The sequence below is a fragment of the Halosegnis rubeus genome, from assembly GCF_009184545.1.
Classification (GTDB): Archaea; Halobacteriota; Halobacteria; order Halobacteriales; family Haloarculaceae; genus Halosegnis; species Halosegnis rubeus.
Genome location: NZ_QJOW01000005.1, coordinates 57672 through 168359 on the forward strand (window position 1 = coordinate 57672; position 110688 = coordinate 168359).

The 110688-nt window shown below is 58.7% G+C and carries 116 protein-coding genes, 1 tRNA gene and 2 pseudogenes (1 of these 119 cut by a window edge); 76 read left to right on the top strand and 43 right to left on the bottom strand.

The annotated features are described in order from the left end of the window. Positions 1-1417: the 5' portion of a heavy metal translocating P-type ATPase gene (locus DMP03_RS11545; RefSeq protein WP_004594598.1), read on the bottom strand. The gene continues 1190 nt to the left of window position 1, outside the view; only the first 1417 of its 2607 coding nucleotides appear in the window; its start codon is at positions 1415-1417; the stop codon falls past the left edge of the window. Positions 1418-1511: 94 nt separating this feature from the next. Then, positions 1512-2102, bottom strand: coding sequence for an AsnC family transcriptional regulator (locus DMP03_RS11550; RefSeq protein WP_004594596.1), 591 nt, complete (start codon positions 2100-2102; stop codon positions 1512-1514). Positions 2103-2236: 134 nt separating this feature from the next. Between DMP03_RS11550 and DMP03_RS11555 the strand changes: the two genes are divergently transcribed. Beyond that, complete coding sequence (locus tag DMP03_RS11555) at positions 2237-2434, top strand: heavy-metal-associated domain-containing protein (RefSeq protein ID WP_004594594.1); 198 nt, start codon at positions 2237-2239, stop codon at positions 2432-2434. 71 nt (positions 2435-2505) lie between these two features. Continuing rightward, on the top strand, positions 2506-5289 hold the full coding sequence (gene acnA, locus DMP03_RS11560) for an aconitate hydratase AcnA (RefSeq protein WP_135830620.1): 2784 nt from the start codon (positions 2506-2508) through the stop codon (positions 5287-5289). A gap of 68 nt (positions 5290-5357) precedes the next feature. Here acnA and DMP03_RS11565 read toward each other — a convergent pair whose 3' ends face one another. Further along, on the bottom strand, positions 5358-5858 hold the full coding sequence (locus DMP03_RS11565) for a CBS domain-containing protein (RefSeq protein WP_004594590.1): 501 nt from the start codon (positions 5856-5858) through the stop codon (positions 5358-5360). Positions 5859-6076: 218 nt separating this feature from the next. Between DMP03_RS11565 and DMP03_RS14645 the strand changes: the two genes are divergently transcribed. The 3 genes and pseudogenes from DMP03_RS14645 to DMP03_RS14650 form a co-directional block, all read left to right on the top strand. Then, complete coding sequence (locus DMP03_RS14645) at positions 6077-6664, top strand: hypothetical protein (protein ID WP_204365967.1); 588 nt, start codon at positions 6077-6079, stop codon at positions 6662-6664. A 188-nt stretch (positions 6665-6852) separates the two neighbouring features. Then, on the top strand, positions 6853-7251 hold the full coding sequence (locus DMP03_RS11575) for a hypothetical protein (protein WP_004594588.1): 399 nt from the start codon (positions 6853-6855) through the stop codon (positions 7249-7251). A 283-nt stretch (positions 7252-7534) separates the two neighbouring features. Beyond that, a pseudogene (locus tag DMP03_RS14650) lies at positions 7535-7707 on the top strand (universal stress protein); the annotation flags it as partial. Between the two features lie 11 nt (positions 7708-7718). On the opposite strand, the gene DMP03_RS14655 reads toward DMP03_RS14650, so the two are convergent. Continuing rightward, on the bottom strand, positions 7719-7925 hold the full coding sequence (locus DMP03_RS14655) for an SHOCT domain-containing protein (protein ID WP_235908700.1): 207 nt from the start codon (positions 7923-7925) through the stop codon (positions 7719-7721). 222 nt (positions 7926-8147) lie between these two features. After that, complete coding sequence (locus tag DMP03_RS11590; protein WP_004594586.1) at positions 8148-8708, bottom strand: DoxX family protein; 561 nt, start codon at positions 8706-8708, stop codon at positions 8148-8150. A 114-nt stretch (positions 8709-8822) separates the two neighbouring features. Here DMP03_RS11590 and DMP03_RS11595 point away from each other — a divergent pair, with 114 nt between their 5' ends. The 5 genes from DMP03_RS11595 to DMP03_RS11615 all read left to right on the top strand — a co-directional run bounded on the left by DMP03_RS11595 (position 8823) and on the right by DMP03_RS11615 (position 12743). Continuing rightward, the gene (locus DMP03_RS11595; protein ID WP_004594585.1) at positions 8823-9173 is read left to right on the top strand and encodes an ArsR/SmtB family transcription factor; all 351 of its coding nucleotides are present in this window, start codon (positions 8823-8825) and stop codon (positions 9171-9173) included. A gap of 3 nt (positions 9174-9176) precedes the next feature. Continuing rightward, a complete protein-coding gene (locus tag DMP03_RS11600; RefSeq protein ID WP_004594584.1) occupies positions 9177-9452 on the top strand; it encodes a DUF7521 family protein in 276 nt (91 codons plus the stop codon). A 137-nt stretch (positions 9453-9589) separates the two neighbouring features. Then, positions 9590-9985 carry a hypothetical protein gene (locus DMP03_RS11605; RefSeq protein ID WP_004594583.1) on the top strand — a complete coding sequence of 132 codons (396 nt, stop codon included), beginning with the start codon at positions 9590-9592 and terminating at the stop codon, positions 9983-9985. Positions 9986-10131: 146 nt separating this feature from the next. After that, on the top strand, positions 10132-10329 hold the full coding sequence (locus DMP03_RS11610; RefSeq protein ID WP_004594582.1) for a heavy-metal-associated domain-containing protein: 198 nt from the start codon (positions 10132-10134) through the stop codon (positions 10327-10329). 131 nt (positions 10330-10460) lie between these two features. Beyond that, positions 10461-12743, top strand: a complete 2283-nt coding sequence (locus DMP03_RS11615) for a copper-translocating P-type ATPase (RefSeq protein WP_004594581.1) — start codon at positions 10461-10463, stop codon at positions 12741-12743. A 321-nt stretch (positions 12744-13064) separates the two neighbouring features. Here DMP03_RS11615 and DMP03_RS11620 read toward each other — a convergent pair whose 3' ends face one another. Beyond that, complete coding sequence (locus DMP03_RS11620; protein ID WP_004594580.1) at positions 13065-13952, bottom strand: hypothetical protein; 888 nt, start codon at positions 13950-13952, stop codon at positions 13065-13067. Between the two features lie 68 nt (positions 13953-14020). Beyond that, on the bottom strand, positions 14021-14317 hold the full coding sequence (locus tag DMP03_RS11625) for a PadR family transcriptional regulator (RefSeq protein ID WP_004594579.1): 297 nt from the start codon (positions 14315-14317) through the stop codon (positions 14021-14023). 362 nt (positions 14318-14679) lie between these two features. Between DMP03_RS11625 and DMP03_RS11630 the strand changes: the two genes are divergently transcribed. Beyond that, positions 14680-17052 carry a heavy metal translocating P-type ATPase gene (locus DMP03_RS11630; RefSeq protein ID WP_004594578.1) on the top strand — a complete coding sequence of 791 codons (2373 nt, stop codon included), beginning with the start codon at positions 14680-14682 and terminating at the stop codon, positions 17050-17052. Positions 17053-17115: 63 nt separating this feature from the next. Here DMP03_RS11630 and DMP03_RS11635 read toward each other — a convergent pair whose 3' ends face one another. The 4 genes from DMP03_RS11635 to DMP03_RS11650 all read right to left on the bottom strand — a co-directional run bounded on the left by DMP03_RS11635 (position 17116) and on the right by DMP03_RS11650 (position 19227). After that, complete coding sequence (locus tag DMP03_RS11635) at positions 17116-17298, bottom strand: hypothetical protein (protein ID WP_225935282.1); 183 nt, start codon at positions 17296-17298, stop codon at positions 17116-17118. A gap of 54 nt (positions 17299-17352) precedes the next feature. After that, on the bottom strand, positions 17353-18564 hold the full coding sequence (locus tag DMP03_RS11640; protein WP_011222425.1) for a hypothetical protein: 1212 nt from the start codon (positions 18562-18564) through the stop codon (positions 17353-17355). Positions 18565-18692: 128 nt separating this feature from the next. Then, the gene (locus DMP03_RS14525) at positions 18693-19076 is read right to left on the bottom strand and encodes a hypothetical protein (protein WP_235908709.1); all 384 of its coding nucleotides are present in this window, start codon (positions 19074-19076) and stop codon (positions 18693-18695) included. A 76-nt stretch (positions 19077-19152) separates the two neighbouring features. Then, a tRNA-Glu gene (locus DMP03_RS11650) sits at positions 19153-19227 on the bottom strand. A gap of 98 nt (positions 19228-19325) precedes the next feature. Here DMP03_RS11650 and DMP03_RS11655 point away from each other — a divergent pair. From DMP03_RS11655 to DMP03_RS11665, 3 genes are all read left to right on the top strand, one after another. Continuing rightward, a complete protein-coding gene (locus DMP03_RS11655) occupies positions 19326-19889 on the top strand; it encodes a plastocyanin/azurin family copper-binding protein (RefSeq protein ID WP_011222427.1) in 564 nt (187 codons plus the stop codon). Positions 19890-19992: 103 nt separating this feature from the next. Next, complete coding sequence (locus DMP03_RS11660; protein WP_011222428.1) at positions 19993-20745, top strand: DUF7260 family protein; 753 nt, start codon at positions 19993-19995, stop codon at positions 20743-20745. 283 nt (positions 20746-21028) lie between these two features. Beyond that, positions 21029-21214 (top strand): DUF7333 family protein, encoded by a 186-nt coding sequence (locus DMP03_RS11665; RefSeq protein ID WP_011222429.1) that lies wholly within the window; start codon positions 21029-21031, stop codon positions 21212-21214. A 204-nt stretch (positions 21215-21418) separates the two neighbouring features. On the opposite strand, the gene DMP03_RS11670 is transcribed toward DMP03_RS11665, so the two are convergent. The 5 genes from DMP03_RS11670 to DMP03_RS11690 all read right to left on the bottom strand — a co-directional run bounded on the left by DMP03_RS11670 (position 21419) and on the right by DMP03_RS11690 (position 25698). After that, positions 21419-22573: a multicopper oxidase domain-containing protein gene (locus DMP03_RS11670; protein ID WP_004594571.1), complete on the bottom strand. Its 1155-nt coding sequence runs from the start codon at positions 22571-22573 to the stop codon at positions 21419-21421. 168 nt (positions 22574-22741) lie between these two features. Then, on the bottom strand, positions 22742-23314 hold the full coding sequence (locus tag DMP03_RS11675) for a CPBP family intramembrane glutamic endopeptidase (protein WP_225935283.1): 573 nt from the start codon (positions 23312-23314) through the stop codon (positions 22742-22744). A gap of 251 nt (positions 23315-23565) precedes the next feature. Continuing rightward, entirely contained in the window at positions 23566-24009 is a 444-nt protein-coding gene (locus DMP03_RS11680) for a disulfide bond formation protein B (RefSeq protein WP_004594569.1), read from the bottom strand. Continuing rightward, the gene (locus DMP03_RS11685; protein WP_004594568.1) at positions 23990-24976 is read right to left on the bottom strand and encodes a thioredoxin domain-containing protein; all 987 of its coding nucleotides are present in this window, start codon (positions 24974-24976) and stop codon (positions 23990-23992) included. The genes DMP03_RS11680 and DMP03_RS11685 overlap by 20 nt, the downstream gene beginning before the upstream one ends. A gap of 104 nt (positions 24977-25080) precedes the next feature. After that, positions 25081-25698, bottom strand: a complete 618-nt coding sequence (locus DMP03_RS11690) for a COX15/CtaA family protein (RefSeq protein WP_011222430.1) — start codon at positions 25696-25698, stop codon at positions 25081-25083. A gap of 70 nt (positions 25699-25768) precedes the next feature. Here DMP03_RS11690 and DMP03_RS11695 point away from each other — a divergent pair, with 70 nt between their 5' ends. From DMP03_RS11695 to DMP03_RS11715, 5 genes are all read left to right on the top strand, one after another. Next, positions 25769-26731: a transcription initiation factor IIB gene (locus tag DMP03_RS11695; protein WP_004594566.1), complete on the top strand. Its 963-nt coding sequence runs from the start codon at positions 25769-25771 to the stop codon at positions 26729-26731. A 60-nt stretch (positions 26732-26791) separates the two neighbouring features. Continuing rightward, the gene (locus tag DMP03_RS11700) at positions 26792-27019 is read left to right on the top strand and encodes a hypothetical protein (protein WP_004594565.1); all 228 of its coding nucleotides are present in this window, start codon (positions 26792-26794) and stop codon (positions 27017-27019) included. Between the two features lie 140 nt (positions 27020-27159). Then, entirely contained in the window at positions 27160-27537 is a 378-nt protein-coding gene (locus DMP03_RS11705; RefSeq protein ID WP_004594564.1) for a winged helix-turn-helix domain-containing protein, read from the top strand. Next, complete coding sequence (locus DMP03_RS11710; RefSeq protein WP_004594563.1) at positions 27534-27812, top strand: DUF7521 family protein; 279 nt, start codon at positions 27534-27536, stop codon at positions 27810-27812. The genes DMP03_RS11705 and DMP03_RS11710 overlap by 4 nt, the downstream gene beginning before the upstream one ends. Continuing rightward, entirely contained in the window at positions 27809-29131 is a 1323-nt protein-coding gene (locus DMP03_RS11715) for an arylsulfotransferase family protein (RefSeq protein WP_004594562.1), read from the top strand. The genes DMP03_RS11710 and DMP03_RS11715 overlap by 4 nt, the downstream gene beginning before the upstream one ends. Here DMP03_RS11715 and DMP03_RS11720 read toward each other — a convergent pair. The 6 genes from DMP03_RS11720 to DMP03_RS11745 form a co-directional block, all read right to left on the bottom strand. Next, positions 29128-29535 (bottom strand): SpoIIAA family protein, encoded by a 408-nt coding sequence (locus DMP03_RS11720; RefSeq protein WP_011222432.1) that lies wholly within the window; start codon positions 29533-29535, stop codon positions 29128-29130. The two genes, DMP03_RS11715 and DMP03_RS11720, sit on opposite strands and share 4 nt — an antisense overlap. A gap of 2 nt (positions 29536-29537) precedes the next feature. Further along, positions 29538-30473, bottom strand: a complete 936-nt coding sequence (locus DMP03_RS11725; RefSeq protein WP_004594560.1) for a cation diffusion facilitator family transporter — start codon at positions 30471-30473, stop codon at positions 29538-29540. Between the two features lie 21 nt (positions 30474-30494). Continuing rightward, positions 30495-30932 (bottom strand): hypothetical protein, encoded by a 438-nt coding sequence (locus DMP03_RS11730; protein ID WP_004594559.1) that lies wholly within the window; start codon positions 30930-30932, stop codon positions 30495-30497. A gap of 1 nt (position 30933) precedes the next feature. Next, positions 30934-33618, bottom strand: coding sequence for a heavy metal translocating P-type ATPase (locus tag DMP03_RS11735; RefSeq protein WP_004594558.1), 2685 nt, complete (start codon positions 33616-33618; stop codon positions 30934-30936). A gap of 126 nt (positions 33619-33744) precedes the next feature. Then, positions 33745-33933, bottom strand: a complete 189-nt coding sequence (locus DMP03_RS11740; RefSeq protein WP_004594557.1) for a DUF7333 family protein — start codon at positions 33931-33933, stop codon at positions 33745-33747. A 20-nt stretch (positions 33934-33953) separates the two neighbouring features. After that, positions 33954-34358 (bottom strand): DUF7541 family protein, encoded by a 405-nt coding sequence (locus DMP03_RS11745; RefSeq protein ID WP_004594556.1) that lies wholly within the window; start codon positions 34356-34358, stop codon positions 33954-33956. A 481-nt stretch (positions 34359-34839) separates the two neighbouring features. Here DMP03_RS11745 and DMP03_RS11750 point away from each other — a divergent pair, with 481 nt between their 5' ends. Together DMP03_RS11750 and DMP03_RS11755 are read left to right on the top strand one after the other, a co-directional pair. Then, the gene (locus DMP03_RS11750; RefSeq protein ID WP_004594555.1) at positions 34840-35106 is read left to right on the top strand and encodes a hypothetical protein; all 267 of its coding nucleotides are present in this window, start codon (positions 34840-34842) and stop codon (positions 35104-35106) included. Further along, positions 35090-36601 (top strand): hypothetical protein, encoded by a 1512-nt coding sequence (locus DMP03_RS11755; RefSeq protein ID WP_004594554.1) that lies wholly within the window; start codon positions 35090-35092, stop codon positions 36599-36601. The genes DMP03_RS11750 and DMP03_RS11755 overlap by 17 nt, the downstream gene beginning before the upstream one ends. Before the next feature lie 60 nt (positions 36602-36661). Here DMP03_RS11755 and DMP03_RS11760 read toward each other — a convergent pair whose 3' ends face one another. From DMP03_RS11760 to DMP03_RS11775, 4 genes are all read right to left on the bottom strand, one after another. Next, complete coding sequence (locus tag DMP03_RS11760; RefSeq protein WP_011222433.1) at positions 36662-37732, bottom strand: iron transporter; 1071 nt, start codon at positions 37730-37732, stop codon at positions 36662-36664. 229 nt (positions 37733-37961) lie between these two features. Continuing rightward, the gene (locus DMP03_RS11765; RefSeq protein ID WP_004594552.1) at positions 37962-39023 is read right to left on the bottom strand and encodes an iron transporter; all 1062 of its coding nucleotides are present in this window, start codon (positions 39021-39023) and stop codon (positions 37962-37964) included. Then, the gene (locus DMP03_RS11770; protein WP_011222434.1) at positions 39010-40317 is read right to left on the bottom strand and encodes a twin-arginine translocation signal domain-containing protein; all 1308 of its coding nucleotides are present in this window, start codon (positions 40315-40317) and stop codon (positions 39010-39012) included. The genes DMP03_RS11765 and DMP03_RS11770 overlap by 14 nt, the downstream gene beginning before the upstream one ends. A gap of 76 nt (positions 40318-40393) precedes the next feature. Continuing rightward, positions 40394-40981 (bottom strand): methyltransferase family protein, encoded by a 588-nt coding sequence (locus DMP03_RS11775; RefSeq protein ID WP_004594550.1) that lies wholly within the window; start codon positions 40979-40981, stop codon positions 40394-40396. A gap of 230 nt (positions 40982-41211) precedes the next feature. On the opposite strand from DMP03_RS11775, the gene DMP03_RS11780 reads away from it, so the two are divergent. Both DMP03_RS11780 and DMP03_RS11785 read left to right on the top strand, forming a co-directional pair. Next, positions 41212-41490, top strand: a complete 279-nt coding sequence (locus DMP03_RS11780; protein WP_225935279.1) for a DUF7471 family protein — start codon at positions 41212-41214, stop codon at positions 41488-41490. Next, complete coding sequence (locus DMP03_RS11785; RefSeq protein WP_004594548.1) at positions 41487-42005, top strand: winged helix-turn-helix transcriptional regulator; 519 nt, start codon at positions 41487-41489, stop codon at positions 42003-42005. The genes DMP03_RS11780 and DMP03_RS11785 overlap by 4 nt, the downstream gene beginning before the upstream one ends. 71 nt (positions 42006-42076) lie before the next feature. Here DMP03_RS11785 and DMP03_RS11790 read toward each other — a convergent pair whose 3' ends face one another. Beyond that, positions 42077-42370 carry a PadR family transcriptional regulator gene (locus tag DMP03_RS11790; protein WP_004594547.1) on the bottom strand — a complete coding sequence of 98 codons (294 nt, stop codon included), beginning with the start codon at positions 42368-42370 and terminating at the stop codon, positions 42077-42079. A 133-nt stretch (positions 42371-42503) separates the two neighbouring features. Here DMP03_RS11790 and DMP03_RS11795 point away from each other — a divergent pair, with 133 nt between their 5' ends. The 4 genes from DMP03_RS11795 to DMP03_RS11815 all read left to right on the top strand — a co-directional run bounded on the left by DMP03_RS11795 (position 42504) and on the right by DMP03_RS11815 (position 44915). Continuing rightward, complete coding sequence (locus DMP03_RS11795; RefSeq protein ID WP_004594546.1) at positions 42504-42671, top strand: DNA-binding protein; 168 nt, start codon at positions 42504-42506, stop codon at positions 42669-42671. A 75-nt stretch (positions 42672-42746) separates the two neighbouring features. Continuing rightward, positions 42747-43799, top strand: coding sequence for an exodeoxyribonuclease VII large subunit (gene xseA / locus DMP03_RS11800; protein WP_004594545.1), 1053 nt, complete (start codon positions 42747-42749; stop codon positions 43797-43799). Between the two features lie 3 nt (positions 43800-43802). Continuing rightward, complete coding sequence (gene xseB / locus DMP03_RS11805) at positions 43803-43985, top strand: exodeoxyribonuclease VII small subunit (RefSeq protein WP_011222436.1); 183 nt, start codon at positions 43803-43805, stop codon at positions 43983-43985. Between the two features lie 705 nt (positions 43986-44690). Further along, complete coding sequence (locus DMP03_RS11815; RefSeq protein ID WP_199242302.1) at positions 44691-44915, top strand: hypothetical protein; 225 nt, start codon at positions 44691-44693, stop codon at positions 44913-44915. Positions 44916-44935: 20 nt separating this feature from the next. Here DMP03_RS11815 and DMP03_RS11820 read toward each other — a convergent pair whose 3' ends face one another. Beyond that, complete coding sequence (locus tag DMP03_RS11820) at positions 44936-45139, bottom strand: hypothetical protein (protein ID WP_004594541.1); 204 nt, start codon at positions 45137-45139, stop codon at positions 44936-44938. 139 nt (positions 45140-45278) lie between these two features. Between DMP03_RS11820 and DMP03_RS11825 the strand changes: the two genes are divergently transcribed. The 8 genes from DMP03_RS11825 (at position 45279) to DMP03_RS11860 (ending at position 59169) form a co-directional block, all read left to right on the top strand. After that, entirely contained in the window at positions 45279-45701 is a 423-nt protein-coding gene (locus DMP03_RS11825) for a hypothetical protein (protein ID WP_004594540.1), read from the top strand. 25 nt (positions 45702-45726) lie between these two features. Beyond that, the gene (locus tag DMP03_RS11830; protein ID WP_011222438.1) at positions 45727-47382 is read left to right on the top strand and encodes a hypothetical protein; all 1656 of its coding nucleotides are present in this window, start codon (positions 45727-45729) and stop codon (positions 47380-47382) included. A gap of 224 nt (positions 47383-47606) precedes the next feature. After that, a complete protein-coding gene (locus tag DMP03_RS11835) occupies positions 47607-48284 on the top strand; it encodes a hypothetical protein (RefSeq protein ID WP_232508509.1) in 678 nt (225 codons plus the stop codon). After that, a complete protein-coding gene (locus DMP03_RS11840; RefSeq protein ID WP_004594537.1) occupies positions 48277-49650 on the top strand; it encodes a hypothetical protein in 1374 nt (457 codons plus the stop codon). Before DMP03_RS11835 ends, DMP03_RS11840 begins: the two co-directional genes overlap by 8 nt. A 6-nt stretch (positions 49651-49656) precedes the next feature. Further along, the gene (locus tag DMP03_RS11845; protein WP_004594536.1) at positions 49657-50670 is read left to right on the top strand and encodes a hypothetical protein; all 1014 of its coding nucleotides are present in this window, start codon (positions 49657-49659) and stop codon (positions 50668-50670) included. Then, a complete protein-coding gene (locus DMP03_RS11850) occupies positions 50667-52751 on the top strand; it encodes a VirB4 family type IV secretion system protein (RefSeq protein WP_004594535.1) in 2085 nt (694 codons plus the stop codon). Before DMP03_RS11845 ends, DMP03_RS11850 begins: the two co-directional genes overlap by 4 nt. Then, the gene (locus DMP03_RS11855) at positions 52744-57114 is read left to right on the top strand and encodes a type IV secretory system conjugative DNA transfer family protein (protein WP_004594534.1); all 4371 of its coding nucleotides are present in this window, start codon (positions 52744-52746) and stop codon (positions 57112-57114) included. Before DMP03_RS11850 ends, DMP03_RS11855 begins: the two co-directional genes overlap by 8 nt. A gap of 39 nt (positions 57115-57153) precedes the next feature. Continuing rightward, a complete protein-coding gene (locus DMP03_RS11860; RefSeq protein WP_134671650.1) occupies positions 57154-59169 on the top strand; it encodes a hypothetical protein in 2016 nt (671 codons plus the stop codon). Positions 59170-59212: 43 nt separating this feature from the next. Here the strand turns inward: DMP03_RS11860 and DMP03_RS11865 are convergent, their stop codons facing one another. Beyond that, positions 59213-61192, bottom strand: coding sequence for a hypothetical protein (locus tag DMP03_RS11865; protein ID WP_004594522.1), 1980 nt, complete (start codon positions 61190-61192; stop codon positions 59213-59215). Positions 61193-61717: 525 nt separating this feature from the next. Here DMP03_RS11865 and DMP03_RS11870 point away from each other — a divergent pair. The 7 genes from DMP03_RS11870 (at position 61718) to DMP03_RS11900 (ending at position 66536) form a co-directional block, all read left to right on the top strand. After that, complete coding sequence (locus DMP03_RS11870; protein ID WP_004594521.1) at positions 61718-62008, top strand: hypothetical protein; 291 nt, start codon at positions 61718-61720, stop codon at positions 62006-62008. After that, entirely contained in the window at positions 62008-62334 is a 327-nt protein-coding gene (locus DMP03_RS11875) for a DUF7558 family protein (RefSeq protein ID WP_011222441.1), read from the top strand. Before DMP03_RS11870 ends, DMP03_RS11875 begins: the two co-directional genes overlap by 1 nt. A 156-nt stretch (positions 62335-62490) precedes the next feature. Beyond that, entirely contained in the window at positions 62491-62841 is a 351-nt protein-coding gene (locus DMP03_RS11880) for a hypothetical protein (RefSeq protein WP_004594520.1), read from the top strand. A 6-nt stretch (positions 62842-62847) separates the two neighbouring features. Then, on the top strand, positions 62848-63177 hold the full coding sequence (locus DMP03_RS11885) for a hypothetical protein (RefSeq protein ID WP_004594519.1): 330 nt from the start codon (positions 62848-62850) through the stop codon (positions 63175-63177). A gap of 84 nt (positions 63178-63261) precedes the next feature. Beyond that, the gene (locus DMP03_RS11890; protein WP_004594518.1) at positions 63262-63519 is read left to right on the top strand and encodes a HalOD1 output domain-containing protein; all 258 of its coding nucleotides are present in this window, start codon (positions 63262-63264) and stop codon (positions 63517-63519) included. Positions 63520-64106: 587 nt separating this feature from the next. After that, positions 64107-64967 carry a hypothetical protein gene (locus tag DMP03_RS11895; protein ID WP_004594516.1) on the top strand — a complete coding sequence of 287 codons (861 nt, stop codon included), beginning with the start codon at positions 64107-64109 and terminating at the stop codon, positions 64965-64967. Positions 64968-65198: 231 nt separating this feature from the next. Beyond that, a complete protein-coding gene (locus tag DMP03_RS11900; protein WP_011222445.1) occupies positions 65199-66536 on the top strand; it encodes an AlbA family DNA-binding domain-containing protein in 1338 nt (445 codons plus the stop codon). Between the two features lie 5 nt (positions 66537-66541). Here DMP03_RS11900 and DMP03_RS11905 read toward each other — a convergent pair whose 3' ends face one another. Next, positions 66542-67291 carry a hypothetical protein gene (locus tag DMP03_RS11905; protein WP_011222446.1) on the bottom strand — a complete coding sequence of 250 codons (750 nt, stop codon included), beginning with the start codon at positions 67289-67291 and terminating at the stop codon, positions 66542-66544. Between the two features lie 221 nt (positions 67292-67512). Between DMP03_RS11905 and DMP03_RS11910 the strand changes: the two genes are divergently transcribed. The 3 genes and pseudogenes from DMP03_RS11910 to DMP03_RS14660 form a co-directional block, all read left to right on the top strand. Then, entirely contained in the window at positions 67513-68433 is a 921-nt protein-coding gene (locus DMP03_RS11910) for a transcription initiation factor IIB (RefSeq protein ID WP_049938512.1), read from the top strand. Positions 68434-68696: 263 nt separating this feature from the next. After that, positions 68697-69566 (top strand): biosurfactant protein 1, encoded by an 870-nt coding sequence (locus DMP03_RS11915; RefSeq protein ID WP_011222448.1) that lies wholly within the window; start codon positions 68697-68699, stop codon positions 69564-69566. Positions 69567-69659: 93 nt separating this feature from the next. Beyond that, positions 69660-69820, top strand: a pseudogene (locus tag DMP03_RS14660) (transcription initiation factor IIB family protein); the annotation flags it as partial. Here the strand turns inward: DMP03_RS14660 and DMP03_RS11925 are convergent. Next, entirely contained in the window at positions 69817-70305 is a 489-nt protein-coding gene (locus DMP03_RS11925; RefSeq protein ID WP_011222449.1) for a hypothetical protein, read from the bottom strand. The pseudogene DMP03_RS14660 and the gene DMP03_RS11925 sit on opposite strands and share 4 nt — an antisense overlap. Before the next feature lie 17 nt (positions 70306-70322). Next, positions 70323-70874 (bottom strand): DUF7342 family protein, encoded by a 552-nt coding sequence (locus tag DMP03_RS11930; protein ID WP_049938513.1) that lies wholly within the window; start codon positions 70872-70874, stop codon positions 70323-70325. A 335-nt stretch (positions 70875-71209) separates the two neighbouring features. Between DMP03_RS11930 and DMP03_RS11935 the strand changes: the two genes are divergently transcribed. From DMP03_RS11935 to DMP03_RS11990, 12 genes are all read left to right on the top strand, one after another. Then, the gene (locus DMP03_RS11935) at positions 71210-71398 is read left to right on the top strand and encodes a hypothetical protein (protein ID WP_004594506.1); all 189 of its coding nucleotides are present in this window, start codon (positions 71210-71212) and stop codon (positions 71396-71398) included. An 86-nt stretch (positions 71399-71484) separates the two neighbouring features. Further along, entirely contained in the window at positions 71485-71865 is a 381-nt protein-coding gene (locus DMP03_RS11940) for a hypothetical protein (protein ID WP_004594505.1), read from the top strand. Between the two features lie 67 nt (positions 71866-71932). Next, entirely contained in the window at positions 71933-72595 is a 663-nt protein-coding gene (locus DMP03_RS11945; RefSeq protein ID WP_004594504.1) for a DUF6735 family protein, read from the top strand. 37 nt (positions 72596-72632) lie between these two features. After that, complete coding sequence (locus DMP03_RS11950) at positions 72633-72917, top strand: hypothetical protein (RefSeq protein WP_004594503.1); 285 nt, start codon at positions 72633-72635, stop codon at positions 72915-72917. Between the two features lie 61 nt (positions 72918-72978). Beyond that, positions 72979-73725, top strand: a complete 747-nt coding sequence (locus tag DMP03_RS11955) for a helix-turn-helix domain-containing protein (protein ID WP_152120793.1) — start codon at positions 72979-72981, stop codon at positions 73723-73725. Between the two features lie 60 nt (positions 73726-73785). Next, entirely contained in the window at positions 73786-76158 is a 2373-nt protein-coding gene (locus tag DMP03_RS11960) for a heavy metal translocating P-type ATPase (protein ID WP_172967144.1), read from the top strand. Between the two features lie 121 nt (positions 76159-76279). After that, positions 76280-76702 (top strand): hypothetical protein, encoded by a 423-nt coding sequence (locus DMP03_RS11965; RefSeq protein WP_020221063.1) that lies wholly within the window; start codon positions 76280-76282, stop codon positions 76700-76702. A 106-nt stretch (positions 76703-76808) separates the two neighbouring features. Beyond that, positions 76809-77300, top strand: coding sequence for a hypothetical protein (locus DMP03_RS11970; RefSeq protein ID WP_152120794.1), 492 nt, complete (start codon positions 76809-76811; stop codon positions 77298-77300). A gap of 3 nt (positions 77301-77303) precedes the next feature. Next, the gene (locus DMP03_RS11975) at positions 77304-77669 is read left to right on the top strand and encodes a DUF7568 family protein (protein WP_135822961.1); all 366 of its coding nucleotides are present in this window, start codon (positions 77304-77306) and stop codon (positions 77667-77669) included. Positions 77670-77742: 73 nt separating this feature from the next. After that, positions 77743-78138, top strand: coding sequence for a DUF7567 family protein (locus DMP03_RS11980; protein WP_152120795.1), 396 nt, complete (start codon positions 77743-77745; stop codon positions 78136-78138). Positions 78139-78274: 136 nt separating this feature from the next. Then, positions 78275-79495, top strand: coding sequence for a homing endonuclease associated repeat-containing protein (locus DMP03_RS11985; protein WP_158599093.1), 1221 nt, complete (start codon positions 78275-78277; stop codon positions 79493-79495). A 61-nt stretch (positions 79496-79556) separates the two neighbouring features. Continuing rightward, the gene (locus DMP03_RS11990; protein WP_044957538.1) at positions 79557-80129 is read left to right on the top strand and encodes a hypothetical protein; all 573 of its coding nucleotides are present in this window, start codon (positions 79557-79559) and stop codon (positions 80127-80129) included. A 13-nt stretch (positions 80130-80142) separates the two neighbouring features. On the opposite strand, the gene DMP03_RS11995 is transcribed toward DMP03_RS11990, so the two are convergent. Continuing rightward, the gene (locus DMP03_RS11995) at positions 80143-81507 is read right to left on the bottom strand and encodes a restriction endonuclease (RefSeq protein WP_152120796.1); all 1365 of its coding nucleotides are present in this window, start codon (positions 81505-81507) and stop codon (positions 80143-80145) included. 119 nt (positions 81508-81626) lie between these two features. Here DMP03_RS11995 and DMP03_RS12000 point away from each other — a divergent pair, with 119 nt between their 5' ends. The 6 genes from DMP03_RS12000 (at position 81627) to DMP03_RS12020 (ending at position 85386) form a co-directional block, all read left to right on the top strand. Further along, the gene (locus DMP03_RS12000) at positions 81627-82313 is read left to right on the top strand and encodes a DUF6166 domain-containing protein (protein ID WP_152120797.1); all 687 of its coding nucleotides are present in this window, start codon (positions 81627-81629) and stop codon (positions 82311-82313) included. Continuing rightward, complete coding sequence (locus DMP03_RS14795) at positions 82313-82444, top strand: hypothetical protein (protein ID WP_008458061.1); 132 nt, start codon at positions 82313-82315, stop codon at positions 82442-82444. The genes DMP03_RS12000 and DMP03_RS14795 overlap by 1 nt, the downstream gene beginning before the upstream one ends. A gap of 116 nt (positions 82445-82560) precedes the next feature. Continuing rightward, complete coding sequence (locus tag DMP03_RS12005; RefSeq protein WP_328593025.1) at positions 82561-83106, top strand: hypothetical protein; 546 nt, start codon at positions 82561-82563, stop codon at positions 83104-83106. After that, the gene (locus DMP03_RS12010) at positions 83103-83645 is read left to right on the top strand and encodes a hypothetical protein (protein ID WP_152120798.1); all 543 of its coding nucleotides are present in this window, start codon (positions 83103-83105) and stop codon (positions 83643-83645) included. Before DMP03_RS12005 ends, DMP03_RS12010 begins: the two co-directional genes overlap by 4 nt. Before the next feature lie 126 nt (positions 83646-83771). Next, positions 83772-84977, top strand: a complete 1206-nt coding sequence (locus DMP03_RS12015) for a hypothetical protein (protein WP_172967145.1) — start codon at positions 83772-83774, stop codon at positions 84975-84977. Between the two features lie 97 nt (positions 84978-85074). Beyond that, positions 85075-85386 (top strand): hypothetical protein, encoded by a 312-nt coding sequence (locus tag DMP03_RS12020; RefSeq protein WP_152120799.1) that lies wholly within the window; start codon positions 85075-85077, stop codon positions 85384-85386. A gap of 54 nt (positions 85387-85440) precedes the next feature. Here DMP03_RS12020 and DMP03_RS12025 read toward each other — a convergent pair whose 3' ends face one another. Then, a complete protein-coding gene (locus tag DMP03_RS12025) occupies positions 85441-85794 on the bottom strand; it encodes a winged helix-turn-helix transcriptional regulator (protein ID WP_144800158.1) in 354 nt (117 codons plus the stop codon). Positions 85795-85872: 78 nt separating this feature from the next. Between DMP03_RS12025 and merA the strand changes: the two genes are divergently transcribed. From merA to DMP03_RS12055, 6 genes are all read left to right on the top strand, one after another. Continuing rightward, the gene (gene merA / locus DMP03_RS12030) at positions 85873-87327 is read left to right on the top strand and encodes a mercury(II) reductase (protein WP_152120800.1); all 1455 of its coding nucleotides are present in this window, start codon (positions 85873-85875) and stop codon (positions 87325-87327) included. A gap of 179 nt (positions 87328-87506) precedes the next feature. Next, positions 87507-87722, top strand: coding sequence for a hypothetical protein (locus DMP03_RS12035; RefSeq protein WP_152120801.1), 216 nt, complete (start codon positions 87507-87509; stop codon positions 87720-87722). 123 nt (positions 87723-87845) lie between these two features. Beyond that, positions 87846-88847 (top strand): DUF6610 family protein, encoded by a 1002-nt coding sequence (locus tag DMP03_RS12040; protein ID WP_152120802.1) that lies wholly within the window; start codon positions 87846-87848, stop codon positions 88845-88847. A gap of 71 nt (positions 88848-88918) precedes the next feature. Further along, positions 88919-89266 (top strand): hypothetical protein, encoded by a 348-nt coding sequence (locus DMP03_RS12045; protein ID WP_152120803.1) that lies wholly within the window; start codon positions 88919-88921, stop codon positions 89264-89266. An 87-nt stretch (positions 89267-89353) separates the two neighbouring features. Beyond that, positions 89354-90292 (top strand): ArdC-like ssDNA-binding domain-containing protein, encoded by a 939-nt coding sequence (locus DMP03_RS12050; protein WP_152120804.1) that lies wholly within the window; start codon positions 89354-89356, stop codon positions 90290-90292. Positions 90293-90391: 99 nt separating this feature from the next. Beyond that, positions 90392-91219, top strand: a complete 828-nt coding sequence (locus tag DMP03_RS12055) for a hypothetical protein (protein ID WP_152120805.1) — start codon at positions 90392-90394, stop codon at positions 91217-91219. Between the two features lies 1 nt (position 91220). On the opposite strand, the gene DMP03_RS12060 is transcribed toward DMP03_RS12055, so the two are convergent. Next, positions 91221-92024, bottom strand: a complete 804-nt coding sequence (locus DMP03_RS12060; RefSeq protein WP_152120806.1) for a DUF6036 family nucleotidyltransferase — start codon at positions 92022-92024, stop codon at positions 91221-91223. Beyond that, positions 92021-92947 (bottom strand): helix-turn-helix transcriptional regulator, encoded by a 927-nt coding sequence (locus DMP03_RS12065; RefSeq protein WP_152120807.1) that lies wholly within the window; start codon positions 92945-92947, stop codon positions 92021-92023. The genes DMP03_RS12060 and DMP03_RS12065 overlap by 4 nt, the downstream gene beginning before the upstream one ends. A 138-nt stretch (positions 92948-93085) precedes the next feature. On the opposite strand from DMP03_RS12065, the gene DMP03_RS12070 reads away from it, so the two are divergent. Together DMP03_RS12070 and orc4 are read left to right on the top strand one after the other, a co-directional pair. Beyond that, positions 93086-93409 (top strand): hypothetical protein, encoded by a 324-nt coding sequence (locus DMP03_RS12070; RefSeq protein WP_152120808.1) that lies wholly within the window; start codon positions 93086-93088, stop codon positions 93407-93409. Between the two features lie 629 nt (positions 93410-94038). After that, entirely contained in the window at positions 94039-95271 is a 1233-nt protein-coding gene (gene orc4 / locus DMP03_RS12075) for a DNA replication protein Orc4 (protein ID WP_049908454.1), read from the top strand. A 139-nt stretch (positions 95272-95410) separates the two neighbouring features. Here the strand turns inward: orc4 and DMP03_RS12080 are convergent, their stop codons facing one another. The 4 genes from DMP03_RS12080 to DMP03_RS14665 form a co-directional block, all read right to left on the bottom strand. Then, entirely contained in the window at positions 95411-97579 is a 2169-nt protein-coding gene (locus DMP03_RS12080) for a type B DNA-directed DNA polymerase (RefSeq protein ID WP_172967146.1), read from the bottom strand. A gap of 2 nt (positions 97580-97581) precedes the next feature. Then, the gene (locus DMP03_RS12085) at positions 97582-97887 is read right to left on the bottom strand and encodes a hypothetical protein (protein WP_121538216.1); all 306 of its coding nucleotides are present in this window, start codon (positions 97885-97887) and stop codon (positions 97582-97584) included. A gap of 2 nt (positions 97888-97889) precedes the next feature. Beyond that, positions 97890-98729, bottom strand: a complete 840-nt coding sequence (locus DMP03_RS12090; protein WP_152120810.1) for a hypothetical protein — start codon at positions 98727-98729, stop codon at positions 97890-97892. Between the two features lie 382 nt (positions 98730-99111). Then, a complete protein-coding gene (locus DMP03_RS14665) occupies positions 99112-100554 on the bottom strand; it encodes a ribonuclease H-like domain-containing protein (protein WP_235908721.1) in 1443 nt (480 codons plus the stop codon). Between the two features lie 182 nt (positions 100555-100736). On the opposite strand from DMP03_RS14665, the gene DMP03_RS12105 reads away from it, so the two are divergent. Then, positions 100737-101426: an SOS response-associated peptidase gene (locus tag DMP03_RS12105; RefSeq protein WP_152120811.1), complete on the top strand. Its 690-nt coding sequence runs from the start codon at positions 100737-100739 to the stop codon at positions 101424-101426. A gap of 15 nt (positions 101427-101441) precedes the next feature. Here the strand turns inward: DMP03_RS12105 and DMP03_RS12110 are convergent, their stop codons facing one another. Together DMP03_RS12110 and DMP03_RS14670 are read right to left on the bottom strand one after the other, a co-directional pair. Next, positions 101442-102470, bottom strand: coding sequence for a Cdc6/Cdc18 family protein (locus tag DMP03_RS12110; RefSeq protein WP_152120812.1), 1029 nt, complete (start codon positions 102468-102470; stop codon positions 101442-101444). A gap of 192 nt (positions 102471-102662) precedes the next feature. Beyond that, the gene (locus tag DMP03_RS14670; protein ID WP_152120813.1) at positions 102663-102911 is read right to left on the bottom strand and encodes a hypothetical protein; all 249 of its coding nucleotides are present in this window, start codon (positions 102909-102911) and stop codon (positions 102663-102665) included. A 124-nt stretch (positions 102912-103035) separates the two neighbouring features. On the opposite strand from DMP03_RS14670, the gene DMP03_RS12120 reads away from it, so the two are divergent. Both DMP03_RS12120 and DMP03_RS12125 read left to right on the top strand, forming a co-directional pair. After that, positions 103036-106335, top strand: a complete 3300-nt coding sequence (locus DMP03_RS12120; protein ID WP_152120814.1) for an AAA family ATPase — start codon at positions 103036-103038, stop codon at positions 106333-106335. After that, on the top strand, positions 106325-107677 hold the full coding sequence (locus DMP03_RS12125) for a hypothetical protein (protein WP_152120815.1): 1353 nt from the start codon (positions 106325-106327) through the stop codon (positions 107675-107677). Before DMP03_RS12120 ends, DMP03_RS12125 begins: the two co-directional genes overlap by 11 nt. Before the next feature lie 8 nt (positions 107678-107685). Here the strand turns inward: DMP03_RS12125 and DMP03_RS14845 are convergent, their stop codons facing one another. Then, positions 107686-108999: a metallophosphoesterase family protein gene (locus tag DMP03_RS14845; protein ID WP_328593026.1), complete on the bottom strand. Its 1314-nt coding sequence runs from the start codon at positions 108997-108999 to the stop codon at positions 107686-107688. 120 nt (positions 109000-109119) lie between these two features. Between DMP03_RS14845 and DMP03_RS12135 the strand changes: the two genes are divergently transcribed. Together DMP03_RS12135 and DMP03_RS12140 are read left to right on the top strand one after the other, a co-directional pair. Next, the gene (locus DMP03_RS12135; RefSeq protein ID WP_207105371.1) at positions 109120-109770 is read left to right on the top strand and encodes a BrxE family protein; all 651 of its coding nucleotides are present in this window, start codon (positions 109120-109122) and stop codon (positions 109768-109770) included. Between the two features lie 33 nt (positions 109771-109803). After that, the gene (locus DMP03_RS12140; protein WP_235908742.1) at positions 109804-110592 is read left to right on the top strand and encodes a BrxA family protein; all 789 of its coding nucleotides are present in this window, start codon (positions 109804-109806) and stop codon (positions 110590-110592) included. Positions 110593-110688 lie beyond the last annotated feature (96 nt).

Here is a 110688-nt window from a genome sequence, read left to right on the forward strand (position 1 = left end):
TCGCGAACTCGAAGACTGAAACGGTCCCACCGACCGGGGCCGGGCCGCCAGCAACCTGACCCCACAGCGGGAGCCAGTCGACGAAGCCAGCGAGAGCCTCGGGGAACAGGAACCAGACGACACCCCAGAGAAGGGCGTTCGCGATGACCGCAGGCACGAAGTACGCGGAGATGCGGTCGGCGAGATTCTGGATGTCGGGCTGGCGCGACTGGGCCTCCTTGACTGTCTGGACGATCTGTTGGAGGGCCGTGTCTTCTCCAACCTTCGTCGCCTCCACGACAAGGACGCCGTTCTCGTTAATCGTCGAGCCGACGACCTCATCGCCCTCCTCTTTCTCGACAGGCACAGATTCGCCAGTGACCATTGACTCGTCGACGGCAGACTGACCGTCGACAACGACACCGTCTGTGGGAATCTTCTCACCTGGACGAATTTTCATCCGGTCACCAGTTGTGACCTCTTCGAGTGGAACTTCTTCTTCACTGCCGTCCTCGCGGACAATGGTCGCCGTTTCGGCTTCCATTTCGAGGAGCTTTCGGAGGGCCTCACCCGCTTGGCCCTTCGACCGAGCTTCGAGATAGTTACCCAACGTGATGAACACGAGGATGAGGGCTGCCGTGTCGAAATAAAGTCCACCTGCAATGAGTTCAGCAAGGACTGCCACAGAGTATAGATAGGCCGTTGTTGAACCGATCGCAATCAGCACGTCCATATTGGCGCGGCCGTTCTTCACGATCGCCTTGTACGAGTTCTTATAGAACGGCCAGCCGAGGATCGCCTGTACCGGCGTGGCGAGGAGGAACTCAACCCAGCCAAGTTCCACACCGAAGACGGCTTCAGGGACGATCGCGCCACCGAGCAGATAATTGTCGATGAGGAAGAAGAGCAACGGTGCCGATAACACTGCCCCAAAGAGGGTCAACCTGAGTTGTTTCCGAGTTTCGGCTTGACGGGCGGCATCTCGTGCGTCCTGGCCCGACTCTTCGTCGGCACCATCTTCGCGGACGGGCGAGTAGCCAGCCTCCTCGATAGCATCGTACAGCGCACCAATAGATACTTCCGCAGGATTGTAGGTGACCTGTGCTTCGTCGGTTGCGTAATTGACCTCCGCATTAACGACGCCCGGAATATTTTCAAGAGCGGTTTGGTTGGTCTCGGCGCAGTTGGCACAGGTCATATCGGAGATGGCAATCGTTACCGTCTCAGAGACTGCGCCGTACCCGGCCTCGTCGATCGCGTCGTAGATTTCTTTGAGCGATACCTCTTCAGGGTCGTAGGTGACGGAACCCTCGTCGGTGGCGAAGTTCGCATCCGCCTCCGATACCCCGTCGAGCGATTCGAGAGTGTCCTGGATCGTCGCCGAACAGTTGGCGCAGGACATTCCCGTGATATCAAGATGGATTGTTTGGCTTGTCATGCTTGTTCTACTATACGGGGTCTAGGTTTAGGCGATTTGCTGCTTCGAGAGGTGGGTTTTCGACCGCGGGAAAATTTAGATTCCAAAGAGCGCGTTATGCTCCCTCTTCGAGTCGCTGATACCTGTCTTCGAACCGTGCAAGACAAGATGGACAACAGAAGTGATAGATCTCACCATCGATTCGCGTCGTCTCACCCTCATTATCGACGGTATTGTTACATTCGGCACAGGTGAGCGCAAATTCGACGCCATCGACGGACGGCGTCCATTCGATCTCGTCGATTAGTGTGACGGTGTAACCCGCTACATCGACCTCGTTGAAGAGTCCATCTACCCACTGACGAACGTTCTGGGCTTCGACACGAGCATAGAACCAAAGATCCCCTTCTGCGGTCGTGAAGACGTGTTCAACGCCATCGGATTCCCGAACTTGATTGCGGGCGGTCTCCAGCGATGCTGAGCCGATTTCGGCTTGAATAAATACCGGAACACCAGCCCGGAGATGAGCTCGGTTGACGTCAATCGTGAAGTTGTTAATGATGCCAGCTTCCTGTAATCGCTTGACCCGGTCGGAAACGGCCGGCCCCGACAGACCGACCTCCTCGCCGATATCGCTGAACGGGCGGCGGGCGTCATCAGCGAGTAACGAGAGGATTTCCAGGTCGGTTTCATCTAGATTGCGCATACGACCGCTTCGTCTCGCAGGATACATTATTGTTGTCCACTATTCACCTTCGAAATCGGCGATTCTAGGCTGCGATAACATTGGATTCCAAGCAGAAAACCACATAGAATACTCGCCCCTATCTACGAATGGATATGACTCAGACAATCACCGTCGAAGGAATGACCTGTGAACATTGCGAGCAGACGGTCGAAGAAGCACTCGAAGAAGTTGAGGGGGTTACTTCCGCAACTGCGGATCGCAACTCAGAATCCGCGACAGTCGAAGGGTCCGCTGAACGGGATGAACTCGTGACTGTGGTCGAAGACGCTGGATACGATGCCTCCGCGTAACAAATCCCGATTCTCGTCGAATCGGATTCGGGGAGGGATTGATACGACTGCCAATCCCAGGTGTAGATACTATGACTGATACACTTCCGTTCGATGCCGTCCGCGAGCTCGACGTCGGCGGGACGACGTACAAGATGGCCGATCTTCGAGCACTCGAAGAACAGGGACTCTGTGACCTCGACACGCTCCCGGTGAGCATCCGTATTCTGCTTGAGTCGGTGCTCCGGAACGCCGACGGCGAAGCTGTTACTGCGGCGGACGTCAAGAATGCTGCTGGCTGGGAGCCAGACGTACCGGACGCGGAGGTTCCGTTCTCTCCATCACGAGTCGTCCTACAGGACCTCACTGGTGTGCCCGCAGTCGTCGACCTGGCGGCCCTTCGATCCGAAGTCGACCGAAAAGATCGAGACCCAACCCTGGTCGAACCGGAGATTCCTATTGATCTCGTGATCGACCACAGCGTCCAGGTCGACTACTTCGACTCCGAAGACGCCTACGAGAAGAACGTCGAACTGGAGTACGAGCGCAATGCCGAGCGGTATCGCGCGATCAAGTGGGCCCAGAACGCCTTCGAGAACTTCAACGTCGTCCCGCCGGGTACCGGCATCGTCCACCAGGTGAATCTCGAGCATCTGGGCCGGGTCGTCCACGCCCGCGAGCAAGACGGCGAGAACTGGCTCCTGCCGGACACGCTCGTCGGCACGGACAGCCACACCCCGATGATCGGTGGCATCGGTGTGGTCGGTTGGGGCGTCGGCGGCATCGAAGCGGAAGCGGCGATGCTCGGCCAGCCGGTTACGATGAAACTCCCCGAGGTCGTTGGCGTCCGTCTCGAAGGCGAATTACCCGAAGGCGCGACGGCGACGGATCTCGTGCTCCACATTACCGAACGGCTCCGCGAGGTCGGCGTCGTCGACCGGTTCGTGGAGTTCTTCGGTCCTGGTGTGGAGAACCTCACAGTCCCCGACCGGGCCACGATCGCCAATATGGCGCCCGAACAGGGTTCGACGATCAGCATGTTCCCGGTCGACGAGCAGACGCTCGAATATCTCGAACTCACCGGACGGGATCCCGACCACATCAACCTCGTCCGCGAGTATCTCGAAGCGCAAGGGCTGTTCGGAGAACAGGAACCGGAATACACCGAGGTGGTCGAGTTCGATCTCTCGACAGTCGAACCGAGCCTGGCCGGACACAAGCGGCCACAGGATCGGATTCCGATGGGGGACGTGAAACAGAGCTTCCGGGGACTTCTCCACGGGGAGTTCGAAGACGACCTCGATGATGTCGACGAAGACGCCCTACAGCGGTGGCTCGGCGAAGGTGGTGCAGCTGATGCGGAGACCGACGGCGGCGTTCAGGTCGAACCCGAATCGGAACTGCACCCGTTAACCAAACGCGTCGAGGTCGACCTCGACGGTGAGACAGTGGAAATTGGACACGGAGACGTCCTCGTCAGCGCCATCACGAGCTGTACGAACACTTCGAACCCGTCGGTGATGATCGCTGCTGGTCTGCTTGCCCAGAACGCCGTCGAGAAAGGTTTAGATGTCCCGCCGTACGTCAAGACGAGTCTCGCACCCGGCAGTCGTGTCGTCACGCAGTACCTCGAGGAATCGGGCCTGCTTCCGTATCTCGAAGAGCTCGGGTACGCGGTCGTCGGCTACGGCTGTACCACTTGTATCGGGAACGCCGGACCACTTCCTGATCCCATCGATCAAGCGATCGACGACCACGACCTCTGGACGACGAGCGTCCTCTCCGGGAATCGGAACTTCGAGGCGCGTATTCACCCGAAGATCCGCGCGAACTACCTCGCGAGCCCGCCGCTCGTCGTCGCCTACGGCCTCGCAGGGCGGATGGACGTCGACCTCGAGAACGAGCCGCTAGGCACCGACGAGGAGGGGGAATCGGTGTATCTGGCGGACATCTGGCCCGACGCAGCGGACGTGCAGGCAGCAATCCACGAGAACGTCTCTCCTGAGATGTTCGAGGAGAAGTATGCCTCTGTGTTCGAGGGTGACGAGCGGTGGGCTGCTCTCGACGCGCCCACAGGTGACGTCTACGAGTGGGACGACAACTCGACATACATCCGAGAGCCGCCGTTCTTCCAGGACTTCCCCCTCGAAAAACCCGGCGTCGCCGATATTGAGGATGCACGCTGCCTGCTGACACTCGGCGATACCGTTACGACCGACCACATCAGCCCTGCTGGCCCCTTCGGATCTGACCTCCCTGCCGGCCAGTGGCTGCTCGATAACGGCGTTGAGCCGCACGAGTTCAACACCTACGGCGCGCGCCGGGGCAACCACGAGGTGATGATGCGGGGAACGTTCGCCAATGTCCGCATCGAGAACGAGATGCTCGACGATGTCGAGGGTGGCTATACGATCCACCACCCAACCGACGAGCAGACGACCGTGTTCGAAGCCAGCCAGCGCTACCGCGAGGAGGGAGTCCCGCTCGTCGTGATGGCAGGCGAAGAGTTCGGTACCGGCTCCAGCCGGGACTGGGCGGCGAAAGGAACGGACCTACTCGGTGTTCGCGCAACCATCGCCGAGAGTTACGAGCGCATCTACCGCGACAACCTCGTCGGCATGGGTGTGCTCCCCCTGCAGTTCGATGATGGCGACTCGTGGGAATCTCTCGGTCTGGATGGGTCTGAGATCTTCACGATCCACGGCCTCGATGACGGGCTCGATGTGATGGACGAACTGACCGTTATCGCCGAGCGCGCGGACGGGTCGACTGTCGAGTTCCCGGTCACAGCACAGGTCGGCACGCCGGCCGCCGTGACCTATATCGAACACGGCGGCATCCTCCACTACGTCCTTAGACGGCTCCTCATGCGATAATCTCTCTCAACTGACTCTATTTCTGGAAGCACAAGCAACACGAAAAACTTTGAGTCCAAATTAGCGTTTCAATCGTGCGTAGACTCTGTTCGGATGATGCCCGCTACGTTATCCATCTGAGCTGAAACGTGTGCGCTCTCACCAGCAACATGCGTAATTAAATCGTCCAGAGTGATCATCCCGATAACGCTCCCGTCTTCAACAACCGGGACGTGTCGAGCACCCGCTTCGTTCATTTGTCTCAGGACTTTTGGAATCTCAGCATCTGCTGGCACAGTAAGTGGGTCACGCGTCATCACGTCAGCAGCTCGTACGTCGTCTCCACTCGTCTCGGCTGTGAGCACACTTAACTCGCTTTCCTCGGTGAGCAGGTTAGCAATCAGGTCTCGATCGGTGATGATACCAGAGATCTGATCGGATTCTTCGACGACCACGTACCTGGCACACCGCGATTGGGAGATCATCGTGTGAGCGATCTCGGCAACCGTGGCGTCAGGCGTGACACGGGCGACCGACTCGTCAGCAATCCGCCCAATGTCCATCCGGAGGTCAGTTGGTCTGGTACCCATGCTAATCAGTACGATTCATAACAGGAAATAGCTTAGCATCAGCTGGTCGTCATAGAAATCCCCGGCTCTGTTGAAATCCTCAGTATTTGATAGTTTTGTACCCTCAATCGATCAGTACAGGTAATGCAGGTATCGATCCAGATGTGAGAGCGATCGAGACCCAAATACGGGTTTGAGCGTTCCTCACGACATTATGAACTGGAAACCTCTTTCCCCACGTGAACCGACGGACGTACCTTGCATCTGTATGTGCTGCTGGCGTCGCCGCAACAGCAGGATGTAGTACAATTTCGGGTAGCAAAACACTCTCTGAACCGACTGTAAATACGGAATCTAGCGGGAGGAAGGCTCTCATTTTCACAGAGAACGACGAGGAGGTCGGTCACTTAAGTGTCGATGGAAGCGTGACATCCGGACGTATCGATCTATCGACCGAGATATGGCACCGGGGCGGGACGAACGTGGAATCGATCAAACTGAGAGTTTGGATGCCCGAAACAGCAATGGAATCCCCCGCAGAGGTCGCCGTCGTCTCGCCAGTGGAAGGGGATAGCTCTCCACCACCATCGGTAGCACTCTATACGCCTGATCAAGCGCTCGGAACGATCATCGAGATCACCGATTTAGACGACCTCGCAGACGAAACCATCAGCACACTCAATCTCATCGTAATTCCGGGGTCAGAAACGGCTACACGCCTCAATATCCACACAACCATCGAACTCTCGGGTGGCGGCACTCTCAGTAGTGACTACACGCTGGATGGCGAACTCCAGTTAGTGTATCCACATCTCAGTGATAAGTGACGGACCGGCCCTCCACTGATCGAGAATCAGTTACCACCACTCGGATTGCAGACGCGGTCTTACCGCTGACTCGGTCGTTCAGATCTACAATCATCACCCGCAAATCGTTCAGGATAGGTAGTATACATAGGTGTATAGCCGGTTGAGTATCCGAATCACTATGACACTCCAACCGGGATAGCACCCACATGAAGCGGCGTGCCCTTCTCTTACTCGGTGTGACTTCGCTGTTCGGCGGCTGTCTCGAAATTGGCGAGAACCGGCCACAACCACAGCTCGCATGGATTTGGTTACAGAACGACCGTGAGGAAGAGTACGAAGTTGACGTGGTCGTCGAAGAGGACGGTAAGTCGGTGTTTTCCGAAACGTACCAGTTGGGAGCGACGTCGGATACTGCAAACATCAACGTGGAGGACCCTGTCGATGAGCCAGGTCACTACGTCGTCCGGACCATGATGGATGGCGAAACCCGTGAGGTCGATATAGCCGAGTTCGTTGACGGCGACGAGAACTGCGTCGGAGTTCGATTCTCGTTACTCAACAATGGAAGTGTAGAGTACTGGCCGAAATCCATGCAGCAATGTTAGGTTTGCACTTTTCAGCGACCAGCTGTTTCGGACGAGTATGAGTCTGAAGAGAAGGATTTAAACAGAGCCAAACCCTCGACTCTTCAACCCTGAGAGACGATAATCTCCAAACTTTGTGAAGTTACAAAAGGTGTTACCAGCTACGCCACTATCCAAGAGCGATGGTTATTATGAGTTAGTTTCTCCGGGGAAAGAGGATGTACGACAAGATTTTGCTCTCAACTGACGGGGCGTTGCTTTTGAGGAGGCTGAATCTCACGCAATCGCGGTAGCAGAGGCCAGCCGACTGGCAGAGGTGATTGTACAGTATGCTGACGCCGAAGATATGGATCTACTTGTGCTCGGACGAAACACCGACCGGAAGAATACCGGGCTTTGCTTAGAAGCGTAACCGACCGCGTCCTGCGATTGACGACCCGCCCAGCAACCGTCGTGAAGACGGAAGTCGACGAGTAGCGGAAGAACAGTCAGTAACGGCCGCCGTCAGGCGTGAGTCGAGCACGCCGGCGTTCGAACTCCTCGTCGTCGATTTCGCCACGAGCGTACCGTTCCTGGAGGACAGCGAGTGCGCTATCCTCGGTGGGGCCGTCCGATGACGACCGCGTTGTCAGCCAGTAGACGATGTAGACGGGGAGGGCGATTAGAAGTGCCATCCACAGCAAACCGATCAACATTATCCCCCAGCTCCATATTCCCCACCCGGCCATGTGACCATCATTCCACATCCCGTCATGCCAGTCCCACATAACTGTATCTGGAACAGCAGCATGCGTCAGGGTCATTCCAATGATGACGGCTAGCGTCAGTGCTCCGATGACGATGAGTCCCAGAGAACGAATCCCGCGTGATTGAATTGGATTTTGCATTATTGTACTCCTGAAGAGAGTTCGGCGTGGTTAGCCGAGGATGTATTCGAGGGCGGGGTAGCGCTCGACGAGCGCTTCTCCACCGATCTCGTACTGTTCGATGTACTGGTCGAGCCCGAGGATGCGGCCCGCGGCGAACGCGGCGACCGCGAGGAACACGAGCATGTACGCGAAGTCCCCGTTGATGAACCCGTGGCCCATGTCCCAGTTGCCGAAGTAGAACATGAGCATCATGAGCGCGCCGAAGAACGCCGCGAGGCGGACGAACGCGCCGACGAGCAGGCCCAGTCCGATGAACAGCTCGCCCCACGGGACAGCGACGTTGGCGAATTCGACGAACCACGGCGTCGAGCCCATCCACGCGAACAGGCCCGCGAGCGGGTTCCCGTTGGTCGCCGCGACGTTCGACAGGTAGCCGCCAGCGCCGAACTCGCCGGTGATCTTCGTGAACCCAGAGTACGCGAACGCGTACCCCATCATGAGACGGAGCGCGAGCACGAACCACGCACTGAGACTGTGAACTTTCCCGCCGACGGTCAGGCCGCCGACTCTGCTCTCGAGCTGGTTCATGCCGGAGTCAAGTGTGGACATAGTTATTGCACCTTCAACTATCAGTACGGAGGCAGAGACGATATAGTAGCGAGCCGGCGTTCTGAGTCAGAAAATCGGCGGGCTATATTACGCTCCTGTCGCGAGTAGAGACGTGTGACCGAGGAGTCCGACCCGTCGGAAATCTTCGCTACACTCAACGACGAGTACGCTCGCGACATCCTCGTGGCGACGAAGACCGACCGACTGTCTGCGAAGGAACTCAGCGAGGAATGTGACATGTCACGCCCGACCGTCTCACGCCGTGTCACCCGCCTCGTCGAGCAGGGCCTCCTCGAGGAGTATACGCACGTCGACCCCGGGGGACGACACTACAGCGAGTATGAGGCGCGCCTCGAACGCATCGAAATCCTCCTGCAGGCGGAGGGCTTCGACGTCAACATCGACATCCGGCCTGACCCCGCCGACCGGATTACGACCATCTTCGAGGAAATGCGGGGAGACTGAATCATGGACCACACGCTATTCGTCATCGGCAAACTGTTCACGACCGCGTTAGCACTGGTCATCGCATATCAGGCCTATCGCGGGTACCAACGACATCACACGCAGTTACTCCTGTACGTCGCCGCCGGCTTCGCATTGGTCGGGCTTGGCGGCCTCCTTGAAGGCGTCCTCTTCGAACTCCTCCAGGTGTCGATCTTCGAAGCAGGATTCGTCGCAGCACTCGTCACCGCAGCCGGGATGCTGTCTATCCTCTACGCCCTGTATGCCCCGAATCCATAAGGATTCAGGACGCCCATTCGACAAGCGGCCTCTGCGCGTCGTGCCCGGTTCGAAGCCGCTACTGTTCGGACTCCCCTCGTTCTCGATAGTGTAGCGTCGTAGTGGGAGTTATATCCATATCGGTCGTACCATATCGTATGATTCGAACACTCGTCGGTGTCCTCGGCGCTATCTCAGCGCTGTTCCCGGACGAAATCGTCGAGCTCTTCGAGAAACTCGCCATTTCGAATCCAGACGAGGGAACAGTGAGAGGGTGGATACGTCCAGCAGTCCGGTCGGAGGGTGTTCTGATAGCTGCGCTTTCACTCTTTAACGGGCGAGCATACGCATTGCTGATGAATCTTACCGGCGTGTTCGGTGCGATAGTCCTCTTATTTCCCGACCTGTATCAGAGATTTGCCACCGCGTTCCTGTACGAGCGTCCAGAGTCGATAGAATGGAACGAGCGATTCCGCTTGGGCATTCGGGCTATCGGCGCACTCTATGTCTTTTTAGCGGCGAAGACGTACAGAGAGCGTCACAACGATACTTGAGCCACCTCGCTATTGACACCTGGCGCATCCGATGTCTAGTTCGTTACGGCCGCAGGTATCACTTTGAATCTAAAGTTTGAGCCCCACGATATCAGTATGATCGAAGGGGAAATCCGCTAAAGAGAGGAGGCCGTGTGTATCCCTGTATGACGACGACGATCATCGTGGAAGGCATGACGTGCGGTCACTGTGAGCAGACGGTCGAAGAGGCCCTCGAAGAGGTATCCGGCGTGACTGACGTGACCGTCGACAGGGAGAGCGAACAGGCGAGCGTCGATGGTGAGGCAAATGTCACAGCTCTCGTGGAGGCCGTCGAAGACGCCGGGTACACCGCTTACGCCTGAGAATCGCGCGGACCACTCCGAGACAACGGCCAACCGTTGTCTTTGAAGCTTCGCTACGCTGGTCCTGCTGTACAGTTCAGTGGGGAAGATTCAGGGGGCCAGCGGATCCACCTCTACAGAGAATATGGGCTATGGACGACCACAAAGATACAAATGAGAATCCCCCTGGAGGGGAACACCAGCAGGACGACAGCAGTCACCAGCACGAACACGGCGAGCAGGATGAATCGGACGCCGAGTCGGACGAGCAGCGGGTAGAACAGGAGCTACTGGAAGAAGAGGCACACCCTGCTGCGGAGAGTGAGACAGTGCTCGACGAGCAGCACGAGCACGCTGGACACGAGGGCGAAGGACACGACCACGGTTCCCATGAGAGCCACGGTGAGGGGCATGGCGGGATGCACGAGGGCCACGAGCAGATGTTCCGCCGGCGCTTCTTCGTCTCGACGCTCCTGTCGATCCCAGTCCTGCTATACAGCGAAATGCTGCAGGAGTGGCTCGGGTTCTCCGTCCCCGCGTTCCCGGGCAGCGAGTGGATCAACCCCGTCTTCGCGGTCATCGTCTTCGCGTACGGTGGGATGCCGTTCCTCCAGATGGCGGTACCGGAACTGAAAGATCGGTCGCCGGGGATGATGACGCTCATCTCGATGGCGATCACCGTCGCGTTCGTCTACAGCCTCGCGAGCGTGGTCTTCCCGACGCAGTCGGCGTTCTTCTGGGAACTCGTCACCCTGATCGACATTATGCTGCTGGGGCACTGGATCGAGATGCGGTCGGTGCGACGGGCCTCGAGTGCGGTCGACGAACTGGCGAAGCTGATGCCGGACACCGCCGAGCGGATTACCGACGGCGGCGACACTGAGGAGGTCCCGGTGAGTGAACTCTCCGAGGGCGACCTCGTACTCGTCCGGCCGGGTGCGAGTGTCCCTGCTGACGGCGTCGTCGAAGAGGGAGACTCCGACGTCAACGAGTCCATGATCACGGGCGAATCGAAACCGGTCTCGAAAGACCCCGGCGACGAGGTCATCGGTGGGACGATCAACGGCGACGGCAGCCTCCGCGTGCGCGTCGGTGCGACGGGCGAGGAGACGACGCTCGCGGGAATCATGCGCCTCGTCGAGGAAGCCCAGCAGAGCAAATCCAAGACACAGGTACTGGCCGACAGAGCGGCAGGCTGGCTGTTCTACGTCGCCCTCGCGGCGGCAGTCGTGACAGCAATCGCGTGGACGCTCGCGGTCTCATTCGACGCAACGGTCATCGAGCGCGTCGTCACAGTGCTCGTCATCGCCTGCCCGCACGCACTCGGGCTCGCCATCCCCCTAGTGGTCGCAATCAACACGTCATTGGCGGCTCGCAACGGGATGCTGGTCCGGGACCGTATCGCGATGGAGGAGGCGCGGAACCTGGACGCCATCATCTTCGACAAGACGGGGACGCTCACCGAAGGCGAACACGGCGTCGTCGACATGGCGACCGTCGAGGGCGTGGAAGAGGACGACGCTCTCGCGCTGGCAGCAGCCGTCGAAAGCGATTCCGAACACATGATCGCGCGAGCCATACGCGAGGCCGCCGACGAGCAGGACCTCACCGCACCTGACGCGACCGACTTCGAGGCGATCAAAGGCCGGGGCGTCCGTGCGAACGTCGACGGAAATGAGGTGTACGTCGGCGGGCCAAACCTGTTAACCCAACTCGATAGCGAGATACCCGACCATCTCCGCCGCTTCGCTGACGAGGCGGGACAGAACGCTCAGACGGTGGTATACCTTGTTCGTGAAGGCGAGCTGATTGCCGCGTTCGCGATGGCTGACGTAATCCGTGAGGAGAGTTTTCGTGTCGTCGATACCCTCCACGATCTGGGCATCGAGGTGGCGATGTTGACTGGGGACTCCCAGGATGTCGCCAACGCTGTCGCCGACGAACTGGGCATCGACACGGTGTTCGCGGAGGTCCTCCCCGAAGACAAGGACGAGAAAGTTCAGGAGCTTCAGGACCAGGGCAAGCTCGTCGGGATGGTCGGCGACGGGGTGAACGACGCGCCGGCGCTGACGCGGGCCGACGTCGGTATCGCGATCGGGAGCGGCACCGACGTCGCCGTCCAGTCGGCCGACGTCATCCTCGTCCAGAACAACCCGATGGACGTCGTTCGGCTCGTGAAACTCAGTAAGGCGAGCTACCGGAAGATGCAGGAGAACATCGTCTGGGCGGCCGGCTACAACGTGTTCGCAATTCCGCTCGCAGCAGGCGTCTTGGCACCGATCGGGATTCTGCTCTCCCCCGCTGTGGGTGCGCTCCTGATGTCGTTGAGTACAGTAATCGTCGCGATCAACGCTCAGCTGCTCCGCCGCGTGGACCTGTCCATCCCCGAGCTTCCAAGCGGGACACCAGCGACTGACGCACAACCTGCAGACTGAAACGCTCCCGATCGCTTCGGAGCTTCTTTCAATTGAGTTCGGTTGATGGACAGCAAATGGCGACACTGCGTGATTTCGGTGGGTATCGCTATGCAGTCACCGATTCCACAGTTTTCCCGAGGGATACGTAGTTTGGTATACACAGACGCTTCCTCTGATGGACTACATTGTTGCACCAGCACTAGGTTTATACCGCTTGACGGACTTCTTTCCACCATGAGCCTCGAAGAGACAGTTGACTACCTCGCCGAGGAACTCGACCTCGAGCGAAGTGAACACGTTCGCGAGGTCGGACAGTCGGTCGCCGAGCTTCGCGACTGATCAGAACATTTCTCTGAAGTCCCGTTCGACCAGTCCGTTCTCCAGATACGTGAGGAACTCTTGTTTCGTTGGTCCTTGACGGTCAAGTAGATCGTCCCGTCCTGCTCGTTCGAGAACTGCCTGCGCGAAGTCCGTACAGTGAGATTCGTGCTGCCCAGCATACTCTGTGAGGGCTTCTCTCCAGTGCATATCCAGCTCGAACTCGGCTAATCGGATTTGGATCCCGTCTTTCCGTTCGACGACGTCGACGTCCAAGTCTTCGAGTTGCTTGAAACGGAGGTTGTTCCGGCGGACAGTAATGAGCCGTTTGGAATCGACGATATAGGGATCGACCCACTCTCGCCAGGAATCGTCGTCGACGTGCGTTCGTGGCATCTCAAAATCCGGGTCCACACTCTCAATACAGAACTGCAGCATCGCGATGCCAGTTCGATGATTCGCATTCGGGAGGGAATGTCGGAGGATCAAATTCGACATCACCTCTCCAGCGACGGTCGGAAGCGGTGCTTCCCAGGAGACGTGATCGAGTGCCTGCTGGATCTTTTGTGGTTCGAACTCCTTGTAGAGCCGGAACTCATCCTCATCTCGAACTTCGACCGCGGCTTCGAGCAACTCTACTAATCGGAATGCGACAACCTGCCCAGCACGGGGGAGGTCACGAATACGATCGCTCAGCCATTCCTGATCAAAGTCGATATCTTGCGCTGATTCGATCTCTGAATCGCCTTCATAGAGCACATAGACCGGAGCTTCGAAGGGGTACCCGATGAGCTTTGTCGACTCGTCGGATTGCTCTTGCTGAGACCGGATCTCTGCTACCGATGCCGAGCTATATTTGAGTGAGAAATTCTCGGCCTGTGGGTGATGATAGAAGACGAGCCGAGCCATCTCAATGCGTATTCGTGGGAAGTGGGTAAAGCAGTCCCGCTTTGATATTGAGTTCTACTCGCCTGGTTCTACGACGTAGTGGGTGCGTTCACGTCCTCTAAATACTGGCTTTCCCACTCACGTCGCGCCTCGATCTCCCGCACTCCGCGTTGTGTGACCGTGTACACGTTCGTCCGTTTGTCGAGTTCACCTTTCTCCAGGAGGCCTTTGCCGACGAGGTCGTCGAGGTTTGGATAGAGCCGCCCATGATTGATCTCTTGTTCGTAGTAGTCGTCGAGTTCGGCCTTTACTGCGAGCCCGTGTGGTTCCTCGAGCCCGGCGATAACGTACAAGACGTCCCGCTGGAACCCGGTTAGATCGTGCATCCGTCTGCTCCCTATTTTTGAGGGATGGCATATGTTCTCTCTGGTACTCAGAAGCAGAGCTTCGGATCGAGGATATCTACCAGTACACTCGTCTCCAAACAGCGCTTAATACCCATGCCTCTGTATCACCGGTAATGGCGCTTCGGCCGAGGTCGCCGTTGAGGTTCCATGGCTGTGCTCGGTCAGCTGTCAGCCGGTGGTAATCAATTGTGTCTTCATCTCAATCCTCATCTTCCACGTGCGCGCTTTGTGGTAGGGCTGTCCCTGACGATAGAGTCGTGGGTGAGAACGACACCGTCTTCTGCTGTGATGGATGTCGAAACGTCCATCGAGTACTCGGTGGCGATGGAGTCCACAGTCGGATGGACCCGACAGACGACCCCATGCGCGAGTCCGGTGCTGGGGCGGGCGAACGCGATGCGGATACCCCTCGATTAGGGTCTGAGGAACGAGCTTTCTTTCAGGTCGACGGGATGCACTGTGCGACGTGTGAAGCATTTCTTGAATCAGTCGCCGAGGACTGCGAGGGTGTTGTAGACGTGGCAGCAAGCTACGTCACCGAGACGGTTCGTATCACATACGACCCTGATCGCGTCTCGAAGGAAACTCTCTGTGATACCCTGAGTACACTCGGCTATTCGGCAACCCTCCGTGCTGGAGGGAGCGATGACACACCGACTATAATCGGACAGTCGCGCCGGTCGGACGAGCCGAATGAACGAGGGATTGACGAGGTGCTGGGATTCCGTTACGCTGCTGGCGTCATTTTCGGGACGTTCATGCTCCTCCCATATGCGGTCCTCCTCTATCCGGCGCAGCTCTCGTCGTTCTTTGGTGAGGGGACGCTCGATATGTACGCGAGTACGTCCGGGATCGGCGGTGGAGATGGCCTGTTGATCCTCCCGCTCTTTCTCGTTCTGACGGGTGTCGTCCTCGTGTTTACCGGCCTGCCGCTGTTACAGGGTGCGTATGTCAGTCTGAAGATGCGACAGCCGAATACGGACTTTCTCGTCGCGATCACCGTGGTGAGCGCCTACGTGTACAGCACGATTGCCTTTCTCCTCGGTCGACTCGACGTTTTCTACGACCTCACGATCGTGGTTGCCGCGAGTGTGGTGGCCGCCATCTTCTACGAATCACTGAGCAAGCAGCGAGCGATGGATCGCCTGACGAATCTCACTATCTCCCACGTCACCGAAGCCAGGCGGTATGGCGCCGATGGGACGACGATGGTCGACGTACACAGTCTGGAACCCGGGGAACGGGTTCTCGTCCGTGAGGGCGAACGCATCCCAGTCGATGGTGTTCTCGCTGAGAGTGAGTGCACGGTCGATGAAGCGATCGTGACGGGCGAGTCGCTCCCGGTATCGAAACAAGCTGGGGACGAGGTCGTCGGCGGGGCGGTCGTCACAAATGGGGCTGCTGTCCTCACGGTGAGCGATGGGACAACCAGTAGTATCGATCGCCTCGTCACCTCTGTCTGGAATCTCCAGAGTGGGGATCACGGTGTCCAGCGGCAGGCCGATAAGCTCGCGTCAGTCATCATCCCGGTCGTCGTCGGTGGGGCGGTACTCGCTGGATTGGGGTCGCTTCTGGTGGGGACTGGTATTCCCGTCGCCGTCCTGACGGCGCTGGTAGTTCTCTTAGTGGGATGTCCGTGGGCACTTGGCCTGGCAACCCCGCTCTCGGTGGCAACCAGTATCGAACAAGCGGTAGAGCGGGGCATCGTCATCTTCGACGAGACAGTCTTCGAGCGCCTTCGGAACGTCGACGTCGTCGTCTTCGACAAAACAGGGACTCTCACGACCGGCCAGATGGATGTCCTCGAGGTGGATGCACCGTCGGATCTCCTTGAAACCGTCGCGGCCCTCGAACAGCGAGCATCCCACCCAGCGGCCGACGCAATCGTGAATACGTTTGCACAAAGGAATCAGGAGGGCGATCGCTCAAGAGCCGATGGGGGGGTTGCCGATGGCAGTGACCACGAGTACGCAGCGGACATCACCGAATTCACGAGCCACGCGACCGGCGTCGAAGGAGTCGTCGAGGACACGCGCGTTCTCGTCGGGAATCTCGATCTCTTCGCGGAACTTGGGTGGTCGGTGAGCGAGCAGATCGAGACGCGTGCCGCAGAGGCACGAACGGCCGGTCACCTTCCGGTCGTCGTCGGTCGTGACGGTCATGCAGAGGGCGTCGTCGTCGTGGGGGACGAACCACGGGCAGGTTGGGATGACACACTCACGCAGCTGAATGACCGTGATATCGAGATCGTTGTTCTGACCGGTGATGACGAGGCTGCTACTGACTTTCTCGACAGTCATCCTGCCGTCGATCACGTGTTTGCGGGGGTCCCGCCGGCAGGCAAGACCGCGACGATCCGGCGGTTACAGTCCCGGGGACAGGTTACAATGGTTGGTGATGGAACGAACGATGCACCGGCTCTTGCGACCGCAGACCTGGGAATCTCGCTCGGTGGTGGAACGGCACTCGCGTCCGATGCCGCGGATATTTCTATCGTCGATGATGACCTCGCGGCGGTGGAGACGACGTTCGATCTCGCAGATGCAGCTCGTCGGCGTGTCAAACAGAACAACGGGCTAGCGCTGCTCTATAATGGGGTCACGATGCCACTCGCAGCGACGGGGTTGCTGAATCCGGTGTTCGCGATGGGTGCGGTCGTGGCGACCGGCGGTCTCCTCGCAGCGAATTCGTTTCGAGACCTGCTTCACGAGTAGCGGCACCAACCCAGCGAAGCGGCAGATACCTGCTGTAACCGGGTGAAGACGATTCCTATCGCTTCATTCGAGCAATTCAAAGGCACCGAGCCCCGCGTACCCGACCGCAAAGCCCGCAACGATGATGCCTCCGGAGAGGACTTGGTAGAACGGCGTCGACGGGAGGAAGCCGGTTGCGAAGGTGCCGACAACGATCAGTACCGCTGCCAGTTCCAAAAACACGTACTGACGACGTTTTCCCCTCATATATTGAGGCATTTGTCCCCCTAGGTACCGTGAGATCACAGTAGATACCTTACCTCAGTCCGCCGGGATGATGGCAGCCGATTGATCGGGCTGTCGGGCTGCTTGGACCGAGTAGATTAGGCTCCCCGTGAAGAGGACGAAGCTTCCAACGATGAATACTGCACTGAGCGGCGAGGCCGAATCGACGAACACCCAGTAGAGAGGGGCGGCAATCGATGGCCCGGCAGCAAGTACCGCGATCTTCGCGACGAGTGGCCCACAGCATCCACAGGTACACGTCCCGACGATTGCAGCGCTTCCGGCGGTCCCTTCGGTCATGCCGGCTCGTTCCTCGACGCGCCAGTGACGGGCGATGAGAGCGGCGTTTAACCCGATGAGTGCGCTTAGCATCCCGACGACGATGACCTGGCCGGGTGACAGGGCTAGGAAGAACGGGATATGTATGAACGGGAGATGCGGAATCGCGATTTCGAGCGTCGGCCACGATACTAGCTGATAGATTGCGGGTAGAACGACGACCGTCACCTCTTCGGGGAAGCCCTCCTCGGGGAAAAACGAGAGGTATCCTGTTATAGAGACGAAAAAGAGTGCTAACACGACACCGACGCCGATGCCGAAGCGACGCGCAACCGGATCACGCATGACTGCGCGAATGACACTCCCTGCGTCCTTCCAGACAACGTAGCCGACTAGAATTGGTGTTCCGAGGACGATTGCGTACCCAAGTGGGTGTGTATCACTTGCCAGTCCAGGAATGAGGTAGGGGTACGAGATCCACAATCCCATGAGGATGCCGAGGAACGTGTATCGTGGGCGGGATGGCCAGCGGAGCCACCCAACGATGAAGCTCGCGACCATGATGCCCAAGCCACTCAGTAGGGCCAACGGCTGATACCACGACCGGGGGAACGGCATCGAACTCGCAGTATATGTCGGATCTGGGGAGAGCCCTTCGAAGAGAATTGCTCCGAGTGCCGTGATGGAGATCCCGACAAATACGCCGTAAAGGGCGGTTGTTGAGGTGATGCGATCGGTCCGTTTGAGAAGGATGAAGCCGCCGAGAATAACGGCACCAACGAAAGCAAGAAGTACACCGTGTCCTTGCGAGAGTCCACCGCTTCCGGTTGTACCGTGGGCGGACGCGACGGGAACCTGAGTGAGCGTAACAATTGCGGCAAGAAGTACAGAGAGTGGCCGAACAGACCCGATTCGAGTGGTCTGTCCACGGGAGGGATCTCCACGTGGGTGACGCTCTTCCGGTGACATTATTCTGTCTTGGACAGAGAGGCACTTCTACCTGACTGATTTACCTCTGATATCCTGGGCTTGACTGTCGTTAGATCCTGCTGGCTGTGGAAATATCCCCCTCCGAAAGTACGATCGGCACGGTGAATTCACTCGCCGTCCAGAAATACGAGGAACTGTATATGCTTGAAGAACCAGACCGGAAGAACGGCTCCAACCCCTGCAGCGAGTAGGAGACTATTCGATGCTGTCCACACGATCTGTCCAAGTACGGTGCCAATAATCAAGACGCCGTTGTATGCAATCGCATTCACCGCTAAATCGCCTCTTGACTCAGCCCGGGGCCATTTGATGAGACTGGGCCTGATTGCTGACGTCCGGCCGGATACTACTGCGATGAGAAGTCCGAGTAGGCCGGATACAAACCAGCCGAGTACAGCCGGTGGCCAGTTGTATACAACCGTTGCGGTGGCAAGAACAATCAGACACGGACTGGTGATTGTACCGATCTCTACGGAGGCATAGCGGGTCAAAATGTGTTCCTCAGTCCCTTGTTGTGCGGTAGCCATCTGTGAGGGTTATGGGTAGGGCAGTGGATCAGATCGGGGATGCTCCGTCGAGGATTTGAACCTCGGTCCTCGACGTGAGATGCCGAGATGGTTGGCCGAGCTACACCAACGGAGCAGCTTCAACTTGGAGCTTCAGTACTTCAGGTCTGGTCGGTGTCCTATTCAGTGGGAATCCGCCGTTTCCCCTTATGTTGGGGTCTTTGATAATGTGGTATGGAGCGTCGACAGGTTCTCAAGACAGCCGGAATTCTCGCAACAGGTGGCGTAACTGGTCTCGCTGGATGCAGTAGTTCGGGGAACGGAGACGGTGGCGGTGAGCCGACCACGACTGAAACGCAGGAGACAGCTGGTGGGTCTGGAGACTCGAATACTGTTATGATGGTCACTGACGGGAGCGAGTATTATTTCGATCCCATTGGTCTGTTCATCGAATCCGGGGAAACTGTGACATTCGAAATCCAGAGCGGCAGTCACTCGGCAACCGCCTACAAAGAGGGAACGAGCTCAGCATCAGTTACCCGGATTCCCGAAAGCGCAGAAACGTTCAATAGCGAAACGCTGAGTGAACAGGGCGCAACGTTCGAGCACACGTTCGAGACCACGGGGACGTACGATTACTTCTGTATCCCGCACAAGACTCTGGGGATGGTCGGTCGGATCGTCGTTGGCGAACCCGGCGGTCCCGCGGAGGGGAGTATGCCGCCGGACGGAGACGTCCCCGAAAGCCAGACCATCGTTGATCAAGGCAGCGTCTCGTACAGCTCGTTCTCCGGGTAGGCGGCCGCGTATACTGCGAGCTGTGCGCTCCGGAATCGCTTGTACACCATATGGCCGACATTGACTGTGCTTCGGACCGACAGTATGGAGACATACGCTGTCGATGACACTCGCACAAGGCCCGTGGCCGACATACACGGATGCTGCCCTCGATAGTGTTCTACGAGAACGACGTGAGGTTGAGCGCGAATGTCAAGCCTTCCAACGGTTTCGCCAGCGTATCCAGACCGTCGACACACAGACTCCTCGGTTCGAACGGTCCGTTGTTGGAGTGGATCAGAACCTTACATCCGAAGAGAAGTCGGTCCGTAATACCATCGAGCCGTGGTATCATGATACTGTGATGGCGGTCGACCACTACGGCGACGTGTACGGTGATTCGTTCGAGGCGAGCCTCAGTGCCGAATTCGGGGCCGATGTGTTGCTCCTGATCTCAGAAGCGACTACGTTCTCACCGCTCATCAAACAACGGCTCCTCGAGGCCGCACAGCAGTGTATTGACAACCGCCGAGTCTTTCTGGAGAGCCTCCAGGATGAATTCACTACCCTCAAAGACGTGCAATCTACAGTTCAAGAGATTCGAGAGGCGATAGCAGAACTTGATTCTACGAAATTACAGGGGAACTCAGATATTGAACTAACCGACCGATACGAGACGCTTCATACGTTGAATGATGAATGTAAGAGTTGGATCCAGCAACGGCAGGAGGAAATCCACGCTCATCGAATCGATCGGTCGGCAGACGTGGATGCCTACACTGACCTCTGTTCATATCTCTATGAGGGTCTGGAGGTTGATTATCCGGTATTGGCGACGTTTGTCGATATCTTGGAGATCATCTCCCAATATGAGTAGTCCTCTCTTTTACCTCCTACTCTGTCTTGACGTCGTCCTATGGCTGAACAGTAGTTGCTGATTTGGCTGCGATTAGTGCTGGCAAACTCAGCGATGGAATCGAGGAACTCCGTGCACCGGGTGCACGGCTTTCAGAATCGGCGTGAGTGGGCGTCGAACATGTTAGATAATCGACTCCGGCAATGACTGTGAAAGGGTGGGCTTCCGCTCGCACCGTGTCAATACCGGCTTCCAGCAAATCTACTTTGTTAACGGTTTTGTCTATCCGGTCACAACTGTACATATGGAATTCGACTTTGTGCGCTCGGTGGCCCCCCTTGTCGTAATTGTCGCCGTCGCGGCGATTGCGCTCACGACCGTGATGACCTCCTCGACGGTCTTTATGATGGTTCTGCCCTCGATGATTATCTTCTCGGTCATCGCGTTCTTCCTGGGAATGAAACATGGCGAGTTCCGCGCCAGTGCATAATAGGCCGACCCAGTAGCCGGAATCCGCTGTGTTGCGGTCCATGCTAGCCCCCAGCTGTGTTGATTCAGATTATTTCGATGACCGGTTCGCAGTCCTAGCGACGGCTGTTTTAGCGGGGTGATGTCGAACCAACAGGAGTCCACCTGGGTTGGGTAACCCCTATCGTTCAGTTAGATCCTGTCCTGGTCGTGGTGTAGAGGGTCTCTACGTGGAGTAGCCAGCGTACTCCATAAGTTGGTTGAAAATGTCAGTATCCATGACGGACCGATAGACCACGCCGGTGAGCATCCCGCCGGGATAGAACGTGCCGTTCATCACGTGGTTGACCTTGTGGCAGTGCATCAGGTAGATGCCGGGGTCTGCATCGGCAGTAAATTCGATCGTGTGTCGTTCAGCGGGGGCGACGTTCGTGACGTCCATGTCGTGGCGGGCAGCCTCTGGAATCGTCCCGCCGTCCTTTTCGACACGCTGGAAGCGGTGGTTATGGATATGCATCGGGTGCGACATGTATCCACCGTTGACGAGGTGGATGCGAACTGAGTCGCCCTCGTCGACGATGATCGGTGAGCCTTCTTCGGGGTGCAGCGTTCGGGGTGCGCTCTTCCCGTTGACGGTGAACACGTCCGGATTGCGACTGGCCGAATTGTATGTGAAGTCCGCCTCACCGGCCCACTTCCGCGGAACCCGCGAATCCCAGTCCTTGATCGTCATGAAGTATTCGCGGTCCGCCGGTTCGTAGCCTTCGGGATCAACTCGGTAGATCCCGTACATGCCCATGTCGATATGCCGGTGGGTCTGGAAGTGGCAATGGTAGAAATGCGTTCCAGGGACGTTAGCGGGAATCTCGTAGGTGTGTGTCTCCCCTGGCGGGACCTGAATCCCGGTCGTCGTCGGGACGCCGTCGTTCTCCCACGTCTTGCGAATTCCGTGGAAGTGAATCGTGTGGGGACGTCGGCCATCGGTGTTGTCGAGTGTCACCTCCATCGCGTTACCCTCGGTCGTTCTGAGAATTGGGCCTGGGACGCTGGGGTCGTTGTCGTCGGCCTGGAACGCCCAGACGCGTGGGAATTCGACGGGCCCACCCATTGTATCGAGCGGGTGGACGGCGTGGCGGGCCTGTTGAGTCCGCATCGTCACTCCACCACCCTGCTCGTCGACGTTGACGACTGTTGGAGGGCTGGTGTAGGGGAGATTAGGCGAGTCAGTTTGTGTCTGCGTGGCCGTATCGCTCGTTGCTGCTGGCTCGTTAGCTCCGCCCGCCGAACAGCCTGCTAACGAAGCGATACCCGTCGCGCCAGTTGCCGCGAGAAACTCACGCCGGGACAGTCCGGTTCCGGGTGCGCCGAAACGTGTGGTCATGATACACTCGGCATTTTGGTTGGCCTAAACATAGGGCGACTGCGGTGTCCCAATTCACGGGACAGTGCGTGGATATGTTCGGCAAAAGGCGAATGGAGATGGCGGCTTTTTATTTATACTTGTTCGCCGTTAGGAGTCTGAAATTGAGACGACAAAGTGGTCAGATTTTTAGAGTCCGCCCGTCGCCGTCAGATAGGCCCCTGCAAACTGCACCGCGTTATACGTCCCGTGAATCACAGCCGGCACTGTGAGGTTGTCCGTATACTCGTACGCTGCTCCCAGTACTAAGGCCAGGACGAATGCGATACCGATGTACACCAGTTTGCCTTCCCCTGACAACGAGAAGAGATGGATCGATGCGAACAGAGCGCTTGCGAGGATGATTGCACGAGCCGGATGGAGACTTTCACGGAGGGTGCCCTGTACGAGGCCCCGGAACAACAGCTCTTCTCCCGGGCCGACTAACAGGAATTGAAGGGGGATCAGAAGAAGGAATACACTCGGATTTTGTCGCCCGACCTCGACGATCTGATTCTGAGCCGAGTTCAGACCGAGGGCTGTGATTACTGAGGACGCCACAAAGAGCAACCCCAGGATCGCTATACTCCCGCCAACAATCACTGCTCCATCACGCTTGTCAGGTGAACGAACTGGAACGAATCCCAATCCGAGATCACGGCCTTTGAGATAAAGGATGGCGATGCCCCCAAACGTCACTCCTTGGAGGAAGAACGTGCTCACAACCAGTCTGAGGGCTGGGCGCGACGCGAGGTCGACTCCGAACAACCCGACTACCGTCGCGACGGCAAGGATTACGATAGCCCCCGCGACGTATGATCCATACGTGAGACCAATCGCCGAGGCGACAGACCGGAAACGAGATATCGACGACATTAATCAGATGTGAGCGTAGGGCTCCACCCTACAAGCTGGCTTCGATAGGTCGATTCCGGCGCTATTCATTCCAAGACATCCCGCGGTAGTGATTTTGTTCATAGCTGACGTTCAGGTTCGACGAGGTTGGATCCAGCGAGGACTGTAATTATCACGAGCACGAACGCGATGAGTGAGAGATTCGGAATTGTAAGTCCGAGCACCGGAGCCTGCCACTGGACAACTGCACAGGGGCCAGCAAAGGTGCATGAGGCCGTCGTTGCTTGGAGTACGGAGTGATATCCCGCGATTGAAGCTCCCACCACGGATAGTGGCACGACTGTTCGCCAGATTGTGTTGTGGCTCTCGAGGGCGGCAACGCCGAGAACGACGACAAGCGGATACATGAGGATACGTTGGTACCAGCAGAGGGTACACGGAACGAGACCGAGGCCGAGACTGAACCAGAGGCTTCCCAGGGTTGCAATCGCCGCGACGCCTGCCCCGCCTGCAAGCCAGAATCGTCCGTCGGACATCCATGACTCAGTTTGATCCAGCTGCATCTTCGATCAGCTGTCTTACTCGCTCTTCGTTTCCGAGTGGATTGACCGTCATGCCATCGATGAGGAGCGTGGGTGTGGCATCGACACCGACATCGCTCGCAGCCCTGTCAGTCGCCCGCAGCGCGTCGTCATACTGATTTTCTTGGATGGCCGTGCGGACCGACGCTGTCTCGGAGACGCCTGCGGCCTGAGCAAACTCGACCAATCTCTCGGCGGTCGCCCACTGGTCGCTCTCGGGTGGTTGATTCCCGAACACGTATTCGTGAAACGCCCAGTATGAGGCTGGGTCGGTGTTCCAGACGGCTAATCCGGCCTGACCGGCTGCCGGTGCATCGGGGCCCAAAAATGGGTCGCCACCGATATATGCCAGATTGCGGAACTCGAGCGCAATTGTTCCTGGTTCCACGTAGTCCGTCACGAGTTGTGAAAGCATCTCCGTACTGAACTGGGCGCAGTACGGACACTTCCAGCTCCCGAAGTATGTGACCATGACATCGGCATCAGCAGACCCCATCGTCGCATAGCGGAAGTCTCCAGGCGAGTCGGGAATCGGGGCAGTGGTAACGGCACCCGTATCACCTCCAGCAGTCGCGCCGTCATCCGGCTCAGTGCTCGTATTGTTAGAGAGAGCGGTGGCGCCGATCACGAGACCGGCAGTGGCGGCACCACCACCGCCGAGGAGAAGCTGTCGGCGGGTTAGTCCTCCGACAGCAGCTCCAACACCTCCCTCGGAGAGCCGCTCTGAGAACGTGAGTGAATCAACGGCTGTCTCAGCCCGTTTGTAATCCACACCTGAGAGGTCGTCGGGGTGCGCGACGAGCCAGTGTCTGTAGAGCTGCTCGTCAGTCTCGTCACCGAGTTGTTCGCCACAATAATGGCAGGCGCTGTGAACGTTCCATGTGTGGTCACGCGCTGCTCCAGCTGTTTCGAATTGATCTGTACAGATCGGGCAGGTATGGGCAGTCATTCGTGATCACTACTCCAAGTGTAGATTTCATAGGCTCCGTGTTCTGCTCTCATAGTGAGCTGAATCGTCGGTATCTGTGGCATTGTGTTATACGCAAGGGGTCATCAGCGGCGGAGATATGCGACGAGGCAGGTCGTCAGGAGACAGAGGAGAATGAGAATTGCCACGCCCAGATGCGTCGTCACGATGGTCGGTTGGAGATCTTCCGTGACGGTCAATCCTCCGAGGATAACCTGTAACGGAAGGAGGACGAGAGCGGCCGTGGCCGACCATTTGACAATCGGGGTATTACGGTGTGTCACCCACGCTCCAAGGGTCGTGCCGACGATCAGAACCCCGGCCGTCATCGCCAGTCCACGGTGAGCCCACTCAGCGAAGATTTGGAGTGCAGAGTATGGCGAGTTAGCAATGATCTCGGGTTGAAGGAAGGGGACCCACGTCCCGTAGCAGGTCGGCCAATCGGGACAGGAAAGTCCAGCACCGATTGCACTGGTGTAGGCTCCAAGAAGCATCACAATATACGTCACTAGTAGCGTCAAACTGGCGATATGCCTGTACTCGACCGGAATCCTTGAAATCGCGGTTCGTATATCGTGCCTGCGGAGTCGGGCTTGAGACATAATATTGGGTAGGGACGTTGACTTGCGGTGTGACGAGTTGATGTCTTGGAGACAAAGTGTTAAGCCGGATTCCCAGCGAGTGGGACACCGCCTGCTATTCATTGAGGAGCCGTCTCATGATACTGTTAAGAAGACACACGGTTTGTAGGGAAAACCCCTATATGCCAATAGTATGATGGCTCAAGAACATACCCAGGAACGGTCAATAGATGAACGCGACCGCGAGGTGAAGTCTGCCAACGACAACATCTGTCCCGAGTGTCAGGGTCATATTACACGGACTAGCGACAGCGGTGAGGCGACCTGCGAAAGCTGTGGGTTGGTTTTTGAAGATAATCCAATCGACCACGGTCCTGAGTGGCGTGCGTTCACTTCAGAGGAACGCGATGAAAAGAGTCGGGTCGGGGCTCCGACGACGCAGCTGATGCACGATAAGGGTCTGAGTACGACTATCGGCTGGCAGGACAAGGATGCCTACGGACAGGCTGTCTCTGGTCGCAAACGTGCTCAATTACAGCGCCTCCGGACGTGGGACGAGCGGTTCCGTACGAAGGATGCTCACGAGCGGAATCTCAAGCAAGCGCTCGGGGAGATCAGCCGCATGGCGTCCGCTCTGGGACTTCCTGAATCGGTTCGGGAAACTGCAGGCGTCCTGTACCGGCGTGCTGTGGAGCAGAACCTGCTCCCCGGTCGCTCGATCGAGGGTATGTCGACGGCGTCGTTGTATGCGGCTGCTCGACAGCACGGAATGCCACGGCCGCTGACGGAGTTCGCCGATGTCAGCCGTGTCGAGAAAATCCGGATCCAGCGAGCGTACCGATATCTGTCCCGAGAACTTGGGCTGGAGATCGAGCCGGAGGATCCCATGCAATATATTCCACAATTCGCGTCATCGCTCGACGTGAGCGACGAAGCAGAACGGCGCTCTCGAGAACTGCTTGAGGTAGCTACAGATAATGCCGTCCACAGTGGAAAGAGTCCAGCCGGGTTGGCGGCTGCCGCTCTGTATGCTGCGACCCACCTCACGAACGAACAGCTCACACAGGAGACGGTGAGTGAGGTCGCCCACGTCAGTCGAGTCACGATCCGAAATCGATACCAAGAGCTTCTCGAGGTGTACGCGCAGTATGACTGACCGGATAGCCCCTGCCGGGCGAAATCCAGCTACTGAGTGGGTCATGATACGATATTTACCATGAGCGAGTTCTCAATACAGACCGAGGTCGAGATATTGGAGCTGCTCGTTGATGAGTCACCGTGCCATGTGATGGAGATCACTAACGCCGTCGATGGACACCCGATCACCATTGACCAAACGTGTGCTCACCTCCATAGTGAGGGCTGTATTGTTCCACTGGGGAGGGGTCTCTACGAGATCACAGACGCAGGCGAACAACGACTCGAAATTCAGCACGATTCATAATTGTGTCACCATGTCTCCCCTCTTTCGATGGATCGACCGTCATGACTCTGGAACCACGATCCCGACTGAGTTCGTGGGACCAATGGGATGCCTCTCCAGCAATCGGACACCATATCCCGAGGACCACGTATTATCGAATAATGGGAGATGATTCAGTGTCGTCCGAGGACACTCCGGAGGTACAGGATGTCCTTGATGCGCTGGATGATCCCGCGTGTCGGGCTATTCTCCAGGAAACTATCGAACCAATGACTGCGAACGAACTCCTCGACGCATGTGACATCCCCAAGTCGACGCTGTATCGAAAATTAGAACTCCTCAGTTCCGCTTCCCTCGTTCGAGAACAGGAGACGATCAACCCCGGAGGTGGACGGGTTACCTACTACGAGCGGTCGTTCGAGGACGTCACGATCTCTATGGACGACACAGGTACGTTTTCGGTGAGCGTCGATCGGCCGCCGAAATCTACAGACGAACGGCTTGCAGATATCTGGTCGATGATGGGGGACGAAGTATGAACGGCGTCATCACGGCGATTGCAGTCGTCAAGTTCGTAATCCTGCTTCTCGGTGGCGGGATTACCTATATTGCATTTAAAGCCTATCGACGTACGGGTGCGGATTCGCTACGTGTCCTTGGTGTCGGGTTCGGTATCATCACACTCGGGGCAATTCTAACTGGCGTGGCCAACCAGTTCTTTTCTGTCGGATTGGCCCTCGGCGTGCTCATCAACAGCCTGTTCGTCGCCCTTGGCCTCGCGGTCATCATGTACTCGCTGTATATCCAGAAATGAACCCCGTTCCGAATGTTGCCGTTCCTGATCTCCGTCGGGGTAGCTACCTAATCCTTTTCGGCGTTGTTCTGTTCGTTCTCACGCTTGTTAGCAGTGCAATGCTCGCCCCTGCGATTGGGACGGCTTCGGAGACAGACCAGACGTCCCGAACCTTGGTCGGGTCTCAGGGGGGTGGCCCAGGCTGGCACGAATACGGCAGCGTCTATCTTCTCAACGGGACGAACACTACCTGGCGTGAATCGAGTGCTGATAGCTATTTTGACGTCACACAAACGGAGAACGGAACAGTGTTAGCCGGGTTCATGGACAGCGGGTACGCTTCGTGCGGACCGTACGAGTCTCCCTGTACCCGAACGGGATTCCGAGTCATTGACCCCGGGAAAGACCTGCAGGTGGTTTCGGAGTATAGCTTCCCGGTGCGAACGAACAAGAACAGCGAAGTCCACGATGTCGAACGACTCGAATCGGGAGAATACTTGGTCACCGATATGGAGTACGAGCGTATCTTTACTGTCAAGAACGGCGAAGTCACGTGGCAGTGGAATGCGAGTTCGTTCTACGACGCCCCACAAGATCCGACGACGACCGACTGGCTGCACATCAACGACGTGGACGTCATCGGCTCTGGGCGCTATCTCGTCTCAGTACGGAATGCCAACCAGCTACTCGTTATCGAGCGCGGCGAGGGCGTCGTTGAGGTTATCAATGAGGATACGACCGATTCGAACGATGCCAATTGCCGGAAATCCGGCCAGTTGAACGACTATGACAATGATGGCGATATTCGATGCGGTGACCCCGACGTGCTCAACCACCAGCACAACCCCCAGTGGCTCGGGGATGGTGCCGTCCTCGTTGCCGACAGCGAGAACGACCGAGTCGTGGAACTGCATCGAACGGAGGGCGGTAAATGGGAGCCAGCGTGGGCTCTTGATCGGGCAGCGGGTGTCGAGCTCGATTGGCCCCGGGATGCGGATCGCCTCCCGAACGGAAACACGCTTATCACCGACACGCTCAACCGGCGACTCGTAGAGGTCGACGAATCCGGGACTGTCGTCTGGAGCGTTCGAACAGAGCGTATCCCATACGAAGCCGACCGACTGCCCTACGGTGAGTCTGTCGGAGCCCCGAAGTACACGACTAACGGAAGCAGCGTCGACAGCCCTGACGCCGGCGTGCCGGTTCTCTCACTACTGCTGGTCGGGCTTCGGGCAGTCGTTCCGTCAACGCCATTCTGGTTCCGGGAACCACAACTTGGACTGACGCTTGTCTCTACACTCCTCATTGTCGTCGGCGGAGTTGATCGTATTCGTAACTAAATTTCCTCTCGAAGCCAGTCGAGAGCTCGCTCGCGTTTCTTGATGTCGAAATATCGCATTTCGTTGGGGGCGACTGGCCAGATCGGTCGGATTGCATACCACCAGTCGAACAGGAGTTTTGCCCATCGTGTATCGCCGACTGCGGCGTACCGGTCGATATCGAACTCAGGGCCGTACCGGAGATCGGGAACCACCCCGTGGAGGTGTGTGAGAAACGCCCTGAACGTCCAGTTCGGAACTTCCTCGTACACGTGGATGTACCCGTGCTTATCGCTCTTTTCGACGAGGAGTGAGTACAGCTCTTGATAGCCTGTTCGCGTGCCCTTCCCGACGCGAATCGCAATGAGGTTCTCGTTCGTCTCGTCCAACACCTCGAACATTTGATCGGGTGCTGTGTGGGACATCGTTAGTGGGAGTGATTCGTCGTACCGACAGGGTCAGTATCGGGATCGGTACGCCCGACGAGCTCCACGGTTGCGTGGTCGATTCCTCGATTCGTGAGATAGTCGTGAACCCGTGACTGGATTCTCCGTTGCTCCTCGAGTGTGGTCGACGTATCTGTCAGTCGGACGGTTGCGACGGTGAGTTGACTACAGACTTGCCAGACGTGGAGATCCTCAATCTGGTCGACGCCATCGAGTGTCGTCAATTCATCCCGGAGTTCTTCGGACGACACCGGGCTCCGTTCCAACAGGATCGAGGTGCTTTCCCGGAGGACGTTCCCGGCCGACGCGAGCACCAGCAGCCCAATGAGTACGGCCGCCACAGGGTCTGCGATGGGGAGATCGAACACTGCGACGGCGGCGGTCGAGACGATTACCGCAACAGAGCCACCGGCGTCACCGAGCAGGTGGTAGAACGCCCCGCGCTCGTTGAGACTCATCTCACCACCCTGCAACACGTACACGGAGCCGATGTTTACCAGCAGGCCACCCGTAGCGATGATCAGCGTCAACTCGGGATTGATCGCCACTGGCTCAAGGAACCGCTGGTAGGACTCCCAGACGATGTATCCGACCATTGGAAGGAGCAAGACGCCGTTCAGGAAGGCCGCAACCGGCTCCAGTCGGTGGAGACCGTACGACCACGCCTCGCCACCCTCGAACCGTTCGGCGGTGTAGCTCGCGCCGAACGCCATCGCGTACGCCAGCATATCGAACAGCATGTGGAGTGCGTCGCTGATAAGCGCGACCGACCCGAACAGGAGTCCACCAGCCAGTTCGATGACGAATCCAAAGAAATTGACGACCGCGACGAGCGCAAGCCGACGCGTACTGCCACTTGATTTAGACGGGAGGTTGTGCTCTGCGGTCTCCTCATCAGTATGCTCGTGAAGGGTCATAAGTTCACATTAGAGGGGGTTCTATTTCGAATCTGAGGATTCCGGTTGTTCCTGGGTAGATTCCTGGGCCCCGTCTTCACTCGTCACCATCGAATCCTGCGCCGTTGATTCAGTGCTATCCGAAGAGGTAATCTCCTCATCGGCTCCCTCCGGTTCTGGTTTGGACCGCTCCGATTCTTCGGAGAGTGATGTATCTTGGGCGGAGGAGCCCGCGAAATCGAGCGGACGAAGCCAGATGAACCAAACCACAAATACGGTTGTGCCATAGCCGACGATCCACACGAGGTCAGCAACTGCAGAGAGGTTCGCCTGTTCGAAGGTGTATACCAACAAACCGGGCCCGATGAGCCCAATGAGCACAACGAGGACGGCAAACTGCGGAGACGAGAGTCCGAACGGGTATCGTTGCTGATCTGCCTCCGTATGGGATGTTGCGTTTCCCTCATTCTCTGCACCCATCTTACCCCTCCGAAGCGCTGGTTTCGGTGTCTGTCTCCGGCGTGATTCGAGAGAGTCGCATCGCGTTCCCGGTGACGGCCGTCGTCATTCCGGCATCGCCAGCGAGGACGGCGAGCCAGATCGGGACGTATCCGAACGGGACTGCGACTGCCAGCCCGGCTTTGACAGCGAGACTCGACCAGATGTTCTGTCGGATGACCCCGTTCGCATCGTGTGCGAGTTCGTAGAGGTACGGGAGCTTTGCGAGGTCATCACCCATCAAGGCGATGTCGGCGGTCTCCAATGCGGTATCAGTCCCGGCAGCCCCCATCGCCACGCCGACTGTGGCGGTGGCGAGCGCCGGTGCGTCGTTGATGCCGTCACCGACCATCGCAACGCCGTCGTACTCCTCGACGAGCTCCTCGATCGCCGTCACCTTGTCCTCGGGGAGTAATTCGGCCTGGTACTCGTCGACGCCGACCTGTTCGGCGATCGCGCGGGCAGTCCGCTCATTGTCACCCGTCAGCATCACCGTTCGGGAGACGCCGAGTTGCTTGAGTCGCGTCACTGTTCGCTTCGCTTCGGGTCGGATCTCGTCGGCGACTGCGATGACGCCTTCGAGTTCGTCTTCGGTTCCAACGAGGACAACGGTCTTCCCTTCTGCTTGGAGTTCGGGAACGGTCTCGTCGAGAAGGTCGAGGCAGTTGTTCCGGTCGCATATCTGCCGAGCTGTCTGGGTGACGACACCGCCGTCAGTGGTCGCGTGGACGTGTGATAGGTCGAATCCCAGCTCCTCGAACAGCCCCGGCTTGCCAGCGAAGTGGGGCGTCCCGTCGAGGTCGGCCCGGACGCCCTTGCCGGTGATGCTCTCGAAATCATCGATCTCGCGCTCGGCGACTCCCATGCTGCCGGCCTCAGCGACGATCGCCTCGCCGATGGGATGTTCGCTCCGTTGTTCGAGCCCGCGGGCACACCGGAGGACGTCTTCCTCCGAATTTTCGTTTAATGGAACGACGTCAGTGACGGTGAGCTCACCTTTCGTGAGCGTCCCCGTTTTGTCGAAGGCGACGACGTCGACGGCCCCCATCGCTTCGAGGTGGTTGCCGCCCTTGATCAGGACGCCGTTCTTCGCGGCGCTCGTAATTCCCGACACGACGGACACGGGTGTCGAGATGACGAACGCACACGGGCAGGCCAGTACCAGTAACGTCAACCCGTAGACGACGGCCGTGGGCCAGGTCGTGCCGAGAACGTACGGGCTTCCCACCGTCGTCAAAATGGCGAAGGCAACGACGACTGGCGTGTAGTACGTTGAGAAGCGTTCGACGAATTGCTCGCGCTCGGTCTTGTTCGACTGGGCATCCTCGACCATCTCCACGATTCGCGAGAGCGTGTTATCACCGGCTTCAGAGGTAACCTCTACCTCAAGATAGCCCTCTTCGTTGATCGTGCCGGCGTATACCTCATCTCCCATCGTCTTGTCGACGGGTACGCTTTCGCCTGTGATGGGTGCCTGATTGACGGCGCTTTCACCGTCGACGACGGTTCCGTCCATCGGGATCTTCTCCCCCGGTTTGACGACGACCACGTCGCCGACAGCGACCTCGTCGACAGGAACTGTCTCCGTGGTATCGTCCCGTTTGACGGTTGCCTCATCCGGTGAGAGGTCCATCAACTCCCGGAGCGAGTTCCGAGCGCGATCCATCGAGTACCGCTCCAGCAGCTCGGCGATACTGAACAGGAACGCGAGGGTGGCCGCCTCGAAGTAGAGCGCCTCACCGAAGGCGAGGCTCGCAACGAGTGCTCCGAGGATAGCCACCGACATCAGGAAGTCGATATCGAGGTTCAGATTCCGAGCGGAGTAGTAGCCGTTGCGGAAGATCTCCTGACCACCGGACGCGACGGCAACGAGGAACAGTACGTCGGCGACGAGCAGCTCCGTTCCGAGAAGGCTTGCAAGCTGTACATTCTGCCCGGTCAGGAAGAACTCGAAGAGCAAGCCGAGAGCGACGAATCCACCGCTGATCCACGTCTTGAGTGCTCGTGGACTCGTCCAGATGCTCTCGCGTTCCTCAGTCGGGTCCTGCCGTCCTGATTCGTCGCTCGACGTGTCTGTAACCTTGTACCCGGCACGTTCGATAGCGCCGATGATATCGGCTTCTCCAGTCCTCGAAGAATCGTACGTGACGACGACGGTTCCGGTCGTCGGCTGGGTTTCGAATGTTGTAATTCCCTCGACCCTCTCGAGAGCGTTCTCGATTTTGCCAGCACACGACGGGCAATCCATTTCCGGAACCGTGAATTTCGAGGACACTTCGCCGGTGTCCTCCACGGTGTACCCGGCCTTTTCGACCCGATTAGCAATCGCGGTGGCACTCGTTTGTTCGCCGTCGTATGAAACGGTCAGCGTCCCTTTCGTCACTTGCGGGTCGACGCTGCGGATTCCGTCCAGTTTTTCGACGCTGTTCTCTACCTTTCCTGCACAGGATGGACAATCCATCTCCGGGACCGCGAATTGTGCAACGTCCCCTTGGTCTATGGGTGGAGAAACGTCGTCGACGCCCTGTTCTGTGTGTTGGGCGTGTTCGTGATCACTGTGGTCGTGGTCATGCGTGTGACTATGCTCGTGGGACCCTTCTTCGTGTTCGTGGGCGCGATCCGGTGGCTCACCACTCCTGTTGTGGGAATCGTCGTCGGGGGAGGTCATCACTCTCCCCTAGCCACTACACATTTATTAAATCGACTGCTATAAAACACCCATTTTCTGCCAATACCTAATAAATACTTTGCCCTATATTATTAACTCGGCCGTTGTCTCATCTCAAATGCAGACCTAAGTATGGTTTGCTCGATACTCACCGTGTTTGACCTCGAGGAAGAGCGTAAAGACTCCAAACACGACGAGGCCGACGCTCACCATCATGACTGTACTTTTGCTCGTCGGACTCATCATCGTCCCACCAATTATGAGGGTGAGCAGGACCCCGAACGCGATTACCGTTTTCGTGTTATCGAATTCCATCGATAGTTTGTTACTGAAACTCAATCAGATGTTGTTTCCGACGTCTCTGCTGTCGATACCGTTGCGCGGGTCTTCCTTCGAACGAAGCCTACCCAGACAAGTGCACCAACGAGACACAGGATACCAGCGATCGCAATCGATTGACCGCGGATTGTCGTCCCGGTCTGGTTCTGTGTGATCAGCAAGATACCGATGCCGAAGAGGACGAATCCTTGAACACCTGCTGCTTTCGCTGGTTCAGTAATATACTCCGCCTCTGTGAGAATGCCAGCAACAGATCCGACGAACAACAACAGTCCCGCAACAGAGACAGGACGAAGGCCGAGAACGACACCGACCTCCGAGAGAGCAAATCCAATAGCGACAAAGAGTGGCCATGGACTCGCTCCCGTGAAGGTTGAATCCGTGTCTTCGGAATCGCTCATTATCTCGAGTTGAGCTTCACGATATAATAAATCGGCTGTTATTGATACCCCTATAGTTAATAGAAAATGGCTGTAATTCAGCCGTTAGTTAATATTGGTGCGGTATAACCTCACAGTCTGAAGCTGGTAATACTGCTTAGTCCCGATTCTCCGCGCTATCCCATCTTACGGTCAAATGGTTTTATAGAGACGCTCTGCCTACTCTTTTTTATGTGCATCTACTGCGACGCCTACGAAGAAGAGCGAGAAACGGAGAGTCAGTCTCCAGTCGAAGACAACCACTCTGAACAAAAGACTACTTCCACGCTGTCAAAGGGAGCGTTTGGACAACTTCGTTCTTCGCTAGCAGATCTGTTGTAACCGACCATTCTGGCCATTGATGACGCCACGTAGGTCGATACGCGAGCGGAGAAGTTCGAACGTCGAACCAGAACGGTTTCAACGCTGACTGGCCTACGGCCGAATAACAGCTTTCGAGAGTATGTCATACGAAGGCACTACGGTTCCACGGCGTGACTCACCTGCAGGGGAGTGTGATTACTGTGGGCATCCGTTCCCGACGACCGACCGCCTCGTCCTCCACAAAGGCTTAGAACATCCCCAAGAGCTGGATGACGACGAGGAGGACGCATTCCTCTCTGCCCGAGCAGACGAAGAAGACGAGTTGCGTACACTCCGTCTGAAAGCGCTTGGAGCCCTCGTGCTCCTGTACTTCGGTCTTCTATTCATGTATGCTATCTTTGCCTGACTCAGATACGAACACCGGGGCAAGCGAAGAGGTACACATAGAGTCAGGTCCAGGGTCGAGGCTTCGTCATTGGGTCGTCTCGAACACGAAGCTCAGACTCTTCGTACAGTTTGTACTCTGGGTCTCGATACTGACGCTGTTTACCGAAACAGTCGCTGCCGGTAACGGGATGACGCTCTCGAAGCAGCCTCGGGATACCCTTGCCGTTCCCCGATGGCTGTATCTTGCCACTGGCGGCGCCACGATCGGCGCCTCTGCCCTACTTGCGAGCTTCGTTACTGATCGAGCCTTTATCCGCTATCTCCACAACTGGTCACTCCCCGGTCCGACGGTCGACGACTGGTGGACACCGATTCGATGGATCGGACGTAGTTTTGGGATTGTCGTCCTTGGACTGGCAGTGTATCTCGGACTGACCGGACCGCAGCTCCCGACAGCAAGCTTCACCATTCTCGTCACATTTGTCGTCGTTCGAGCGGGCTTGCCGATGCTTACGTATCTTGGAGGGAACGTTTGGCCAGCACTGAACCCCTGGCGAGGGATCGTCTCGCTTCTCCCAGCTGGACACAGAACGTATCCAAGAGAATTAGCCCGATGGCCAGCTGTCGGTGGCCTATTACTCCTTGTGTGGATTGAGGTGATTTTCCCTGTCAGCACGATTCCGTCAATTCTTTCGCTTGCGATCCTCGGCTACAGTGCCGTCACAATCGCAGGCGCAGTACTCTTCGGTCCTGACGCGTGGTTCGAGAACGCAGATCCGTTATCCGTCCTGTTCCGATTTTTCGGGGCTGTCGCCCCTGTAAAACGGCGGGACGGGAAGCTCACTGTAAAACTGCCCGGTAGCGACCTGACTGACTCAGACTTAATCACGGACACCTCCGATGTTGCGTTCGTCATTGCGCTGATTTGGGAGCTCACGTACAGCGGCTTCATCACGACGCAGACGGGCGCAGCAACTACCGAGGCACTCGTCAGCCTCTCCAATATTGGAGTGGGAGCCGTACAGATTCGTGCGATCCTCATCTACACACTCCTTTTCGTCAGTGGCTACGTCGTTTTCTTCGCCGCGTATTGGTATGCGGGCGTACTCTCTCGGCGACGGACCGGGACATACATCACAGCGAAACGTATCGCCTTTCGGTTTGCACCCTCGCTATTGGCCATCGCAGCGGGATATCACCTCGCCCACTACACCGGACTGGCTGTATCCCTCAGTCCGGCTCTAGGCATGGCAATTCTCTCTCCACTGTCGCCCCCAGCGAATCCCCTGACATTGTCTCCACCTGGGTGGTTCGAGGGTTTGAGTATCGCCTACGTGCTCATCGGGCATCTCCTCGCTATCTGGGCAGCGCACGCGACCGCCTACGAACTCTTCTCGAGTCGTCTCGTCGCAATCCGGAGCCAGTACCCGTTCATCGGTGTGATGATCGGGTACACCGTTATTAGCCTCTGGATTCTCTCACTTCCAGGAGCGACGCCCCCATATCTACCCTGATTCTGGTGGTTTCGAGAGAACAACGGATCGCACACTAAGGTCAGAACTCAACCAGAAAGATCACTCGGCAGTGAACTCAATCGGGTCCATGTCGAGAAACGCGGTTTCGTAGCCGTCGTGGCGCGCCAGTTGGGGTGGTGTCTCTACAGTGATTCTGACCGTATCGCCAGTCTTGAGTTCATCAATACCCATCCCATAGAAACTCCCGAGGTCAGGATCAAGGGACGCTTGGAGTGTCCCTTGTGTGATTGTATCCCCTCCACGGTCGAGTGTTGCTGAAAGAGCCATCCTCGGGAGCATCACGCGATTGTAGGGTGTGCGTGGAGAAACGATTAGGAAGGGTCCTTCAGTATCACTAAACCGATGGTCACCGTCAACGAGAGCAACCAGCATCGTTGCGTCACCGGATTGCCCTTCGTGGAGTAGTCGACCGGGAAGCTCGGATTTTGTCGGCACGACCGGTTCAGGAATCATTTCCATATCCATTAGATCGACTGTCCCACGGGTGCCTGCTTTGTCCCCTAACCGGCGAATCTCCAAATTGTACGTCTCATCCGTATCGAACGTGAACTGCATCGTGGCAGACTGTCCCTCTGTAAATCGCCCGTTGAATGGACTCGTACGAGCTGTCTGCAACGGGCCAACCTGGAGCGTCACATCGTACTGTCCTTCCCCCGGGAGAGCGATATTGTCGCCGTAGTGGAACCCCATATTCGGCGAGATCATCGGCCAGAGGTTGGTCGAGGACACTCGACCGTCGCTGTTACTGATTTCGACAGAGACGTCGACCGGGAGGATCGTCTCCGTCTCGGTGTCCCAGACACTCGCCATCAGATGCACCGAATCATCCGACTGAACGACGACTTTCGTCTTTCGTGAGCCAGTGAGGTTCCAGAAACGGTGCGGGAAGGAGTGCATCAGTGCAAATCCGAGACTGCCTGCCGTCGTCGTTCCGTACATTCCCATCCCTTCGATGATTGCCGGATAGTAGACCGCGTCAGGTCGATCCTCCACGATCGGTGGATCACGCCATGCAGACTGCGTCTCGAATCCGAGCCGCCCCAGGCAACCAGACAGTACCAGGCCCCCCGAGAGAGCAGTCCCCTGTTTGAGAAACGTTCTCCGATTCATGTTCTCCTCTGAGATACTATGTTTGGTAGATTCATTGAGTCGACCTCGCTGTCGTCAACCGGGGGTTTCTGTAACTGCCAGCCTCGGCCATTCTGTGACTGTCTACGCTAAGCGAACGACGAATCCGGTGAGTACCAGGAGTGAGACAACGCCAAGTAACGTCGCCAGTAGGAGGTGCTTCTCTTCCATAGATTTGGCTTCGGTTGGAATTCTAAAGACACCTTTGGAACTACAACGTCACCTGCACATCTGGCATATCAACGAAGGCTGTCTCGTATCCTTCATGGCGAGCTGTTTGTGGGGGCGAATCGACCGTGATCGTCAGCTCATCTCCCGTCTGTACATCTGCGACCGTCGCTCCGTAGTGATAGCGGAGCTCTGGATCGATGGTTGCCTGTAGAATTCCGTCGAACACTGACATCCCGTCACGGTGCAGTGTTCCCGAAAGCGACATCATCGGCAGCATCGTTCGATTGTAGGGTGTGCGCGGAGAAACAGCGAGATACCTCTGCTCCTCGTCCCCACCGAAACGTGACGCGTCTTCGAGGATCGTAACCACGAACTTCGCGTCCCCACTCGTCCCCGAGCCACGAACGTCCCCCGGGAGCGCGTCCGGTGTCGGCACTTGCGAACTCGGTAACATCTCCATGTCCATCAGGTCGACAGCACCCTTCGTGCCTTCTCTGTCGTCGGGAATGTCCGTATACGAGATCTCGTTGAGCGTCGATTCGCTGAATTCGAACTCGAACGTGAACGAGGCGTTCCCCTGATTCTCGGCCAGCGACCCCGTCCGTCGCGTCGACGGCCCGCCGATGCTGACCTCGACAGTGTATGTGCCGTCGCCCTGGAGCTGTGCGTTATCGCCGAAGTGAAACCCCATCGGCTGGGAGAGCATCGGCCACGGTGCGAACTGGTCGACCTGCTCGCCGTCCTGTGTAATCGTGAGCTGTGGATTGATATCGGGTGGGATGATCCCCGTCTGTGTCTCCCAAACGACCGGCATCAGGTGAATCGAATCTTCGGATTGAATCTCGACCTTCGTGATCCCATTCGGCTTCATCAGCCAGAACCGGTGCGCATACGAGTACGTGAGCGCACAACTGTACCCGCCCTGTTCCTTCATTCCGGGCATTTTCATGCCCTCGTAGTGGGTCGGATAGTAGACTGCGTCCGGGCGGTTCTCGGGGAGCGGTGGTGCCCGCGCTGACCGCGTCTCAAACAGGCCGGTACACCCCGCGAGCCCCACGAGTGACGTGCCCCCGACCGCCCGAAGCACGTCACGACGATTCATGCGTCACCTCCTGTGCGTTCTCGACCGGTCGCGCAGGCGGCAGCGAACGCAACGACCGTGGGGGGACGAGGAAATTACCGCGACGCTCCGTTCGGATGTACTGCAGGATGCCGTTGTTGTTTCGCTGACCGACGGCCGACTGCTCGGTGACGTCAGTGCCATTCATCGCTTCTCTCGTGTCGACGAAGTCGGTGATCCGTCGCTGGAGCGCAAGGAAGTGGAGGCTGGCGGTTTCACCGTCGGTAGAATCGAAGTCGCGCCGAAGGATGAGAGGCGAGTCATCGTCATCGCGAGCGCGGGCGGATTTCTGGGAGTGACCGACGACGCCCATCTCGCGGGCCGTCTCATCCGTTGGCTGACAGTCGTCGATTTTGCTGCTGGTTCCGAGATTGTCTCCAGCGCCCTCGATTACGTCGTTCTCGGCGTGGTACGGACAGAACATCTTCGCCTCACGCTGCCAGCGATCGTCCTGATTGTACCACTGATTGAGATTGAGCTGGAGCTTGGAGATGTGCTGGGTCGTTCCACCGGCGAACGGCCCCGACTGGATTGTCACGCGATCTTCACTGGCCTGGTTCTTTTTGAATCCCGATTTGAATCCCATAAACAGCGGCGCGTCCTCTGGGACCTTATCTGCCGGAACACCCTCTGCATCGTCAGCATTCTCCGCCGGCAACCCGTCCCCAATAAAGCCCGTCCGCCGGTCGGCGATTGAGAAAACATCGGTCAGTGTAGCGTCAGGCTGATCGACACCGTTGAGGGTTGATTTGTTCCCTTTGAGGGCTTCTTCGGCACCGAGCACCACCTGTGCCGTGTTACTCGCGAGATGGACGACTGCATCGGGCGTATCGAACTCGGGATCCTCAAACGGCGCAAGTGCTTCTGGATCAGGGAGGTCAACGTCTTCGGGAAGCGATTCGTCGAATCGGTCGAAGTATGCCGGAGAATAACTCACCGTGAGCAATAACCCGCCCCCGCTTCGCTCGTAGGCGTGTTCGATCCCACGGAGAGCTGTTTCAACTTGGTCACGGTCGTCTTCGTTCGGGGGCCCGTCTCGTCGGTAATTTAGATAGAGGAGCACACGATGGCTCGGAGCGACGACGTTCCCGTGGTCGTCCCGTGGGAGGGCCTCATTCCAAGCGTGCTGACGTTGTGGATACGACGAGAGATCATCCGGCCCTGTTGGGACGTCAACATCTTCACGGCCTAAACAGGCACTGAATGCCGCTGCGCCTCCGATAGCGACGGCCGACTTGAGGAATTCTCTGCGAGGGATACCTCTCTCATCAGTCATTGACGACAGTTAGGAAGCCAACGGAAAAGGCGGTTCTGGTAGAGTTCTTGAATCCCCGCTCAAGGTCGGTAGTAGACTATCTGGTGATGAGCTTCTTCACCAAGTTCCACCCGATAAATCGGGGGGCCCGCTTGCGGTATTGCTCGTATTCCTGGCCATACTGCTCTCGCAGCCACGGTTCTTCGGCAAACGGGAACAGTGCGTACACGAGGATGGTCAAGATGCCGTGTACAGCCAGTTTCCGGGAGTTCACTGCAATGATCGCGCCGACGATGAACGTAATGAATCCCACGCTCTGAGGGTTGCGCGTGTACTGGTAGATACCGTTCGTCCGAAGTTCCCCTTCTCTTCCACTGCTTTCCATCCACCCAAGTTCGAAGAGTGCTGAGAGGGCAAATCCCATCCCGAGTGCGGCGATACCGCTACCCGTGAGTTTGCTCCAACGTTCGGTGAAAATGAAGGAGTCCCGATCGAGCGCGCCCAGCACGGGAAACCCAGCGAACACGACGGAGAGCGCTGACCAATTGAACCACCACCGCCAAGAGCTGTCACCGATGGGCCACACTCGACGGTCAGGATGAACCGCACTGATGGCGTACCCGAGAATCAGCGTGACATCCGCGACGACCGCCGTCAGGAGCGCACGATCTGAGAACGAGGACATACGTGTATGTCGTGATAGTGAAGGACAAAAAAGTGAGACAATCTTGGGTTCGCATCTGGGTACTGCTCCCTCTGAAGAGGTTTGGAACCACCAACCACTCTCTACAATTCTAACATCCGGAGTAACTCGAATCGACGTTCTCAGGTAACTGCGTTTCAAATTCAGCCCACATGGCGGGATTTGTCCCACTCCATAGCGGGTTTACCGGTTCGCAGTCCCTTCCGTTGCTCGTGGTGATCACCGCCGCGGCTGCGGGTACAGCGGTACTTCTGGGACTTGCGATCGGCGCGTTCGTTCAACGCCAATCCCGTCCATATCTGTTAATCGTCGCTGCATTGGCTGCCCTTCTTGGACGCTCTGCGGTTGCGGGGATCTCCATCGTAGGCCTGTTTTCACAAGCCGAGCATCACCTCCTCGAACACGGGCTTGATGTCATTCTTGTAGCGCTCGTTATTGCTGCAGTCTATCACTCCCGAACCATTTCGAACGAGACCAACTTCGATACATGACACACCAACGTGACCGAATTCACGAGTATATTGCCACCCACCCTGGAGAACACTTCAACGCGCTCACGCGGAGACTCGACCTCGCACCAGGACAGGTACAGTACCATCTCAGGAAACTCCAGAATCAAGAGAGAGTGGTCAACCTACCTCTCTATGGCCGGACCCACTATTACACACCGGAATATGATGCGTGGGAGCGGGGAGCAATCGCTGTCCTTCGCCGGGAAACAGCACGCGACATCTTATTCTGTGTTCTCGAACAGGGAACATCCAGCCCGAACGCTGTCACAGAGTCCCTCGGGATTGCTCGGGGAACCCTTGAGTGGCACTTGGATCATTTGACGGAACAGAATCTCATCGAGAAACACCGAGATGTCAATAATCACGTGACGCTGGTCGCAGCCGAGCGGACTGAGACCGCTCGCCTCCTCGAAGAGATCTCCCCCTCGCTGTCCGATCGGATGATCGACCGGTTCACCCGCCTCGTCGATAACCTATTGGCGGATGGATCGTAACGAGCCCTCGGATGTATTTCGTTGAAACGAGAACTTGATTGTTCGATTACTGCACCCACTTGGATAGAACGCTATGCAGTCCCTGAGTCCACGGTTCCCAGATACTGGGTTTCCCACTCACGACGTGCCTCTATTTCACGCTGACCGCGCTGTGTAACTGTGTATACGTTCGTCCGCCTGTCGAGTTCACCCTTCTCGAGCAGTCCTTTGTCGACGAGGTCGTCGAGATTCGGATAGAGGCGCCCGTGGTTGATCTCCTGTTCGTAGTAGTCGTCGAGTTCGTCTTTGATTGCGAGCCCGTGTGGTTCCTTGAGCCCGGCCGTTACATACAAGATGTCCCGCTGGAACCCAGTTAGATCGTGCATCCGTCTGTTCTCTATTTTGAGGGGTGGCATATGTTCTCTCTGGTACCCCGAGGCGATTTTGGCTTGACTGGGTCGGGATATCGCGTGAAAACTTCGAACCTTTATATAGTGGACAGGTGAATTCCGCGATGGAATGTCTGACCTAATCGTCAAAGCAGCCGTGAAGGACGCACTCTCGGACAACAACGTCTCGGCAGATTTCTACGACACGCTCAACGAGGAGGTCGCCGAACTGCTCGACGACGCCGCAGAGCGTGCCGAGTCCAACGACCGGAAGACGGTCCAGCCCCGCGACCTGTAGGCCTGCGTAACGCAGCCAAGCCCGTCACTCGAACGTAGCTTTTTGAGGTTCCTGTACAGAAGTTAGGAAACGAAGATGGCGGACGCACCGGATACTGAACGGCAGGCGGTCGAGCCTGAGGCAGGAGACGTCCTCAGCGTGTCACAGCTGAACGACCGAATCGCCTCGGTCGTCGAGGATGCGCCTGCCCTCGACGGTGTCCGCTGTATTGGCGAAGTCACGGATCTCCATCAGAACAGTACAGCGCTCTACTTCACGCTTACCGATGGCGACGCCGAGCTCCCCTGTATGATCTGGGCAAACCGCTATCGGAAGATGGACGCCGAGCTCGAGGACGGGACTGAGGTCATCCTGGAAGGCGATATCGACTACTGGACTGAAGGCGGGAAAATCGACCTCAAGCCGTGGGAAGTGATCGTCGTCGGCGACGGCGACCAAGCGGCCGCGGTCGAGCGACTGCGCAGCGAGCTCGAAGAGCGTGGCTGGTTCGACGACGAGCAGAAACAGCGCCCGCCAGCGTTTCCGGAACGGGTCGGTGTTGTGACCTCACTCCGAGGGGATGCTCGGTACGACATCCAGAGCGCGATCCACGAGCAAGACCCTACAGTCGACATCCTGGTGAAGGATGCGACCGTCCAAGGGTCAGAGGCACCGACGTCTATCGCGAACGGGATTCACCATCTGGACCGCTCCGAGGACGTCGATTCAATTATCGTCGGCCGCGGCGGTGGGAGCGATTCGAACCTTCAGGCGTTCAACACCGAGCGGGTCGCGGAAGCGATCTTCACCGCGAACACCCCGATCGTCACGGCAATTGGCCATACTGACGACCGGCTAATCGCGGATCGGGTAGCGGATATGGCCGCGATCACACCGACAGCGGCCGGCGAGTACATCGCGAAGTCTCGGAATGACTTCCTGGCTAGCGACATTGGCCCGCTTGAGCAACAGCTTGAGGCCGCGTACGAGACCTTTGAACAGGAGCACGAACACGAACAGGAACTGGCCGAGGCAGTCGAAGAGGCGACCGCGCCTGAGGGCCTGTCGCCAGTTTACTACAAGGTTGCAATTGTCGTGCTCCTAGTGCTGTTGCTGCTCATTACTGCACTCTGGCTGGGGGTGATCTAATCGATGGCAAAAGACACGGACATCAGGAGTCGGATGAACCGAATCGAAGAGATTATCGACCAACTCGACGCGGATGAGGTGTCACTTGATGAAGGGAGTGAGCTGTACGAGGAAGGGCAGGAGTTACTAACTGAAATCCGCGAGCGACTCCACGAAGGCCAGGGCGAGGTCATCGAGATCAAATGAGGAACGGCAGCGGTATCGACTGTCTCTCCGCGTTAACCAACAGCCTGCCGTTGTTCACGAGCTTGTTGGTTAAGGTCGCTAGCCACGGTTACCCTTCAGGCTTATCTGCGATGTCCTCCCATTTCGAACCGTTCGACGGTAGTTCCAATGTTCCATGAGACGGTTCTGATATTCGGCGTCTACCTACTCGCGTGTGGTGTAGCGTGGATCCTCCATGAGTCCGCACACTACGCCGTCCACAGGCTCTATGCGGAATCAGTCTCGTTCGGTGTCAATCGACGTGGCCCATACGTTGACGCCGTTTACGCCCCGTCTGCTCCGACGGTCGCTATCCGACTCGGTTCGATCGCGCCGACTCTCCTCTATACCCCTATTGTCGTACTCGGAATTGGAGCCTATCTCTCGTCGAATCCGGTTCCACAGTTGGATCCAGTCGGGTGGTCGCTTGTCGCCGTTCCTCTCGTGATTTTGACTTTTCCGACTGGTGCTGATATCCAAGCGTGTCTCAACGCCTCAGAATAGCGTTTCTTAACGTGTATTCGGTCGGCGTCAGACAAACACTTCATTAGTTACATAGTCAGATTTTAAGAAAGTCATTGGCCGTCAGTATTTAGTAGATAAGACGCAAGTATGTGCAAATGTATCATGGCACAAGCCAGTCCCCGCAGTACCCCCCGTGAAACTGATACGGACGAGCGGTCCTCCGTGTCAGTTGAAGCGTGGTTGGAGGCGGTCAGTAGAGAACTGGATCCCGCCGAGTGTGAGGACCTCTCCGAACTCGGCATCTACTCGATCCACGAACACAGCAGCGCCCGCACGATCACCCTTCCTGAGGATGCGGACGAGTTCGAGGACGCGACGACGGTAAAGCAGTACTATTTCGAGGGCGAGGATTGCCCGCTTCTCATCGTTGCTCCGCTGCAGGTCTAAGTCGCCCTGTGGGTCGCAGATCAGCAGTCGGTGTCATCTTCTTTGTGGTCGGAATAGAACTGGATGAGGTACTGGAATCGGCCTGTATCACTCGTGAATGAGTCGAGTTCTTCCTGTAACCACTCGTATTTGTCCTGCGGGATTCGCATATTGATTCGGGCCACATCGTCGCTAACATCCGAGTCGGAGTTGCTGGCGCTGGTTGCTGTGTCCGCGTCTGACATTAGTTCGACCCAGGCTATGCGGTCGCATATATCCCAGTAGAATGAGAACTTCTCTAGAGAACTTGGAGAACTTTGAAGATCTACAAATTCATTCAAATTTTCTGACCTCTTTTGGTCGTGCTATCCTTTCCCACAAACGATGTGTGCTAAGGTCCCCTCCGGCGAGACGCCGGCCAGTACTGAGGAATCGACGTCCGTCATTCGGATCATCCACAGGTCCATCGGCCCGATTCTGCTGGCGCTCCTCCCGCTGATCCTGTTCGTGGGGACGGCGGCCGCACAGTCGGATCCGGGGAGCGCATTCTGCGACTCGAACATGGCCGACACCATCCAGAACATCTTCACCATCATCCAGTTCGGTGGGCCGCTCATCGGCGGCGTCCTCGCGCTCGGCGCGACGGTGGCGATCCCGTTCACCCGTCGCTCGGACTGGAAGAAGGAGATGAAATCTGTCCGGAATCAGGGCCTGCTCTGGGGCGTGATCGTCGCCCCCCTCGGGACGGAGATCGTCCAGTTCATCCTGAACAACATCGTGGTCGGTGGCACGAGTTGTGGATTCTAACCACGCACCAGGATTCGCACTCGTCATGTCCGCCGTCCTCGTCGCATCGACAGCCGCCGTTCCAGTGGGCGCCCATCCCCCGAATAGTACTGACCACGGCGTTCCGGAGGAGACCTTTCACAAACTGTGGTCGGGGGATCAAGACGGTGCGACCGACGGTGCGAATCTGAGTAACGGGTCGGCGGTCGAGCAGCTTGGCGAGGGGACCGATGTCCCGTTCGATTCGCCCCCGCGTGCAGTTGAGCGATGGAACCGTGGCGACCACTCGGAGTTCCCGGCGACCAACAGCTCCGTGTCGATCCATCCACCAGATGCGGACCTCACCAGCGACCAGTTCATCAAGGAAGCCTATACTGAGGTGTTCGCCGTTCAGCCGTCCACCCGAGCGCGCCTCTCGTCGTCTAGACAGCCGCTTTACGTCGCTCCAGACGGGACGCTCCGCGGGACCGTCGATTACCGGGTGGCGGTGCCGCCTGACGACACCTCCGGCGATCGACGTGTCTACTGGAGTCTGGAGAGCCATCAGGTTGAGGAGACGAGACTCCTCGTCGACGGCGACGAGGAGACGACGGCTGGTGGTTCCCACACGCCGGCACTGTCGTACTCCTTGGATGGATACGCCGGCGAGGACCACCAGCTCACGCTCCAGGCGAATATCTCGGTCCGACTTCGGAAGGAGGTCGAAGTTTGTACCGCTCACAACGACGAAGGCGATTGTACCAACTGGGAGAGTTCCGTTTCATACCCGACCGAGACCGTCACGGTAACCGATTCCATCGAGGTCACGAAGTATGACCTCGCGGTATCAGGGTTCATCGCGGAGTATCCGAACGGTGATCTCGGCCTCGTCGTTTACAAGAACCAGCCGTGGCTCGGCTACCAGTTGCCCAACGGTGATGTCCGAGGTGTCTGGCGGTTCTACTCAGCCCGAGACAAGGACTGGGATACGCTGGTCTACAGCTCGGACGACGGACAGCGGACCGCCCACTCACCGCTCCATCCACTCCAGGTGAACGCGTACCCCATCGAGACGGGGCCGACGCCGTCGCCCCGCCGGAACGTGACGATACTGGATGTGTACGGGACGTCGACGTCGCCGCCGACGCTCCCGTCGAACGTTCACCTGGATGTTCTCACGGAGTCGTACACGGCCAGCTACGGCATCGCGACGCGGGCCACGACCGACGAACAGCCCGAGACTGTCCGTGCGTGGGGGCTCGTCAGAGGGGTTGAGGCAGAACGGCCCGCCGATGAGTTCGCTCGAATCCAGATCGACGAGAGCAACCTCTCTCTGGAGGTGGTGAACCAGACCGAAGATACGGTCACCGTCCGGGTGACCCTCCAGAACGCGAACACCGGCGCACCAATCAATACCGACGAACGGGACGGCTACGTCGTCGTCAACGGGCAGCGGGTGAACACGACCGGGAACGGAACCGTCACGACGACGATTGAACGTTCCCCTGGCGGTGTGTCGGCCCGATACGAACCCGGCCACTGGTGGCTCAATCCTCCCGGCTATACCGGCGACTCGGATACTGTCCTGCTGCAAGGCTCAGTGCTCCAGTTGGTGTCGACGCTGTTCCGGATCGGCGTTCCCGTCTCGCTGTTCCTCCTTGCAGTGTTCTTCATCGATCGGATTACAGGGTGGCGTATCTGGCCCCCGTGGAGGTCACTATAATGATCAGAGAACATTCAGAATCCCATGACCGGAATTCGGAACGGTGGATTAGTCGACGCCGTCTTTTGGCTTCGTCTGGAACAGCCCTGCTTGCAGGAGTAGCAGGGTGTTCCGGAACCGATGGTCCCGGCAACCAGACTGAATCCCCAACAGGTTCGTCCTCTACGTCGCCGTCTACAGATTCGGTATTTGAGGAAATCAGCTTCGCGGGACCCAACCTTGTGGTGACGCTGGCTGATGATCACGATGTCGACCAACTCAATCTGATTGGTCCAGATGGTACTACGTTCGAACAGTCAACCGTTGCACAGGGAGCTACAAGAGTCGAAATACAGATTGTCTTCAAGACTGGTGGGACGTACTCTGCCGGCGAGTACGAGTTAGTCGCCGTTTCGGGCGAGACATCTGAGTCGATGTCCCTGGAGCTTCGGCCCGATATCCAGATCGTCGATGTCGAACCGGAGTTCGATGAAGATGATGGCTACAGTAGCGGTCGGCTCTTTGTGACGGTCGAGAACGTCGGTACTGGTCCCTCTTGGGTGTATAATATTGGCTTCCGGAATGCGCCGTATCGGAACGCACCTGAGGTAATCGAAGGAGACGGCGTTGCTGATACCACGTTCGAGCGTCCGGAGGCGAGCGAAGAATTCCTCAGCCCCGGTACTGAACGGGAATTCCTGAAACAACGGGGTGTTCTCGTCATCGATGACAACGACGATGTCTCATGTGAGAGTGATACTGCAGAATTAACCGTTGTTGTTCAGACCCCACACGGAGATATTGAGCAACCGATTCGGGCGGAACTGTCCGGTGGATACCACATCGACGATCAAGGCGCAATCCAACACCCGTGTAAAGACGTCCAGATTGAACTACTGGACGGGGGTGGAGACAATGCGTAGTCCCGTCCGATTCCTAGTTCGCTCTATCTTCGTCTTTTTCGGGCTACTGACTACGGGCACTGCTCCGGTTTTAGCTCAAAGTGACGGAGGCAGCGATGGAGGTGCTCTTGGAGACATTATCATCAGCGCTATCCAAGAACTCCTTGAGATACTCTTCAGCCCTATAGAGACCGTCATAGAGAATCACGGTGATGCAGTCTTGCGGACAGTGGTGGGTACTCCCCATCCAGATTCGGTGTTCAATCAGCCGACGAACGCAGCGTGGCCCGGAATTTATGACTACTACTGGGAGATGATTATCCCGCTTTCGCTATCGCTGTACGGCCTCTCGATTGGAATCGTCATTTTCCTTGAATCGACGAGCCACTTGTTCAACGGATACCATCGCTCGAAGCTCAAGAAACGCGCCTTCGCTGGACTGCTCGGTATCTTGTCGTGGTGGTGGATCTCAGCGCTATCGTTGCGGTTTATGGATGCATTGGCTGGGTTCCTCGTCCCCTCGGTGTCAGAAATCTCGCTATTCCAGACGCTGTCGTTCACTGGGATGGGCGTGCTCGGCACGGTCGTCGCTCTCTCAACGAATTTGCTCCTATTCGTGTTGATCGGCCTGATTTACCTAGCGAGACAACTGGCACTCTACCTATTTGTGTTCCTGATGCCACTACTCATTGTATTCTGGATCCCTGGCGTCGGGCCGTTCGCCCTAGTCTCGAAATTCATGAAGAAGTTGGCCGGGTTCTACGTCCCTTTCCTGTTTATGACGGTTCCAGTTGCTCTCCTGTTCCGTCTCGGGGACATCTTGGGGACGAGCTTCGGCCCCTCAGCCGGTGAGTTCGGGGCTTGGTTGACGGCACTCGTTATCCCGCTTCTCGCCGTTGCCTCTCCGTTTGTTTTGTTCTGGCAGGCCGGGGCGTTGTTCTTCATCGCCGACAGGGCGGCCAGGCATATGTCTGCTGAGAAGGCCCGTAGTCGGTTGTCTAGAGGGCGTGAACAAGTCCAATCGGCCAAACAGGGTGGGAGAAACTTCGTTCGAGGAGTGCGCGATGAGCCCGCAGTCAAGAGCGGTGGCCAATACGTCTTGAACTCTGGTGATTCGAGAGCCCACTCTACCGGCCAACGACTCAATACGACTGGCTCTCGCCTCCGTGAAGCGATCACCGACGGCAGCGGTGGAGGGGGAGGAAACAGCGGAGGCGGAAACCTCGGCGGCGGAAATGATGATTCTACGGCCGGCTCCACCACCAGCGAGGATAGTAGTGGGAACGACGGAGGCGAGGAATTCGATCGAGACGATGCGTTCCGGGACCCCCAGACTCGGAACCGGAATCCAGATTCAGCAGATGACCCGCCACGCTATATCCACTAACAACCCATGAGCTCCGCAACTGACCCCGCGAAACGAATTCCGAAGTCACTCGGTACCGACACCCAGTTCCTCGGGAAGTACTCGCTGACGGACCTCGCCGTCGCCGGTCTTCCCGGTGTACTGGTAGTCCTGGTGACGCAGGTCGTTATCCCACCGTCACTCACCGTTCGTGGCATTCCGGTGTCCGCCCTCACGATCCCCCTCGCAGCGATTGCGATCGCCTTCGGTGGGCTGTTCGTCTACCTCACGCCCGGCTACACCAACAGTCTCGACTGGCTCGGTCTGTTCGTGAACTTCCACCGCAGCGAGACGGAGATCGCCCACGAGGAGGCGAAGGAGTACACTCACGTCGAGCGCGTCTACCCGCGACAAGACGCCATCGAGCGGACGGACCGGGCTCTTGTCGGAGCCGTTCAGGTGTCGCCACCGACGATGGCGCTCGCGACCGACGAGGAGTGGGCCCAGAAGGCGGAGGCCTTCCAGGACTTCGTCAATACGACCGTCGAGTTCCCGATCCAGATTTACTCGACGACGCAGGCGTTCCCCGCCGACGAGTACGTCGGGCGGTACGAAGACCGGTTGAGCGACCCGGACGTCAAATCGAACGAGAAACTCCAGGCGCTCATCGAACACTACGTCGACTGGTACGACCGGGAGCTGGCGCAGCGTCAGATGACCATTCGCGACCACTACGTCCTGATTCCGGTACGACCTGAGGAGGTCCGATACGAACGGGCCAGCCTCCTCGAAAAGCTCGCTAGGATCCCCGTACTGGGCATCCTCATCCAGATTGTCACGGCGCCGCCGGAGGAGGAAGAGCGAGCCGCGATGCTCGAGGAACTGGACGAGCGGCGCCGGCGGGTCGAGCGCGGCCTCCGCGGCATCGAGGGGTGTGACACGCGCCCCGTTGATGCGGCCGAACTCACCCGCCTCATCGCGGAATACTGGACCGGCACGGAAATCGAGTACGGCGACCCCGAACAGGTGCTTCGAACGTCCCCCGTCATCAACAAGTCATGATTGGAAACCTGCTGCCCTTCACCGGCTCGGATAGTTCAGAAACTGACGACGAGGCGACCGCAGACGAGGCCCCCGACGAAGAGGGGGAAGATGCTGAATCACAGTTTACCGTGGACTACGAGGCCGACGGTGAGGCAGTCGACGGCATCCCCGAGATCCATCAGACCGTCGTCTCGCCGTCGAGTATCGAGCGAACGCCCAGCGCCCTCCGGACTGACACCCAGTGGGCGCAGAGTCTGTGGGTCGGTGAGTATCCCGATGCTCCGATGGATGGCTTCCTCGAAAAACTGTACGCGGCCGCCGAGACCCAACAGACAGATGTCAGCATCCACATCGATCCTCGTGATACGCGAGAGACGTTGGATTCGCTGGAGAACAAGATCGAGGACCTCGAAGCCGACTACGAGTACCTGACCGAGAAGCATCGTGCGAGCGCCCGGGGCGTCGAGAAAGACCTCGAGGACCACCAGGAGATGTACGACGTCCTTCGGAACACGACGATGCAGGCGTTCGACGTCTCGATGTATCTCACGGTCAGGGGCAACGATCGCGAGAACATCGACGCCGAGTCGGTGTCGACGACAGCCCGACAAGCGCCTGCGAATCTGACGCCGGTGACGCCCCGGTGGTCACAGCTGAAGACGTTCACCTCAGCGAGCCCGATCGCCCTGGATCAGTTCAACGAGACGCTCGACAGCAAGACGCCGATGCTCGGCGGGGCAGTCGGCGCGATGTTCCCCTTCGTTTCCGGTGCGTTTGCGGAACCCGGTATCGAATACGGGACGTACGCGCTGAATTCGAGTCCACTCATCCTCGACCGATTCAAACGGCAAACCGGCTACTGTATGATGGTTATCGGCCGGCTCGGCGCAGGCAAATCCTTCGCGACGAAGCTCCGGCTCGTGCGGCGGGCGATGTTCGACGAGGATACGGTCGTCATTATGCTCGACCCGATGCGGGGGTTCGCCGGCGTCAACGAGGCGCTCGATGGCGAGCGGATCACGGTCGGTGGCCGGCGGGGGCTGAACCCGCTGGAAATCAAACCGACGCCCGACCACGTCCTGCAGGAGGTCGACGACATCGACCCGTGGGGCGAGCAGATCAACTGGGTGATGACCTTCTTCGCGACGTTCTTCGAGCACGTCGCAGACCATCCACTCGGCGAGCGCAACCAGACGCTCCGGCGGGCCGTCCAAGAAGCCTACGAGAAGCGCGGGATCACCCGCGATCCAGAGACGCACACCCGGGACTCGCCCACCATCCACGACGTCATCACGGTCCTCGAAGAGATGGTCGAAGACCCCGAGGAGTACGGCTACGTCACGGATGGGGAGCAGGAAGCCGTCCAGTCCGATGCTCAGTCGCTACTCAAGGACCTCCGACCGTCATTCCGCGAGGGCGGTGAACTCGAGAATCTGGCTCGCCCCTCCGAGTTCGACCTCGATTCGAAGGTCATCTACCTCGATCTCCACCAGGAGGAGGGGACCCGTGGCCGGGCGGAGACCAGCCTGATGATGCAGGTGCTGTTCAACAGCGTCTACGAGCGGGTCAAACAGACCGACAAGCGCGTCGTCTTCTGTATCGACGAGGCGCACTACCTGATGAACGACGCCGTCTCGTTGGACTTCCTGGAGACAGCCGTCCGGCACAGCCGCCACTTCGATCTGAGCCTCGAATTCATCACGCAAACGGGGGGTGAATTCGCGCTGACGCCGGAGGCACGCACCATCGCGAACCTCTGTTCGTTGACCGTCCTCCACCGCGTCAATGAGGAGAAAGAGAAGATCGCCAAGTGGTTCGACCTCAGCGAGCGGCAGGTGAACTGGGTTACCTCCGCGAAGGCCGGGGAAGACGAGGACGGCTACTCTGAGGCGCTCGTCGGTATCGACCAGGAGGGATGGTTCCCACTCCGAATTCGGGCAAGTGACTACGAGGCTCACGTTATCGACGGCGGCGCTGCGGACGTGGCCGAGCTTGAACCCGAGCCGACGACGAGCGTGACGAATCCAGATAGCCGACCCGCCGGAACGCGTGCCGACGGCGGTGAACCAACTAGCACTACCACTCAGGAGGATGACTGAACAGACCCCGTCAGAAATCCCGTCAGTGGCTAACGGCGACGAGTACATCCGGATCACTCCCTCCCGGAGCGATCTCGCGCCGGAGACCGTAGTCCGTCAACTGGCCGGCCTCCACGGCCTTGACGCTGGCAACGACGGACTTCTCGCAAGTATCGGTCCCTTCGGCGATCCGCCACCGGTGTTCGAGTTCCTCGCAGTGAGTGAGGGGGCAGACGAGCCGGTCGAGTTCTATTACGGGGCCGACCGCCGGTTAGATGCCTTCGAAGAACGCCTCCGGACGCTGTATCCTCCGACCGTCACGTTCGAGCGGGTCACCCTTGACTTGGAAACGAAGCTACTCCCATCGACAGCAGACCCGTCTCAGGACCACAGTGCCGGAGGTGACGATAGCCACGGAATGAACCCCAGGACAGCTGAGGAATTCTCCGGAGACCCGAATTCGGATTCAGAGCCCGTGACTCTCTTCGATTCGACGGGGCAGGAACCGGTCGGTGATGGCGGAAGTGTGCTGTCGGAGAGCACTATGTCGCAGGACGAGGACGAAGTCTTGTTCGAGGCCGATTCGAGTGACGAGTCCACAGCGGCTGGTCCGTCCGACTCCGAACTCGATGCCGATCACCAGCCGGCTCATACGCAACCGACCGTCGATGAGACGACCCCACTCGGAATCAGTTGGCACGGGCAGGCTACCCGGCGGGAAGACTGGATGACGACACTACCCCAATTCACGAATACGGAAGACGACGATGACGATCACGCTCGGGCCCCGCTCGCGTCACTCATCGATCAGCTGACCCGGGCCGAACACCCGATCGCGTTCCAGGTACTCTTTCAGCGGAAATCGGACTGGACGCACGAGGCACGAGAGCGCCAGCGGAAGCTCCGTGAAGGCGAAGACCGGGTCGTCGACTGGTTCTTCGGAGAACTCCTCGGAAACACAGAGAACGAACCACAGAGTCCGTCGAACACCGGGCGACAGCGTCGGTATCTCGACATCGGTGGGCGAGAGCGGGTCGAGGCTATCGACGAGAAGGAGCCACAGCACACGTTCACGGTGAATATGCGGGCACTTTCGCTCGTGACCTCCGACCGACAACGAGAGCGGGTTGACCATCGTCTCGATGATATCGGGTCGGTATTCGATCACCTGAACGGACCGCACTATCGGCTCCGACCGAAGCGCATCCGCCGTGGGCTTCGAAAGGGGCGGCGAGCCAAGAAGCACGCCGACCGGGTACTCAACGCTACGTTGGCTACCAAGAGCGACTGGCGGAAGACCCGCCCCGATCTCGTCCTCGGGCCGGCTGAGTTGGCGAACTTCGTGGTCGTTCCGCCGGCAACTGACCTCACGACCGAGGGCGGGCGGGGGTCCGACGCCGAACCCGAGAGCCGGACGCCCCTGCCACTCCCGGCGCAGGACCACATGGATGCGTTCACGGACGCCGGGATGGCGATCGGCCGCGGTCTTGGGGAAGACGGTACGCCCACGTCGGAGCCGATGCGGATTCCCCCGCATCTACTTCCGTTCCACGTCGGCCGGTTCGCGAAGAGCGGCGCCGGCAAATCGGTCGCGCTTGAAAACGACGCCCTCTCGCTGTACGACCAGACGAACGGGCCAGTGTTCATCATCGACTCCAAGGGCGGGAATTTCCCCGAGAACTATATGCGGGCTCACGCGAAGCGCTTCGGCACCGACGACCTCGAGGAGAACGTCCTCCACTTCTCGGTGCCCGACATCCTGCCTGGCTTCGCGTTCTTCGACATCACGCCGGCATTGGAGGACGGCGTCCGACGCGTCGACGCGATTCAGGACAAGGCCGACCACTACGAGGAGCTCATCAAGCTCGTGATGGGGCCGGAGCGGTACGAGGACGCCATCGCCTCGCCGACGCTCATCAAGTACCTCATCAAGGCGATGTACGACGAGGAGTACGGCCTCGAAAACGGACACTTCCGGCAGGATACAAACTACTTCACCCACGACCAGTTTGAGCAGGCGGTGACCCAGTTCCACGCCGCCGGGCCACCAGATTCGACACCCGAAGATGCACCGCGAGCCAGCGACCCGCAGGTCGCCGAGAAACTGGAGCGACACCTGCGCTCGAACCCGGCGACGTTCTCGAACGTCGTGAGCGGCATCAGCAACCGGATGGACTACATCACGCAGGACGCCCATCTCCGGCGGATCTTCAACAATACCGAGTCACAGTTCGACTTCCGCGACCTCCTCGACGAGGACAAAGTAGTCATCTTCGACCTCGGCGATCTCCGCGACGAGGCCGCCCGTGTGATGACCGGCGTCATTCTGACGCAGCTCTACGATGCTGTCAAGCGTCGCGACGGCGACGAGCTGGCCCGCAAGCCAGACGACTACGTGGCGAACCTGCTCATCGACGAAGCGTCGTCGGTCGTCGTCTCTGATACGCTGACGACGCTGCTCGAAAAGGGGCGGGAGTTCCGGCTATCCATCGAACTCGTGACGCAGTTCCCTGAGCAGATGAAGGAGGCCGGCAACCGCGAGGTCTACCTGAACGTCCTGAACAACATCGGCAGTCCGCTCGTCGGGAAGATCGCCGTCGACGCCGACATCGCCGAGGCACTCTCACACGAGGCAATGGATCCCGTCGAGTTCAAGAATCGGATCAGTTCCCTCCCGCGTGGCGAGTGGATCGCACAGCTCCCGAGCCCAGAGTTCGGCGAAACCGGCCCCGACCCGTTCAGTATCGAACCCCTTCCGATTCCACCCGGTCATCCCGATAGCGAGCAGCCACTGACCGGGACGCAAGAAGAGCGATTCCAAGACGCCTTGGACGCCGTCCACGAGCATACCCGCGAGGAGTACGGGGTCGCCGGCGGGACGACCGTGGAGAGCCGTGACGCTGCGACTGACGTCGCTCTGGAGAACGCGGATGACCTACCGTTGGAAGTCGCGATGGCCCGTGCGATTCGCGCCGTCCAGCTGTCGAACGACGTACGTGAGACGAACGGCTGGGTCTCCGTCGAGGACGTCGATGAGGAACTGCTCTCGCGCATCGAGGAAGACACCATCGAGGCGCAGGGCTACGAGACACTACCAGAAGTGAGGGAGGCGTCCTCGCTCATCGAGGTCGATCTCCCGGACGGTGGTTCGTCGGTGCAGTGTCGGCTCACAGACGAGGGTGAGCAAGCAGCCGCGCCCGACACGTCGACATCACCGACCGGCGGGGGCGAGCACCACGATGCAGTCCTTGAAACGGTCGAGCAATCCCTCGCAACTGCGGGGTTCTCCGTGGAGGTCCTCGATCAGAACGGGGAGTCCCGCCCCGATGCCATCGCGACGCATCCGGATCTCGACCGGGAGCTCCAGGTGGAGGTCGAAACCACCACCCACGTCCGGCCGGCGAAGGTCCTCACGAACCTCCGGAAGGCCCAGGAACAGGAGCGAATCCCGCTGTTCGTCGTCGCAGACCACGACGATCAGCCGGCTGACGAGATTGCCGACCGGCTTGCGAAAATCCTCAGCGAGCCGCGAAATCAGCTCTCCTCCGGGGAAACACGGCTGTATACGATGAACCACAACGTCACATTCAACGGTGGTGCGCGAGCCGCGGATGGAGTGACGGCCGTCCGACCGGCCACTGGTGGTAGTCGCCACACCCGCTGGTTCGAGCGGGACGGTGCGTTCGTCCTCGAGGATAGTGCCGGAGACCAGCACGCCCGGATCGACTCCTTCGACGCTGTGTCGAAAGATCAGTTCCCGGCGACGTACAGCTACGACGCCGAGAGCGAGTCATACACCGTCTTTAGGCCGGGAGAACTTCCCGAGTCCTACGAGTCACGTGAGGCGTTCGAAGCGGATTGGGTACCTGTCAAGCGCCCGTTCGTGCCCAGTACCGACCTACCCGTTCCGGAGTACACGGATGATTCGTATGCGATAGGTGTCATCGAGGATGAGCAGAATCTCGAGCTCTACACTCGAGACTCTGACGCGACCAAAGACCTTGCTGGGCTCATTGAGGCGATCGAAAACAATGAACTCCATCTGGCAGGTGTGGAGCCAGACGAACCTGCCGATAAGCAATCTATGAAGCAGGAAGACCACGAGAACGATCCGTTCGGCATCCAAGCATTCGTCCGCGATAGCATCGTTAAATCCGGCGACGGGGTCGTCGCGGTCGCTGAGGTCTACGATGCGTACGAGCAATATGCGACGGCCGAGGAGTACGAGGTGAAGCCAAAAAACCGGTTCACACGTACGCTTCGCGACCACGTTGCGTTCGAGCGTGACAAGAAGTGGTTGGACGGTCAGACGCGACGCTGTTACGTCGGAATCGAGCTGGACGACGCCGGCGACCAGGAGGAACCGAATGATGCCAGTGCGTAGTCGTTTCGCTCCCGCTCAGGAGGTGCAGGAGCACACGAAATGACGCTCTCCGAGGCAGCCATCCGCGAGCACTACCGTCGTGCCAAACCCATCTACGAGGCGCTGGCGACTGTCAAGAACTATCCAACCATCGGGTTGAACGACTTCGTCGGATGGTACATCAAACGCGACCACGACGACGTCGAGGCGATTAAGGCCGGGTATCCGCAGCGCGGACGGGTTGCCCGCCTCGATCGTGACTACGACGAGATTCACGACCGCCTCAACCGGACCCTCTATGCCGTCACCACCTACAAGACACCGACCGCCTTCCAACAGTGGGAACCCTGTCGCTACGACGAGTCTGAGGGGACGACCGTTTGGCAGGATGAGCCCCCAACCCCCGGGTATGCCGACCTCCGGGCAGTTCCCACCTGGGGCGATATTGACCTCGCCGACGACATCAAGCCGCAGCGAGGCGACCTGGATGGCGAGACGCGTGCCCTCGTCGAGCGTACCCTCGACGCCTACATCGACGAGTATGCAACGCTCTACGGCACGCGGAAGGCGGTGTATGCGCTGGACTCCGTCGGGGGCGCGTACGTCTTTGGGGCCCCGGAGGCCACACTACCAATTGCGGACCACTTCAATGACGATCCGGATGCGCTCGAACGGGTGTTCAACGAGTTCCTCGACCGCTCGAACGCATGGCTCCAGAAGGCAGAGGCCCGCGTGAACGAGCGCGTCGACGGCGCCGGCGACGTCATTCAGCCCGATTGGGTGAACAACAAGAACCGCCAGTACAAGCCGCCACTCTCGATCCACGCCGACCACGATGCCGTCGTCACGCCCATCGCGACCGACAACGTCCGCTACGAACTCCGTCCGTTCGAGGGTGTCGACGACGCACTCCTCGAGCAGGCGGTCAGTTGGGCCGATGACCTCACGCGAGTCGAGCACACGGACTGCGTCGACTCGCTTGTCGCGACGCTCTGGCCGGACCTGTACGAGGACCACGGGGGGTGGCAGGCCACGCTGGAGGAATGGGTGGAAGCGGAGCGTGAGCGGGAACGGGAGCGCCAGCGACAGCGTGAGGCAGCGCTCCAGCGACGCGAAGAGCGAATGGCAGAACTCGACGGTACCCTCGAAGGCCGTCCCGTTACGCCGTTCAAAGAGGACGTCTACGAGGCTGTCGAGGATATCGACATCACCGAGATTGCCCGTCACTACGCGAGCGATGCCTACGATACGGATCCGAACCAGCCGCGGCCGCAGTTCGACCCGTGCTGGCGCCACAGTGAGAGCGGGCAATCCTGTTTCGTCGACGAGCAGGCCAATACCTTCGGCGATTCGAAGGTTAACGCCGGGGGCGGGCCGGCGAAGCTGATGGCGCTCGCGACGGGGATTATCTCCGCCGCCGATGCGGACCTCGACGGGGAGGACTACTGGGCTGCCGTCGACGAACTGCGGAGCGCCGGCTACGACATTCCGGTGTGGGTTCCAGAGGCCGGATCGGACCGCGTCGACGGCGGGACCTACGACCAGATGCCGTTCTGGGCCGTTCGGAAAGCGGCTGTCGCGCTCGAGATTTGTCCGGAGAATGCGTTCGTCGATCGTGAGGGCGAGGAAGGAACCTACGAGGGATTCCCCGGGTACGAAACCTACAACGAGACGCTAGAAGCCATCGAAGACACGGACCTGAACCACGGGCGCGAGCGGGTCACGCCCGAGGAGAACGCAGCTGACGATGAATCGAAGTCACCCCCCGAATCTCCTACGAGTGACGATCGACCTGGTGACTTGGACCGGGCTCACCTTCGCGAAAAGAACCGTCTGTTGACAGCGAAAATCAAGCGTCTCGAATCTGAACTGGAGGAGAAATCGGAGCAAATCGAGGGGCTGGAAACAAAGGTCAACCATCTCCAATCGGAGCTCGCTACCGTCCGCTCTGAACGTGATCGGCTAGAGGCTGCTCTCGAAGAACGTGAGTTCGAGCAAGAGCCAAATCAGGGAAACCAGGACGAGAATCGATCCCCACTTGACAGGGCGAGAAGGTTCATTTCATCCAATCGGTAGACATCTCACTCACTCAGCATCAAATCTTAAACTACCTCAACAGTCACGTCTCCGGCGAATCCTCTCTATCAAACGCCCCCTCAGACACTGGGAAGATATCGATAACGTGCTTATCAAAGGTTCCCCACATAGTCTCGTGCCCGAAACGAATCCGATGACTAAACTCCGATTCAGCCTCCTCCCTATCAACCTCCGAACGCTGGAGCTCACCGACCGTCTCCCCATACCCTTCTCGCAGCTTATCAAGTAACTCATCAGGTGTATACTTCGTCGACTCAGGGTGTGTCCAGCGTACTTCCCCAGGAAAACGTTCCATATCATCCGCATCCTGAGATTCGCTCAAACCCATTATAGCACGGAGCTCGCCTAAATCCTCAGCGTGTGCCGGCTCATCCTCATCAACATCTACATCCGAGAAATCACCCTCCCAGACAGCAACACCCACTAATGACCGCCGAACCTTTTCACCTCGCTCCTGAAGCTCAGAAAGAATCTCCTCTGCTGTATCAGAGTCCAAATCGGAATCCTTGTAGTCATCGTACACCTCCCGATGCTTCTCCGTGATAAACTCCGGAAGAGGAATCCGAGTATCCGTCGCCAACCCCACACGTTTCACAAACTCGAGGATATCACGATCCTCGGGCTCAGGTAAATCGATACCTTCGAAAGGCTCCTCAAGCCGCTGCTGATACGTCTTATCCGAATCTGGGAATTCAAATTCTACCCTCCGGATATCATCCTTATCCTGGATTTTGAGCATCTCAAAGTATTGCTCAACACTCAGATCATCAGGATCAACATTAAAATTGAACTGGCCTTCTCCGAATTCGTGGATATCATCGGCAGTCTTCTCCCAATTAATCTCAACGTGGATTGGATGCTCAGGTGTAGGCTCCGAACCAAACTCTACCTCAAACTCCAGCGTGTCGCCGGCAAGAGACCAATTACCGATCCACTCTACTGTTGACTTTTCTGGAACCTGCAAATCCTCAATTACATCCGGCATTACATTTCTCGGCAATAGAATCCGAGAATCAGGATTAGCGATATGTATCAAATCATTCTCATCCTGGCCACCACCACCGGTGGACTTCCAGAAGCTGAGATTAATCTCTTCACCCTCATCTAAAGTCGCCACATCATATGCCTGGGTATAGAGAGTATACACATCTTCGACGACATTCAGAGTCTTCTCTTCCAGAATCGATCGAGGAATAGTCAGCAGATACGGCTCACCATCCTGTGAATCAGCAGAGTACTTACACAGGAACTGAATGACTTCATCATCGAGAACAATTCGATCATCGAGTAACTCGTCATTCCCGAGCTCAAACCCAGTACTGTCACCAACCGTAACCCGATTGCCGTGTTTAACGGCGTTGTACGCCTCTCGGAAATTCAAATAGAAGACAGCAATATTCTTGAGTTTATTTCTCAGATTCTCAATCGAATCCTCGACTAACAACTCCATCTCCATCGACTCAGGGATATCCTCACCCTCACCTTCGTGAATCTCTATATCAGCCAACCCAACATCAACTGGAACATCTTCCAGTTCTTCCTCTGAGAAACTAATCGCTCCCTCTCGCACCGCCTGATACCCAAAGATCAAACTCAGAACCTCATTCGAGTCAGCCTCAACATCTCGTTTATCAAGATACCCATCAAGTTCCTCCTCCAGAATAGCCTCAAAGAGTGGCCGTATATCTCCGCTTGAAGTCCGGATAATCTCATTAATATAGGATTCCTTATTCAAAATGAGATATCTGAAATAGGATCCAAACTCCTCGATATACTGCATCGTTGCTCGGAAAAGATCCACGACCGAGTACACCTTTACAGTATCCCGCTGGTCCTCAGGTACCGCATCCAACCCTGCGTTGATTGTCCCTGCGATTTTACATATGTGAGCGTACGCTATCTCCGGGTCTTGACGATCCTGAATAACCTCTTCGGGATCCTGAGTCTCTGAGTCAGAATAAAACTCGGTATACTCGAAGAAGCTTTTCTCATTTTCAGACATACTATACAGTATATAAAAGAGGGTGAAAAGCGTTTGTCACCAGAATTTCTTTCACTTTCTTCAGAGTTCGACAGGGCCATTTCGGTTAAATCGTCCGAACAGTTAACCTGACACCAGCGACGACCTCCCCTAGACACCAGGTATGCTGAGAGTCGTGCTGAGTCAACAAATCGTAGGACGGCAGCACTAGACACCAGACTCACCGACGAGGGAGTTCCCGGACAGCCCCCGAAATCTGGTGTCAGGTATTGCTGTCTTGCGATTTGGAGGCGAATTGTGCCACTAGACAGCAGGAAAATCAACCGATATGTGGTGGGGGTGGCGGCCCAAAGTTATGTTCGCGGCCACCAGGGCCGAGATGCCAGGCCGCTGGCCAAGCGAGAGTAGGCTGCCACCCGGACGATGGCGTGGGGCGTGGAGGGTGAAGGAGCAGATCGACATCGTGACTGAGAATGGTGACTGTGGCGACTGTTTATTGTGCCCCCGAGTGGGTGCGGGGCGGTTCCTGTGCTGCCCCTGATTTGTATGTCTGGTCCGGATAGATACGACGATACGGCAGACGATCACGAACGGTTCGAAGCGGAATTGCTCGCTCAGGATCGGGATGCGCGGTCACCATCGACGGCGGATCTTGACGACGAGACGGCCCGCCAGCTGGTTCGAGAGCTACTCGATGCCGGGACAGTCACACCGGTCGTCGACCAGCGGCTCCTCGTTCACGAGCCCAGCAACACAGCGTTCGAATCGATGCAGCAGCTCGCCGTCTTCCACACAGGCTGGACGGCCGCCCGGGACGCCGGCGAGGGTGATGGGTGATGCAGCAGACGCTGGCCGGCTGTGCCTTCTGCGAGGCTCCATCCGGGATAGAGACTGGGATCGCCTACACGTGGGGGAAGGAAGAGCGGGTCAACCACCCGATTTGCGTCGACTGTGCGATCCAAGAGACGCCGGATCCCGATGATCGTGATCACTACGCCTGTGACAGCTGTGGCCTCGTCGTCAACGCGCTCGCAGCGCTCACACGGTTTCGAATCGAACTCGGCCATCTCGAAGGCCCGATACAGGTCTGTGCGCGGTGTAGTCCAGGCGGGCCAGCAACGTACTGGACACGCGACCTCGAGGCACACATCGTCTCTGACTGACCCGCCGAGCGGTCGTCGACGCGAGTGGTACGGCGACCACTGCGGGAGGGTCACAGTTGTCCGTAGCTGTCCCACCCCGCGAACTCAGCAGCGCTGGTTGTGTCGCTGTCTCGTTGCTCCGCTATCTTCAACAGACGGGCGCTCCTCGGGATGACTATGGACTGCCCCGCGTGCGGGTCCCCCGTCACCCTCGAGGTCGGACCAGACCGGCCCCTGTCGACGTCGCTGTCCGACGCCGTCCTCGCAGCGGAAGAGGACGAGCAGATCGAGGTGACCCGCGATTGTTGGGACTGTGGCTGGCACGAAACGCGGGCGCTTCGCGTCGCATCGATCGACAGGACCGCCGGCGACGAGACTGCCGTCGAGCGAGCCGCACTCATCGACGAGATTGCCGATGAGCTCGCAGCGATCGGCTGTGTGGGTACGCTTGAGGAGACGCTGGCTGCAATCCGTGAGCAACGAGAAACCGACTCGGCGACGACCGATACGGACGACGCGGCGGAGTGACTCGCAATGCCTGATACAGAGGCCAACTATAATGTTCGTGAGCAAACCGGGAATCCCGAGCACGCATCGGTCGACGATGTGGTTGACCTCGTGATCTACCGGGCGCAGAACCCGCGAACCGAGCACGAGGATGCACATTTCGATACGGCGGTCGCGGCTCTCGTCGACAGATACGGAACGGAGTCGGTCCGGACAGTCATCAACCGCATCCTCGTCGACGACGAGCCGTTCCGGACCGCCACGAACGGCCTTGAGATGCGCAACGTCGACGGCGTTCGGATCGGAACCGCAGCCAGCTGGTTTCTCGAGGAGCTAAACGCACAGGACGACCACTGAGGGACCGGTTGAAAGGCCGCAGCGACAGGCCGTCGAGCCCCCATTTTTAACTCCTGTTCGTCCTATCTACCCGTCGAGGCCATAATGGCACCCTCCACCCCGAGAGACTCAGATCCATCCCCCGATCTACTCGTTGAAATCGTCGAGACACTGGAAGCCCACGGGCTCCCCACCGACTCGTATCAGCTCCACGACGCTGTTGACGTCGAGGCACTCGAGCAGCTTCTCGCATCCTCAGCCGGGGACGTGGAAGTCCGGTTCACCGTGGAGGGGATCCAACTCGCCGTCACCCACGACGGCGTCGATGTCCTTCTCGACGAGCCAGCCGGGGCACCGGATTAGTAGCGCGATCGAATTCGTCGACAGCGACACTCCCTGAAAGCCCTCGGCCGCTCGGCATCCCGCGACCACCGCTGCGCTCCTCGTCCCTGCGGTGCTTGCGGGGTCGGGGGACGACCGAGGCGGCCTCGCCCTTTCTGAGTCCGCCAGGACGGTGAATGACCATCCGAGCGGCGCAGCCGGGTGGACAGGTGTGTCCGTACCGGCCCGCCCCGCTCGCCGCTGCCGCCCTCCGCGTCGCTCGCGACCGACCATTCCGGGCTGCCTGCCTGCGGTAGCGGGCGGGCTGCCGGGCTAAAGTGAATGTGCCCTCGGCGCCAGCGGGAAAGCGCGGGGGGTTGCGCGGCGTGGCTGCTCACCCCCCACGCTTTCTCCGCTGGCCGCTCGCTCCGGGCGGGTCGGCGCGCGGTGCTGGTTGGGGTCGCCGCACTCGGGCGCGCTCTCGCTCGCGCCCGGTAGGGCGCTCGCGAAGGCGCGAGCGAGAGCGCGCAGTCGGTGCTATCGGTCGTCGACGTCGTCGGAAAACCGCGATGTTAGGGGCATCGCGGTGGCGGCGCACGAGCGCCTTCAGTGGTATCTGGAGGATACCAATGTCAAGTAACAACTCGAGTCGCAAGGTCGTTACGGTGGATGAACAGGCATTCGAACGAACCGAAGACGCCGGCGTCGACGAGGACGGCTTCAAGGTCGTCGACGACAAACCGGAGTTCCGAGCGACGGTTCAGCAGGAAAAGCAGGCGAAGGTGGATTCCAACCACCCAGACGGCATCGTCCAGGACTTCTCGCACCTGCCCCTCGCGCAGGAAGAGAAGATTCGCGCCCGGGAGGCCGAACTGGACCACATCAGCGCCCAGGCGGAACTCGGCACCCAAGACGGGCGGGCGAAGCGAACTCGCAAGGTCGTCACCGAACGGCGACAGCGTAAGCGGGCGGAACGCACCCCGGACCGGACGGATCCGCGAGAGCGTCTCTCCCGGATGGAGCTGGCGAAGGTGAACCAGGAAGCAGACCGGATGGCACAGCGGCTTCGCACCGGTCACAGTCGGGCGGCCGTCTCGCGGGCGCTCGCAAAGCGGGTCGCCAAGGGGCAAGACATCACCAAAGCAGTGTTCGACACGATGGATGCACTCAAGGCGGCCCCCGGCGCCATCTGCCCGATCGAGGACGTCCCGGACGTGCAGACGGATGAGGTGAGCATCGAAGGAGAAGTCGTTCAGCTCTGGGATGCTTCCAGCCGGAAGATCGCTCAAGTGGGCTTGGTCGCGGACGACACCGGGAAAATCAAGTTCACCTCGTGGCGAAAATCGGAGCCTGCCTTCGTCCAAGAAGGGGACACCGTCCGAATGCGGGCGGTTAAGAAGAACTGGTACGAGGGACGATGTTCACTCGCCGTGACCTACGACAGTATGATCGTCTTCCCAGAACGCGACCGCCGCTGGTGGGAGGAGTAGGGGCAACGCCCTTTCTTTTTTCGTGAGTGCCGGACCGGCCCAGGCCCCACCGCCCCACCCACCGCTCCGTGCTCGCTCCCGCTGGTCGCTGCGCGCGCAGCCACAACCTCAAGAACCGAGCTGAGATGTATGTCAGAATTCGGGAATTCGCTAACCGCGTGTATCCGTCCGAAATAAAAAGCAACTACCGCCTAGAGAGGTTTTTAGGCTGACTAGAAACATAGAGGGAATATGGTTAAATCGGGAGACGTGGATCAGCGGTGGCAGGATCTATTGCGTAATCCACGAGAAGAGGTCCATCGTGAAATCAAAAGCTGGCTTGATCTGTCTGATAATGTGGACAAGGCAAACGTAGCAAAAGCGATGCTCGCATTAGCGAATTCTGGTGGGGGTCAGATTTTGATTGGATATGAGGAGGTCGGTGAATCATGGGAACCGGATCCATCTCGACCACATCCGATTGACCACTACGATCAAGATACGATTAATGGGATCGTTGAGAAGTTTGCTGAGCCCCAGTTTCACTGTGAAGTATACCATATTGAACATCCAGAATCTGGTGAAGTCTTTCCAATTATCGATGTACCGGGAGACCATCGGGTGCCGATTCGATCAGACAGTGCTGGCCCTGAAGACCAACACGTTACCTACAACACATATTATATTAGGCGGCCAGGGCCAGAAAGTGCAGCACCGAAGACAGGACGTGAGTGGGACGAATTGATTCGGCGGTGTGTCACTGCCTCACGTGATGATCTGTTAGATCGAATGCGAACCGTACTGACGGGGTTCGAAAAAGGAGCAAGTGAAGAAGAGATTGATCCGCTGGATCAGCTTGCTTCGTGGACTGAGGCTATGCGGGAAGACTGGGAAGCCAACGTGATGGACGAGTACGGAAATATGGATAATTCACCCTATCGTCACGGGTACTGGTCATTTGCTTACAGTCTGGATTCTGAGTTTGATCAGCCATCTCTCTCTGAGTTCTTAGATCTACTACGGGAGGTGAAAGGTCATGAAACGGGGTGGCCGGCGTGGCTGATCAGCGAGGATCAGGTACATCCCCGCGATGAGACAATCGAAGGGTGGTATACCGGCGGAACATTCGATGACCCAGCGCACGCAGACTACTGGCGTGCATCCCCAGACGGGATGCTGTTCTTGCTTCGTGGCTATCAGGAAGACAGCAAAGATGAACTTGAGCCAGGTACAGTTTTGGATTATATTCTCCCAATCTGGCGAGTCGGTGAATGCTTGCTACATGCGAAGCGGTTGGGGCGAGAACTCGGTGAGGAAAACACGTCGGTCACCGTGCAAGCCCGATGGACGGGACTAGAGGGACGAACACTGGGCTCAATTGAAAATCGCCGTGGACTTTTCCCTCCGATTGAAAGAGAATCACATCAAGCGACAGTTACGGCCAGTCAACGCTTCACTGTTCAAGATTTTGAAGACGCTCTACCGGAAGTGGTTGAGACCTTGACCCAACCGCTATACCAGATCTTTGATTTCTACGAGCCGCCATCCGATCTAATCCAGAATGAGCTGGACCGGATGCAAAGCCAGTAACAACGCTACTCTAGATGTTCATCCAATTCCCACGCACCTTCATCATCGTAATAGAAACCGGGATGATATCCGAACTGAGAGTTTGATAATGGTCGGAAAAGCGGTGTGAGTTGGTCACGGATACCGTCTTCATCGGACAGACTGAGAGGTGTGAGGCGCGAGGTGCGGTTAGGTTCAGGAAATGCTTCAACCCGGTCAACCTGCCGATGTTGGTCTATTGTCGCGTTCGTGAGATTTGTCCCACTGAGGATTGCATACACCTTCTCGCTGTGTTCATCAGGAAGGACGTCACGATAGAACTGGAGGACGGTGACGAGACTTAATTCAAGATCCTGTGAACTGACTGCATAGTCACAGTCGTATGAATGACCGGTTGGATAGCAGAGCCCGCTCCCCCGGGCCTCATATATGCCAGTATCATACAGAGTTGCCACTGAACTCAGGTCTTTTCGATTCTCGTAGCGAGCGACAATATGGTTCCATGTCGGATCCGCGTGTTCAAACAGTCTATCGGGCCGAAACGATGGTCGACACGTCGCGGGAACAGGCAGTTCCTCAAGTTCTGTGATATCGACAAGACGCGATCCATCAAGAGCACTTTCAGGAACAATATGGAACAAGAGCTGTGGAATTGCATCCTCTGAATTAAGCATATCGAAGCGCTGAAGGTGGTATTCGCGATATAATGTCGACCGATCAACCGCCGGATATTCACGGTTGAGTTCATGGAGACGCCGAAGATGTGAATCACTCATATGCTCCCCCTCTCACCTTAGATAAATATGTATTCGGTCCCCTGTTGTGGCCTTGAGTGCCGCCCCAGTTCCTGCATAGCCAGTTCATTGGTATAAGAATCAGACTCGGTCGCTGTACGCCATCGGTTCCGAGATATCTGAACCGTCTTGTAGAGGTTTATTCCACCCATAATGGGTGAAGGATTCGCTGTACTGGCGAGTTCCTGAACATGGTGAGAACGATGACTACCAGAGACATCTACGAAACTGGCTTCGACGAAGACGTCCAAACAGAGTCGAGCGCTACCCAGTGTCCAGAGTGTGACGGCCGGGTCACTACGAATGCGGTCGAAACGATCTGCGAGGACTGTGGACTTGTTATCGAGGAACAACGTATCGATCACGGGCCGGAGTGGCGGGCGTACGATGCAGACGAGCGCGAGCGAACAGGCGCACCACTCACTACAGCCCGTCACGATCGAGGCATCTCGACCGAGATCGGCCACGGAACCGACGCACACGGGAACGAACTCTCTGGTCAGAAACGCCGGCAGCTGGCCCGGATGCGACGTGAGCAGACCCGTGGTCGCTGGCGGTCCAAAGCGGAACGGAATCTCGCACACGGGTTGGGCGAGGTACGCCGGCTGGCGAGTGCGCTCGAGCTCTCTGAGTCGATTCGTGACCAGGCGTGCCAGCTCTTCCGGAGCGCTCAGAGCGAGGATCTGCTTCGAGGCAGATCCATCGAAGCCATCGGTGCAGCGAGTATCTACGGTACCTGTCGATGTAACCAACACCCGCTTCTCCTCGAGGATGTCGTCGACGCCGCCCGAGTCGAGTCCGCTCGTGTCACCAACGCCTACCGAACACTGAATCGCGAATTAGAGCTCCCAGCACCACCAATGCGCCCGACGTCGTTCATTCCACGCCTGATCTCGGCGCTGGAGTTAGACCACGACATTCGTCGGCGCGCGAACGAACTCGCAGAACGCGCCGAGGGGACAACCCTCACGAACGGCTGTCAGCCATCGGGCGTCGCGGCCGCCTGTGTCTATCTGGCTGCCCAAGAGCAGGGCGCGTTGATTACCCAATCCACCGTCGCGTCGGCAGCAGAGGTGTCAGTCGTGACGCTCCGAAGCCGGCGAGACGAACTCCAAGCGATCTGAGACGCCTCCGGTAGAGGAATACCTACATACAGGCAGAGAGTCTACAAGGGGGTATGGATCTGGACGAGACTGTCGAGTATCTGTCGACAGAACTCGATATCGAGCGGAGTGAGCACGTTCGCGAGGTCGGTCGAGCGGTCGCCGAGCTCCGTGACTGAATCGGTCTCAGGCGGTCAGATTTATCCCGTCGTCGCCGAATCCGTCCCCGCATTTTCTCACCCCTGAGTTTAAATACCAAACCGGGGGAAACGCGGAGCGAATCGATGACTGACCACAACTCAGACCGAGAGGCGTTCCAACCTGTCGGGGAGGGCGCTCTGGTGCCGGACCCAGCGCTGGATCAGCCAGCAGACGGCCAGCCAAGCCGCCAGCGTGAAGCCTCGCATTCGGGTGGGTATCCGGACGGAACAACCGACACAGACCGATCCTGTGTCTCCTGTGGCGCATCGATCCCGGCGTCGCAACGAAAATGCCGGTTCTGTCTCGAACACGAACTTGACGGCGCGTCGGAGTCGGGTGCTGCGAGTTCCGAGCAGACACTGCGTGGTGTGATCCACTTCCTCGTCGAATCGGGGACGTTCTACGGCGCCGTGGCAAGGGGAGCAGCAGCAGCGACACTTCTCTCGTCAGGTCACGACCAGCCCATCGACGACTGTACGCTCATCTACGATCTCGACGACGAGCCCGCACCCCAGCTAACCGAGCGCTGGCCTACGCTCCCCGCTGCTACTGAGGTGACCGCAGCGGCTGGCGACGCGTTACTAACAGCGGCCCGTGAGCGGACAGCGTGGAACGAGAGGAGCGATCGTTCTCAGACGGAGATTCCACGCGTCTATGACGAGCGTGGCCAGGGAATTCGCGATGAGTCGTCCCTCGAGCACACGCTCGACGACAGCGATCAGCTGTGGATCGTCCCAGCAATCGCTGTGGAAACAGTACCCCGCGAAACGAAATCCTCCAGTACCAGAGCTGAAATCCCGACCGTAACAGCCCTCGAGTGCCAGCACTGTACGAAAGAAACAGAACATCGCTTCAGTACACGCGAGTCGCTCCCTGACGAGACCTGGACGGGCCAACCAATCTGGGAGTGCCAAGTGTGTGGCACAGGTCGCTACGGGCCTGCTCCCGAATAGGGCAGTAGGAATCTCACCGTTTAACCAACAGTCTCCGATGGAGATGGCTTCTGTTGGTTAACACGGTGAGTACCCGCAAGTCCGACGTCAGTCATAGCGGGCGTTCATTCGGCAGGTTCGCAGCGGCCTGTCTCTACAAAGCGGGGCGGGAACAGGGGGTGTGGGTAACGCACCGTGACATCGCCAAGTCCGGAAACGTCACGCCGACCACGGCCTGGACGCATCACCAGAGGTTCGATGAACTCGCTGTCTAGACGGGCCAGGTAGGGAGCGAGGGCGCTCCATTCTTCCAGTGGATCGCATCTAGCGCGGGCGGGAACTGCTGTAGTCGGTCATCGAGGACGGCGAGTGGGTGCGCATCGAGAAACGTCGCCTTGTGCCGATCAACCGGCGTGTCTTCGTGATTGAGTTGGATATGACAGGGCCCAAGGTCCGGATGGTCGGCATCTTGGTGGAATCCGAGCATCAGATTTCGGTCCGGTTCGACCCAGTTTATGCGGTAGTATTCGTGGTCGACGCCGGCGGGGTACCAGAAGCGAATCTCCAGTCGTGCTGTCGCCGCGTCGTACGAGTCACTCAGGAACGTCGTCGGATCGACACCCGCGATGACGTACCGGGGTCGGCGTCGAGACGGGCGATAGCGGACCTCTTCACACCCTGGCTGGTTCGTCAATCGGTCGTGAACGTCGCGGAGGAGGGTCCGCTGTGTATAGCGGTCGCGACCGGCAAGAAAGATCATTCTGTGAGAGAGGAGGGTTAGCTCGTGGCGCGGTCAGCCACGTCGGTCATCTGCTCGCGGGCAGCTTCGACGTCGGAGTAGAGTTCCAGTGCGTGCTTGATGAGGCGGCGATCCTCCTCGTTCTCACGCCAGAACGCGATGACGTCGCGGCGGTCCCGGAGCTCCGCACTTGTGAGGTCGCCGTCGGCGAGCGACTGTTCAAGCTCTTCCCACGTCTCGACGTCGTAGGTCGCCTGCCACTCCTCGATCTCCTCGGTAATCGCGGCCAATTCACTCCGCAGCTCCTCGCGGGTATTTTCCTCGATGAGCGTGCGGATCTCCTCGAAGAGCAGTCGCGTGTAGTCCGGTTGGTAGCGCGTCGTCTCGCCGGCCTCGACGCGACGCAACTGGCCCTGGTCGACGAGGTCCTGAAGTTCCTCGTTGGTCGTGCTCCAGGCGGCGTCGGCCTGCTCGCTGATCCAGTTAACTGAGCGGGGTTCGCGAAGTGACTCGGCGACCGCCCGAATGCGGTCGCGGGCGCTCATCGACTCAGTCCACGATTGGACCCCATCTCGCGAGGATTCGGTCATGGTTGGCACCTCTTGGGACAGTGTTCGCGCCCTACTCCCATATATGTTTGTACTGTCTCGCATAATCAAGAATGCCTTGCGGGCGAAGGCGTCCGGACGTTGAAATGCGATACCGACAGAAGGTATGGCCAACCGATGTACGACCGATATTCTGACGTTGAGGAACTACGGCCGACCGGCGAGGCATCCCACAGCCCGGACACAATGTTGGACGACGGGTGTGAGAGTGACCTCCTGGCGGCAACGCGTCGCGACGAGCACTGGTGGCGACCTGATGCGACGACGACAGTCACGTGGAGTGTCTATCCGCGCCGGCGAGTGGTGAGGCGCTACCGATGAATCAGCAAGTCGAACAGGGCTACTGGATGCATCGTGTACTCAGCAATCTCAGCCGCCTCGACGTCGAGCGGTTGGACGACGCGGATCGAGAGCGAGTCGAGACTGCAAGAGACCTCCTGGAAGAAGTGAGCCTACTCACGGGACCAGAGGACGGGAGCGGACCAGACGCCCCAACAGACGACTGATCGTCATCGCCGTCGACGCCAGGGGCACTTCCAGTGTCGGTTTATCGCCCCCCAAGAGGGGTGCGGGGCTTCCCGCGAGTCCAGACATGGCGACACTACAAGCTGCGACGACGTCAACCGGCGCGATCGTATCGGATCCACAGGCTGTCCGCGAACTCTGTGAGAGCTACTGCTTCGGGACGCTCGACTGGGAGGTCACCGACAAGGGCGAACTCACCATCTGGGGGTACGATGACTTCGAAGTGTACGAGGCGCGGGAGAACGGCCTCCCGGACTACGAGGGCGGCATCGTGACCCACGAATTCTTGCGAGAACTTGCCGACCACCTCGAAGCTGACGAGGAACTCGACATCCAGACAGCGGGGTTCACGAAGTGTCGCTTCCCAGTGCTGGCGAAGCGGTACGTCGTTCGCGACGGCGAAGTCCTCTACGCGGATCTCAGTTCCCCCGAACCAATCGAGGAGTAGCGTTGTTCGTCCCCCGAGAGGGGTGCGGGGCGATCCAGTAGCGGTCGCCCCGTGAGGTGATTGCTCGATGGGCCACCGCGCACTCGTTGCGTACGAACGCACAGACGGACAGTACACGCTCCACTACAGCCATTGGGGCGCAGCGAACCTCAAGCTCAAGCACCGAATTTCGGCTGAGTCGCCGTTCGGTGGCGACGACACCAACTCCAAGTGGGCGAAACAGCTGCTGGCTGAACTGGCCGATGGCCTCGAGGCAGATGCGGTCGACGGCTACCTCGCTGACGAGGATCGACCGTCGACGGTCGTCGAGCCGAAGCCCCGCGCCACCGGGCTCACCCTCGACGAGATCATCGCTGACCATCTCGACTACCTCCACCACGAGGCGTTCTACGTGGTGTCACCGACCTTCGAGGTGACCGCCTACCGGACGCTGTGGTTCGGCCTGCAGTACGATTCAGAGACAATCGACAACGGTGAGACGGTCGGGAACGGGGCGCTCGCGACCGTTCGGTGGCACGACGGCGAGCCGGTCGGCGACGGCCATCTGAAGGGGCAGTTCCGGGCGCTGAAGGACGTCGTCGGCGATATGGTCGACAAGGGGGTGTTCACGCCGTCGACGGCGAGGCAGTACCTCAAGCAGAAACTCGGCGAGTGGGTCGGCGAGCGCCAGGAACTGCGCATCCCTGGTGGTGAATCACCGTCGAAAACTGCGTCAGTCGACCGATTATAACGCCAATCCCTTTCTGAGTCCCCACGAACGTCTGGATATGTCAGATCGGGCTGATGACGAGGTGCGAGTATGGCTCGTCGAACGTACCTACTCCGATGATGAACAGAACCTAATCATCCTCACCTACGCGACACCCGACGGCAAACAGTATTATCGGAAAGAGCGGGCACTCACGTCCTTCACCGATATTCGAGATACGACAGCGGCAGTCGATGCGGGGCCCGGCAATCTCGGCACGGTTGATGACCCCGATCTCCAGGACCAATACGCGGCCGAAGCGCAGCGAATGCAGGAGGTCCACGACCCGAACGACGTGATCTGATGCTCACCAGTAGACGTAGTCCCGTGCCATTGGTTATGTCGGAGGAGGCCGTAGACGGGGTATGCGCGAACTCGTCTTCGCCCTCGAATACGAGCCGGGGTGCAATAGGGTGGCGGATGCCCTTGCCGACTACCCCGACGCCCGTGTCCGCTCGCTTTCGTTGCACGCGACTGCCGACCAACTTTGGCGAGTCGACCATGCCACCGGCACTCCGGACGCACTCGACGCCATCGAGGACGCGTTTCGAAACAGCGACTACTACGCCGACTGTCTCGCCACCGAGGACTGCGGCGCAACCCAAACCACCCGTGTCCTCGACCGCACGGACGACACGCTCGTCCTCTACTCCGACTGGGAGCGGACCCCTGCCTGTGCCTCAGTCCCCCACATCGCCCGCGACCACCTCGGCGACGGTGTGCTGTTCGAAACCCGTCACGAGGGCCGCCACTACACGTGGCGACTCATCCACTCCGGCGATGGCGACGTGGCGGCGTTCTTCGACGCTCTCAAAGTCGCCGTCGGGGAGTGCGCCCAGATGGAGATGCTCCGCACAGCGGACACAACATCAGCTAGGGGAAGCGACGGAACACCAAGTGGATTGCCTCCAGCCCAAGAGGCTGCTCTCCAGGCCGCCGTCGAACACGGCTACTACGAATCACCCCGCGAGGTCGATGTTGGAGAACTCGCAGAGCATCTCGACGTGCCACGGTCAACACTCACCTACCGACTCCGTCGGGCGGAAGAACATTTGGCGAAGCAACATGTCGCCGGCGAGCGGGTAGCGGAAGAACGGCTGGCATCCCACTGAGGGCCGTAGTTGGAATATTCCAACAAAGACATATCGAACTCCCGCTCCTACCGTGACGTGATGACAGAGAATCCGGACGCAGCAGGAGGAACGAGCGGCGGCGGACAGCGACGTGAGCTGACCGCCCGCCTCGCCGTTCCCGAGATGGACTGTCCCTCTTGCGCCCAAAAGGTGAACAAGAGCCTCCAGCGTGTCGACGGCATTACTGACGTCACGCTCCAGCCGACCACCGGCACGGCCAACGTCACGTACGACCCTGATCGAACTAGCGAAGCCGACGTAGTCAAGGCGATTGAAGGCGCCGGCTACGAGGTCGTCGGGGGCTCGGACGCCGAGGGCGATGATGAGGACAACCAGGCGGCCGATGGCGTCGACATCGCGCCACCATCGGAGGTCTGGACGAGTCCTCGCGCGAAGAAGACGTGGCTCGGCGCGGCGTTCGTCACGCTCGGCCTCCTCTTTGAGTTCCTCCTCACCGGACAGAACGCCACGGTGGCGAGCGTCCTCGAGTACCCGCTCCACATCGCAGATGTCCTGTTCCTCGGCGCCGTCGCCGCCAGCGGCATCCCCGTCGTCCGTAGCGGGTACTACTCCGCGAAGAACCGAAGCCTCGACATCGACCTGCTGATGGGAACGGCGATCATCGCGGCGACCGGTATCGGCTACTTCGTCGAGGCGGCGACGCTGGCCGTCCTATTCAGCATCGCCGAGCTGCTCGAGGACTACGCGATGGACAGGGCACGGGACTCCCTGCGCGAGCTGATGGAACTCTCGCCCGACGAGGCGACCGTCCTTCGCGACGGTGAGGAAGTGACCGTTCCCGCCGAGGAGGTCGACGTTGGCGAGACCGTCGTCGTCCGCCCCGGCGACAAGATTCCGCTCGACGGAACGGTTATCGAAGGCGGGAGTGCAGTCGACCAGTCGCCGATCACGGGCGAGAGCGTCCCCGTCGACAAGCAGACGGGCGATGAGGTCTACGCCGGCGCGATCAACGAAGAGGGGTACCTCGAGGTAGAGGTCACCTCAACCGCTGGCGATTCGACGCTCTCGCGCATCATCGAGATGGTCCAGGGCGCACAGGCGAAGAAGACCGAGTCTGAGCAGTTCGTCGACCGCTTCTCCGGCTACTACACACCCCTCGTCGTCGTGCTGGCAATCCTGACCGCCGCAATCCCGCCGCTGGTCATCGCCGACCCCATCTCGGTCGACCTGGCCGGGTACGGGTTCACCTTCGCGAGCGACTGGCAGACGTGGTTCATCCGGGGGCTCACCCTGCTGGTGATCGCCTGTCCCTGTGCGTTCGTCATCTCGACGCCCGTCTCGGTGGTGTCGGGAATTACGAGCGCCGCGAAGAACGGCGTCCTGATCAAGGGCGGCAACTACCTCGAGGCGATGGGCGAAGTCGATGCCGTCGCGCTCGACAAGACGGGGACGCTCACGAAGGGCGAACTCGCCGTCACCGATGTCGTCCCGGTCGGTGACACCACGGAGGACGATCTGCTCCGTCGCGCCGCCGGACTGGAGCGTCGCAGTGAGCACCCCATCGCTGCGGCCATTCTCGCCCGTGCTGAGGAGACGGGCGTGGGTAATCTGCCCGATGCGACGAGTTTCGAGAGCCTCACGGGGAAGGGCATCCGGGGCGAGATCGACGGCAAGACGTACTATGCGGGCAAGCCCGCGCTCTTCGAGGAGCTGGGCTTCGACCTCGCTCGAGCACGCCGCGAGACGGACGGCGGCGTCGTAGCGGAAGAGTCGTCAGAGTCCGACGACGGGGCATTCGCCGAGGACGCGCTCACCTCACTGGAGCGGGAGGGCAAGACGGTCGTTATCGTCGGGACGGAGTCGGAACTGCTGGGTGCGATCGCCATCGCCGACGAGGTTCGCCCGGCCTCGAAGCGGGCTGTCGAACGCCTACACGAGCTGGGCGTCGAGCGCGTGGTGATGCTGACCGGCGACAACGAGGGCACCGCCCGCGCCATCGCCGAGCAGGTCGGTGTCGATGAGTATCGCGCCGAACTCCTGCCCGACGAGAAGGTCGACGCAGTCGAAGAGTTACAGGCGGAGTACGGGGAGGTTGCGATGGTCGGCGACGGCATCAATGACGCCCCCGCGCTCGCCACTGCGGAGGTCGGCATCGCGATGGGCGCGGCGGGCACCGACACCGCCCTCGAAACGGCTGATATTGCGTTGATGGGCGACGACATCGGGAAACTCCCGTACCTGTACGATCTGTCGCATACGGCCAACGGTGTGATCCGGCAAAACATCTGGGCCAGCCTCGGCGTGAAGCTCCTACTCGCGCTAGGCGTGCCGCTGGGCCTGGTCAGCGTTGCGCTGGCAGTCGTTGTCGGAGATATGGGGATGAGCCTCGGCGTCACCGGGAACGCGATGCGGTTGTCCCGGATTGAGCCCGATCGAATCATCGACGCCTGATTCTGCGGCGGGAAGTGCGGGCAGGACGCTCTTTTTTCGGGACTTACCTCCGCTACATCGAGACAAGTTGTGGTTTGTCTGGGGCAGAAAGGACTGAGCCCCACCGTGGGCTCGTGATTTGATGCCCGAGAATCCAGACGACGATCCATTCCACGATTGCGAGTTAGGTCCTGACGCAGTCCTCGGGACGCGCACCTTCCACGATGTCCTGTTCACCGACGACACGGAGACGCCGATGAACGTGGTAACCGGTGAGACGCCCGCCCATTCGCAGGCGACTGTCAAGGAGGCAAAGGAGTTCGCTGCGAGTGTTGACACCGACACGCCACAGATCGCACTTCCGGCGTCAGTCGAAACGCAAATCGAGACGCAGAGTAAGCCCTACACGTCGGCTGCGTTCTTCCACTTCAAGGCGACAGGCTCGCTCGAACGCCACCGCGCCTACCACGCCGCCTACGAGGCGGACGCGTTCGCGGTCGACTTCGAGGCCGACTACGCGTCGGGCGATCTAACCATCACAGTCGACCGAGCGAACGAGTCCTAAAAATCGACCGCTAGATCAGGTTTTTCGAGCGCCGGCGATGGGTGCCGGCGCAGCTGGAGCGAGCGAGCAATCACTCCCGGTGCGTCGGCGTTTCGAGGTGTTCGAGATGCACATGGTAATTTACGCTCTGGTAGAAGAATCGACCCACGACGGCGCACTGGCCACCGGAAATTCGGTGTTCGACCGCCTGGTCGGCGCGGACCCACACGCCGGCGCCGTCTTCGATTACTATGTGACCTTCGACGAGGAGGACACGTCCGTTGCGGGGAAGGCACGATGGGGGGAGTTGCCGACGGCAGCCCCCGTCGACTCCGATGACGGCCAGGACCTGCTCGAGCGCGGCTGGGAGGCGACGAAGGAGGAATTCGAGCGTAATCTCGACCGGGTGAAGGAGGCCATCGACGAGCTCTCCGACGAGGAGATCATGCGCGACGAGGACCTCGCCCGACACGCCTTCCACCAGGTCGGTGCGTACGACGGCCCGACGATCTTCCTGTACACCGAACACGGAACCGGCATTCGTCACCGTGGACAGCTGGATCGACTCCTCGAGGAGAGTGAGGAGCTCTGGATCGTACCCGCTGACGTCCACTTCTGAATAATGCCCAGGATCACCAACTGGCGACGCGAGAGCCGCTCGCCGACGCTTGCGTATCGGAACGCCGAGACCGGTGCGCGAGCCGTCCTGCATCGAGCCCCGGATTCCTACCGGTACAAGTGGCGCGGGGTGATTCTCGTCGACGGCTACCCGGTGTGGTCGCGGGGATACGAGACGAAGGACGCGACGTCGTTCCGTGACGAACTCCGGGAGCGGCCGGCCCCGGACCTCAGCTGCCCGGAGTGTCCGAACAACGACGTTCGCGTCGGCGAGAAGGCAGCAGACGGGGCGAAAATCCAGCGATGGTACGACTGCCCCGACTGTGGGTACGAAGCCCCCTCACGCATCGTCTACGGCGCCGAACGGTGAGTGAGTGAGCATTGGACGCTGTTTTTCGGCCGGGCACGAGGTGGTGGCCCGGGACGACCGGGTTAGTCAACCAATGACCCTCGAAGTACTTGACCGACACAGCGAGGCACTGTTCGAGTTCCTCTGGTGCCCCGTCTGCGGGCAGGAGGTCTTCACTCACATCCCCTTCGAGGGGGTGTTCTGCAAGAACTGCAACACCCAGGTCGAACTCAAAGAATCCCGAGAGACGCGCGGCTACGAGGAGGCCGTGCTCGCCTGCTTCGATTCAACCACGACCTGGAACCTCCACGTCGACGAGAAACTGCGGCGCGACCTGCCTGATGGGTCGGCCCGCGTGAAAATCTTCGGCGCACCGGGCGCCTACAAGGTCGACTGGTGGAGTCCAGAGCCGGGTGAGGACTGGGACCCTGTCAAGCGCGGCGAGTTCGATGACGTCGAGGAACCAAACGAGGTGGCGCATCTCGCATAGCGAAGTTCGAATATCGACAACTCGTGATGTCGTTTCTGCGCCGGTGAGGGGTGCCGGCGAGCCAGTGCGGGTCCTGAATATTCATATACCAAGATGGGTGAATCCGTCCGCGATTGGTGACGCCACCGGTGAGAACATGAGTCCGAGTCGTATTCCCGCTGAGAAACTCATAGAGGAACTCCAATCCATTGCGGATCAACTCGGTCGGCCGCCCTCACTCCGTGAAATAGACGAATTGAGCTCCTATTCGAGATCAACATATCAAGACCGGTTCGGGAGCTGGAACGACGCAGTAGAGGAAGCAGGGCTGGAACCGATGCACAGTAGCACAGCGAATATCGAAGACCGAGAGCTACTGGAGGAACTTGATCGACTAACTGAAAAACTAGATAGGACACCGCGCCAGCAGGATATGAAGCAGCAAGGGAGGTACAGCGTAACGACGTATCAGAATCGATTCGGCAGCTGGAACGATGCTCTGCGAAAAGCGGGTCATCAGCCTACAAAACAGTGGAAAGTGAACTGTGACGAACTCCTTGCCGAGTTACGGCGTCTCGGAAGCCGACTTGGTTCGTCGCCGACCGCTGCCGAAATGGATGAGGAAGGGACGTTCAGTAGCTGGGTGTACCTATCGGAGTTCGGTAGCTGGAACGAGGCGCTGGAGGCCGCGGGATATGGCTCAAACCAGCCGGATGCGCTGTCCCGAGCCGAACTTCAGACGGAACTCGAACGCCTGATTGATGAGTTGGATCGAACCCCTCGCAAGCGGGATATGATCGAGCATGGGGAATACAGCCCCGAACCCTACAGGCGGAGATTTGGGTCGTGGAATGCTGCGCTTCAATCGGTTGGAGCCTCGCTAAACCAACCGGATCCCTTCACCGAGGAGGAAGCCTGTAAGGAGCTACGGACCCTCTACAAGCGGTTGGGTCGCCCACCGACGACAACAGACGTTCGAAAATATGGGTCCTGTTCGCCTGTTCCAATCCGGCGAATCTTCTCATCGTGGGAAGCGGCACTCCGGGCAAGTGATCAACAAATACTGGAGGAGTACCTGCTGCGAAAGACCCTCCGACCCACGCAGCGGTTCGGCGAGAATTGGCACATCAAGCGCGAAGAGGTCATCCGCCGGGACAATGAACAGTGCGTTTGGTGTGGAATGGCTCGCGAACGGCATCAGGACGAATACGGGATGGATCTTCACGTCCATCATCGAATCCCGCGGTCAGAGTTTGTCGGAGCTTCCGATCAAGGACTCGAGGATGCCGACGTGCGGCAGAACTTACTGACAGTCTGTGCGGGCTGTCACAGACAACTCGAACAGCTCCCGATTCAACCTCTTCCACCGCCCGAATGAACGGAGCGAGTTGTTTTTGCGCCGGTGAGGGGTGCCGGCGCACACGTGCCGGCGATGATCGATGTCGACACGGAGTCAACTCAGATTCGTCGAACGAGTGGACCAGGACGGCGAACCAACCGATAACGACCGCGTCGCGCAAGTGTACCGACATTCGGATGGCTACCCGGAGAGCGTGCTTCGCGATCTTGCGCAGTTGAAGGAACTTCTCGACGCGACCCGTGCCGAGCGAGGACCGGGTTACACGGCAGCGTCGTTCGTGTTCCTCGACAAGCTCTCGACGATCGACCTGTATCTGGATGGTGACCCAGATCGAACAATCGACGCAACACAGCCAGCGGATCTCCTCGAGCCGGACAATATGGAGCACCTCGACCAGCCGATGTTCCTGCTCGGACACGGCGTCGAGAACCCAGCCGACGGCATTCACGGCGACGAGGAGTACCTCTACGTCGTCGAGCTCCCGACCCGGAACCCGTTCGAGGAGCCGTCCGAGTGGACCGTCAAGGTGAGTGGTCACTCCGCCTTCCCGCGCTGGGATGGTCCGACCGAGGGAGCCTTCGAGCGGGCCAGCTGGCAGTTCCACGGCCCGCTTGAGCACGCGCTCGAAGAGGTGGTCGCTGAGCCGGCGTGAACGCTTAGCCCGCTCAGATGATGCCGCCGATGACGAGTAGTCCGACGACGAGCAGCAGCGTCGCGACCACGCTCCCCCCAGCCAGCCACTTGTTCTCCATCGCCTTCTCGTGAAGCGGCATCGCGGCGTACTCCTCGCGGAACGCCTCGAGATTCTGTTCGTCGTAGAAGTACTTCGTCTTCAGCGCGAACCGTTCCGTCACCGCACACCCCGTACAGATCGGCTCGCCTTCCAGCCGCTCCGTTTTGGTGTGGCTGGAGCAGGCGATGGCCCCGCAGTTCGGACAGTAGGTGTACGTCTCGGTTACGCCACTCGTGTCACAGTGGACGCACTGATGGATGCCGTCCTCGGCGGTCACTCTCGACGGGCCTGCCGCGTAGTACTCGTAGGGGTAGGTGTACTCCTGGATGTCGGTAGTGTGCCGAACCTCGGGGAGGTACACTGGTTCGATCGACTGGACAGAGATGTCCGAGCGGTTCGGCTCGCAGGTCTTGTTGTACGTGACGTTGTTGTCGCCGGTGTAGGTCACCGTCGTCGTGTGGTGCTGCTGGAGCCGCTCGACGGCCCACTCCTTGTACTCGGTTTGGGTCTGCCCGAACCGGCGCTCCTCGACGTCATCGAACACCTCCGCGAACTGCTCGGTATCGAGGTCGACCGTCGCGTGAAGGTTCTCGGTGACCAGCGTCGCGACGTCCTCGTCGACGACCTGCGGCTGCCCCCGCTCGGCGTGGGCGACGAACCGCGTGCGGTCGTTGATCCGGTGGATGACGCCCACCGACGTCTCGAAGACAGCGTTCGTGTCCGCGGTGACAGCGACCACCGGGCGGAACGTCACCGATGAGTGTGGGTCTGGGAGGTCGGCGGCCTCGATGTTCTCGATGTCGCGGAACGCCTCCGTGACTGGCGCATCGACGTCGGCGGCCGGGTCGTACGGGCGGAGCGTCTCGTCGCAGAGAATCTCGATGCGACCATTGTAGAGGTCGAGACCGATCTCGTCGGCGATCTCCCGGAGGTCCTCGCCGTCGAGCAACTCGATTGGATGGGGGTCGTCGTTCTGCTGAAGGCGGTCGGCGTACTCCCGAGCGGGGTTCGTGAACCGGCCGGTCGTGACGACCATTCCGCGTTTGGGGCCGTCGAAGTCGAACGTCGCGATCGCCGAGTGGAGCTTCTGGACGACCGGCCGTCCGACCGTCCCCGTGTGCTTGCACTCAACGATGATCGCACGCCGCGTGCCGTCGACGACCTCCTCCATGATGACGTCGCGACCCTCGTCAGCCGTGCGGTCGGCTTGGCGGACGTTCTCGTAGCCGAGGTTCCGGAACACGTCCTCCATCACGTCCTCGAACTCGAACCCCGAGAGATCGTCCAGTACAGCCATCCTCAATTATGTGGACAGTACGTTGCAACTGCCAAATACGTTGCCGAACGCTACGCCGTCCTGTTTGTTGAACCCCCTGAGAGGGGTGCGGGGGTCACCGAACCGCCCGCGAGCAACGAATGAACGGGAATGTACCTGTAGCCAGTTCGGAATCGGTTCCAGTCGCATCGCCAGGTCAGGCTCACCGAGACGCAGTCGAATACGTCGGCTTCCGCGTCGACGGCCAAGCCGTCGTGCTGAACCTCTCGGAGCATCGGCGACTCTCCCTCGAGCGCAGTCTGGACCTCGTCAACCACAGTCCAAGCGGGTTCGAGTGGGGGTATAGTGGTAGCGGGCCCGCCCAGCTCGCGTGCGCGCTCCTCCTCGACTACTACGACGATGAGCAGGTCGCCCGTGAGCACTACATCGCGTTCCGGAATCAGGTGGTTTCGCAGCTGGAGTGCGACGGTGCCGCGGCGTGCTGGCACCTCACTGGCGAGGAGATCGACGCCGCGATGGCGACCCTTACCGACGACGTCGTCGCCCTCGCCGACGGCGGACGGCCGTCACCGACGCTCCCCGAGAACTGGCGAACCGTCTCTCGCCCGGACCGGCGGGTCTTCCAGCGCGCTGATCGCGACCACTACATCGTACTCGGGGATGGGAGCGAGGAGTGGCTGGTCGTACTCTGCAGCCAAGGCGACCGTGCATATCCTGCCCCGCTCGCACATCGGACGGTTGCCGAGGATGCTGACGTGGAACAGGTAATCCGGGAACTCGCCGAAGAGAGCAACGACCTCATCGAGCCCCAGGAGGGGGAGCACTGATGGAGACGCTTCGACTGGCGCGAGCCACCCATCAGCTCCTCGAACGTGGTGTCGAGGCGCTCGAGAAAATCGGGCGTGAACTGGAGCGATACAACGACCGACAGGAGCGCACCGACGACACCGACTCGTGACCCAAACTCACTCTCTCGACCAAATCCGGAGTACCGGCTTCCAGTATACGCCTACCCCCGAGGGGTGCTCGTGTCCCATCCATCGGGAGGGGCAGCCGGTCACGGCGCCGCTCGGTTTGCGGTTCGCAGAGCGCGTCCATATCGAATCAATCCCGCGCCACGTCGCCGGCGCGATCTACGAAGCACATCACTCCTATATGGACGATGTCCCTCGGACGAATCTCGTCCATCACGGACTCTGTTACCAGGACCAGCTACTAGGTGCGATTACATGGCGCTATCCGCTGATTCGCTCGCTGGAGTACGACGGGACGCGATTCGAGGGCGACGAAATCGTCGAGGCAGCACGGATTTGCATCGGCGTCGATTTCCCCAATCTCGCCTCTGCCGCCCTCGCCCGGTCGATGGAACGATTCGTGCGTCGGCACGGCCAGCGACGAGGCGTTCGGCTCCTGCTGACGTTCGTGCGAGCCGACTTCGACGGTTCGATGATCAAAGCGCTCAGAGACAAGGGCTGGCACTGTGCCGGTAAAACGGACCCCGGCCAAGCGGGAAATCGCCCCGATAAGCAGATCCGAGAGCAGCCAAAGTGGCGGTTTCTCTGCGAGGTCCCAGCTGAGTCCGATCGGGAACAGGCCTCACTCGGGAGGTGGTCCCCGTGACCACGAATGCCAGTCTCGATGAATTCGGAGCGGAGGCTGATTCGGACAGCCAGACAGATGACGATTCATCAGTCGTCGACCAGCTGTTGAAACCGGTATCGCCGTCGCTCGGACTGCAGCTCGTCCCCGGCAGGGGTGACCCAATATACCTCCAAAACACGGGGACCGAACGCTACCTGTTCCGAGATGACCACGAGCGATGGTTCATCCTCCAGCCCTCAGCCAAGAAATCAGTCGACAACTTCGTTCGCTGGGTGTATCTCCCCGAAGACAAGCCCACAGAGATCGCCCGAACAGCGATGGGCCAACGGACGGTTCTCGGCTACAGGTACGTTTCACGGAACGAGGCTCCCGAGCCGGTGGCGACGACGGTGACAGCGATGTTCGTCAGCGAGCCCTGGCCCGATGCCACCTACGAGTGTGGATCCTGTAGTAGAGAGTTCGACTCACCGCAAAGACACGCTCGGCATTGCTGGGAAGCACACCCCTGGGTTCCAAATCCTGAGCAGGTCCGGGTACGGAGAGACGAATCTGAGTAGTTCCGACATCTGATCCGAGCCGCGGACTGGACCTGGATTAACCAACACTCCCCGCCATTCAGAGACGGGCGTTGGTTAACGTGGTGTTGTTTTTGCGCCCGGGAGAGGGGCGCAGGGCGCGAGACGATGCAGTCGCGCGTCGACGAGGATTCCTCAAGTGAGGTGACTGAGATGAAAGATCCAGAGTCCAGAACCATCTTCGCTGGCGTCGATGGGCGTACCGACACCGAACTACCAGAGTGGTACCGAGAGCGACACGGGGATGCAGACCCTGTGACCTTCGCCGAGGCGATTCGCGATCTTCCGCAGGCCGTCGAGACGACCGTGGCGTACCAGAATCCGTACACCGACGAGTGGGTCGAGACGGAGCGGTTCAACGCGCTCGTCGAGCCGAGTCGGGCTCAGGAGCAGGCCCGAGATGAGGACGCGGACACGGATCCGCTGTTCCACGTTCCCACAGACAGCTACTCGATCATCAACCCGGTCGACGTCTACGGGCCGCTGGAGGAGGTCCTCCGTGAGGAGACCATCGACGGGACCCCGCTGGGCGAGGTGATGTTCGGCGAGATTCGGCGCTATCGGGGCGGCGGCGAAGTCCATATGGACATCATGTTCGACGGCCTCGAGGTGCGCCTTCCCGGTCGGTCGGACCCGATTACGATGGGCGTCACGTCGGGCTACGACTTCTTCGGCGAGCACGCCGTCTACGTGGAGGGGTTCGCTCAGGATGGCTACTGCTCGAACACGATGCGATCGCTCACCGACAAGGAGGTCATCAAACACGTCGGCGACGTCCGGAACTTCCGGACCTGGTGGGAGGAACTCCTCGCACAGGTCGAACTCGTCGCCGATGACCTCTTCGAGTTCATCCGGGACGCCCAGGACATCGACCTCGACTTCTCCGAACTCCCGTTCACCGTCACGGAGTTCTACACCCTGCTGGGGTTCCCGGACTACCTGGCCGAGCGTGCCGCCGGCGATGCAGAAGCCAATGCGGCGTCCCCCTTCGAGATCGATATGTGGACGCTGCATTCCGGCGCGACGTACGCCCTCACCCACTTCTTCCAAGGGAAAGAGGGGGCATCCCTCGATCAGTACGTCCGCATCGCCAACGACATCCTGTTCAATCCGGAAGGCACGATCGAGCGCGTCGAGCAGGCCTACGAGCAGCAGCTAGAGGCGGACGGTGACGACGGGTCACAGGCGTCGCTGGCCGGCGAACGAGCGTTGGCGAGTATCGAGCGCGTCAGCGACGACCTGCAGGAGAAAGTCGAGCAGTTCGAAGAACGTGAGGACGCGCTGCGCGAGCGGTTCCAAGAGGCGATGGGCTAAGAGCAGTCGGAGAGAAGATTCGCCAGGCGTGCTTCCGTTCTAGCGGCTGGAATCCACTGCTGACAGTATTAAGTGAGTAGGGGCGTACCCAGAGACCATGTCTATTGAGCATAATCCGACTCTCGACGCGCGAGAGCCACAGCAGGGGGATATAGAGACTTTTGAAGAGTTGGAGCGTGGTGACTCGGTCAAATTCTTTGAATGGCCCGTCGAGCCGTTGACCGTCATCGGCTGGGAAGAAGACAACAATGTCGGGAAGCGGGTGAGAGTTGAAGCAGAAGGCGGCGAGTCGTTTCTCTACCTGGTAGACGGCCACCTCTGGCATTACGTCCCTGAGGACGAGTTCGCCGGAGAAAGCAATCCCTTCCCAGTCCAGAATCTCACAGTACTCGAATCCCCAGAGGCCTAACCAGACTTGAGGGGAGTCCGTGGAGAATTGGTTTCTCTTTTGGAATGGCTCGGTTTACGCATTTCCGCTATTTTCTGTCGCCCACTCGAGTAACGGTTCCAGTCGTGTTCGAACCTCGTCGCCATCCTCTGTCAACGCATATTCGACACGCGGTGGGATTTCGTTGTACTGCGTCCGTGAGACGAGCCCTGCCTCCTCGAATTCGTTCAGGCGTTTCGAGATTGTCGACGTGCTCGCTGTCGGGAGGTGGTCTTCGATCTCCGCGAACCGCAGTGAGTCGTGTGCGCCGATGATGCTAACGAGTTGCATCGCGTATTTTCGGCTCAACGTGTCGATAACTCCTGTGAGCGGACAGTAGCACGTCCCCTCAACATCGCACGTTGGCGCCGGTGAAGTAGTATCTGCCATAGCTTCGTAGCCTCCAACCTACTCTATAGCTTCGGACTCTGGAGCATAAGAACTTCCCGTCATAAAGTATAGGTACTGATGACCCACATCTCCGACTATGATCTCGTGATTCTCGGCGGTGGCGCCGCAGCGTTCGCCGCGATCACTGAGGCGAGCCGGCGGGACCTCTCGACTGCGATGGTGAACACCGGCCTTCCCATCGGCGGGACGTGCGTGAACGTCGGCTGTGTCCCGAGCAAGCATCTGCTCGCCGTCGCCGAGAGCGGCGCTGCAGAGTCGGAGAACCCCTTCGACGCCGTTCGATACCCTGAGGAACCGACTGTCGACTGGGCCGACGCACTCGACGGCACCGACGAACTCGTCGAACGGTTCCGGCAGGAGAACTACGTCGACGTCGCAGAGCATTTCGAGACCGACATCTACGAGGGCTACGGCCAGCTGCTCGGCGACACAACCATCGAGGTCGTCGACGGCGACGACGAGGGCGTACGCATCACTGGGGAGAAGGCGCTCGTCGCGACCGGAAGTTCACCGTGGGCGCCATCCATCGACGGCCTCGGCGGCGTTGACTACTACACGAGCGAGACCATCCTCGAGGAGCGCGACCTACCCGAGAGCATCGTGATGCTTGGTGGCGGATACATCGCGCTGGAGTGGGGCCAGATCCTCCACCGTGTCGGCGTCGATGTGACGGTTCTCCAGCGCTCCGGTCACGTGCTCTCAGATATGGAAGGTCAACTCGGCCGGGAAATGCAACGAGCCTTCCGCGAGGAGGGAATCGACGTCGTGACCAGTAACGACTTCCAGCAGGTTCAGGATGTGGCTACCGACAGTGGTGCTGACCCTGGTCAGAAGGGCGTCGCTGTGGAGACTGTCATCGAGGGCGAGGAGCGAGCGTTCACCGCAGAGGCGTTATTCGTTGCGACCGGCGTCCAGCCCAACAGCGAGGACATCGGCTTGGAAGCAGTCGGCGTCGAGACCGAATCCGACGGCGCGATTCGTGTCGACGAACATTTCCAGACGACCAATCCCGACATCTACGCGGCGGGCGACGTGATCGGCGAACCCGAACTGGAGACGGTCGCCGCCAAGGAGGGCAATCACGCCGTCAAGAACGCCTTCGGGGACGAGGGCGTCAGCATCGATTACGACGCGGTGCCAGCAGTCGTGTTCACCAGCCCGGAAGTCGCCGCGGTCGGGACGACCGAACTGGAGTACATGGACGAGCACGGAACCTGTTCGTGCCGAACCGTCCAGATGGCGGATGTCCCGCGAGCGAAAGCCGTCGAGAACACGGATGGCCTCGTCCAGGTCGTCAAACACCACGAGACCGACGAAATCGTCGGCGTCCACATGGTTGGCCCCCGTGCCGCTGACATGATCATGGAAGCGACGCTGGCGGTGAAGTTCGGCCTCACCGTCGACGACATCATCGATACCGTCCACCCGTTCCCCACATTCAGTGAGGCGTTCAAACACGCCTGTCAGGCGTTTCGGCGGGATACGTCAACGATGAGCTGCTGTATCGAATGAAACCGGCTCATGGCCACTGGTAGCGATATAAAGTGATTCGAAGTCACATGGGAAGAGGATTTTCTGATCCGGGATTCCAGCAGGGGATCATCGCTCGGCAGCCACCCTTTGTTGGAAGACCTGGCGACGCTGTATAGAGTGTCGTTTTTGGTGGCCCTCAAGGGGTGGAGGGCACCGATATGGAGAGAACAGACGACGCCGAAAATGACGAATTCCCGCCTGAAAAGCGGCTTGAAGCACCGAACACGCGCCTGATCAAGGCAGGGATCGAGACGATTCCGGATATGGAGACCCTCCAGGAGTGCGTTGCCTACGAGAACGCCCACCAGAATCGAACGCAGATTCTGCGCCGGCTCAAGTGGAAGGCTGAAGAGCTGCGTGAGAACGAAGAATAAGCTCTATTCTTAACCAACACACTCCGCGTGAGTTTCCCTATTGTTGGTTAACTGCCTGAGTCTCGGTTTTTCGGGCCCCTGAGAGGGTGCGGGGCAGCCAGCAGCGGCCTCGCGAGCCTAATCATGTCCCTCAAGCTGGGCTCCAGCGCCAGCACCGCCCGCGAAATCGCCGCCGCCAGACAGGTAGACTACGTGGCGTTTCTGCATCGAGCGCCGTTTGTCGTCGACGCTGTCGACCTCGGCTTCCTTCCCGGCTTTCGCGAGGACTGTGGGTACCAGGAGGCGCAGTATCAGAACCTTAGCCTCCCCGTCGGGATGCTCGACAATAATTTCCGGAATCCCGATCTGGAGCGGTTCGTCGACCGTTTCTTCGAGTACGAACCCCAGGTCGGGGTCATCGGGGACGTCCACGAAATCGACGACGTCGACGCCCACGTCGCTGCGGCTCGCGAGATCCAAGCGAGCTATCCCGAGGCCGAGCTCATCGTCGTTCCGAAGTCCCAAGCAGTAATCGACGCGATCCCCGAGACCCTCGTCCTCGGGTATTCACGCGGATACGCCGACCGCCTGGCCCACGAGTTCTCCGACCCAGCCGATTGGAGAGGGCGGCGCGTCCACATCCTCGGCGGGAGTCCGCCCAAGCAGCTCGATGCCATTCGACAGCTGACCCGACCGACACTCAAGGACGAGCCACCAGCCGACATCGTCGGCGTCGACTGGAACGGGCTGCATCGCGGCGCGCAGTTCGGTGAGTTCTGGACGGCCGACGGCTGGGACGACAGCGGTCGCGACGCCGACCACGTCACCGTGCGAAAGACGGTGCGACACAGCCTCGCTCGCGTCCGTGAGTTTTGGAGGACCCACGGAATCTGGCCCGAAACGACACCGCAAGACGAGGGGCTCGACGTCGAGTACGAGGGTCCGAGTCCTGCCGATCTCGAGGACGCCGCCTGTACCGAGTGCGGGACGAACGTCTGGCGAACTCGCCGCTGCCCGTACGTGGCCGAATACGATACCGGCGCTATCTGTGGATACTGCAGCTACGAGTGCTACTTCAGCCACCGTCATCGAAACAACCTGGAGGAGATCGCAGGCGAACAGAGCGTCTACCTCCCGCCGGCGTGACTTCGCGACCTGTTTTTCGTGCCCCCAGAGAGGGCGAGGGCTCCTCCGAAAGCTCTCAGAGGTGACTTCCAGTGAGTCAACAACAGAGTCCCGACAACGTCTCAATCGACGATATCCCGGTCGATATCGACAACACGCAATCAGCGGAGATCGATCCCGCCGACGTCCCCGACGAAATCGAGTCCATCACCCGTGGGCTCGCCGGTGAGCAGCCGCCGACGAATCCTATAGTGGTTCTCAAAGCGGCCCGGTGGTGGTATCTACACGGCAAGGGCGGGACAGATCCCGCCTTCCAGTGGGCCATCGAGTGGACACGTCACCTTGCGACCGACACGCCCAGCGACGTTGAGCGGTTCGACGAGTTCCTCGAGTACCTCGTTACGGTCGGCTTCGCTGACGAATGCCACGAGCTCCGCTGACCGACAGACCGGTTTTTTGAACGCCCCTGAGGGGTGCGGCGCGGTCTGAACAGACGCAGTCGTCGTGAACTCGATTCGGTGATCACGATGTCTACGACCAGAGACTCGTCGGTCTCCTTCGACCAGACCGACACGCGATCAGACGAGATGAACAGTACCATCGAACAGTGGATCGACGACCTCGTCGCCGGCGTCGACGACGCGCAGGCCAGCGAAGAGTTCCAAGAGTGGCTCGATGTCCAGAGTCGTTTCCACGACTACTCCTACCGGAACACGCTCCTCATCAAGCGGCAGTGTCCCGAGGCGAGCCGGGTGGCGGGCTACCGTACGTGGCAGGAGGAGTTCGACCGCCACGTCACGGAGGGCGAGTCGGCCATCTGGATCTGGGCGCCGATCATCACCAAGCAGTGCCCGGAATGCGAGAACTCGCCGAGCTACCATGAGGACAGCGACTGTGACTACGATGAGACGCCGCCCGAGGAGTGGTCCGAGGGCCTGGTCGGGTTCAAGCCTGCGCCGGTGTTCGACGTCTCTCAGACCGAAGGCGAACCGCTTCCTGATCTCGATACGGAAGCCACCGGGGACGCCGGCGACCTCGTCGAACAGTTGACTGCCGCCGCTGACGACCTCGGCGTGACGGTGCGGATCGTTCCAGCCGAGGAGTGGACCCACGGCGAGGCGAAAGGCATCTGCGAGCAGCTGAGCCTCGTCGACGTTCAGCCGCTCGTTGAGGTGCGTGATCGGGAGAACGAGGCCGACCTTGCGCGGACGCTGATCCACGAGTACGCACACGCCCTGCTCCACTTCGACGTCGACGACGACACCGAGCGGTCGAAACGCGAAGTCGAGGCTGAAGCCGTCGCGTACGTCGTCGGGCGCTACTGCGGGCTCGACACCAGTGGGTCGGCGTTCTACCTCGCTGCGTGGGAGTCGGACGATTCCGAGGTCGTTCGCGAGCGCCTCGGACGGATCAGTTCCACAGCAGAAGAGCTCATCGACGTGCTCGAAGGCGAATCATCGTCCTAACACAGTTAACCAACAGAGTGATGGATTCCTTCCGTTCTGTTGGTTAAGTTTTTCAGCGCCCGCCTAGGGGCGGAGGCGCATTCAGACCTCCGTCGAATAATGACTGAACCCTATCTCACGACGGTCCTCGAGGAAGCCGAGCACGTTGCCAAGCAACACGACCAGGTCGCTCGAACGACGGACAATCAAGCCCACGAGTACCTCCGATACGCCGTCCTCCGGGTGCTCGAAGGCGAGTCGGACCACCTCCCAGCAGACTGGACGCCGATCGACGGCGTGACCGTCGGCTACGGGAGCGACGATGCGATGTACGACAGCTGGGGCTCCAGCGAAGACTGGTGGGAGACCGTGCCGCCGCAAGAAGGGTGTACCCGATTCCGGGTGTTCTTTCCGGACGACCACCAGACGGTCCCCCGCGACATCGTCGACGTGATGGCCGCGCTCGGTGCCTGGCGCGTCTGGACCGGGAACGCAGCGGCGTGCGGCTCCTACGACCATCGCGAGCGCCGCGAAGTCCACTACCTGTGGCCGGAAGGCCATCCGGTGGAGGAAGTGCTCCACGAGCGGCTCAGTGGCCCTGCGGAAGCCGTCGCTCCCGACGGGGGCCGAACGGGCGACGTTCGGGACCGACTGGTCGTCGACGAGAACGCACAGTCGAAGGACGATCTCGAGCCCCGCACGAAGCGTGCCGTCGCCGAAGCGATGGACATCTCGCTCCTCTCGAAAGGTGGCCGCTACGAGGTGCAGTCCGCGTCCGGCAACAGGTACGAAGTCGACGTCATCGACGAATCGTGTACCTGTCCCGACTGGCAGCAACGTTCACCCGAGGGCGGCTGCAAGCACCTGCGCCGCGTCGATTACGAGATCAAACGAGGTCGCGTGCCCCGACCAGACGGCCGCCTTCCTTCCCCGCAGGGTAGTGATTGAGCTACTCCACGGGATGGACTGTGTCGCCATCTCGACGGACCCGGTCGAACGTTGAGAGATACGCAATCCGGTCGTGAACCTCGTCGGTATCCATCTCCAGTTCGGCGGCCAGTTCGTCGACGGTCATCGGCTCGTCGAGTGCTTGGAGGACTTCGAGCCCCCGGTAGTACCTGTTCGTCAGTTCCTGAACGCGCCCCTCGATCGGCGTGGTCACTCCGTACCGCTCCTCGAGTTCGACCAGGGCCTCGTTCGCGAACGTGGCGAACTGATCATCCTCCAGGCGTTCGATCTGGGTTTCGAGTTCATCCCGGACGACGTCGTATTCGAGGCCGGCCTGCACGAGCATATTCATGTCCTCGATGTCGTCATCGCGGCCTGCGATTGCCTTGAACAGGAAGATATCCTCGTTGCTGACCAGCCGGACCGTCAGTCGATCCGTGTCGAGGAACGGCTCGCTGCGCTCTTGCATCCCATCGGTGAGCACGAGCTTGTTCGCGACCTGCTGGTTGAAGATATCGAGGCGGCACCCGTCGTCGTTCTCGACGCAGCTCGTCGCGCCAAGCGCCCGGTAATCTGGATCCAGCGACTGGACCTCCGCATACCCGAGGTCCATCAGGACCGCCCACAACTGCCCGTATGCGTCGCCATCCGGGACGACCAGGTCGATGTCTTTCGTCGCCCCCTTGAGGTCGCGCAGCGACATCGCGCCACCACCGATCAGGTAGACCGTGAGCGGTTCAGATAGGCCATCTCCGATCCGCTGGAACTCGTTCTCGATGTACTCGCGTCCGAATGTGGGTCTCATTGTGGTAGTGGCACCTCGTAGTCAGCCGCCAGCTCCTGGAACTCGTCCCACGCCGGGAGCTGCTCGTCATCAACCTCGCCGTACGTCTCGAGGTAGCGGAGCAGGGCGTCGATTTCGTCTTCGAGACCATACTTCGCCGCCTGCTCTCGGAGGTCCGCCTCGTCGACGTCGACGTGGCTGAGCAGGAGGAGACAGTACGAGCGGTGGCGGCTGCCGTCGTCGATCAGTAGCGTGTGACAACAAAGTTCCGCCGGCGAGACTGCGTCGAGATCCTCGGAGTAGACGTAGTAGCGGTGACCGGTGAGCAGGAACTGGAGGTCGAAGGCCGCGAATCGAGCGAGGCCGGTTTCGTGGAACCCCTCTGCCTCGATCTCCGTTTCGGCCTGCGCGAGGAATTCGTCGTAGTCCTCCCAGAGAATTGTCCCCTTTGGGGCGACGGCTTCGAGGCGTTGACGATGCAGATGGTGTGCGAGTTCACGGGCGAACTCGTGGAGACGGTCGAAGTCGGCGTTGAACTCGTAGTGGCCGTCGGCCGTCCCGACGAGCCCACGGTCGCGAAACCGCTTGAGGACCCGGTTGACCGTGTTGCGGTAGTTGTCGCTCCGGTCGGCGATCTCGGAGACGGTTCGCGGCTGGTCGAGGTAGTACAGCACCTCGAGTGCCTTGCCGGTCAGTAGCTCGGGGAAGTCAATGTGGGAGTGCTGACGAACGAGGTCCTGATAGAGCTCAACGGCGCGAGCATCCGACGGGATAACTCGTTTTCGCCGGCCGTCGCGTTCCGTGTAGACGAGCCCCTTCTCGACGAGGTCGGCGACGGCACGGGAGAGGTAGCTCTCGCTGTGGTCGAGCTTCGTCGCGAGTTCGGAGATCGTGTCGCCGCGGTCGACCGTGGCGAGGACCTCGAGTTCGATGCGCCGGAGCACGGTGTAACATAGTACGAAACTTGCATATAAAGAAGTTTCGAGTAGTGTTACAGTCAGCAGGCACGAGAGTCGTCTCCATCGTCTTAACCAACAAAACTATGGATTCGTGGGCCGTGTTGGTTAACACGAGAGTAGCCGATGTCCTACGAACCCCCGACCCCACCGGCGAACCTCCCGACGGAGATCGTCAACACGCTCAACGAGTCGGACCCGGAGCAGCTCCGAGACGTTGCGACGTACGCTGAGGCGCTCGCCGAGCACAAGGAACGAGAGGCCCGTATCGAGGAGTCGGCAGATCAAGAAGAGGTCGAAGAACGACCAGACGATCTTCCGGACGACGTCCCGGCCAAAGCAACGATCACGATCAAGGAAATCAACGACAATCGCTACTACTACTGGCAGTGGCGGGAGGGAGAGAAGATTCGTTCTCAGTACAAGGGTCCGGTCAACCCGGACGAGTAAAACTCGATGATGGAGGACACCCACCCCACGTTTCCGTCGTAACTGGATGTTGGTGGAGGGGGTAGCGCTGATTTCGAAGGGACCACACCCCCCGCGTTTCCGTCGTTTCTCCACGACGGCATAGGGAGAGGCTACGATAGCGGTATGCAGCTACTAATTCTGTTGACCTAGAACCAATCTAGAGAAGAACTAACTTCTTCAACACATAGATTAAAGTAGTATAGCCGAGAAACGCTCATTAAGTGAACTTCAACCAAGGAGGGGGCGAAGTACTTCGCCCCCTCAGATGAAACGATCCTTCCCAGCTGCTTCTGTAGGCGGCCAGTATTGGACGGCTAGGCCGCTCTCGTCTTTGGTATCCCGTCGTGGATGTCTTCTTCGAGTCCCCTCCCACCTGTTCGGTGATTACGACGGAAACGTGGGGTGTGTGGGTTCGGGATTCGACAACAACGCGCCGCTTCCGTCTATGGGTTTCCTCTCTCACGTCGGAAACGCGGCTATATTGTCAGCAATCCAATTCCCCCGAATGACGGCATTTTCCGGCTGATATCGGACAAGGAACGTCGGAAACGTGGGGTGGCGTTCTCCACTAGATTTATACTCCCCCCGCTCACACCGTGTGATATTCAATGACGCCCGACTCTTCACCCAGTTCTGTCGACGATCCACTCTTTGAATCCGGGCATCGCATCTTCGCGAACAAGGATCTCCTGAAAATCGGCCACGTGCCGGAGGCTGACCGGATCGTCGGTCGCGACGAGGAAATCTCGAAGCTCGCGAAACGTCTCAACGGTGCTGTCCACGGGTACTCCCCAGAAAACGTGATGATCTACGGGAAAACGGGGACTGGTAAATCTCTCGTTTCGAAACACGTCTGCCAACGAGCTCAGAATGCCGCTCAGGATGGCGTCGAGATTGGAACCGCGTATATCGACTGTGCTGAAGACAACACGGAGACTCAAGCAATCTCCTCACTGGCCGCGAAGCTGAACGATGAATCTTCGACTGGAATCTCCGTCCCCCATACCGGCCTCAGTACGTCGAAATACTACAAACTCCTCTGGAAGACGCTCGACGCTCAATTCGATTCTGTGATCATCATCCTCGACGAGATCGATCTGATGAACGACGACAGCGTGCTGATGAAGCTCTCGCGCGCTGAGGAGGCGGGAAAAATCGACTGTAGCGTCGGTGTCATCGCGATCAGCAACAAGATCCAGTACGTCGACAACGTGAACGAGCGCGTGAAAAGCAGCTTCCAGCACAAGGAGCTGTTCTTCAAGCCATACGACGCCAACCAGTTACGGGAGATTATGTTCAACCGTGAGGACGCCTTCCAGGACGGCGTCCTTTCCGAGGACGTGATTCCGCTCTCGGCGGCCTTCGCCGCGCAGGAGCACGGTGACGCTCGGAAGGCGATCGACATTCTTCGCCACGCCGGGGAGGTCGCCTACGAGGCCGGAGCAGAGCAGGTGACGGAGGAACACGTCCGCCAGGCACAGCAGCACGCCGAAAAGGACCGGTTCAGAGAACTCGTGAACGGCGCACCCACGCAGGCGAAGGCGGCGTTGCTGGCGCTCACGGAGCTGAGTGTCAACAGCAACGACGATGCGTTCCTCACGAGTCGGGTGTACGACCAGTACGAACGCATCTGCAACCATCTCGATATGGATATCCTTTCCGTCCGCCGGTTCCGCGACATCCTGAAAGAGCAAGCCTTCCTCGGGGTTGTCGAAATCGAGAAGATCAACAAGGGGAGTGCGGGCGGCATCCACCTCCAGAACCGACTCATCGAAGATCCCCAGGTCGTCCGCGAAACGATCCTCGAGGACAGCCGGATGCAGGATTGGACTCGCGAGTAGTGACCCCCTACTACTGAGTGGGTGCGGACGACGGAAATCCGGGGTGGGGCGTGAGGAAACGACGGAAACGAGGGGGGTCGAAAATTACGTCGGAAACGTGGGGTTGGATCGAAACGACGGAAACCAGGGGTGGGGTCCACTACGACAGTTCGTTGGAGGCTCCGAACGAGGTCAAAACGGCGTCCCTCTCACCGGAGAGCTCTCGGCGAATATTGGTTCGGTCCCACCCGAGCGGTGAAAGCACGCTCTCGACTGCTCTGACCAGCTGCGTCTCGTAGTACGAGGCGTCGTAGGTCTCGATCGCTTCGTGGGCGAGGGCGACCCGGTCTCGCGAGGATTTCTCGTCGTCGACGACCACGTACTCGATATCCTGGCCCGGGTGGACTGCCAGGTCCTGCTCGCGGGCCCGTTTCAAGGCGGCCACGTTCTGGGTATTCTGTGAGTAGCCTTCCAGGGGCTTGGAGACACGGTTCCGCTCAACGAGCCGCTCTACTTCTACGTTGCCCGCCTGTAGTTCGCCGATTGCTCGTTCGAGCCGTCGGAGTACCGCGTCCGGTGACCGCGTGGCATCGAGCTGGTCGAGACAGTCCCGCTGGACGTCCTCGATGAACGGCGGGGTCGAGCGCTGCCGGGCTTCGATGCCTCTGACCTTGAAGTCGTCGTCGCCGGCGACCTTTCCGAAGTACTTCGTCAGCGCGCCGGCGTCGCTCTCGCGCTGCGGGACGAACGCCACCCAGTCGTAGTGAGCCTCGTGTTCGAGCCGAATCTCGATGCGTTCCGTAATCTCCGTCGCGAGCGTCTCGAGGTCCTCGCGGTCATCGTCGTCGACGTCGGGGTCCGGCGTCACCCAGATGGAGTCGACGATTCCGTGGACGACCCGCCAGCCGCCAGCTTCCAGTCGCTGTTTCGCCGTTAGTAGGATCTCGCGAGCGAACGCGTTGATTGCTTCGTGGCACTCGATGCGGCCGAATTTCGCGTTGCTGAACCCTTGATAGCCGAAGCAGGCGACGAGGATCCACTTCAGCGCTCCCGACCGTCCCTCGAGTTCCGCCAGCCGGTCCTCGTCGGGGTTGTCCCGTTCCTTCTCGCGACGGATGGCCGCCTTGATCTCGTCGCGCGCGTCGATGATCGGCTGTAGCACGTCGACGAGGTAGCCCCGCTCGTCGCAGATCGAGTACCCGAGGCCGGGGACGTCGTCGCGGTCGCTGTGGCAGTCACATCGAATGACGTCCGGCGAGACGTTCCGGGTACAGATGATGTTCGGGTACAACGAGGAGAAGTCGAGTTCGTGGACGTTCTCGTGAAGCCCGACCTCGGGTGCGAAGATGAACCCGCCGCGGTCGGCGTCGTGGAGCGTCCCCATCGGCTTGTAGAACTCGTGACGCCAGGAGTTCCATGGCACGAGGACACCGCGGTCGTGGGCCTCGCAGATCTGGATCGCCGTGAGCACGTTCCCGATCGACGCCCACGCAAGTTCCTGGACGGGCTTCTTTGAGCGCGACACGAGGTCGAGAACGCCGTCGAGGTTCGTCTCTCCGTAGAAGAACGTGTTCGACTCGTCGATAATCGCCCGGCCGGGCACGTTGTACCGCGCCGGCGAGTGGCCGACGCGGCCGTAGCTCGAGTACGTCGACCGGCTCGCGAGCTGCTGGTAGTCGACGTCCGGCCACCGACTCAGCGAGAAGTCGTCGACGCCGGCGTCAGTTGCCATTTCGTACAGGGTCGGGACGATCTCGCTGGTTGAGCAGACCAGGACGTCCGGATCGTGCGCTTCGAGTGCCCCTTGGACGGCGGTCAGGATATCCGTCGGCGAGCCGGTGACGGTGTCGCCGGCGACGGACAGTTTCTCGCAGACGTCGTTGCTCGTTTCGGTCACCGGAATACTGAGCCGGAGCGTCGACAGCTCGTTCGCCGGCGTCGGATCGGCGCCTGTCTCCAGACAGTATCGGAACTCTCGCGAGAAGTCGACGTTGAAACAGGCGAGATCCCCGACTGGATAGTCCGACAGCTGGCGTGCCTGCCGGGCGAGTGGGGTGACGCGGTCGATGTGGGCGACGTCGACGGCGAGAACGGCCTCCTCGTCTCGTCGAAAGCCGGGGCGTCGCGCATCCATCTCGGTCGCGACGACATCCGGGTGCTGGTCGTACACCGATTGGAGTGTCGTGAGGTCGATGTCGGACGCTGGGTCGCGAGCGGCGACGTAGAAGCGTGGGGTGTAGTCATCGCGCTCGGTCGCAACGGCGCCGTCGGCGGTTGCCTTCCACTCCAGGACGCGGCCGTCGTCCAGAAAGTCGATACTGAACGGCATCGTCACGGGTTCGAGTCCGGTGGGGCACTCTCTTGATCATCGCGTGCTGCGACCGCGGCTTCGAGCTCCTCGAGGCGTTCCTCGTGGTCGTCGAGGCGGGCCTCCTGTTCGAGATCGATGCTGAGCAGCGCCGGAAGCAGCGGATTTTGGTGGTTCAACAGCCCGCTCGCGTCGGCGTGCTCGCGGGCGTACTCGAACAGCCGGTCGAAGTGCGGCTGGTCGCGACGCCGCAGTGCCCGGCGGAACTCAGCCCAGCGCTCTTCGATTGCCCGCAGCGCATCTCGGTAGGTTGGGTTCGTACGCCCCATCGCTATCGTCCTCCTACCCCGGTTGCGGTCCACGCATCGAGCAAGGGATCTGCGGTGGGCTCCACCGTCTCACCGTCAGCGGTGACGCCCGTTCCGACGCCCTCCGGAGTCGGCGTCGACGGCGTCGGCGTTGTCGGTTCCACGCCGACCTGCGTGGCGCGTGCCGCGAGCAGCTGCCGCCAGTACGCGAACGTCGTCTGGTAGTACGCGCCGTCGTCGACGGGATAGACGAGCGTCTCGAAGTCTTTGCCGACGACCCGTGGCCCCATCCGAGTCTGCTCGCACTCCAGGTGGTGGTCGGCGACCGTCGCGACTGGCTCGGTGAATTCGTTTCGTTCGTTTCGCGTAACGAGCACCGGGATGTCGTACCCCTCGGCGTAGGTCGCTAACCGAGCGAGAGTTCGAGCCTGAAGGGTTTCCGCGTGGGTTTCGCCGAGGGTATCGTCGGCGCGGTACTGGGCGTCGACGGCCGGCGCGATGATGAGGGCGGGCGTGTGGGGCGATGTGTCCTCGTCACGACCTGGTGCCCCTCGACCGGCCGCCCCGGCATCGACGGTGGACATCTGGATCGACTTGTTCACCGCTGACGGGAGACCACAGACGGCGCCGTAGTGCTGGTAGGCGGTGAATCCGCGGGCGACGTGAATTCGGTTGAGCAACCGTTGACTGGGCGCGATCTGAGCGAGTGTAGTCGTCGTTGCGTGTCCGTTTGCGTCGACCCAGAAGGCGGGCCCGTCGTGCAGGAGGAGATGGTCGAGCACGAGCGACTGCAGGATCGGGACGCCACGGCCTCCCTCGACGTCGAGCAGCGTGATGCCGTCGTCGAGCTGTGGCAGCAGCATCTCGTCTGTAGTCGGACCGGCCTGGTCAGCGAGGGACCGATTGCGGTCAGCTCCCCGTGTCGGCTGATCCACCGCCAATCGGTTCGACGTTGAGTGTTCTCCCATACTCGACTAGTTGTCTACGTTCCCGATAAGCCGCGGCGTGGCGCTTCCGTGTTTCAGGGAAGGGCTGGAAGGTATGTAGAACCGGACTCAGGCAACGGATTTCTGCCATCGTTTGACCGTTTCCGAGAACGTTTCCAGAGAGGAAGGCAGACAGCATCGTCGGATTAACCAACAGTCCAGAGGATCACGGCTTAATTGTTGGTTAAGACTCTCCGAACCCATGGTGATCTCGCCCTCACGTAATTCGGTTGACGGCCCCGCATATTCCCCGAGCCTACTATCTGATGTGATCGACGATTGTTCTCAGCGCGGTTACATCGTCGTTATTGTACTGTTTGAGTCGATCCCAGTCTGGTTCTTCGCCGTCGAGGAGATATCGCGTGTACTTGGTCCCGACCACAAATCCATCGACGGTCGGGTCTTGATATTCAAAGCCGAGTGCGCTCGCTACGACGTCCAATTTATGCCGATTGAAGGGCCCGAAGAGTTCCTGTTGGGAAGTTATCCCGAGATCGTGTGCTCGCTCCAGATGGTCGATCCCCTCAGTGATGCCGTGTTCGTCGAATCTCCGACTGAGACACTGTTCGTCGAAGTAGTTCCCTCCGTAGTAGATGATTGGCTCGGAGCCGTGCTCATCAAGGTACTCAGACAGCTCCTGAAGGAGTGCTGACTCGTCGTCCGGCTCGAAGAATTGTCGGTACGCATCGTTCTGGTAACTGTAGGTGCCGACCAGCCAGATCCGATCCTGCTGAAGATCCGTCTCTATGTCTAAGAGGAGCGGGTTCGTATCGTGAAGGTCGTCGAAGGCGGACTTGTTTAGAATCACGACCTCATCGTTTTCGAAAGCCTGTCGATGCGCAAGCCACCGGTCCACGTGCCATGACGAGGCTCCAGGGAGGGCTTCGAGTTCGGCACGCCGTTCTTCGGTAATCTCATCTGGGCTAGTGATCCCTAACTCACTGAACTGTTCCACTCGGTTTCTCCCGACCTGGACGAGATCAGTCAGCCGGCTCCCTAGCAGATGGCGAGTGTCGTAGAACTCGTACTCGATAGACTCGTTCGAGGCGTCGATGGTGATGAGCGCGTACCTTCCTGGGTCGTCTACTCCGTCGTGGGACGCAATGTTGATCACCGTGCCGTACTCGAGGGCTTCAGCTCTGCCTCCGAATTGATGGCAATGACCGCAGACGGTAGCTGGGGGCTGGATGTCGTCTATGAAGCTCCTGACGGCCTTCGACCCGATATGTTGTTGCCCGAATCGCTTCCCGATATCGAGAATGCCGAAGGGAGGAGTGTGTGTGACAAGAATCGGAGTTCTGTCTTCACAAGCGGTGCGGTGTTCAGAAAGGTGCCGTTGGACGTCGTCCTCGGTATAGGTGATGAGACCAGGTCCCTGGGTTGATCCTTCCTGGCCGATGAACACGAGATCCTCGTAGATGTATGGTGTCCTGTGGAGGTCGGTGGTAAATTCCGAATCGAATTGCGGACCGGTTGACGGAGGGAAGTCGTCGTTTCCCTGGACATAGAGCGATTGTTGATGCTTCGTGAGGCGAGCAAGTTCTGCCAGATGATCTGTGTCAGTATCAGCGTTTTTGAAACGTGAAAGGTCGTCGCCGGCATACAGTAGTAGATCTGGAGTTGGTTCTACAGTTTCGAGAATGGTGTAGAGATCGTCAATAGGTTGAGAGCGCCAGTCAGATACAGCGAGAATGTGGGTCATTTTGGTTGAGCGTAGTTAGTGTAGCCTCTTCTATCGTTTGTTTAGGTGTACCGTTTGTCATTAGGAGATTCTTCACCCCGTTGTCGTTAACCAACAACTCAGGCTTATTGGGACAATCTGTTGGTTAACGGTGAGATTCCTGTGCGACCACGTTGAAGATGCTTCCCTCCGAACTCCTCGGTATGTGTGGCCGGAATTCGCTCTTCATCGACCAAGCAGACCTCGAGGCCGGCTTCGATGCCGAGGTCGTCGCGGACGGCGGGTACACACCCCGATACAACATCGCACCTGGTGACGACCTCCACATCATCACGAACGAGGCTCAAGACGAGATCGACGCCTACCACTGGGGGCTGATTCCGTTCTGGGCGGATGAACCCGAGGAGGGCATCATCAACGCTCGCTCCGAGACTGCCGACGAGAAACGCGTCTTCGAGCGGGCGTGGGAAGCACGTCCCTGCCTCGTCCTCTCGTCAGGGTTCTACGAGTGGAAATCGCCGAACGGCGGGTCGAAGCAGCCCTACCGGATTTATAGGGAGGACGACCCCGCATTCGCGATGGCCGGGCTCTGGGACGTCTGGGAGGGTGATGATGAGACGATCTCGTGCGTCACGATTCTCACGACGGAGCCGAACGACCTGATGAACTCAATCCACGACCGGATGCCGGTCGTCCTCCCGAAGGACGCTGAGTCCGACTGGCTCGCCGCAGACCCGGACACCCGCAAGGAACTGTGCCAGCCGTATCCGAAGGACGATCTGGACGCCTACGAGATTTCGACGCGAGTCAACAACCCCGGCAACGACGATCCCCAGGTCATCGAGCCGCTAGACCACGAGCAATCGGGCCTCGGCGAGTTCAGTTCGGGGTAGCTGACGGCATCACGGTCACTGCATCGGCGACGCCGCCGCCGAATCGACGAGCGAGTACTCTCGGTCCCGACTCGTCCCTTTCGCCTCGAGGAGGTTGTACTGCTCCATCTTCGAGAGGTACGTGCGGATAGTCCGCTTCGTCCGTGGGTCATCGACGTCCTCGGAGTAGCGTTCGTGGATCTCGCTCGGCCCGACCGGGCCGTGCTCGCGAACGATGTCGTAGACGACGCGCTGGTGCGGCGTGAGCGAGTCGAGGCTCTTCTGTTTGATCTGGGCCCGAGCATCCTCGGCGGCGTCCAGGAGAATGTCGTCGGTGATGCGCTCGTGGTTCTCGCGATCGGCCTTGCCGGCGGCCGTTCGGAGGATGCCGATCGCGAGGCGGGCGTCGCCGGCGGCCGCGTCGGCGATCCGGTAGAGCTGGTCGTCGGTGATGACGTTCTCGTCGAGCCCCCACTTCGCCCGCGCACTCAGGATATCGTACAGCTGCTCGTCGTGGTACTTGTCCATCCGGACGTGTTCGCTGGAGCGCAGCCGGCTCACGAGGCGGTCGTCGACGCGGCTGAACAGCTCCTCTTCCTTGTTCGCGATGCAGATGATCGCGAACTGCGGGAGGCTGTGGAGGTCGTAAATGACGCTGGGGTCCTCCAGTTGGTCGACCTCGTCGAGAATGACGACGGTTCGTGGGCCGTCGTGCTGCTGGAGGCGGTCGACGAGTTCGTCGTGCGGCGTCGACTGTCGGTGGATGTCGATGGTCGCGCCGAGGTCGTCGAGGATCTGGTAGAGCGTGCGGAACCGCGTGTAGTTGCGCCAGCAGTTGACGTAGGTGGCCTCAACGTCGAGGACCTCTTCCCGGAGTCGTTCGGTGACGAATTGCGAGATGCACGTCTTGCCGGCGCCGCTGGGTCCAGTGACGATGGCCGTGTCGGCGGGTTCCCCGTTCGTGATGGGTTCGAGGACGCTGGAAAGGTGGTTGACTTCGGCGTCGCGATGCTCAACTTCTCGAGGGACGAACCCGGCACGGAGGACGCGAGCATCGCGAATCATCTATATCTGGTAGACTGGTTTTCAGGCTAGTAGTAAAAACGTGACCGGGTCGTTTCCGGAAAGCAGTTTCAATGGAGAGAGGACTCGATTGTCTACTCGCTGTATAGCGGTTTGTTTGTGGAAATATACCGTTTCCAGAATTGTCCGAGATACGGACGTCAATCTCGTTGCATAAGAACCTGTGTCCGCTTATCAGGACGTAGAGTTGTCATCTTCATCGATGGGGGGCCGGAGGTCGCGCCATCGAAAATCTGCGGTTTCTCCAGATGGGAGAGAGACTCGATAGAGGTGGTCGTCCCGTTCATCACCAGTCACCGCTTTAGCATCGTCAGTCAGTACTGTAACAACGTGACCGTGTACCCCATGATACTGCTTGTGATCAGGATCTGTCTCGTCTGGAATATCAACCCGAACACGGTCCCCTTTCGAGAAGCGTTGCATTGAGATTCAGTACGGTAGCGATCACAATTAGTCCATATGATTCAACTCAGGGTCTATCGGGGAGCGGATTGGGCGATCATCAGCGGCATACCTTTATAACCCTCGTGTGTTGGATTTCGATAATATGGTTACTACTTCGTCTGAGGATATTGAAGATCTAATCGACCGATACCGTGACAAACACGACTGGGAGCGAGACAAAGCTCACGTTCAGAACACTTCTAAGGTAATCCGTCAATTGGTACAGGCCATCGTCGAGACGGGGGCTGTCGACGAGTACGCTATGCGCACAGTGTACAACCTGTGCCAGAACGATGATGCCCTCCAACCAGAGAACAAGAAGGAACGAATTGACAATCTCGGCATCGATTCCACCGCGAAGTCCGAAATTAAGGAGCGGATTGATGAAGGGACAGGTATCGTTGGGAAAGGAACATACTCGGTGCCAATTGACGGCTATGAGGAAGAGGCATTTAACCTCCTTTCAACCGCGATCAGGTCCGATAATCGTGATGAGATTGACCCCGCGATAGAAGAATTCGCCAACCTCGAAATTGAAGGAATACAAAACGGAATCATCTCCCCGATCCTCTACTTCCTCCATCCAACAAAATACCCGATCAGTAACCACCGCTCACGAACGGGTATGCAGAAGTTCTTTGGCTATGAGATGTCCGGTCGACTCACTTCTTATCTAACTGAGGTCGAGAAATTCCACGAGGTCCGTGCCGACTATCCGTTCAAAAACGACTTTCGACATCTGGATAGCTTCTTCAATTGGGTTGGTGAACAGGGCTCGGTCTTAGGTGAGCGATCCACGAAGCCAGTCGCCGAGATGTCTGATGATGCCGACCTCTATTGGGTGAATCAACATAGCCAACCAGAAATTGAGGAAGAGTACCTCAGAGCCAAGACTGACGGACTTTGGCATCACAATTTGGATAAGTTATCTATCGGTGACATAGTCTTCCATAACTTCGATAACGAGTTGATCGGCATTTCGACCGTTATCGAGACTGCCGAGACGTACACATCGCGAGGTGAAGAATACTATCGGGTTGAGGTCGATCTACGGTCGTTTGGAGAACCAGTACCTGTTGACGACGACTTGAAAAAGAGGCTCGGACAGGACCAATATCGGACTGAAAAGTACTACCCCATCGATAAGAACGGTAACCTCAATGAAGCCTATCTGGCGAACCTATCCCGATCTGCAGCGGAGTTTCTCCTGAGTCAGGTAGACTCAATTGAGGAGTCCGAAACCCCTGTGGAAACTTCAGGATCTCCAAGAAGGATCTGGCAAATCACCCCCGCGAGAGGCGGCGAATATTGGGGTACGTGGATGCAACATGGAATTGCGTCCATCGGATACGGACTCGATCATAAGGTGACGAACGATGTAGCGGACATCGACGATGTCGATGAGCTGTCCGATGGAGAACTCGTCGAAATCGCCGCGGAGGCCGGCGACAACCATGGTCGTGGTATGGCATACCGCTTCCAGTACGAAATCGACGAGGGCGATGTGATAATCGCCAAACAGGGACGTACCTCAGAGTCCGATATCATCTATGGGATCGGTATCGTTACGGCTGCACACCGTGAGAAGAGCTATCCTGAAATTAATCATTCAGACGTCGTCAGCGTTGACTGGAAGGTGACTTTTGGGGAAAGTGGAGTGGACATTGATGTTGGCAGTGATTCCGATTCGATCAAGACGTACACACTAGATACTCTTGAACCAGAGTACTACCGCGACCTCACGTCAGAACTCGCCGACAAAGGAGATGTAGATCGCGACGAACTCCTTGCTCTCGTCTTTGATGAGTCATCTCAGGACGATGACGAGGGTGATACGACGGACGAAGGCACGAACCATTACTGGATTTCGGCGAATCCCTCAATTTGGAAAGTCGAAAGCATCGATGACGGTGGAGAAGTTTTCTATACGGCGTATAACCGAAAGGGGAACAAACGTCGAATCTTTGGAGCGTTCGAGGAGGCGTCTCCTGGTGACAAGGTACTGTTCTATGAGTCCCAGCCCGTCCAGGCCATCGTGGCAGAAGGAACAATCCGGGAAGGACTCCACGAAGATGAACACGAAGAGTACGATGAACCGGTTGACGGAATCACTATTGAGTACAGCCGGGCTATGGAAACAATTTCGTGGGATCAGATTACCGCAGTCCCGGATCTGGAAGATGCCTCTCCAATCAGAAATCGCGCACAAGGAAGCCTCTTCCCGCTTACCGAAGACGAGTTCGAAACCATCCTCGCACTAGAGGATCCGATTGAAGACGGTGTCTCACAGGACGCCATTAATCAACTCAAAACAAAACTCACCTCTCCGGAGGTCGATGTCTCGATTCCCAACAGTCTCTACTTCGATGATGCTGACCGACTCCGGCGGGAAATCGAAGCTTCACTCCGGTCTGGAAAGCATCTCATCTTCACCGGACCACCGGGCACCGGGAAGACAAAACTAGCAAAGGCAATCTGTGAATCCGCTACGACCCACGAGCAAGTCGACGATTACAGGTTCACGACTGCGACCTCTGAATGGACTGCGTTTGATACGATTGGTGGATATGTTCCTTCTACGGGCGACGGTGGACAGGAACTCCTGTTCGAACCCCGGCTTTTCCTCAAGTGTTTCCGGCAAGACCGAGTCGTCAACGAGTGGCTCATCATCGACGAAATCAATCGATCAGACATCGACAAAGCCTTCGGACAGCTCTTTTCCGTTCTGTCTGGCGATTCAACCGAACTCCCATACGAACGCGATCGAACCGTCGAACTTCGCTCACTTTCCAATTCAACAACTGACGAAGAGCTCGCTGACATTATTGGGAACCCAGACGCCTTCCCGGTTACCCCTTCGTGGCGGCTACTTGCCACAATGAACACGTACGACAAAACCTCGCTGTACGAAATGTCGTACGCATTTATGCGCCGTTTCAACTTCGTCCACGTCGGCGTTCCACCGCTCACCACCGATGACGAGGTCCGAACCTCACTCCTCGATCCAGACGGGACTGACAATTACGCGACTGCGTGGCTCGCCGATGATGAGTCTCTCCGACCAATTCTCGCAGACGTGTACCCTGTCGTAGCAGTTCTGTGGCAACGTATCAATGAACATCGCGTCATCGGTCCCTCTATCGTGTACGATATCATCCGGTATCTCGGCTCATACGATGACGCCGGCGGATCACGGAAAGACGCGCTCACGTCCGCTGTCGTTTCCCTCGTCTACCCGCAATTGGAGGGTATGAGACCAGAACAGCAGAAACAATTGATTCGGTCACTCACCGATCAGAACGTCGCTACCGAAAACGGACCTGTAACACTTGATCTTGACAAGTCGTTACTCCAGCAAAAAGCGGCTGACTTCTTCGGTATCACGTTCGACGATGACGCGTAGTATCGCCGTAGAGGAACTCGTTAACGCCACCAGCGAAGAGCTGGGTACGTACTTGCGAAGCGGCGCGCTGAACACAAACGCACTCACGCGCTCACTCGATTACGAAGGCCTCGATATTGAGGACTGGGAGCGTATCAAACGCATCCATTTCTGTCTCGCTGACGACGTCCACGACTTCATCAGCGCCCTTCCTGACCGCGTTCGACGAATTAAGACCGAACATCAACGTGAAAACATCCATACGCAGGGGGAAGTCCGTGGGTCGATCAACTGGAGTGCCACACTTCGCGCCCGCTCCGAATCCGGCTACGCAGATCGTAGCCGCTTCGTCTGCAACACTCCCTACACAGAATACGATATCGCAGAAAACCGCGTCTTAAAACGCCTTCTGTGGCAAATCCACCGCACAGTTACAGACGAACTCCAGAGCGTCGAGTACGATTGGCGGCAGGAATTCTGGACCGATGACAAGCTCACCAGCTTCGACCGGCTGTACAAACAGAATGTCCACCTGAGCCGCATCAAAGAGGGGCCGGCAATCTCCGTTTCCGGACAGGACATGACCACAGCTCGCCAGTCACGCCTCCCGCTCTACACCGAAGCCTACGACCTCTACGATATGTTCCAACGTCTTCAAGCCGACACGCTCGACGCGGATATCACCGAACTTCTGGCAGACACACTCGTCGTCCCGTCAGACACGCCAACTCTCTTCGAACTTTTCTGCTGTTTCCGCCTTATCCGAACACTCACCCGGTTTACTCCCGGCTTCGTCCTCAAACCAATTGACGGAGAAAGCGACGCACTCGCGCACCTCGAATCGGACGATACCCGCATCGAAATCCACCACGACAGTACCGGCAGCCTCAGCTTCCACGAACCACTCGATACAACACACCGTCCAGCACACGCACAGTACGCACGTTACAACGACGCCATCATCGACTATAGTGATACTCTCGAATCGCTCTCAGGTGACTCACACGACCCGGTCCTATACAGTGGTCGTCCCGACATCATCATCGAAATCTACGACACTTCATCCGACGAAAGACTCGACTCCGTGGTCCTCGGTGAAATCAAATACTCCAACGCGACTCAGACCTTCAAACAAGGTCTCCAAGAGCTCCTCACCTACCGGCGATTCGCCAACAACAATGGGTACCTCATTGACAATCCAGACATCACCCTTACTAGCCTTCTCATCACCAACGGAGTAACTACACCAGGTACGAGCGACGAAGTCACCCATCTCAACGGAACAGACCTATTCGACACCAGAATACAGCAACACCTTAATTGGATTTCTTCCTCCCTTAGAGCCCCCATCGTTCCAACCTGAGTATACGATCACAGCTTGTGCCGCTTGGTATCGATAGAGTCTACGGATACTGTTAGTTCTGTCACGAACGCGTCGTGGTCCCGGTACGGTTCGCTAATCCGCATCGCTGGTCCTGTATAGAGTACAGGCGTTCCATCACTTGCCTCGAACGAATACCCATTCTCGAAATCCCGATTCTTCGGACGGTGCTCATCGCCGATCAGTACGCAGTCAAACGAGACGCGTGACTGCGCGAGTAGCCGATCTAAATCAACATCAGCGTCGTACCGTCGGTACGGGGTCAACCCGTCGTGAAGACACAGTACGTTCGGACCGGAAGACGCTGTACCGAACGCGATATCAGACGGTTCCCACTCTCGCGAATGGAACTTCCCGACGTCGTCGATTCCCACGTTTCCTGCGGAGATACCGTACGCATCGAGTGGTTCGCTAGCGACCGATGTTGGGCTGGTCGATAACTCCGTAAGATGTCCTTTCGTCACCTGTGTTTTGAGCCACGAGATCCCGTCAACTGAATCCGGGTGCTGCGGGTTCGCCGAGTCATGATCGTGAGACCCGATAATACAGTATACTGGAATGTCACGTGATGACAATCCTGATAAAATCCCACTGGCAAACTCAAGAGTTTCTTTGTCCACCTCGTGATCTAAAATATCTCCTGTGTGAATAATCGCGTCAACACCTCGCTCAATCGCAACCCGCGTCACTCGGCTGAGTGTCTCCTCACTCGAAATATCCTGACCCCACGACACGGTACTTCCCCGTCCAGTTTTCTCTCGATTCTCGTATCCGAGGTGCGTATCACTCGCAAACAGCACCGTCGTCTCAGACTCCGTCATTCCACGTCCAACATTCTCTCGTGCTCGGTGGACCCGCTCAGGGTCAAGCAAGAGATGGACTCCGTCACCTGGTCGATCAGCCGCGGGTTCAGCTGGGAATTCAGCCAGCAGCGAGATTGCCCAATCAACGCCTTCTGATGAGACATTTACAGGAAGCACTTCTCTCGATTCAGGTGTAACCGGTAATTTCGCCCCTGCCGGCACATACCGACGATCCGATTCACGTGGGTCCGCCACCGCGATCGCCGAAAACTCCGTCACCCGATCCCCGTTTCCGTGTCGCCGCGCGTAGTCCTTCCGCTTCCCCAAATTTCGTTCCTTCTGCTGAGCCCCGTAACACGACGCCTCATTAGCCAGCAATTCATCATCGTACAACACAGACCGCAAAGCCAACTTCCACTCCGAATCCGCTTCAGAAGGGACCGACCCATATAGAACAGAGAGAGAATCATAAAGCTCAGTTAACTCATTTCCAGAACCCATCGTATACACTATCCAACCTCTGTCAGGCGATATTAAACCCGCGATGTGGTGAACGCACAGTTTGGCCTTCAGAAAACGGGAGGCGTTGGTTCTAAGCCACCACCTCTTGTGGATGTAAATATGACCTCAACTGATCTCGCCGAAGCGTTCGTCTCGACTAAGGAAGCCCTCAGCGATGCGGGTATTGATGACGAGTTTTTTCTTGATCTGATTGCCTCCCGTCTGCTGATTGAGCGCGTGGGCGAGTCCAACAACCAAGGCTGGTGGGACTCACGAGTCCTGTCTGAGACTGGCCGGGCACGACTTGAGGAAGTAACACCAAAAACGCAACTCAAATCTCGAATCACCCTCGCATCGAAGGTCGGTCGAAAAGCAGAATCAGACCACCTTCCAGCAGATACCATCTCTCTGTTCACGTTTGGTCCACAAGTGGAATCTCGTATCTCTGCAGCCATCGAAGACATCGAAGCTTCGGATGATCAGCCCCTGAAGGCCCTTGAGAACGTCTCTGTTCAATCGTTGAGTGAAGGCTGGACAGACCGAATCATCGATCAAACGGGCTCAAATATCACTGCATCATCTACCACGTTCACTGACCCAGGAACCGGTGATTCATACCCTATCGAGGAAGATGGATACACACAGTCGGAAATCGAACCAGAAAAATGGCGGCTGCTGGTCACCCTTCTGCAAGGGTATGGACAAAATACCGACCGGCTCTGCGTACCGTACTTCCCCCTCAAGTCAGAGCTTAAATCTGAAAGCGCGTGAGATATCCATATGAGTAACGAGCATATCGAGCCGATGGATGACGAGGAAACAGAAGCAGCGGAGAGTCTCGACCCGAAGATCGCACATCACAGTACGTATATCGACGAGACAAAACGAATCCTTCGCACGTACGTCGAATGCGAATCGTACGAAGACCTGGAGCGACAGGTCGTCGAAGAGAACATCCTGAACAAGGACACGGACGAGTATCGAACGAACATCCTCCGCGAAGTATCACGCCGCCACATCCCCGATAAGAGGGAGTACACAGAGACGCCACTGATGAAGATCATGTCGGCCGATGTCCGGAGCGACGTAACCGACTGGTGTCTCTACTACGAATTTGCACAGGACCCGTTCATTCGCCTCGTCACTCTTGATTTCCTGTACCCTGAATTCGAACGCGGAACCCTTTCCGTTCAAGCTACGGACATCGTCACGTTCCTCGACTCGATTCAGGAGGACTACGCTGACCTACGTGACCGGTCCGAATCGACTATTAACGAAGCCGCTACCAAATACCTCACTGCACTCCGAAACTACGGGCTCTTAGAAGGCACCCAACGCAAAGAATTCGCCGTCACTTACGTCCCTGATGAGACAGTTGCGTACGTCGTCTATCGGCTCTTCCAGAAGGGAGCGAAGTCCGCATCAGACGTTATCGAACACGACGACTGGAAGTTATTCCTGATGAATGACTCAGAAGTCCAGCGCCGAATCCGCGATATCTCACCTCAGTACGTGAGCTACGAGAAGCGCGGTTCGACAGAACGACTGATTACAAACCACGACAGCATAGAGGACCTAATAGATGCTTTCTGATTTTCAAGCCCGGCTCGAAGAAGTCGAGAGACTCGTCCGAGATGATAGAGATGAAGTTGGCAAGCGAGCTGGGGTCCCGTTCATTGTCTTCACCTA

Bases quoted from the DNA above. Each gene is read 5' to 3' on its own strand.
- DMP03_RS12020 (WP_152120799.1), top strand. From the start codon at position 85,075: ATGTCTATTGAGCATAATCCGACTCTCGACGCGCGAGAGCCACAGCAG.
- DMP03_RS11770 (WP_011222434.1), bottom strand. From the start codon at position 40,317: ATGACTGATGAGAGAGGTATCCCTCGCAGAGAATTCCTCAAGTCGGCC.
- DMP03_RS11785 (WP_004594548.1), top strand. From the start codon at position 41,487: ATGACACACCAACGTGACCGAATTCACGAGTATATTGCCACCCACCCT.
- DMP03_RS11750 (WP_004594555.1), top strand. From the start codon at position 34,840: ATGTCATACGAAGGCACTACGGTTCCACGGCGTGACTCACCTGCAGGG.
- DMP03_RS11890 (WP_004594518.1), top strand. From the start codon at position 63,262: ATGGCACCCTCCACCCCGAGAGACTCAGATCCATCCCCCGATCTACTC.
- DMP03_RS11900 (WP_011222445.1), top strand. From the start codon at position 65,199: ATGGTTAAATCGGGAGACGTGGATCAGCGGTGGCAGGATCTATTGCGT.
- DMP03_RS11715 (WP_004594562.1), top strand. From the start codon at position 27,809: ATGAACCCCGTTCCGAATGTTGCCGTTCCTGATCTCCGTCGGGGTAGC.
- DMP03_RS11820 (WP_004594541.1), bottom strand. From the start codon at position 45,139: ATGTCAGACGCGGACACAGCAACCAGCGCCAGCAACTCCGACTCGGAT.
- DMP03_RS11575 (WP_004594588.1), top strand. From the start codon at position 6,853: ATGAAGCGGCGTGCCCTTCTCTTACTCGGTGTGACTTCGCTGTTCGGC.
- DMP03_RS11945 (WP_004594504.1), top strand. From the start codon at position 71,933: ATGGGCCACCGCGCACTCGTTGCGTACGAACGCACAGACGGACAGTAC.
- DMP03_RS11930 (WP_049938513.1), bottom strand. From the start codon at position 70,874: ATGACCGAATCCTCGCGAGATGGGGTCCAATCGTGGACTGAGTCGATG.
- DMP03_RS11840 (WP_004594537.1), top strand. From the start codon at position 48,277: ATGCGTAGTCCCGTCCGATTCCTAGTTCGCTCTATCTTCGTCTTTTTC.
- DMP03_RS11735 (WP_004594558.1), bottom strand. From the start codon at position 33,618: ATGACCTCCCCCGACGACGATTCCCACAACAGGAGTGGTGAGCCACCG.
- DMP03_RS11830 (WP_011222438.1), top strand. From the start codon at position 45,727: ATGTCCGCCGTCCTCGTCGCATCGACAGCCGCCGTTCCAGTGGGCGCC.
- DMP03_RS11855 (WP_004594534.1), top strand. From the start codon at position 52,744: ATGACTGAACAGACCCCGTCAGAAATCCCGTCAGTGGCTAACGGCGAC.
- DMP03_RS12050 (WP_152120804.1), top strand. From the start codon at position 89,354: ATGTCTACGACCAGAGACTCGTCGGTCTCCTTCGACCAGACCGACACG.
- DMP03_RS11730 (WP_004594559.1), bottom strand. From the start codon at position 30,932: ATGGGTGCAGAGAATGAGGGAAACGCAACATCCCATACGGAGGCAGAT.
- xseB (WP_011222436.1), top strand. From the start codon at position 43,803: ATGGCAAAAGACACGGACATCAGGAGTCGGATGAACCGAATCGAAGAG.
- DMP03_RS11925 (WP_011222449.1), bottom strand. From the start codon at position 70,305: ATGATCTTTCTTGCCGGTCGCGACCGCTATACACAGCGGACCCTCCTC.
- DMP03_RS11850 (WP_004594535.1), top strand. From the start codon at position 50,667: ATGATTGGAAACCTGCTGCCCTTCACCGGCTCGGATAGTTCAGAAACT.
- DMP03_RS12110 (WP_152120812.1), bottom strand. From the start codon at position 102,470: ATGATTCGCGATGCTCGCGTCCTCCGTGCCGGGTTCGTCCCTCGAGAA.
- DMP03_RS11905 (WP_011222446.1), bottom strand. From the start codon at position 67,291: ATGAGTGATTCACATCTTCGGCGTCTCCATGAACTCAACCGTGAATAT.
- DMP03_RS12090 (WP_152120810.1), bottom strand. From the start codon at position 98,729: ATGCTGCTGCCACAGCTCGACGACGGCATCACGCTGCTCGACGTCGAG.
- DMP03_RS11670 (WP_004594571.1), bottom strand. From the start codon at position 22,573: ATGACCACACGTTTCGGCGCACCCGGAACCGGACTGTCCCGGCGTGAG.
- DMP03_RS14670 (WP_152120813.1), bottom strand. From the start codon at position 102,911: ATGCAACGCTTCTCGAAAGGGGACCGTGTTCGGGTTGATATTCCAGAC.
- DMP03_RS11895 (WP_004594516.1), top strand. From the start codon at position 64,107: ATGTCAAGTAACAACTCGAGTCGCAAGGTCGTTACGGTGGATGAACAG.
- DMP03_RS11960 (WP_172967144.1), top strand. From the start codon at position 73,786: ATGACAGAGAATCCGGACGCAGCAGGAGGAACGAGCGGCGGCGGACAG.
- DMP03_RS11875 (WP_011222441.1), top strand. From the start codon at position 62,008: ATGCAGCAGACGCTGGCCGGCTGTGCCTTCTGCGAGGCTCCATCCGGG.
- DMP03_RS12140 (WP_235908742.1), top strand. From the start codon at position 109,804: ATGGATGACGAGGAAACAGAAGCAGCGGAGAGTCTCGACCCGAAGATC.
- orc4 (WP_049908454.1), top strand. From the start codon at position 94,039: ATGACGCCCGACTCTTCACCCAGTTCTGTCGACGATCCACTCTTTGAA.
- DMP03_RS11885 (WP_004594519.1), top strand. From the start codon at position 62,848: ATGCCTGATACAGAGGCCAACTATAATGTTCGTGAGCAAACCGGGAAT.
- DMP03_RS14655 (WP_235908700.1), bottom strand. From the start codon at position 7,925: ATGTTGATCGGTTTGCTGTGGATGGCACTTCTAATCGCCCTCCCCGTC.
- DMP03_RS11775 (WP_004594550.1), bottom strand. From the start codon at position 40,981: ATGTCCTCGTTCTCAGATCGTGCGCTCCTGACGGCGGTCGTCGCGGAT.
- DMP03_RS11860 (WP_134671650.1), top strand. From the start codon at position 57,154: ATGACGCTCTCCGAGGCAGCCATCCGCGAGCACTACCGTCGTGCCAAA.
- DMP03_RS11990 (WP_044957538.1), top strand. From the start codon at position 79,557: ATGTCGACACGGAGTCAACTCAGATTCGTCGAACGAGTGGACCAGGAC.
- DMP03_RS11710 (WP_004594563.1), top strand. From the start codon at position 27,534: ATGAACGGCGTCATCACGGCGATTGCAGTCGTCAAGTTCGTAATCCTG.
- DMP03_RS11630 (WP_004594578.1), top strand. From the start codon at position 14,680: ATGGACCCGACAGACGACCCCATGCGCGAGTCCGGTGCTGGGGCGGGC.
- DMP03_RS11660 (WP_011222428.1), top strand. From the start codon at position 19,993: ATGACACTCGCACAAGGCCCGTGGCCGACATACACGGATGCTGCCCTC.
- DMP03_RS11935 (WP_004594506.1), top strand. From the start codon at position 71,210: ATGAATCAGCAAGTCGAACAGGGCTACTGGATGCATCGTGTACTCAGC.
- DMP03_RS11600 (WP_004594584.1), top strand. From the start codon at position 9,177: ATGGACCACACGCTATTCGTCATCGGCAAACTGTTCACGACCGCGTTA.
- DMP03_RS11790 (WP_004594547.1), bottom strand. From the start codon at position 42,370: ATGCACGATCTAACTGGGTTCCAGCGGGACATCTTGTATGTAACGGCC.
- DMP03_RS11610 (WP_004594582.1), top strand. From the start codon at position 10,132: ATGACGACGACGATCATCGTGGAAGGCATGACGTGCGGTCACTGTGAG.
- DMP03_RS12060 (WP_152120806.1), bottom strand. From the start codon at position 92,024: ATGAGACCCACATTCGGACGCGAGTACATCGAGAACGAGTTCCAGCGG.
- DMP03_RS11625 (WP_004594579.1), bottom strand. From the start codon at position 14,317: ATGCACGATCTAACCGGGTTCCAGCGGGACGTCTTGTACGTTATCGCC.
- DMP03_RS11745 (WP_004594556.1), bottom strand. From the start codon at position 34,358: ATGAGCGATTCCGAAGACACGGATTCAACCTTCACGGGAGCGAGTCCA.
- DMP03_RS11720 (WP_011222432.1), bottom strand. From the start codon at position 29,535: ATGTCCCACACAGCACCCGATCAAATGTTCGAGGTGTTGGACGAGACG.
- DMP03_RS11550 (WP_004594596.1), bottom strand. From the start codon at position 2,102: ATGCGCAATCTAGATGAAACCGACCTGGAAATCCTCTCGTTACTCGCT.
- DMP03_RS11980 (WP_152120795.1), top strand. From the start codon at position 77,743: ATGACCCTCGAAGTACTTGACCGACACAGCGAGGCACTGTTCGAGTTC.
- DMP03_RS11950 (WP_004594503.1), top strand. From the start codon at position 72,633: ATGTCAGATCGGGCTGATGACGAGGTGCGAGTATGGCTCGTCGAACGT.
- DMP03_RS11685 (WP_004594568.1), bottom strand. From the start codon at position 24,976: ATGACTGCCCATACCTGCCCGATCTGTACAGATCAATTCGAAACAGCT.
- DMP03_RS12080 (WP_172967146.1), bottom strand. From the start codon at position 97,579: ATGCCGTTCAGTATCGACTTTCTGGACGACGGCCGCGTCCTGGAGTGG.
- DMP03_RS11910 (WP_049938512.1), top strand. From the start codon at position 67,513: ATGACTACCAGAGACATCTACGAAACTGGCTTCGACGAAGACGTCCAA.
- DMP03_RS14845 (WP_328593026.1), bottom strand. From the start codon at position 108,999: ATGGGTTCTGGAAATGAGTTAACTGAGCTTTATGATTCTCTCTCTGTT.
- DMP03_RS12015 (WP_172967145.1), top strand. From the start codon at position 83,772: ATGCAGTCGCGCGTCGACGAGGATTCCTCAAGTGAGGTGACTGAGATG.
- DMP03_RS11695 (WP_004594566.1), top strand. From the start codon at position 25,769: ATGATGGCTCAAGAACATACCCAGGAACGGTCAATAGATGAACGCGAC.
- acnA (WP_135830620.1), top strand. From the start codon at position 2,506: ATGACTGATACACTTCCGTTCGATGCCGTCCGCGAGCTCGACGTCGGC.
- DMP03_RS11825 (WP_004594540.1), top strand. From the start codon at position 45,279: ATGTGTGCTAAGGTCCCCTCCGGCGAGACGCCGGCCAGTACTGAGGAA.
- DMP03_RS11690 (WP_011222430.1), bottom strand. From the start codon at position 25,698: ATGAATAGCAGGCGGTGTCCCACTCGCTGGGAATCCGGCTTAACACTT.
- DMP03_RS11965 (WP_020221063.1), top strand. From the start codon at position 76,280: ATGCCCGAGAATCCAGACGACGATCCATTCCACGATTGCGAGTTAGGT.
- DMP03_RS11615 (WP_004594581.1), top strand. From the start codon at position 10,461: ATGGACGACCACAAAGATACAAATGAGAATCCCCCTGGAGGGGAACAC.
- DMP03_RS11870 (WP_004594521.1), top strand. From the start codon at position 61,718: ATGTCTGGTCCGGATAGATACGACGATACGGCAGACGATCACGAACGG.
- merA (WP_152120800.1), top strand. From the start codon at position 85,873: ATGACCCACATCTCCGACTATGATCTCGTGATTCTCGGCGGTGGCGCC.
- DMP03_RS11970 (WP_152120794.1), top strand. From the start codon at position 76,809: ATGCACATGGTAATTTACGCTCTGGTAGAAGAATCGACCCACGACGGC.
- DMP03_RS11760 (WP_011222433.1), bottom strand. From the start codon at position 37,732: ATGAATCGGAGAACGTTTCTCAAACAGGGGACTGCTCTCTCGGGGGGC.
- DMP03_RS11555 (WP_004594594.1), top strand. From the start codon at position 2,237: ATGACTCAGACAATCACCGTCGAAGGAATGACCTGTGAACATTGCGAG.
- DMP03_RS12035 (WP_152120801.1), top strand. From the start codon at position 87,507: ATGGAGAGAACAGACGACGCCGAAAATGACGAATTCCCGCCTGAAAAG.
- DMP03_RS11590 (WP_004594586.1), bottom strand. From the start codon at position 8,708: ATGTCCACACTTGACTCCGGCATGAACCAGCTCGAGAGCAGAGTCGGC.
- DMP03_RS11915 (WP_011222448.1), top strand. From the start codon at position 68,697: ATGACTGACCACAACTCAGACCGAGAGGCGTTCCAACCTGTCGGGGAG.
- DMP03_RS12070 (WP_152120808.1), top strand. From the start codon at position 93,086: ATGTCCTACGAACCCCCGACCCCACCGGCGAACCTCCCGACGGAGATC.
- DMP03_RS12025 (WP_144800158.1), bottom strand. From the start codon at position 85,794: ATGGCAGATACTACTTCACCGGCGCCAACGTGCGATGTTGAGGGGACG.
- DMP03_RS11845 (WP_004594536.1), top strand. From the start codon at position 49,657: ATGAGCTCCGCAACTGACCCCGCGAAACGAATTCCGAAGTCACTCGGT.
- DMP03_RS11880 (WP_004594520.1), top strand. From the start codon at position 62,491: ATGGACTGCCCCGCGTGCGGGTCCCCCGTCACCCTCGAGGTCGGACCA.
- DMP03_RS11700 (WP_004594565.1), top strand. From the start codon at position 26,792: ATGAGCGAGTTCTCAATACAGACCGAGGTCGAGATATTGGAGCTGCTC.
- DMP03_RS11635 (WP_225935282.1), bottom strand. From the start codon at position 17,298: ATGAGGGGAAAACGTCGTCAGTACGTGTTTTTGGAACTGGCAGCGGTA.
- DMP03_RS12000 (WP_152120797.1), top strand. From the start codon at position 81,627: ATGAACGGGAATGTACCTGTAGCCAGTTCGGAATCGGTTCCAGTCGCA.
- DMP03_RS11665 (WP_011222429.1), top strand. From the start codon at position 21,029: ATGGAATTCGACTTTGTGCGCTCGGTGGCCCCCCTTGTCGTAATTGTC.
- DMP03_RS11765 (WP_004594552.1), bottom strand. From the start codon at position 39,023: ATGAATCGTCGTGACGTGCTTCGGGCGGTCGGGGGCACGTCACTCGTG.
- DMP03_RS12135 (WP_207105371.1), top strand. From the start codon at position 109,120: ATGACCTCAACTGATCTCGCCGAAGCGTTCGTCTCGACTAAGGAAGCC.
- DMP03_RS11725 (WP_004594560.1), bottom strand. From the start codon at position 30,473: ATGACCCTTCACGAGCATACTGATGAGGAGACCGCAGAGCACAACCTC.
- DMP03_RS11985 (WP_158599093.1), top strand. From the start codon at position 78,275: ATGAGTCCGAGTCGTATTCCCGCTGAGAAACTCATAGAGGAACTCCAA.
- DMP03_RS11565 (WP_004594590.1), bottom strand. From the start codon at position 5,858: ATGGGTACCAGACCAACTGACCTCCGGATGGACATTGGGCGGATTGCT.
- xseA (WP_004594545.1), top strand. From the start codon at position 42,747: ATGGCGGACGCACCGGATACTGAACGGCAGGCGGTCGAGCCTGAGGCA.
- DMP03_RS12085 (WP_121538216.1), bottom strand. From the start codon at position 97,887: ATGGGGCGTACGAACCCAACCTACCGAGATGCGCTGCGGGCAATCGAA.
- DMP03_RS11680 (WP_004594569.1), bottom strand. From the start codon at position 24,009: ATGCAGCTGGATCAAACTGAGTCATGGATGTCCGACGGACGATTCTGG.
- DMP03_RS11705 (WP_004594564.1), top strand. From the start codon at position 27,160: ATGGGAGATGATTCAGTGTCGTCCGAGGACACTCCGGAGGTACAGGAT.
- DMP03_RS11655 (WP_011222427.1), top strand. From the start codon at position 19,326: ATGGAGCGTCGACAGGTTCTCAAGACAGCCGGAATTCTCGCAACAGGT.
- DMP03_RS14795 (WP_008458061.1), top strand. From the start codon at position 82,313: ATGGAGACGCTTCGACTGGCGCGAGCCACCCATCAGCTCCTCGAACGT.
- DMP03_RS11740 (WP_004594557.1), bottom strand. From the start codon at position 33,933: ATGGAATTCGATAACACGAAAACGGTAATCGCGTTCGGGGTCCTGCTC.
- DMP03_RS11865 (WP_004594522.1), bottom strand. From the start codon at position 61,192: ATGTCTGAAAATGAGAAAAGCTTCTTCGAGTATACCGAGTTTTATTCT.
- DMP03_RS11640 (WP_011222425.1), bottom strand. From the start codon at position 18,564: ATGTCACCGGAAGAGCGTCACCCACGTGGAGATCCCTCCCGTGGACAG.
- DMP03_RS12125 (WP_152120815.1), top strand. From the start codon at position 106,325: ATGACGCGTAGTATCGCCGTAGAGGAACTCGTTAACGCCACCAGCGAA.
- DMP03_RS12055 (WP_152120805.1), top strand. From the start codon at position 90,392: ATGACTGAACCCTATCTCACGACGGTCCTCGAGGAAGCCGAGCACGTT.
- DMP03_RS11995 (WP_152120796.1), bottom strand. From the start codon at position 81,507: ATGGCTGTACTGGACGATCTCTCGGGGTTCGAGTTCGAGGACGTGATG.
- DMP03_RS11605 (WP_004594583.1), top strand. From the start codon at position 9,590: ATGATTCGAACACTCGTCGGTGTCCTCGGCGCTATCTCAGCGCTGTTC.
- DMP03_RS11620 (WP_004594580.1), bottom strand. From the start codon at position 13,952: ATGGCTCGGCTCGTCTTCTATCATCACCCACAGGCCGAGAATTTCTCA.
- DMP03_RS11795 (WP_004594546.1), top strand. From the start codon at position 42,504: ATGTCTGACCTAATCGTCAAAGCAGCCGTGAAGGACGCACTCTCGGAC.
- DMP03_RS11755 (WP_004594554.1), top strand. From the start codon at position 35,090: ATGCTATCTTTGCCTGACTCAGATACGAACACCGGGGCAAGCGAAGAG.
- DMP03_RS11940 (WP_004594505.1), top strand. From the start codon at position 71,485: ATGGCGACACTACAAGCTGCGACGACGTCAACCGGCGCGATCGTATCG.
- DMP03_RS12040 (WP_152120802.1), top strand. From the start codon at position 87,846: ATGTCCCTCAAGCTGGGCTCCAGCGCCAGCACCGCCCGCGAAATCGCC.
- DMP03_RS14665 (WP_235908721.1), bottom strand. From the start codon at position 100,554: ATGACCCACATTCTCGCTGTATCTGACTGGCGCTCTCAACCTATTGAC.
- DMP03_RS12105 (WP_152120811.1), top strand. From the start codon at position 100,737: ATGTGTGGCCGGAATTCGCTCTTCATCGACCAAGCAGACCTCGAGGCC.
- DMP03_RS11955 (WP_152120793.1), top strand. From the start codon at position 72,979: ATGCGCGAACTCGTCTTCGCCCTCGAATACGAGCCGGGGTGCAATAGG.
- DMP03_RS12120 (WP_152120814.1), top strand. From the start codon at position 103,036: ATGGTTACTACTTCGTCTGAGGATATTGAAGATCTAATCGACCGATAC.
- DMP03_RS11975 (WP_135822961.1), top strand. From the start codon at position 77,304: ATGCCCAGGATCACCAACTGGCGACGCGAGAGCCGCTCGCCGACGCTT.